Source organism: Microbacterium ureisolvens (assembly GCF_015278315.1).
GTDB classification, from domain to species: Bacteria; Actinomycetota; Actinomycetes; order Actinomycetales; family Microbacteriaceae; genus Microbacterium; species Microbacterium ureisolvens.
The window spans coordinates 230334-345028 of record NZ_JADIJE010000001.1 but is presented as its reverse complement, the minus strand read 5'-3'; the positions used below and the strand labels follow the sequence as shown (position 1 = coordinate 345028).

Genomic DNA, 114695 nt, shown 5'->3' with positions numbered 1-114695 from the left:
CTCTGCGGGGCCGGCCACCGCCGGCGAGAGGGGCACCCGCTCGAGCAGTTGCTGCCGCGCGCGCAGCGCGTCGACGGCTCGCTGCGAGGCGATCCAGAGATCCTGCCCGATCGCCCCGGCGAAGTCGGCGCCGCACGCGGGGCACCGGCGCTCGGCCACGACGCCCCGGGCGCACACCGGGCACCGCTCGACATCGAGCAGCTCGGCGATCGCGGTGGTGCTCCACGCCGGTGCGCGCCGTGCGGCAGACGCGATGACGCTCATGCTCCGGCCTCCGTTGCGGCGATCGCGGCGGGATGGTCGTCAGGCACCCACTCGAGGATGTCGCCCGGCTGGCACTCGAGCACGCGGCAGATCGCATCCAGCGTGGTGAAGCGCACGGCCTTGGCGCGTCCGTTCTTGAGCACCGAGACGTTCGCAGGCGTGATGTCGATCGCAGCGGCGAAGTCCGTGACCGACATCTTCTTCTTCGCCAGCTGCACGTCGAGGTTGATGATGATCGGCATCACACGACCTCCGACAGATCGTGCTCCAGCTGCGACGCCTTGCGCAGGAGCCCGCGCAGCACCACGAGCAGCAGCGACAGTCCGCAGCCCACGACGATGCCAAGCAGGCACAGCAGCACGACCGACGGCGACCCCGACGGTGCCGTCCAGATGAAGGCGAGGGTCGTGACGACCAGCACCGTGGCGATGACGACGGCGGCGAGGCTCACGTCGACCCAGACGAACGCGCGCGGTGTGAAGATGCTGTCGGCGTGGACCAGCGTGAGCAGGCGCCAGACGCACACGAGCACGACCTGCGCGCACAGCGTGAAGATCACGCCGATGATCACGCCCGGCACCTCCAGGTAGGCGAGGTACGGGTACATCCCGGCGAGCGACCGCGCCATGCCGGGCAGCACGGCGAACTGGCACACGAGCAGCAGCGCGATCAGCACCGCGATGAGGGCCTTGAGGATCAGGATCGTCGTACTGCGCATGGCCCACCTATCGATAAACGGCATGTAGCTATCGAAAAACAATAGCCGTAGCATCCGTCCCCGCCGCAAGTGCTGTCGTTGAGGATCTGGTGAGAGGGCTGGCCCGTGGGCGGAGCGCCGAGTAGCGCACGGGGCGTTGGCGCGCGTGCTCACCCCCAAGCGCCGCATCGCTCCACGCCTGCATCGCCGGACCCTGAACGGCGGTTGCGGCACGATCTCGAGCTCGCGGAGGAGCGCCCGTTCGCGAACGGCTCGATGTACCGGGCGTCCCGGGCGCTGTGGCGAGGAGTGAAGTCGGGCCACGGCTCCTGCGTCGCCGGCGAAGCATCCGCGATACTGGATAGCGTTATCAGCCGCGGAAGGACGACATGACGCACGCAGCCAAGCCGCCCACCCTCGCCGACGTGGCGCGCCTGGCGGGGGTGTCGGTGCCCGCCGCCTCCCGCGCCCTGAACGGCGGCGTGCGCGGAAAGCAGAGCGGATCGCCCGAGCTGCGCAGTCGCGTCGAGGAGGCGGCCCGCACCCTCGGCTATTCGGTCAGCCCCGCCGCACAGGCGATCAAGGGCGGCCGCGCCCGCACGGTGGCCTTCATCGTCGGCGACATCGACGACTTCGGGTCGGCGACGATGATCTCGGGCATGATGCACGCCGCCGAGGAGCGCGGCATCTCGGTCGCCGTGCGCACGACGCGTGATGACTCGACGCGCGAGCTCGACATCCTCACGCAGCTCCGCGGCGAGCGGCACCTCGCCGTCGTCATGGCGACGAGCCGCACGACCGATCCCGCGCGAGAGGCGTCCGTCAAGGAGCAGCTGATGGTGCTCCACGATCACGGCGCGAAGATCGTCGTGATCGGCGACAACGACCTCGGATTCCCGACGGTCACGGTCGACAACAGGCACGCCGCCCGCCTGCTCGCGGACGGGCTGGCGGATGCAGGCGAACGACGGTTCGCGATCGTCTCGGGTCCTGCCGGCGAGGTCACCGCCCTCGAACGCGTCGAGGGCTTCGTCGAGGGTCTCGCCGGTCGCGGGATCCAAATCGCCGAGGAGGACATCGTGCACACCGAGTTCTCGCGGGACGGCGGCTACCGCGCGGTCGATCTGCTGCGCGATCGGCTCGGCGAGCTCGAGGTGATCGCCGCGATGAGCGATGCCATGGCCGTCGGCGTCATCGCGCGGCTGCGCGAGCTCGGCATCGCGGCACCGGACGCCATCGAGGTGACCGGGTTCGACCATGTCCCGATGCTCGGCGACGTGCTCCCGTCGTTCAGCACGGTCGAGGTGCCGCTCGAGGAGTTCGGCGGCGCCGCGCTCGCCCTCGTGCTGGACGATGCGGGTCCGCAGGGCGAGACCGTGGCTCTCACGGCGATCCCGATCCTCCGGGGCGAGCCGCTCGTGCGCGCGTGAGCCCGGCCGCAGCGCTCTCCCGATGATGGTCGGTGAGGGCGAGCCCGGACGAACCTGGAAGCCCTCGATCGTGCGATTCTGAAATGAGTGGCAAACGTTGTCCACTTTGAGGTACTCTCTCCGGGACGGAATCGTTCCGGCACGAATCAAGGGAGATCACATGCACGAGGAAACGACGCGGGCAGAGGTGCGCGCCCGGCTGGGCCGCCGCTCGCAGTGGGTCGTCGGAGGGGCCGCGCTGGCCGCCACGGCGATGGTGCTGGCAGGGTGCACGAGCGCGACGGGTGAGGGCGACGGCGGCGCGGCCGCCGACAAGACGACCATCCGCTTCCTGTACGCCACCGGCGACGAGACCTGGAACTCGGTCGTCGACGCGGTGGTCGACGCCTTCAACGAGCAGAGCGAGACCACGACGGTGCAGCTCGACCCGCTGCCCGCCGGCAGCGACTACGCCACCGCGCTCAAGACGATGGATGCCACCGGAAACTGGCCGGCTGTCGTCGACATGCGCGACACCCTCACCTACATCAACGCCGGCAAGCTCGCGCCGATCCCCGACTCGGTGACCGAGCTGATCGAGCCGGAGGCCGTGGGCAGCGCATCCGACGGCAACGTCTACACCGTCCCCTACAGCGCACTCAACGGCGAGATCGGTCTCAACATCGTCTACAACAAGGACTACTTCGAGGAGAACGACCTGGAGGTGCCCGAGACCTACGACGACTTCGTCGAGCTGATGGATGACATCAAGGCAAACGGGGACGCGCCCCTCGCCACCGCCGCGGCCGAGGTGTGGCCCAGCGACCAGCTCTGGAAGCAGCTCGCCGCGCCGTACTTCGCGGAGTACGGCGATGAGGGCGGCTTCTGGACGGCCGCGCAGAACGGCGACGCGAGCATCGAAGACCTGCGCGAGCCGCTGCAGGAGCTCCTCGACATCACGAACGAGTACGTGCTCGAGGGGTGGCAGTCCACCGCCGACGCGCAGACGACCACGCTGCTGGTCAACGACATGGCGGTCATGGCGACGTCGTCCGCGGGCATCGGCCGACTGAACGACATCAACAAGGTCGACCCCGACTTCAACGCGGGGCTCTTCATCGTCCCCGGCGAGGACGGCACGATCAACGTGCTGAAGAACGCCGTCAACGGCGACACCGCGGGCGGCCTCGCGATCTCGGCGCAGGCGGAGGAGGACGAGGCCGAGTACGCCTCGGCGACGGAGTTCCTCGAGTTCTTCTACCAGGTCGACACCGCGAACCTCATGGAGGAGAACGGCTGGCTCGCGCCGAACATCGTGGCGGCCGACGAGGTCGAGCGCAACACCTCCATTCCCGGCGCGGCGGACTACTTCGCCCTGCTCGAGAACCCGAACCTCGCCTGGTACGAGAACGTGTCGGACCTCGCTACGTTCAGCGCGTTCAACACCTTCTTCCGCCAGGCGCGGATCGAGATGCAGGACGGGCAGAGCTCGATCGACGACACGATCGCCAAGGTGCAGGCCGAGTTCGACAAGACGGTCGCCGCGGGCTGACCCACAGGGCCGGGGTGCCCGGGCTGCTGCCCGGGTGCCCCGACCGGAGCCGAGGAGGTCTCCATGACAGATCAGAGCGCCCTGCAGGGGCAGACCGAGGTCGTCGGCACCGCCGTCCGCCTCAGCGGCGAAGGACCGCTCGACGGCGCACCCGAAGGTGCGGCCGAGGACGTCTCCTTCGTGCCGCAGGGGTCGCAGCGGGAGAAGCGGCGCACCGGACGGTTCCGGTCGGCGCGGTGGGTGATGCTCGGCTTCATCGCGCCGGCGCTGGTGATCTACCTGCTCATGGTGATCATCCCCTCGATCCAGTCCCTCCAGCTGAGCTTCACGGACTGGGACGGGATCAGCCCCGACTACGACTACGTCGGCACCCGCAACTACGAGGAGATCCTCACGAGCGGACGGTTCTGGAACGCCGTCAAGAACACGCTCATCCTGGGCCTCGGATCCGCGGTGATCATCAACGCGATCTCGCTGGCGGTCGCACTCATGCTCGACAAGGTGGTGGGCCGCTGGCAGGGGCTCTTCCGCACCGCCGTGTACCTGCCGTCGCTCGTCAGCGCCTTCATCCTCGCAACGGTGTGGAAGTACCTGCTCAACTACAACTTCGGTGCGGTCAACACCTTCCTCCGCGACGCCGGGCTGCCGGAATGGGCCCGTGACTGGCTCGGCGACAGCACCATCGTCGTCTGGGTCATCCTCTTCATCACGTGCTTCACGCTGGGCGGCAACACGACGCTCATCTACCTCGCCAACCTGCAGTCGGTGCCACAGGAACTCGTCGAGGCCGCGCGCATCGACGGCGCGAACAGCCGGCAGGTGTTCCGTCACGTCACGTGGCCGATGCTCGCCGGTGCGGTCACCGTCAACATGACGCTCGCGATGATCGCCGGCTGGACCATCTTCGACCAGGTCATGGTGCTGACCTCCGGCGGGCCCGGGTTCGTCAGCGAGACCATGGCGTTCTTCATCTACAAGGTCGGGTTCGGCGAGTACCGCGCCGGCTTCGGCAGCGCCGCCGCCATCGTGCTGTTCCTCGTCGTGATCGTCAGCACCGTCGCGGCCAACGCCTACATGCGCAAGAGGGAGATCCAGGCATGAGCACCGAGACCGAACTCGTCGTCGCACCGGACCACGCAGGGCCGCGGCGAGGGCGCAGCGCGTCGCGCAAGAAGAAGGTGACGCCCGGGCAGATCGTCGTGATGATCGTCCTCGCCGTCCTCGTGGTGATCGTCGCGAGCCCGGTGATCTACGCGCTGCTCAACTCGTTCCGCTCCTACTCCGAGATCACGATGGACCCGATGGGCCTGCCCACGCAGTTCACCCTCGACAACTACGTGCAGCTGTTCCAGCAGACCGACTACGGCGAGGCGCTGCTGAACACGCTCATCATCACCGTCGTGACGGTCGTCCTCCTCGTCGCCATCGTGCCCATGGCCGCGTACGGCATCGAGCGCATCGGCGGCCGAAGCGCCCGCTGGATCTACATCCTCTTCATCGCCGGCCTCATGATCCCGTTCCAGGTCCGGATGATCCCGCTCGTCAAGGGCTTCGACGACGTCGGGCTCTACAGCACCCTGACCAGCGTGATCCTCGTGCATCTCGGCGGCGCCGCGAGCTTCGGCATCCTCCTCTACTGCAGCTTCATCAAGGGCATCCCCGTCGAGGTCGAAGAGGCGGCCTTCGTCGACGGCGCCGGACGGTTCCGCACGTTCTGGTCGATCGTCTTCCCGATGCTGCTGCCGGTGACGTCGGCGTTCGTCATCATCCAGGCCCTGGGGCTCTGGAACGACTTCTTCATTCCGCTGGTGTTCCTCGATTCGTCCTCGGCGGGCACCATCAACGTCGCCATCAACCGCATGGTCGGCCTCCTCACCTCGCAGTGGCAGCTCATCTATACCGGCGCGATCCTGGCGATCATCCCGTCGGTCGCGATCTTCGCGGCGTTCCAGCGGTACTTCATCAAGGGCATGTCCATCGGGGCGGTGAAGGGATGAGTGCCACGTCGAATGCCACGCGCCAGGCGGGACTCGCGGGCCGCGTCAGGACCCTCCTCGCGCTGGAGGGCCCGGTCGCCGCGACGATGCTGACCGTCTTCCAGTACTTCGTGGTGTCGGTCGCGTTCATCGGATGCCTCGTTCCCGCGGTGGCGTTCACCGCCCTGGTGGGCTGGCAGCCGACGCATCTCGCGCTGTGGCTGGGGGTGCTGTCGCTGCTGCCGGTCGTGCCGGCGGTATACGCCCTGCTGTGCAGCAGCCGACGGCTGCTGGCGGACCGCGCCGACGCGCAGGGCGGACGGCTGTACTGGCGGTCGTTCGTCCGGGCCTGCCGCGACCTGTGGTGGGCGGCGGCCGGCGCGAGCGCCGTCGCGCTGCTGCTGTCGTACGACCTGGCCCTGTTCGGCGACGCCGACGCGATGCTGCTGTTCGTCGTGGCCGGCGCGGCGGTCGCGGTCGTGCTGCTCATCGCCGTGTGCGTCGTCGCGGCGGCGGGCCCCGCCCGTCGTCCCGTCGAGACGCTCAGCATCGCCGCGCGAGCCGTCGCGCTGCGGCCGCATATCGGCCTCGCCTGGCTGCTGCTCATCGCACTCGGTGTCGCCGGCGCAGGCCTGCCCGTCATCGGCTCGGCGTTGGCGCTGTTCCTGCCGGCCCTTCTGGGCGCCGCCATCCACATCTGCAACGACGCCCTGCGCCTGCCGCTGACCGACGAGACGAGACGAACTCCGTGACCGATACCTTCCCCCCTCCCACCGTCGAGGACGAGACCGAAGCACCCCCGAAGTCCATGAGCGCGTGGCGGCGCACCCGCGTCGGCCGGTTCGAGCTGCGCTGGGCATCGGACGCCCCCCTGTCGCTCGTCCTGCCGTCATCGACGCACGTCGGGCGCGAGGGGATCGGGCTGGTCGAGGTCTTCACCGCGGCGGAGCAGCGCGCGCGCACGAGTCAGGCCTACTGGCGGTCGGCGGTGGGCGAGCGGCTGCGTGTGCAGGGCTCGCAGGTCACCACCGACGCCTCCGCCACGCGAGCGGTCGTGGTGCAGAGCGACGCGATCAGCGGGATCGAGGTGCGTACGACGGTCACCGCTCCGGCCGGCGCGGCCGTCGTGCGGATCGAGAACGAGGTGCGCAACGCCGGCCGCGATGCGGTCGTGCTGACGGCCGTCACCTCGGCTACGGTCGGCGTCGGAACGGCGAGCGACCTCGGCGACATCAGGTGGGGGCGTGCCGCGAGCGAGTGGCTCGGCGAAGCCCGGTGGAGCGAGGTTGCCCTGCGTGACCAGCTGCCGGAGCTCTCGCTCGACCTCCACGGACAGGATGGGCGTGGCCACGCGGGTCTCTCCAGCCACGGCGCGTGGTCGAGCGGCGAGCACGTGCCGTGCGGCTACCTCGCCCGCGGCGACGGTGAGGCGGTGGCCTGGCAGATCGAGACGAGCGCCGGCTGGCACGTCGACCTCTCCCAGACGCGCGAGGGCGGCGTGCTCTCGCTGCTGGGACCGACCGACCTCGAACACCAGTTCGCCCACGAGCTGCTCTCCGGTGAGACCTTCACCGCCGTGCCGGTCGCGGTCGCGGCATCCGCTCACTCGCGCGATGGCGCGATCAGCGAACTGACCGTCTACCGCCGCTGGCTGCGCGGGCATGCCCACGGCGGTGAACTGCCCGTCGTGTACAACGACTTCATGAACACCCTGATGGGCCAGCCGACCACCGAGAAGCTGCTTCCGCTGGTGCGGCGGGCCGCCGAGGCCGGCGCCGAGGTCTTCTGCATCGATGCCGGGTGGTTCGCCGACCCCGAGATCGGGGACTGGTGGTCGACCGTCGGTGAGTGGCGCGAAGCGCCGACGCGGTTCCCCGACGGCGGGCTGCGCCGCGTCGTCGACGAGATCCGGCGCGCGGGAATGGCGCCCGGGCTCTGGCTCGAGCCCGAGGTCGTCGGCATCGACAGCCCTGCCGCCTCACGGCTGCCGGATGAGGCGTTCTTCCAGCGGTTCGGACAGCGCGTGCAGGAGGACCGCCGGTACCACCTCGACTTCCGGCATCCCGCCGCTCTCGCGCACCTCGACGCGACCGTCGACCACCTTGTGGAGCAGTTCGCCGTCGAGTACCTGAAGCTGGACTACAACATCAACCCCGGAGCAGGCACGGAGCGCAACGCGACCACCGCGGGCGACGGTCTGCTCGGGCACACGCGCGCGTTCCGCGACTGGCTGGTGACCGTGCAGGAGCGGCATCCGTCCCTCCGCATCGAGAACTGCAGCTCCGGCGCGATGCGTGCCGACTACGCACTGCTCGCCGTGACACACCTTCAATCGACCAGCGACCAGCAGGACTTCCGGCTCTATCCGCCGATCGCGGCGTCCTCGCCGGCGTCGATTCTTCCCGAGCAGTGCGGCAACTGGGCGTACCCCGCGGCCGACATGGGCGACGAAGAGACGATCTTCACACTCGTGACCGGCCTCAGCGGGCGGCTGTACCTGTCCGGATTCCTGGACGATCTGCGTCCGGATCAGCGTGCGCGCGTCGCGGAGGCGGTGGAGCTGCACAAGGCCCTGCGCGACGACCTCGCCCACGCCACACCCTTCTGGCCGCTGGGGCTTCCGGCGTGGGATGCGCCGACAGTATGCCTCGGGCTGCGCACGAGCGAGCGCGACCTGGTGTTCGTGTGGGATCGGGATGCCGCGCCCGCCGACTTCGTGCTGCCGGGCGTCGCCGTCGCCGAGGCGATCTTCCCAGCCGGCGGCGAGCCCTGGCGCTTCGCCGCGACCGACGACGGCCTTGCGATCACCACGCCTGCCGGCATCGGCGCGCGGGTGCTGCAGGTGCGCCGTGGCTGAGCGGGGCCGGATCACGCCCGGGCGCGTCTTCGGAGACGACCGCGGACACACCGCGCAGCTGCACGGCATCGGCCTGCAGCGGGTCGGTGACCGGTGGTTCGCGTGGGGCGAAGACAAGACGGCCGGCGATCGCTTCACGGCCGTGGCCTGCTACTCGTCGGACGATCTCGCCCGCTGGAGGTACGAGGGCGACGCGCTGGCCGCGGGCGCCGGCGAGATCGGCGCCGACCGGGTGGTCGAGAGGCCCAAAGTGCTGCAGCGTCCCGACGGCCGCTGGGTCATGCTCCTCCACGTCGACACCAGCGACTACTCGTTCGCGAGCGTCGGCTACGCGATCGCCGATCAGCCCGAGGGGCCCTACGAGTACGTGGGCAGCGAGCGGCCGCTCGGAAACCTCAGCCGCGACATCGGCGTCTTCCATGAGGGCGGCGTGGGATACCTCCTCTCCGAGGATCGAGATCACGGTCTGCACCTCTACCGCCTGCGCGACGACTACCTCGGCGTCGCATCGGTCGTCGCGACGCTGCGCCAGCAGTCGCGGCCCGACATCGGCTATGAGTCGCCCACCCTGGTCGCTCACGACGGGCGGTACTACCTGTTCGGGTCGGACCTCACCGGCTGGAGCATGAACGACAACATGTGGACGAGCGCGCCCTCTCTGGAGGGGCCCTGGGAGGATTGGCAACTCCTCGCGCCGTCCGGGACGAACACGTTCGAGTCGCAGGTCAGCGTCGTCGCGCCGGTCGGCGACGCCTTCGTCTACATCGGGGACCGGTGGACGCCCGAGCACCTCGCTGAGTCCCCGGCGGTATGGCTGCCGCTGCGCATCGACGGCGGACGCGTGCAGCTCGAATGGCGCGACACCTGGACCATCGCGGAGCTGGGCGCATGAGGGCCGCGCTGCTGATGGATCCCGCGCTGGTGCCGTTCGTCTTCGGCACGGACGAGCGGGCACGGCTCAAGGAGCTCCTCGAGATCGACATGACGGATGCCGCCGCCTCGCTGACCGAGATCGCCGCGCCCGACACTGTCGAGCTGCTGATCACCGGGTGGGGGGTGCCGTCGATCGGCGACGACGATCTCGACGGCTTGCCCGCCCTGCGCGGGATCGTCCACTGGGGCGGCGGGATCGGGTTCCTGGACGAGGCTGCGTCGGCGCGCGGCATCCGCGTCTCGTCCGCCCGCGCCGCCAATGCCGTGCCGGTCGCGGAGTTCACCCAGGCGATGATCACGCTCTCCGCGAAGGACGCACTCTGGCTGTCACGGCGCTACTGCGCCGAGCAGACGTTCGTCGACCGCGAGGCAGCGGCGCCGCGAGCCGGGCTCTTCCGCACGAGGGTGGGCATCGTCGGGGCCTCCACGATCGGGACCATGGTGATCGAGAAGCTCGCCGCGAACGACGTCGAGGTGCTGCTGTACGACCCGTACGCGACGCCGGAGGTCGCCGAACGGCTCGGCGCGACGCTCGTCGACGACCTCGAGGAGCTCGCGCGGCGCTGCGACATCCTCTCCCTTCACGCTCCGGAGATGCCCGCCACCGTCGGCATGATCTCGCGCGACGTGCTCGCCGCACTCCCCGACGGCGCCACCCTCGTCAACACCGCCCGGGGCGCGCTCGTGGACCAGGACGCGCTCGTGACGGAGCTCGAGGCGGGACGGCTGCGCGCCGTGCTCGACGTCACCGAGCCGGATGTTCTCGAGCCCGGGCATCCGCTCTACAGCCTTCCGAACGTGTTCCTCACGCCGCATCTCGCAGGGTCGATGGGTGTCGAACTGCGCCGGCTCGGCGAGGCTGCGCTCACCGAGGTCGAGCGCTTCGTCGCGGGCGCGCCGTTCGCACACCCGATCGCGCCCGCGCCGTCCCAGCCCTGATCGTCCGACCTTCCCGAGGAGCGACCGCCGTGCCGGTGATCCACAACCCCGTCCTGCGCGGCTTCAATCCCGACCCCTCCATCCTGCGCGTGGGCGCCGACTACTACCTCGCGACGAGCACCTTCGAATATCACCCCGCCGTCCGGATCCACCATTCGACTGATCTCGCGCACTGGACAACGCTCGGCCACGCACTCGATGAGGGCTTCGACCTGCGCGGCATTCCCGATTCCGGCGGAGTCTGGGCGCCGAGCCTCTCGTTCGCCGACGGCCGGTACTGGCTCGCGTACTCGATCGTGCGAAGCATGGACGGCGACGACAAGGACATCGACAACTACCTGGTGACTGCCGACGCGGTGACGGGCCCGTGGAGCGAGCCCGTGCATCTCGGGTCGCGGGGGTTCGACTTCTCGTTCTTCCACGATCCCGACGGCACGCATTGGATCGTCGGCGTCCAGTGGGACCAGCGCCCCGAGCACCCGTCGTTCTCGGGGCTCGTCGTGGAGCAGTACCTGCCCGATGAGCGACGGACGACTGGCGAGGCCGCGGTCATCTACCGCGAGGATGGCCTCGTGGAGGGCCCGAACCTCTACAAGATCGGCGAGTGGTACCACCTGCTGATCGCGGCCGGAGGCACGGGGTGGAACCACGGCATCACGGTGGCGCGCTCCCGCGGTCTGCTCGGCCCGTACGAGCGGGACGAGCGGGAGGCGGTGCTGACGACGCGCGATGCGCCGGGGCATCCGCTCCAGAAGGCCGGCCACGGGGAGCTCGTGCAGACGCCCGACGGCGAATGGATCCTGGCGCACCTCGCCAGTCGACCGACGCTGCATCTCGGTGAGCGCTACGGCACCTTGGGGCGCGAGACCTGCCTTCAGAAGGTCGTCTTCGACGACGACGGGTGGCTGCGCCTCGCAGACGGCGGGCACCACGCGAGCGTCGAGGTGCGCCTCGGTCCGGCGGGGGAGGACGGTGGCGGGTCGGCCGACGGCGGGGGCGGGCTGGATGCCGGTGGCGGGACGGATGCTGCAGCCGGCGTCCGCGCGTGGACCGAAGACTTCGACGGGCCGGCGCTGGACTCGCGCCGCTGGTCGACGCTTCGGTCGGCGCCGCGGCCGGGCGTCGTGGACCTCGACGCCCGGCCGGGATGGCTGCGGCTGCGTGGCGGCCACTCCGCGGCATCCGTCTTCGATCAGTCGATGATCCTGACCCGCATCGAAGAGCGCAGAGCCGTGTTCGAGACGACGCTCGAGGCCGAGCCGCGGACGCCTCGTGAGGCCGCGGGGCTGATCGCGTGGTACGACCGGTCAGGGTGGATCTGGCTGCAGGTGACCTTCGACGCCGAGCACGGACGTCACCTTCGTGTGGTGCGGCGGGACGGAGCCGTCACGATCCGCTCGGCGCCGGCCGTCGCGCCGGAGGGGCCGCTGCGACTGCGCGCGGTGCTCGACGGTCCCGCGCTCACCTTCTGTGTCGCTGGTGTGTCGGGCGAGTGGCAGGAAGTTCCCGGGACGTTTCCTGCGTGGACGCTCTCGGACGACCACGGACCGCGGCTGCGCTTCACCGGGATGTTCTTCGGCGTGCGCGCGGATGATCTGGACGGCCGCGGATGGACCGTCGACATCGGCCACGCGGGGGCGCGCTTCGATCCGACGACCGCCTGAAATCGGGTCTTGACGTCGTGCGACGATGAGGACATCGTTAACTGGCAAACGATATCCACTTCCGATGAAGACGATCGCAGATCGCCGAACGGGACGAGAAGAGAGATCGATGAGGATCGAGCAACGACACTGGATGCGCCGCGTGATCGGCGCGCTCACGGCGGGAGCACTGGCTGTGGCCGGCGCCCTGACCGCCGTGCAGCCGGCCGCCGCCGAAGACGGCACGACACCGCCGCAGATCGTCCGCACCGTCAGTGACGCGGGCTTCGCTCACCCGGGCATCGGCTTCACGGCCGACCACCTCGAGAACATGCGCACGCAGGTGCTCGCCGGGGTCGACCCGTGGGCGAGCTACTACGACGCGATGACGCAGTCCCGGTACGCAGCCCGTGACTTCCGGGCGGAGAACGCCCAGCCGGGAACCGACACCCCCAGGAACGACGCCTACGCCGGTTCCGGGATGCGGGCGAGCGCACTGCGCGACAGCCTCGGCGCGATGGCGCAGACGCTCGAGTACGTCGTCACGGGCGATGAGCAGTACCGCGCCAACGCGCTCCACGTGCTGCGGACGTGGAGCGCTCTGGACCCGGAGAAGTACGCGTACTTCGCCGACGCGCACATCCACACCGGAGTGCCGCTGTACTACATGCTGATCGCCGCCGAGGTGCTGCGCGGCACCGAGCCGGTGAACCCGACCCTCGACGGCTACGACCTGCGGTGGACCGCGGACGACCAGCAGCGCATCGAGGACAACCTCGTGCGGCCGGTGCTCGACACGTTCCTGTATTCGAAGAACCGCCTGTGGAACCAGCACCTCTATGGCGTGATCGGCATGATCGCCGCGGCGATCTTCCTCGACGACGCCGACCTGTATGCCGAGCGCGTGGAGTGGTTCACCGTCAACGCCGGCTACGAGAGCGAGCACGACCTCTACGGCGGCGACGTGAACGGTGCGCTCGCGTCGATCTTCCGCGAGATCCCCGCGGACGACCCCCGCAACAGAACGGGCGAGTCGTTCATCCAGCACATGGAGATGCTGCGCGACCAGGCGCACGGACAGGGCGACGTCGACCTCCTCGTGGCGCTGGCGCGCTTGGTCGACAACCAGGGCACGACGGTCGACCCCGTCGCCGGCACGGTCTCCGACGAGCCGGACGCGGTGTCGCCGTATCACTTCCTCGACAACCGCATCCTCGCCGGGGCCGACACCTTCACGGCGTTCATGATGGGCGAAGAGGTGCCCCACGTACCGGCGAACGAGGGCGGCACGATTTCGCAGGCCTACCGCGGCCGTCTCGTCGACCCCCTCAGCGAGACGTACCTGCAGTACCGGTACGTGGCCGGTGTCGACGTGGAGGCGGAGGCGCCGCACGTGGCCGACCTCTACGCGCACCGCGACGGTCCGGTGTTCTACAACGGCACCGCGGTGCAGAACTTCTGGAACGACCGCGGCTCGGACTACACCGGCGCTGAGTACTGGGTCGCCTTCCCGGCGGAGCTCGCCGATGTCGAGGGCTCTGTCGCCTCTCGCGGAGACAGCCCCGAACTCCCGGTGGCGAAATTCGGCAGGACCCTCGGGGCGGGTGCACAGCACCACGTGGACGCCGACGGCACCGGGTTCGTGCGGCTCGACGCGAGCGCCGACGACGCGTCGGTCGCCGTGCGCCGCGCCGTCTGGGGCGACCGCTCGAAGACCTCGCTGGTCGGCATCAAGGTCCGCAGCGACGGCTCGGCGACACTGCAGGCCTCGCGCACTGCGGCGGAGGCGCCTTTCGCCGAGATCGTCGTTCCCGACACGGGCGGCGAGTGGCGCTACGTGTGGGTCGACCTGCACGTCGACAAGACGCCCGGCGCCGTCGGCGACAACATCCTGTTCCTGCGTGAGACCGGTTCGGCGGCGCAGGTGGACGTGTCCGGCGTCCTCGCGCAGGCGAACGGCGTGCTGACGCCACCGGTGTTCGCCGACGCGCCCGCTGTCGAGGTCGTGGCCGTGAAGGGCGAGCCGTGGGTCCGCAGCTTCGAGGCGACGGATGCCGCGAACGCCACGATCGCGCTCTCGCTGCAGGCAGCGCCCGACGGTGCGGTGCTGACGGGCGCCGAAGTGTCCTGGACGCCTGCCAAGCCGGGGGTCGAGGAGCTGCTCGTCGTCGCGTCCGACGGCACCACCGTGACGGCGCTGCCGGTCACGATCAGGGTCGCCGCGACGCGCGCGGCCGCGATGGGGACGCTCCTCGACCGCATCGGCGACGAGGCGAGCTACACGTCCGCGAGCTGGCAGCGCGTCGACGCGCTCGTGCAGCAGGTGAAGAAGGAGCGCAAGACCGCCGGCGCGGCCGAGTTCGCAGACCTGCTCGCGCAGCTCGGGCAGGCGATCGCCGAGCTCGAGCTGCTCAACCCGACCCTCTCGGACGGATCGCTCGACTTCACCGGCGTCGTCAGCGCACCCCCGCTCAGCGGCTCGCAGCTGCGCGCCCTGGCCGACGGCGACAACCAGACGTCGTGGGGCGACCAGCGGGTGACCGGCATCGCCTTCGACTTCGGTCCGGCGTTCCGGGTGAGCGCCGACGCCTTCGGCTTCCAGGCACGCGACACGTTCCCGAACCGCGCGGAGGGCACGAACGTGTACGGCTCCGACGACGGCGCCACCTGGACGCTCCTCACCGAGCACCCGAACGCCGGCCAGGACGCCGAGGTCGAGTGGATCGCCACCCGCGAGGAGGTGCGGGAACAGCGCTTCCGGTTCCTCAGGTTCCAGGTGGACGAGCCGGGCGTCCCGTCGGACCCCGCCTACCCGGGCATCTGGAGCATCGCCGAGATCCGCATCGACGGCGTGCGCAGCGAGGCCGTGGGCGTGATGGACACCGTCTCGATGTCGTCTCCCGACGCGCTCGCCGGGCGGGTCGTCGCGGGGGATCGCGTCGAGCTCCGCATGACAGGACCGGCGGAGAACACCGACGTCCGTGTGACCCTGCTCGGGCAGGACGCGGAGGTGACCTCTCCCGCTGCGGGCGAATGGCTCGCCGTCGCGTCCGTGCCGGCCACGGCGCAGGCGGGCGGGGCGATCGGCTTCTCCGTCTCGTTCACGACGCCCGACGGGAAGACCGCCGACCCGGTCGCCGCGACGACCGACGGGTCGAAGCTGTTCCTGTCGACCGACACGGGGCTGATCGACGGGGCGTTCCGCGCCGCGCGTGTGCTGCGACCCGACGGGGGCGCCGACACCGCGTGGACGCAGCATGCCGCCCGCATGCTCGATGGTGACGCCGCGACGCACTCCGACACGCGCCTCAACGCGGGCACGTACGGCAACGTCTGGGACTTCGGCGAGGATCGCGTGACGCTGACCGGCGCCGAGCTGCTCGTGCGCCAGGACGGCTACGGCACCTCGCGCATCGCGGACATGCGCCTGGAGGGCTCGAACGATTTGCAGACCTGGGCGCGACTGACGCCCGCCGTGCCTGCGAAGACGCTGGAGTGGCAGCGGTGGCCGGTACAGGGCGATGCCGCGTACCGCTACATCCGGATCGCGAACGGGCAGATCCTCGGCGTCGCCGAGCTGCGGCTGTTCGGATCCGTCGGCCCGGCCACCGAGGGTTGACGTCGCGTCCACAGCTTCGGCCCGGGACTCTCACGAGGACCGGGCCGAAGCTGCCCTCGGCGGGATGGAGTACCGACATGCGAGGAGCAGGGCTGTCGGCCACGCCACGAGCGTCCCGGCTCCCTCCCGCGCTCCACCGCTCTGGGAGGGCAGCGAAGCCCGCAGGCGTCTTCCGGTCCGAAGTCAGCGGGTGCGGTGTTCGCGTCGTGTCGATAGCTTCAAGGCGTGATTCCCACGGTGTGGTTCGTCGGTGCGTCCGGAGTGGGCAAGACGACCGTGGCATCGCAGTTGCAGAGTGCTCTTGAGCGTCGCGGGACTCACACGGCGTTCGTGGACGCCGACCAGTTGCGCAATGTGGCCGGTGTCAGCGCGACGGAGGACGAACTCATCGCCGATGGTCTTCGTGCGATCGTGCCCGTGTTCGAGCAGGCCGGCGCCGAAGTGCTCGTGGTGTCAGGGATCGTCGACGATGACGCGCAACTGGCCCGCCTGCTTCCCGGTGCGACCCGCGCGGATGTGCTCGTGGTGCATCTTGACGCCGCGGACCAGACCGTCGTGGACCGCATCGTCCGGAGGCGGTGGAACGTCCACCTCGCGGACGAGTCGGTCGACTACGCAAGGGAGTTCGACCGAGGATGGGTGGACGTTTCGGTGGATACGACAGCGCAGTCTCCTGCGGCCGTCGCCGCGGCTCTACTTGACCGCGTCGAACAGTTGCCTGAGCGGCTGCCCGCCGGGCGCCGATCCATGCCGATGGTGCAGCCGTCCGTCGGTGCGGTGCTGACCGTCGTCACAGGCGCCGGGGGAGTCGGGTTGTCCACCGCGGGGTTCATGTCCTTCTTGCAGGGCATGGGTCGCGGCGAGCGGGTCGGCTATGTCGATAGCCATCAGCTCGGGTTCATCGGCGTTGATCTCCGTTCACCGGGTCTCGCGGAGCTGAAGGCAACCAACTCCGTCGCCATCGCCGTCGTGATGGCGCAGCATGGCGTTGAGCAGGTCATCATCACTGCAGATCCCGCAACGAGTCGCTCGCTGGTCGCGATCGCGGATCCGGCAAGAGTCGTCTGGCTCGATGCGTCCGATCCGGTCATCGAGGCCCGCCACCGATCCCGTGCCGCGGGAGGCGGGCCGCCCTTGGCAGGAGACCATCGGCTCGGCCTTGATGAGGACGGCATCAGGTCGGGTGTCGCCGCGGCGCTCCTCGAGGCGCGCGATGAGTCGATCCGGCCACATGGCCACGTCGTGATCGAGACCGACGATGCGTCCGCCGACCAGGTGGCTTCGCAGATCACCGCGGTCCGTCGAAGCTGATCCGGCTGAGCGCATCCGACGCGCGTGCATGCAACCGACGGCCCGCCGGCGCCGCATCCGGGAAGACGAAACCCCCGCGATGTAGAAGCTACGCGAGGGTTCCTGGGATGACTGTAACGATCACCCTTGTGGCTCCGACCGGCATCGATCCGGTGACCTTTCGATTTTCAGTCGAACGCTCTACCAACTGAGCTACAGAGCCGCACGGTGGTATCTCTTGCAAGACCTGCCGCGTCCTAGACGAAAGGCCCTCTTCGAGAAAGGGGCCCGTCGCTCGGAGCGACCCTGACGGGACTTGAACCCGCGACCTCCGCCGTGACAGGGCGGCACGCTAACCAACTGCGCTACAGGGCCATGCTTATTGAATTTTGGAGTGACCCCAACGGGATTCGAACCCGTGCTACCGCCGTGAAAGGGCGGCGTCCTAGGCCGCTAAACGATGGGGCCGGGTGAACCTTTGGGGGCTCACTGCCGAGGACCAAGCATACGTAATGGATGACGAAAACGCGAATCGAGCGCGTGGCGCCCTTGTGTAACGGCGCTCGCGGGCGCACACTGGCCGGGTGACCGCTGCCCGAGGCGGCGGCCGACATGCGCCACTGGGGGTTGCGCATGTTACGCATGTTGCTAGTGTGAAACGAGTTGTTGCCGCGAGGGGAGGACCCGGTGCAGCCCGAGAACATCACCGCGAAGTCCCTCACCGACGACGCCTCCACGGACTGCGGGTGCGCTCCGACGGCCAGTGAGCAGCGGCGACTGTGGCCCGCGATGAACCGGCGCACCGCGCTCGGTCTCGGCATTCTCGGCGTCGCGGCGTTCAGCGCGGTCGGCGTCGCCACGAACGGCTTCTCCACTCCCGCGTTCGCCGCCGACTACCCCTCGTGGGACGACGTCGTCGCCGCGAAGAGCAACGAAGCCGCCAAGCAGGCAGAGATCACCAGGATCCAGGAGCTCATCGCCGGGCTCGAAGCCGACGTCGCGGCGAAGAAGCAGATCGCGCAGCAGCTGGCCGACGAGTTCTACGTCGCCCAGCAGGCGTACTTCGACGCGGCGCTGCGGGCCGACCAGCTGCAGCAGCAGGCCGACGAGCAGGCCGCCGCCGCGGTGGATGCCGCGAACAAGGCCGGCCGCGTCGCCGCCCAGCTCTACCGCAACGGCGGCGACGACACGTCGCTCGAGCTCTTCTTCGCGGGCTCCGCGGCCGGTGCCGACGACCTCCTCGCGCGCCTGGGCACGATGGACAAGCTCGTCCAGCGCAACCAGGACGTGTACGCGCAGGCCGTCACCGCGCGCGACTCGGCGCAGAGCCTCAGCGACCAGGCGGCGGTGCAGCGCGCCGAGCGCGACCGGCTGCAGAAGGTCGCCGAAGAGAAGATGGTCGCCGCCCAGAAGGCCGCCGACGAGGCGCAGGCCGCGCTCGACGCGCAGAACGCCAAGCGCGGCGAGCTCGAGGCGCAGCTCGCAGCTCTCCAGGACGCGACAGCTGCGACCGTCGCGCAGTACGAAGAAGGCGAGCGAGTCCGCAAGGAGCAGGAACGCCTGCGCCGCGAAGAGGAGGCTCGTCGCGCCAAGGAGGAAGCCGACCGCCTCGCCCAGCAGAATCAGGGCGGTGGCGGTGGAGGCGGCGGAGGCGGCGGCGGAGGCTCCGTCGTCGGGTCCGGTTGGGCACGTCCGTCCTCCGGGTGGCGCAGCTCCGGTTACGGCGCGCGTACCGTCCAGTGCGGCAACAGCTACTGCTCCAGCGGCTTCCACTACGGGGTCGACCTCGCGGCCGGCTGCGGTGCGGGCATCTACGCGGCCGCGGGCGGTCGCGTCGTCTACGCGGGCGGCAACGGCGGCTACGGCAACTACATCAAGATCGATCACGGCGGCGGCATCGGCACGGGCTACGCCCACATCCGCCCCGGCGGCATCTTCGTCGGCGTCGGCCAGTGGGTGGGCGCGGGCCAGCTCATCGCCAGCGAGGGCAACACCGGCAACTCGTTCGGCTGCCACCTGCACTTCGAGACCTACGTCAACAACTATCCGGTCAACCCGATCGACTTCATGGGCGCCCGCGGCATCTCGGTCTGAGCCGCACCACCGCCGAAACGACGAGAACCGGATGCCGCGGCATCCGGTTCTCGCATGAGAGCTCGCGTCAGAGCGTGTTCGGCGCGACGCCCTCACCCTGGGTCGCGGTCTGGCCCTCGTGCTGCGCGAAGCGCGCGAACGCCTCGTCGACGAGGCGCTCCGCCTCGGCGGCGTCGGCCCACTCGTCGACCTTGACCCACTTGTTGGGCTCGAGGTCCTTGTAGTGCTCGAAGAAGTGCGCGATCTCCTTCTGGAGGTACTCGGGGATGTCGCCGACGTCCTGGATGTGGGCCCAGCGCGGGTCCTTCGCGAGCACCGCGACGACCTTGTCGTCGCCGCCGGCCTCGTCGCTCATCCTGAGGACGCCGACGGGGCGGACGCTCGCGAGGATGCCGGGAGCCAGGTCCACGTCGAGGATCACGAGCACGTCCAGCGGGTCGCCGTCCTCGCCGAGGGTGTTCTCGAAGAAGCCGTAGTTGGTGGGGTAGCCCATCGGCGTGTACAGGATGCGGTCGAGGAACACGCGGCCGGTGCCGTGGTCGACCTCGTACTTCACGCGGCTGTTGCGCGGGATCTCGATGACGGCGTCGTACGCGCCCATAGTGGTGCTCCTTCGAAGACTGTGGATTTCCGCGACAAGCCTAGCTACGGTCGTGGAGCGAGCGAAGCGGGACCGATCGCCCGGGCGTCGCGCGCGTGTGAAGACTCCGGGACGAATCGCGCGGATTCGGCCCGATACGGGGTCGCGGGTTCGGTCTCGCCCGGAATCTTCACCCCGGCCCCCGGTACGGTGGGCCCGTGGAGGAGCGCAGACCCGGACTCGACCCCGCCGTCGCCGAGGTGCGGCTCGCCGTGCGCCGTGCCCTCACCGGCCTCGAGCCGGGAACCACGGTCGTCGTCGCGCTGTCGGGCGGGGCCGACTCGCTCGCGCTGGCCGCGGCGACGGCCTTCGAGGCGCGCAAGCTCGGCCTCCGCGGCGCGGCGCTGACGGTCGACCACGCACTTCAAGAGGGATCGACGGATGCCGCGGCCGCCGCCGCGGCGAAGGCCGAGGCCCTCGGGCTCGACGCCCGGGTCGCGCGCGTGCAGGTGGGCGCCGCCGGTGGCCCCGAGGCGGCCGCGCGCGACGCGCGGTACACCGCGCTCGGTGACGGAGCGCGCGCCCTCGGCGCGGCGGCCATCCTCACCGGCCACACCCTCGACGACCAGGCCGAGACGGTGCTGCTCGGCCTCGCGCGCGGAGCCGGCGGCACGAGCCTGCAGGGCATGGCCGAGGCATCCGATCTCGACGGCGTCGCGCTGCTGCGTCCCCTGCTCGGCGTCCGTCGCACCACGACCCGGCTCGCGTGCGCCGCCGAGGGGCTCGAGCCGTGGGACGACCCCCACAACCTCGAGCCGCGCTTCGCCCGTGTGCGCGTGCGCGAGAAGGTGCTGCCGGTGCTCGAGGCCGAGCTCGGCCCGGGAATCGCCGAGGCGCTCGCGCGGACGGCCGCGCAACTGCGCGAAGACGCCGAGGCCTTCGACGAGATGATCGACGAGACGATCGAAGACATCGTGGAGCACGCCGAGGCGGGCATCTCGGTGTCGGCCGCGGCGCTCGCGGCCAACCCGGCGGCGCTGCGCAACCGCATCATCCGGCACGTCGTGGCCAGCGAGTTCCACGAGAGCCTCACCCGGTCGCAGACCCTCGAGGTGGCGCGGCTGGTCACGGACTGGTCGGGGCAGGGCCCGATCGACCTGCCCGGATGCCGCGCCCGCCGCGTCGGCGGGCGCGTCGAGTTCACCGCGCGCTGATCCTGACTGGTCAGAGCCCGTGCTCTCACCCGGTGCCCGTGTCGTTCGCGGTGCGCAGCCTGGGCGGTCGGTGAGAGCACGGGCTCTCGCCGGGGGGAGTGGGGGGTGGGGAGTGGGAGGGGGAAGCGGGGGAAGGACCCCTCTAGACTCGTCGCATGCGCGCGGCCGACGTTTCCAGCGACATCACCGAAGTCCTCGTCACCGAGGAGGAGATCCGAGCCAAGCTCGACGAGATCGCGAAGCAGGTGGACGCGGACTACGCCGACCAGGACCTGCTGCTGGTCGGCGTCCTCAAGGGCGCGGTCATGGTCATGGCCGACTTCTCCCGGGCGCTCGAGAAGCACGTCACGATGGACTGGATGGCCGTCTCGTCCTACGGCGCCGGCACCAAGTCCAGCGGTGTGGTCCAGATCCGCAAGGACCTCGACACCGACATCCTCGGCAAGCACGTGCTGATCGTCGAGGACATCATCGACTCGGGCCTGACCCTCAGCTGGCTGCTGGAGAACTTCGCGGCCCGCGGCGCGGCATCCGTCGAGGTCTTCGCGCTCCTGCGCAAGCCCGAGGCCGCGAAGGTGGAGGTGCACTGCAAGTACGTCGGCTTCGACATCCCGACCGAGTTCGTCGTCGGCTACGGCCTCGACTACGCCGAGAAGTACCGCAATCTGCGCGACGTGGCGGTGCTCGCGCCCCACGTCTACAGCTGACGCCCCTCCGCCGCGCCGGTTCTCACCCGTCGAGCAGGTCGACGAGCTCCGGCGGCGCCGCGTACGTCGTGACGTGGGCGACGATCAGCCGGCGGCATCCGTCGAGCTCCACCGTGATGGGCGCCGTGCCGTGTCCGGCATCGAGCACGACGAGGGAGCCGGGGACGTCGTCGCACGGCTGCGGAAGCGGCCCAGCGGATGCCGCGGCCTCGAGCACGGCGCGCGTCGCAACGGCGTCCAGCCGACGGGAGCCGGTGAACCAGGCGGTGCCCTCGACCTGGACGGTCACCCAGGTCTCCGCGCCGGGAGCGGGCGTCGCCGCCGGGTTCGCCTCCTCCGCGGTGGAGTACGCGCACAGTCGGAGCGCGTCGACCTCGCCGGGCGCGGGCGCCCGCGGCGGCTCCCACGGAATGGTCTGGACGCCGTCCGACGTAGGACCGGGCCGGGGCATCGGTTGCGCTTGCGTGACCCCCTCCAGCCCGTCCACCGGTGCGAGCTGCAGCGGCCGCGCGGACCACGTCGCTGCGCAGCCGGCGTCGATCGCGGCGCGAGGCTGGGTGAGCGTGCGCTGCTCCTCGTCGGTCCGCACGACGGCGAGCCCCGCGAGCGCGTCGCCGATCAGGCCGACCTTCGGCTGGCCGCAGCCGTCGGACGGATAGCGCAGACGGATGCCGCGGCCCTCGGCATCCGTCAGCCACACCATCGGCGCGATCGTGGCGATCGCCGCGCAGGCGCCCATCCACCGCGCATCGTCGGGCTGGGCCTGCGCCGCCAGCAGGGCGGTCAGGTCGCCCTCGAGCCGCTCGCGCAGCACGACGGACCAGATGCCCTCGTCGTCCTCGACCGTCTGGAAGGGCACGCACCGCACGGCGGCGACGGCGTCGAAGTCGTCGGGCGCCGTCCCGGAGCCCTCGGAGTCGCCGCCGAACGGGTCCATGCCCGCGCACGAGATCTCAGCGACGATCTCGGCCGGCCCCACCGGCGCGCCCTCCGGCTGCCCCGGCGCCGCGCAGCCCGTGAGCGCGAAGGCGGCCGCGGCGAGGGCGACGACCAGGGACCGGATGCGGCGCACGGGTCCTCCTCGTCGTGGGCGTCTGGCGCTTCGCCCTCACGCTACCGGCCCGGCCCGCTGAAGGTCGGCTTACGCCGTCGGCGAATGCACAGACAGCGCCTAGGAAGCGCGCGATACCCTGATTCAACCGTCGACGGGGGTTTTCCTGTCTGCGGCGGCACGTCGACGAAAGGGGTCGGGCTCGCGCCCGCGCCATGGACTTCAAGAAGATCACCCGCAACCCGCTCTTCTACGTCCTCCTGATCGGGGTCTTTCTCATCGTCGGGTTCTCGCTCATCTCGAGCCTGAACGGCGCGAAGCAGATCTCGACGCAGGAGGGCCTCGAGCTCCTCTCCGGTGAGACCGTCACCGAGGTCGTCAACACCGACGGCGATCAGCGGGTCGACATGAAGCTCTCCAAGGAGTACGACGGCGCCAGCGACGTGCAGTTCTACTACGTCTCGGCGCGCGCCGACGAGGTCGTCGAGGCGATCAACGCCGCCGACCCGAAGGACGGCTTCAACGACGCCGTGCCGCGGGCGACGTGGTTCGACGGCTTCATCTCGCTCCTTCTGCCGATCCTGCTGCTCGGTCTGCTCTTCTGGTTCCTGCTCTCCAGCGCCCAGGGCGGCGGCAGCAAGGTCATGCAGTTCGGCAAGTCGCGCGCCAAGCTCGTGACCAAGGAGATGCCGCAGGTCACCTTCCAGGACGTCGCGGGCTCCGACGAGGCGATCGAGGAGCTCGAGGAGATCAAGGACTTCCTCAAGGACCCGTCGAAGTTCCAGGCTGTCGGCGCCCGCATCCCGAAGGGCGTGCTGCTGTACGGCCCTCCCGGAACCGGAAAGACCCTTCTCGCCCGCGCCGTCGCCGGCGAGGCCGGTGTGCCGTTCTACTCGATCTCGGGCTCGGACTTCGTCGAGATGTTCGTCGGCGTCGGCGCCAGCCGCGTGCGCGACCTCTTCAACAACGCCAAGGACAACGCCCCGGCCATCATCTTCATCGACGAGATCGACGCCGTCGGGCGCCACCGCGGCGCCGGCCTCGGCGGCGGTCACGACGAGCGCGAGCAGACGCTCAACCAGATGCTCGTCGAGATGGACGGCTTCGACCCCAAGGCGAACGTCATCGTGATCGCGGCCACCAACCGCCCCGACATCCTCGACCCCGCACTGCTGCGCCCGGGCCGCTTCGACCGTCAGATCGGCGTGGACGCGCCCGACCTCAAGGGCCGCCAGAAGATCCTCGAGGTGCACGGCCGCGGCAAGCCGCTCGCCGACGGCGTCGACCTCGAGGTCGTCGCCCGCAAGACACCCGGCTTCACGGGCGCCGACCTGGCCAACGTGCTCAACGAGGCAGCGCTCCTCACCGCGCGCTCGAACGCGCAGCTGATCGACAACCGCGCGCTCGACGAGGCGATCGACCGGGTGCTGGCCGGCCCGCAGCGCCGCACCCGCGTGATGAAGGACAAGGAGAAGCTCATCACGGCCTACCACGAGGGCGGCCACGCGCTCGCGGCGGCGGCGATGAACCACACCGACCCCGTCACGAAGGTCACGATCCTCCCGCGTGGCAAGGCGCTCGGCTACACCATGGTGCTGCCGCTCGACGACAAGTACTCTGTCACCCGCAACGAGCTGCAGGACCAGCTGACGTACGCGATGGGCGGCCGCGTCGCCGAGGAGATCGTGTTCCACGACCCGACCACCGGCGCCTCGAACGACATCGAGAAGGCGACGAACATCGCCCGCAAGATGGTCACCGAGTACGGCATGACCGGCGACATCGGCCCGGTCAAGCTCGGCCAGTCCTCGGGCGAGGTCTTCATGGGCCGCGACATGGGCCACGGCCGCGACTTCTCGGAGCGCATCGCCGAGCGCGTCGACCGTCAGGTGCGCGACCTCATCGAGCAGGCGCACAACGAGGCCTACGAGGTCATCAACGCCAACCGCGAGGTGCTCGACAAGCTCGCGCTGGCGCTCCTCGAGAAGGAGACGCTCGACCACCTCGAGCTCGCCGAGATCTTCAAGGACGTCAAGCGCCTCCCGCCGCGCCCGCAGTGGCTCTCGAGCGAGCAGCGCCCGCCGTCGACGCTGCCCCCGGTCGATGTGCCGCAGCGCCGCGACGAGGCGGGTCTCGCCGCGAGCGTCGAGGCCGAGCAGCCGGCCGCCGAGAAGGCGGCCAAGCGCCGCCCGAGCGGTCAGGCGCGACCCGCGACCGCGTAGGCTCGGCCCGTGGCCGTCGATCGTGAACGCGTCGCGGCGTTGGTCCGCGAGCTGCTCGAGGCGATCGGGGAGGACCCCGAGCGCCCCGGGCTGAGGCAGACGCCCGAGCGCGTCGCGGACGCGTACGCCGAGTTCTTCTCGGGAGTGGGGACGGATGCCGCAGCCCCGCTCGCGCACACCATCTCGGTCTCGCGCGGCCCGGCGCCCGACACGCTGCCCTCGGGCGCCGTCATCCTTCGCGACATCATCTTCCGGTCGGTGTGCGAGCATCACCTGCTGCCGTTCCGGGGCCACGCCCACCTCGCGTACCTCCCCGGGGAGCAGGTCGTCGGGCTCGGGGCGCTGCCGAAGGTCGTCGACATCCTGTCGTCGCGGCCGCAGGTGCAGGAGCGGCTCGGCGAGCAGATCGCCGATGTGATCGCGGCGTCCCTCGACGCCCGCGGAGTGCTCGTGGTCCTCGACGCGACCCACGAGTGCGTGACGATGCGCGGCGGACGACAGCCGGATGCCTCGACCGTGACCATCGCCGCCCGTGGGGAGCTCGCCGAACCGGCGGCCCGCGCCGAACTGGTCACGCTGATCGGAGCGGGCCGCGGATGACCCTCATCATGGGGATCGTGAACGTCACGCCCGACTCCTTCAGCGACGGCGGACGCTACGCGGAGGCCGATGCCGCCGTCGCCCACGGGCTCCGGCTGCGGGCCGAAGGGGCCGACATCCTCGACGTCGGCGGCGAGTCGACCCGCCCGGGTGCGGAGCGCGTCGAGCCCCGGCTCGAGCAGGATCGCGTGCTCCCCGTCGTGCGGGCCCTGGCGGAGGCGGGCCTGGTGGTCAGCATCGACACCATGAACGCCTCCACCGCGGCGGCCGCGGTCGAGGCGGGAGCGCGGATCGTGAACGACGTGTCCGGCGGTCTCGCCGACCCGGAGCTGCTCGCGGCCGTCGCCGCCACCGACGCCGACGTCGTGCTCGGCCACTGGCGCGGGCACTCCACCGACATGTATGCGCGCGCCGAGTACGACGACGTCGTCGACGAGGTGATCGCCGAGCTGCGCACTCGCATCGAGGTCGCGGCCTCCGCCGGCATCGCTCCATCGCGGATCATCCTCGATCCCGGCATCGGGTTCGGCAAGAAGGGCGCCCAGAACTGGGCGATGCTGCGCGGACTCGACCGCCTCGCGGGGCTCGGCCCTCGCGTGCTCGTGGGCACCAGTCGCAAGCGGTTCCTCGCCGAGGCACTGGCCGAGGATCCCGCCGATGCGGACGAGTCCCGACGCGACCTCGCGACCGCCGTGACCAGCGCTCTGGCAGCGCAATCCGGCGCGTGGGCGGTACGGGTGCACGATGTCGCCGGCACCCGCGACGCACTCATCGTGGCGCGCAGCTGGCAGGAAGGGAGCCGATGGACTTCGTCGACGAGATCACGCTGACAGGCGTCCGCGCGTACGGGCACCACGGCGTGTTCGAGGACGAGCGGCGCGAGGGCCAGAAGTTCGTGGTCGACGTGACCCTGTACGTGAGCACGGCTCGGGCCGCGGCATCCGATGACGTCTCCGACACCGTGCATTACGGAGATGTCGCCGAGCGCATCGTGGAGCTCGTCGGGGGCGAACCGCTCAACCTCATCGAGGGGGTGGCGGCGCGGATCGCCGACGACCTGCTCGCTCACGAGCTCGTGCGCATGGTGGCGGTGACCGTCCACAAGCCGCAGGCCCCGATCACGGTGCCGTTCTCCGACGTCTCGGTGACGATCCGCCGTGCCCGACCCGAGTCGCCGGCCTGGACGGTGGGCTCGTGAACCGCCGCTTCGCGCAGGGCTTCGACGGTGAGACCGAGCGTCACCCGAGGGAGGCCGTCGAGGCCGTCGTCGCCCTCGGCGCCAACCTCGGCGACCGCGCCGAGACGATGGCCGCCGCGATCAAGGACCTCGCGCGGGTGCCGCTCGTCGACGCGGTGCGGGTGTCGGAGCCGATCGAGTCGGTGGCCATGAAGCCGGAGGGGCCGGATGCCTCGGCCCCGGCCTACCTCAACGCGGTGGCGATCCTCACCACCCGGCTGGCTCCCTCGGTGCTGCTCGGGTACCTCCACACGATCGAGCAGCGGCACGGCCGCGAACGGTCGACGCGGCGCTCGGCGCGCGAGGGCGGCTGGGAGGACCGCACGCTCGACCTCGACCTCATCGCCTACGGCGACGTCGTCAGCGACGACTCCGACCTGCTGCTGCCGCATCCGCGTGCGGCGGAGCGGGACTTCGTGCTCGGCCCGTGGCTCGCGGTGGACCCCGACGCGGTGCTGCCCGGCGTAGGGCGCGTCGATGAGGCGCTGCGGCGACTGCGAGGGGATCGATGAAGCGCACCGGAGCCGGCGTCCTGCTGGTCGCCGCGGTCCTCGGCGTCGCTGCGGGCTTCCTCGTCGATCAGATCCTCACGTCGGCCGGGCGACCCACCTTCACTCCCGCCGTGACGCTGCCGATCCTGCTCGTGCTGCTCGGGGCCGTCGTGGTCGGGCTCGCGATCCCGATCCGCCGGGCCACGCACGGCAGCTCCGGCGCGAAGGTCGACCCGTTCCGGGCGGTGCGCATCGCGATGCTCGCCAAGGCCTCGAGCATCGTGGGTGCGGCGCTCGGCGGCCTCGGCGCCGGGCTGTGGATCTTCCTCGCCACTCGGCCCGTCACACCCTCGCTAGGCTCGTTGGGAACGGTCATCGCGACGACCGTGTGCGGCGCCCTGCTGGTCGCCGCCGGTCTGGTCGCGGAGCACCTGTGCACGATCCGGAAGGACGACGATGACGAACAGCCCGGAGGAGACGACCCGGGACTCGAGCCGCGAATCCACGACCACTGAAACGGGCGGCGCGACGTTCGAGCGGATCGTCGAGCCGCGGTCCGAGAACCGCCTCGCACTGGAAGGCGGCGTCTGGCACCAGATCTCGCCCAAGTACGTCACGGTGCAGCTGATCTCGACGGGGTCGTTCCTGGTGATCGTCATCGCGGCGACCCTCGTGCTGACGCTGCTCATGCACCAGCTGTGGGCCTGGATCCCCGGCGGCATCCTCACGGTGATCCTCGCCTGGACGCTCGCCATCCTGCCGCGGCAGGCCCGCTCCATCGGCTACCAGCTGCGTGCGGACGACCTCGTCTTCCGCCGCGGCATCCTCTGGCAGCGTTTCGTCGCGGTGCCCTACGGGCGCATGCAGCTCATCGACATCACGCACGGGCCGCTCGACCGAGGGTTCGGCATCGCCCAGCTGAAGTTCGTCACGGCCGCCGCCGCGACCGGAGTGGTCATCCCCGGCCTCGAGCAGTCGACGGCCGAGACGCTCCGCGACCACCTGGTCGAGGTCGCCGAGGCCCGGCGCACAGGACTATGACCACGGTTCCCGAGCCCAGCGACGGCCCGCCCATCCCACCCGAGCCGACGACGCCGGAGTCCTCACCGGGCGCGCCGGGCGCTTCGCTCGCGCCGGGTGCGCCGTCTGCGCCGGACGCTCCGCCCGCGCCGGGCGCACCGCCGCCGCAGCTCGTGCGTTCGCCGCTGAGCGACGGCGAATGGCACCGGCTGCACCCGCTCACGCCGCTGCTGCGGGGCGGCCTGTTCCTGATCGTCGTCATCGGCATCGTCCTGGCCAACCTCCGCGATCGGCTCGTCTTCATCTTCCTGCCGTGGCTCGCTCCCGAGATCGGGGTCGAGGTCGGCGAATGGGAGAACGCGGGCGGCGACCCGATCGACTTCATCATCGCCAACAACCTCTACGTGCTGGCCCTGCTCGCGGTGCTGGCCGCGCTGATCGTGATCGTCGCGGTCTTCTACACGTCGTGGCGGTTCCACACGTTCCGCATCACCGACGACGACGTCGAGGTGCGCAGCGGCATCCTGTTCCGCACCCAGCGCCGCGCACCCCTCGACCGCGTGCAGGGCGTCAACCTGGCCCGCCCGATGGTCGCGCGCCTGCTCGGCATGGCGAAGCTCGAGGTCGTGGGCGCCGGCGCCGACGCGAACGTGAAGCTCGAGTACCTCTCGACGTCCAACGCCGAGGCGGTGCGCGCCGACATCCTCCGCCTGGCTTCCGGTCGCCGGCTCGCCACGGCGGCGGGCCCGGCGGGCCCGGCGGGACCAGCCGGCGCTCACGCGCCCGGCCGCGTCGCGGCCCTCAGCCACACGGTCGGCCGTGAGATCACCGGCATGATCGAGGGACCTGAGGCGCCCGTGGCCGAGGTCGAATCGGTCGTGCACATCCCGGTCGGCCGGCTCGTGGCATCCCACGTCCTGAGCATGTCGACGGTGGCGCTGCTGGTCGCGATCGTGGTGATCGTCGTGGGCGTCAGCCGGGGAGCCACCTGGATGCTGTTCGGCTTCGTGCCGGCGATCATCGGCTTCGGGGCGTACTGGATCCGCTCGATCGTCAGGTCGCTGCGCTACTCGATCGCCCCCACCCCCGATGGTGTGCGGATCACGTTCGGACTCTTCACCACCATCACCGAGATCGTGCCGCCCGGCCGCATCCACGCCGTCGAGGTGACCCAGCCGATCCTGTGGCGTCCGGCCGGCTGGTGGACCATCCGCATCAACCGGCTCACCGGTCGCAGCTCCGCCGACACCACGACCGACCAGTTCACGACCGTCCTCCCCGTCGGCACCGCGGCCGACGTCGATCGCGTGCTGCGGCTGCTCCAGCCGTCCCTCCCCGACGACGAGCGGGCGCTCATCGTGCAGGAGGGCATGTTCGGGCCCGGTGAGGTCGACACGTTCACCAACACCCCGCGGCGCGCGTGGTGGATCCGCCCCCTCTCGTACCGCCGCAACGGCTTCCGCCTCACCGGCGATGTCCTGCTGATGCGCCGTGGCGTCGTGTGGCGCAAGCTCGTCATCCTGCCCCTGGCGCGGCTGCAGAGCTTCGGGCTCTACCAGGGCCCCCTGGACCGGGCCACCGGGGTGACCAATGTGCGCGCCCACGTCGTCGCGGGCCCCGTCTCACCCTTCCTCGCCGCCGTCGACCGCGACACCGCGCTCGCCCTGTTCGACGACGTCGCGCGCGGCTCGGTGCGCGCCGCGCTCATCGACCGTACGCATCGCTGGGCCGAGGAGGCGACGGATGCCGCGCCCCTCACCGTCGCCGCGGCGCCGGCGTCCGGGGTGGCCACGGCGGGCGCCCCGGTGGGGGCCGGCCAGCTCGGGTCGGCGCACCCGGCGGCGACGGGACCGTCTGCTGGCGCCGAGGGCGCCGGAGCGGAGGAGCAGGCGTGACGCGGGAAGGCCGCCTCGGTGTCGGGATCATCGGTGCCGGCCGGGTCGGGCCCGTGCTCGGTGCGGCGCTCGCCGGGGCCGGCCACGCGCTCGTCGGCATCACGGCGGGATCCGATCCGGAGCGCGTGGAGGCGATCCTGCCGGGCATCCCCGTCCTCGACGCCACCGAGGTGGTGCGGCGGAGCGAACTCGTCATCGTCGCCGTGCCCCACGACCAGCTGGAAGGCCTGGTGATCGGTCTCGCCGAGGTCGGGGCCTGGCAGCCGGGGCAGCTCGTGCTGCACACGGACCCGGCGTGGGGCACCGGCATCCTGTCGCCCGCGATGGCCAAGGGCGCGATCCCCCTCGCGGTCCATCCGGCCATCGAGTTCAGCGGCACGTCGATGGACCTGCGTGCCCTCACGAGCGGCTATGCGGCGGTCACCGCGCCCGGCCCGGTGCTGCCGATCGCGCAGGCGCTGGCGGTCGAGCTCGGGTGCGAGCCCGTCGTGGTGGACGAGGCGGCGCGTCCGGCGTACGCCGAGGCGATCGCCACCGCCCGCGATTTCTCGAGGTCGATCGTGCACCAGGCGACGTCGCTCCTGGCAGAGGCGGGCGTCCCGCACCCCGGGTCGTTCCTGTCGGCGCTCGCACACACCACGATCGACCACGCCCTCGCGGAGGCCGGGTCCGGTCCCGGCGCCGAGCCCACCGCTACGATCCAAGGATGATCAGCACCATCGACGGGCTGCGCGCCCGTCTGGCCGAGGTCCGCGCGGCGAATCCCGGCGTCCGCGTCGCCCTCATCTCGACCATCGGCTCGCTCCACGACGGACACATCGATCTCGTCCATCGCGCCCGCGAGGTCGCCGACGTGGTGGTGGTGTCGATCTTCGTCAACCCGCTCCGGTTCTCCTCGCCTGCCGAGCTCGCCGCCTACCCCCGCACGCCCGATGAGGACGCCCGGCTGCTGGAGTCCCTCGGCGTGGAGGTGGTGTTCGCGCCGGACGCCGCGGAGCTGCTGCCGCACGGGTCGGCGACCACGAAGGTGAGCGCCGGCGACCTCGGTCTTCGCTACGAGGGGCGCTCCCGCCCGTTCTACTTCGACGGGCTCCTCACCGTCGAGGCCAAGCTGCTCCACCTCGTCCGGCCCGATGTCGCCGTGTACGGCGAGCGCGACCGGCAGCGTGTATTCCTCGTGCGCCGCATGGTGCGCGACCTGTTCTTCGACGTCGAGATCGCCACCGTCGAGACCGTGCGCGGCGATGACGGCCTGCCGGTGTCGACCCGGGTGGGCATGCTCGAGGAGCGCGACCTCGCGGCCGCCGTCCTTCTCCCGGCGGCCCTGGACGCCGCCGCCGCCAACGCCGATCGCGGAGTGGACGCCTGCATCGCGGCGGCCCAGTCGACGCTCATGGGGGAGCCCCGCATCAGGCTCGAGTACCTGAGTGTCGTGGACCCCGCGACCTTCCTGCCGGTCGACGAGGGCAGCAGCGGCCCCGCGCTCGCCCTCATCGCGGCGACGGTGGCGGGGCACCGATTCATCGACAACGCCGAGATCTACCTCGGCTGAGATCCGACCCGGCTGGGAGGCGACATGCGCGTCACACGGATCGGCGGCCCCACCGCCCTCGTCGAATGGGCGGGGTGGCGGATCCTCACCGACCCCACCTTCGACCCGCCGGGGCGGACGTACGCGTTCGCGCTGGGCACGAGCTCGCGGAAGACAGCCGGCCCCGCGCTGTCGCCCGAGGCGATCGGCGAGGTGGACGTCGTGCTGCTCAGCCACCACCACCACGCCGACAACCTCGACGATGCCGGCCGCGCCGCGCTGTCGTCGGCGCGAACGGTGCTGACCACCCTCGCCGGCGCGAAGCAGCTGTCGTCAGGGGGCGGCCACACGAACGCCCGCGGGCTTCGAGCCGGAGACACGGTGACTCTCACGGCGGAGGGAAAGCCCGACCTCGCTGTCACGGCGACGCCCTGCCGGCACGGTGCGCCGCTCACCCGCCCGATCGTGGGACCGGTCGTGGGGTTCTCGCTGACCCTGGACGGCGCCGCACGCCCGGGCCTGTGGATGACCGGTGACACGGTGATGTACGGCGCCCTGCGCGCGGCGGCGCGCGGCCTTCGGCCCGATGTCGCCCTCGTGCACATCGGTGCGGTGAAGTTCCCGCTGACAGGGCCGCTGGCGTACACGATGAACGCCGAGGACGCCGTCGAGCTCATCGCTCTCGCCCAGCCCGGAGTCGCGGTGCCGATCCACGTCGAGGGGTGGAGTCACTTCTCGCAGCAGGAGGAGGCGGCAGCCGACGTCTTCGAGGCGGCACCCGGCGACGTGCGCGATCGCGTGAGGTGGGCGCCGCTGGGGGAACCCGTCGACCTGTCCTGAGCAGAGTCCGCCCGTCGGCGCGGCCCCGCCAGGCGGTCGACGCGGCTCGCCAGGCCCGTCGGCGCGGCCCGCCGAGGCGTCGGCGCCGGCCTCAGCGCACCCGGTCCTCCGAACGCGGGGTGGCCGGGAGCGAGCTCCGACGCATGGCGACCCCGGCGCCGAGCGTCACCACGAGCACAACGGCGGAGAAGACGAGCAGGACCGTCGCCTCGCTCCAGAACGAGAGACTGAGTCCGACGAGGAGCACCGGTGCGACCAGCCCGCCGTACGCGATGAGGAAGAGGAGCGCCAGCGTCTCACCCCGGCGGTCGGGTGCGGCGAGAGAGCCCGCTACGGCGATCGCCGAGCGGAACATGATGCCGGCGGCTGCTCCGGCGACCACGCCCCCGGCGATGAAGAGCGCGAGCGTGGGGATCAGGGCGCCCGCGGCGATCGACGCGAGGCCGACGGCGAAGCACACGATCGCGATGGGCAGCTGCGTGCGCTGCGCGACGCGGACGAGGAGCACCTGAGCGACGGCCGCCGCCCCGAAGACCGCGAAGACCGTCGCACCTTCGACGAGGTGGTCCGAGACGTGGAACGTGTCGTGCAGGAACGTCGGGGCGAGTGAGGTGAACAGCGCGAACAGCGCGAACGAGGCCGCCGCGCCGGTGCTCGCGGCCGCAAAGGCCGCGCGCGACGTGGGCGGGAACGCCAGTCGCTGCGGCCGGTACGCCGGATGGGATGCCGACGTGTCGACCGTCTCGGGCACCTGGCGCAGCAGCAGCGCCGCCGCGATGAAGAGCACCAGGAAGACGACGTGCGGCAGCTCCAGTGGATCGGGCGCGTACTCGGCGAAGACGCCGCCGATGAGCGGTCCGAGGGCCAGTCCGCCGAGATTGGCGGCTCCGGCGACGGATGCCGCGACCACCGGCTGCTCCGCGGGACGCGCTCGCGCGCGCAGCTCGGCCAGGTGAGCCGTCGCGGCGGCGCTGATGATGCCGACGCTGACCCCGTCGACTAACCGGGCCACGATGAGCCCGGGGACCGAGTTCCACGCGATGAACACGATTGCGGCCAGCGCCGAGACGAGCAGGGCGATCACCGACATCCGCCGCCGCCCGGCCCAGTCGCTGATGTGCCCGATCAGGAACAGACTGAACACCACTCCGACCGCGAACGCGGTGAAGATGAAGGTCACCACGGTCACTGGGAAGTCGTCGGCCGCCTGGTACAGCGGGTACAGCGGTGTCGGCACCGTCGCGTACGCGGTGACGGTCGTGAAGGCGGCCGCGACGACCCAGAAGCCCGCGTGATCCGACATCGTGCGACGTGCTCTCGGCATGGCGACGTCCGATCCGGTCGAGGTGATCCCTCCTGGGCGCCCCCGACCCTACTCGCGTGCAGGGTGCTCGCCAAGGGAGGCCGGTGCCGGGGCCACCGGCTGTTCAGAAAGGCCGGAGGCGCCCGCCGATAGACTTGGGGGTCCGCATTCTGCGGAGAACACCGCACCGAGGAGCACATCCCGTGACCGACACGACCTCGCCCGCCGAGACCGCCGAGCCGACAGAGCTGACCGAAGACGACGTCTTCGAGCAGAAGGCCGTGCGGCTGGCCAAGCGCGAGCGGCTGGTCGCGGAGCGGACCGACGCCGCGGGCGGACCCTACCCGGTGAGCGTGCCCATCACCGACACCGTCCCCGCGCTCCGAGAGCGGTTCGCCGATCTCGAGGCCGGCGCCGAGACCGGCGTCACCGCCGCCGTCGCGGGCCGCGTCGTCTTCAGCCGCAACACGGGCAAGCTCTGCTTCGCCAGCCTCCAGGCCGGCGACGGCAGCCGTATCCAGGCGATGGTGTCGCTGGCGGCCGTCGGCGACGAGTCGCTGCAGGCGTGGAAGGAGCTCGTCGATCTCGGCGACCATGTCTTCGTCTCGGGCGAGGTCATCTCCAGCCGCCGGGGCGAGCTGTCGATCATGGTCAGCGAGTGGCGCATCGCCTCGAAGGCCGTCCTGCCGCTGCCGAACCTGCACACCGAGCTGAGCGAGGAGAGCCGCGTCCGCAGCCGCTTCCTCGACCTCATCGTGCGCGACCGTGCGCGCGAGACGGTGCTGGCGCGCGCGAAGGTCAACCAGAGCCTGCGTCAGACGTTCGCCTCCCACGACTTCATCGAGGTCGAGACCCCGATGCTGCAGGTGCAGCATGGCGGGGCATCCGCCCGCCCGTTCATCACGCACTCGAACGCGTTCGACGCCGACCTGTACCTGCGCATCGCGCCCGAGCTGTTCCTCAAGCGCGCCGTGGTCGGCGGCATCGATCGCGTCTTCGAGATCAACCGCAACTTCCGCAACGAGGGCGCCGACTCCACGCACAGCCCCGAGTTCGCGATGCTCGAGGCCTACCAGGCGTACAGCGACTACAACGGGATCGCCGACCTCACGCAGGAGCTCATCCAGAACGCCGCGGTCGCCATCTCGGGCTCGACCACCGTCACGTGGGCCGACGGGACCGAGTACGACCTGGGCGGTCAGTGGGACCGGCTCTCCATGTACGACTCGCTCTCGGAGGCGGCCGGTCGCACCATCTCGCCGGAGACGCCGTTCGAGGAGCTCGTCGCCCTGGCCGAGGCGGAGGGCGTCGACCTGCCGCCGCACGCGATCCACGGCAAGCTGGTCGAAGAGCTGTGGGAGCACTTCGTCAAGCCGGGTCTGCACCGCCCGACGTTCGTCATGGACTTCCCGCTCGACACCAGCCCGCTCGTGCGCGAGCACCGCTCCATCGCGGGCGTCGTGGAGAAGTGGGACCTGTACGTGCGCGGCTTCGAGCTGGCCACCGGCTACTCCGAGCTCGTCGACCCCGTCATCCAGCGTGACCGCTTCGTCGAGCAGGCGAAGCTGGCGGCGCGCGGCGACCTGGAGGCCATGCGCATCGACGAGGAGTTCCTGCGCGCGCTCGAGCACGGCATGCCGCCCACCGGCGGCATGGGCATGGGCATCGACCGACTCCTGATGGCGGTCACCGGGCTCGGCATCCGCGAGACGATCCTCTTCCCGCTGGTCAAGTAGCGAGACCTGCGGGGCGACCCCACGTCTCACCGCGCGGGTCGCGCGGGCTGCGAGGAGTGTTCCCCGCGTCACCGCGCGCCTGCGCGACGGAACGCCCAGTCGGGCAGGTGCCCGGCGCCGACGAACGAGAGCACGATCTGCGACAGCCCGTGCTCGGGCTCGATCTCGCAGGCGCGCTCCGCATAGGCGGCGGCATGTGTGGAGCGTCCGAGCGCCCACGACAGCCACGCGCACATCGCGAGCGATCCCGGTCGCAGCTCTCGGGGTGCGAGAGCGGCCGCATGCCGGGCGCGCGCCAGCGCCGTCTCCAGCCGAGCGATCTGCGGCCTGTCGCCCTCGCCCCACATGCGCATCGCCAGGTGCGCGGGGTACTCCTCGCCCGACTCCCACCGCAGCTGGGCGTCGAACGCCTCATCGCCCTGCGCGAGATCGCCGCTCCACTGCACGAGCGCGACGTCGCGCAGCGACGGCCGGGCCAGGCACCAGACCAGCGCGGCCGCTTCGTACGGGTCGGCGTCCTCGGGCGGTACGGCGAGCGCATCCTCGAAGAACCCGGGAAGGTCGTCGAAGCCGCAGACGGCGGCCAGTGCGCGCGGGTCGATCCGATCCGATGATGCGGTGACGGATGCCGCGTCCTCGGTCCAACCCGACACCGGCGCGGGCACGGGCCCCAGGTCGGCAGTGCGACTCGACGACGCAGTGCCCGCCGCGCCGGTCGGGTCGGACGGGCCCGCCCCCGGGCGAGTCACGCCGGGCATCAGGTCGGACGGTTTCTCCGCCGTGCGCGCGGCATCGGCGGCCGGCCCGAACGCCGAGCGGGACGACCGGGGGCTCCGCTGTGTCGGAGCGCCCGCTGAGTCGGGTCCGCACAGCACCGAGACCGCGCGATCGAGCGCGTCCAGCGCCTTTGCGACCAGCTCGCATTCCTCCGCCGAGACGTCGGGAAGGTCCGCGCCGGTCGACTGGTCGCCGTCCGGCTCCGGGACGTCGCCGGGACCGCTCCAGGCCAGCTCGCCCAGGGGTCGTCCTTCCACGGGACAGTCCGCGTCGAGGAACGAGCCCCAGCCGTCGGCGGCCACGCACAGCAGGTCGGTGACGCGCAGGCCGCACGCGTCGGCGCGGCGCTCGAGCGCGGCGAGAAGCTCGTGGTGCGGCATCCGCCCCTCGTCCTCGAATCGTGCGTCGGTGTACGCGATGGCGGCGACGGCGTCGGCGTCCGGGAGTCGGCACACCATGCCGGTCACGGTCGCCGCGACGCGGTCGACAGCCTCGACGTCGCCGTCGGGCAGATCGAACCGCATGGCGCCGAGGCTGCGCCCGCCGTCGAACGGGATCACGACGAGGCTCTGCGTCGGGTGGTACCCGAGCATGCGGGGAACGAAGGACAGGAACTGCGCGGCGTCCGCGGCTTTGACGACAGTGGGGGTCATGAAGGACGACTCTCCCGAAAGGCGACCGCGCGGGGGAGGCTGGGCGCCGCCGTGCCACGCACTCCGCGGGAGATGGCTCCCGGGGCCGACCTGTGGAGGAAGGGGTGAGCCCCGAACACGCGATCCAGGCTGTGGAGCAGCGACCGAATCCGGGCCCGTGCACTGCCTGGGGAGGAGTCTTCATCGGCACCGCGTATCCTGGAAGGCATGGATTACTGGGTCGCGGTGCTGTGGACGCTCCTGCCGACCGTCGTCGTGTCGCTGATCTTCTTCTTCGTGATGCGCAGCGTGATCCGCGCCGACCGCACCGAGCGCCGCGTCTACGCGAAGCTCGAGGCCGAGGAGCGCGCGAAGCGCGGACTCCCGCCGGTCGCACCGGCAGCCTCCGTCGACCGCTGACGGCTGCCCTCCGCCGACCGCTGACGGCGGCCCCGCCGACCGCTGACGTTGCCCTCGCCGACCGCTGACGGCGGTCCGGGCATCGCGTCCGCCGGACCGACGCCCGCGCCCGCCCGAGACCCCGCCCACGCCGCGAGGCCCGGGCTGCCGGGCGGCGTCGGCCCTCCCCGATAGTGTGGGCACACTGTCCCATCCGCCGGTGGTCCGATCGTCCCGATCCGCGCGACCGGTCCGTCGAGAGGCCTCGCCCGGTGATCACCATCACGTTCGACGCGACGTGGTGGGTGGTGCTCGTCTTCGTCATCGACCTCGTCATCCGCGTGACGGCGATCATCGTGGTCCCGCGCAACCGGCGCCCCACCGCGGCGATGGCGTGGCTGCTCGCGATCTACTTCATCCCGATCATCGGGGTGTTCCTGTTCCTGCTGATCGGCAACCCCCGGCTGCCGCGCAAGCGGCGCCGCAAGCAGGAGCGCATCAACGAGTACATCCACGACACCAGTGCGTCGCTCGATTTCGGAACGCTGCGCCCCCACGCCCCGGGCTGGTTCACGTCGCTTGTCACCCTCAACCGCAACCTCGGCGCCATGCCGCTCGCGGGCGACAACGCGGCGAATCTGATCCCCGACTACCAGGAGAGCCTCGATGCGATGGCCGACGCCATCCGAGAGGCCGAGCGGTTCGTCCACGTCGAGTTCTACATCCTGCAGACGGATGCCGCGACCGACAACTTCTTCCGCGCGCTCGAAGAGGTGGCAGCCCGCGGCGTCACGGTGCGCGTCCTGCTGGACCACTGGGCGAACCGCGGGAAGCCGCACTACAAGCGCACCCTCAAGCGCCTGAGCGCGATGGGCGCGCAATGGCACCTGATGCTCCCGGTCCAGCCGCTGCGCGGCAAGTACCAGCGTCCCGACCTGCGCAACCACCGCAAGCTCCTTGTGGTCGACGGCCGTGTCGCCTTCACCGGCTCGCAGAACGTCACCGATTCGACGTACAACCTGCGCAAGAACATCCGTCGCGGCCTGCACTGGGTCGACCTCATGGCGCGCATCGAGGGCCCGGTCGTGGCATCCGTCAACGCGGTCTTCCTCAGCGACTGGTACAGCGAGACCGACGAGGTGCTCACCGACGACATCGACCTGTTCGACGTGACCAGCGGACCGGGCGACCTGGACTGCCAGATCATCCCGTCGGGCCCGGGGTTCGAGTTCCAGAACAACCTCAAGCTGTTCGCCGGACTGCTATACGCAGCGCAGCGGAAGATCATCGTGGTCAGCCCGTATTTCGTGCCCGACGAAGCGCTCCTGCTGGCCATCACCACGGCCTGTCAGCGCGGCATCCACGTCGAACTCTTCGTCTCGGAAGAGGGCGACCAGGCGATCGTCTACCACGCGCAGCGCAGCTACTACGAGGCGCTGCTGCGCGCCGGGGTGAAGATCTGGATGTACAAGAAGCCGTTCATCCTCCACACCAAGAGCCTCACCATCGACGACGAGGTCGCGATCGTGGGCTCGAGCAACATGGACATGCGCAGCTTCGGTCTCAACATGGAGATCTCGATGCTCGTGCGCGGCGAGGAGTTCGTCCGTCAGATGCGCACCGTCGAGGACATGTATCGTTCGCTCAGCCGCGAGCTCACGCTCGAGGAATGGGAGAAGCAGCCACTGCGCTCGACCGTCCTCGACAATCTCGCGCGGCTGACGTCGGCGCTGCAGTGAGGGTGGGGCGATCTCCCGGCTGATCGTGACCATCGCGTGATCGTTGTGCTGAGATTCCGGGCTGATCTGCGACACCATAGGGATGGACGGATGCCGGGAACGGCGTCCGCGGATACCGAGGAGGCCCGCATGCCCTTTCGCTCCCGTTCACTCATCGCCGCGGCCGGTCTGGCTCTGCTGACCGCCGGACTCCTGACCGCCTGCGCGAGCCCGGCCGGCACCGGGCCCAACTCCTCGTCGCCGTCGCCGTCGGTCGACGACGACGCCGACGACATGGACCTCGAGGCGGCCTGGCTCGACGGCGGTCGCATGATCGGCCTGGTCACGTACGGCTCCTCGACGTGCGTGCCCACGGCGGGCGACGTCTCGTACGCCGACGGCGTGCTCGAGGTCGAGCTCGTCAACCCCGCGGACGACACGGCGTGCACCATGGACATGGTGCCCCGCGTGACGGTGGTGGGGCTGCCCGAGGAGGCCGACACGACGCAGGAGCTCGAGATCCGGGTCACCGGCGACGGTTACACCGGCGAGGCCGACCTCGACCCCGTGCCCGGCCTCGACCAGAGCGGTGAGACGGACTACCTGCCGAGCGCCGGCTGGACGGACGCCGACGGCCAGTTCGTGATCCTCACGTGGGGTTCGTCGACGTGTCCCGCCGTGATCGAGAACGTCGAGGGTTCGGGCTCCGAAGTGACCGTGACCTTCACCACGCCGCCCGCGGACCAGGCCTGCACGATGGACATGGTCCCGCGCGGCGTGGTCGCACAGGTCAGCGGCGTCGACGACGACGCCGAGGTGTTCGCGATCCTCACCGGCGCCGAGTTCGACGACGTCCGGATCCCGATCATCGGCCACGACTGACGACGAAGATCCCGGATGCCGCGGCCCGCGGCATCCGGGATCGCCTCAGTCGGCGCGCACGAGCAGTTCGCCGATCTCGCAATCCAGCGCGCGGCAGATCGCCGACAGCGTCGAGTAGCGGATGGCGCGGGCGCGGTCGTTCTTGAGGATCGACAGGTTGACGACCGAGACGCCGACCAGCTCCGCCAGGCGCGTGAGGGTCATGCCCCGCTCCTCGAGCAGCTCGTCGAGCCGGCAGTGGACGCCGCTCGGGCCGTCGTCGTCGGCGGGGGTCACACGAGTCCTTCCGTGTCGCGCTGCAGACGGATGCCGCGGCGGAACGCCACCGAGATCAAGCCGATGACCATGGCGGCGATCCAGACCGGGATGAACGATGCCGTGAGCGCCCAGGAGCTCGGCAGGAAGTCCGCCAGCCCCGCGGCGGCGAGCACCCCGTTTCGCCCGAGGGTCTCGAGGAAATAGACCGCGAGTGCGCCGCCGAGCATGGTCCAGGCCGCCGCGTCGAGCAGTCGAGGGTTCGACGGATCGAAGAACCGGCCGCGGAGGAACCGGAGTCCGAGCGCTCCGAACAGGGCGATGACGGCGATCCACACGGCGGCGCCGAGGATGATCGACGCGCCGAGCGAGAAAGTCGACAGCGCGTTGACCCCTTCGGCGACGACTTCGCCCTCGGTCACCTGCACCGTCGTCACGGGCAGGCCGTCGGCCGGCGCGAAATCCGCGGAGACCCCGGCGAACGGCACGGCGACGGAGACCCCGTCGAGGGTGAAGGTCTCGAGCCACCGGGTGACCGACGCGATGAGCGCGATCGCGCCCACCACGCCGGCGGTGACGAGCGTCGCCACGATGTCGCTGCGCTCCTTCTTCGTCGTCTCGAGCATCACACGAGTCCTTCCGTGTCGCGCTGCAGGCTGGAGCCCACCGCGAAAGCCGCGGCGACCAGTGCGAGCGCGAAGCCCCAGCCGACCGGCGCGAGGTTCAGCTCGACGAGGAACACCCAGAAGGTGTCGGTGACCTCGGGGGAGGTCGACGCGAGATCCTCGACGAGGACGGCTCGTCCGATCGCCCCGAGCAGCTGGCCGAACCCTCCGCCGGCGATGACGAGGCATGCGGCCACGCCGATCGCGGTGGACATCGTCCGGCGGAACGGCCGCGCGCGGATGAGCGACACACCGAGCCACCACGCGACGGCGCACACGCCGATCGTCGCCAGGGCGGGCAGGGCCACCTCCAGGAACAGCAGCCAGCTCGCACCGGCGGGCAGCGACAGGAACGTGACGTCGGCGGACGCGTACTGCGCTGCGGTGATGTCGGGGACGCCCTCGAGCCCCGTGACGTCGCCTCCGGTGACCGGCATGCGCACCGTGACGTCGCTGCCGAACAGCGAGACGGCCCCCTGGATGATCGCGACCAGCGCCGCGATCGCGACGCTGACCGCGCCCGTGGCGATCAGCCCGAAGGTGATGCCCTCCGCCCGCGTGACGTGGGTCCGCTGGATGTCGCTCATCCCACGCTCCTTCCATATCGATAAACGTTGTTATCGAAAAACGATAAGGGAACGGATGCCTCGGCGCAAGGCATCCGTCCTCATCGAATGTCGGCACCGGCGCGCTATGCCCACGGCGAACACGGCCGTACGCTCCCGACCGTCTCGTTACCCTCGATGTAAGGCGCCAGACGTGCATCACCGCACCGGGGTGCCCCGGAGGAGTGAACGATGTTCGAGAGATTCACCGACCGTGCCCGTCGTGTGGTCGTCCTCGCCCAGGAAGAGGCGAAGATGCTGAACCACAACTACATCGGCACCGAGCACATCCTGCTCGGTCTCATCCACGAGGGCGAGGGCGTCGCAGCGAAGGCGCTCGAGAGCCTCGGCATCTCGCTCGACGCCGTGCGCGAGCAGGTGCAGGACATCATCGGCCAGGGTCAGCAGCAGCCGACCGGCCACATCCCCTTCACGCCCCGCGCCAAGAAGGTGCTCGAGCTGTCGCTGCGCGAGGCGCTGCAGCTCGGCCACAACTACATCGGCACGGAGCACATCCTTCTGGGCCTGATCCGCGAGGGCGAGGGCGTCGCCGCCCAGGTGCTCGTCAAGCTCGGCGCTGACCTGAACAAGGTGCGCCAGCAGGTCATCCAGCTGCTGTCGGGCTACCAGGGCAAGGAGCCCGCCGGCGTCGCCAGCGGCGCGGGAGAGCAGACCCAGGGCACCACGCAGGGAGGCTCGCAGGTGCTCGACCAGTTCGGTCGCAACCTCACGCAGGCCGCGCGCGACAACAAGCTCGACCCGGTGATCGGGCGCGAGAAGGAGATCGAGCGCGTCATGCAGATCCTGTCGCGCCGGTCCAAGAACAACCCCGTCCTCATCGGCGAGCCCGGCGTCGGCAAGACCGCAGTCGTCGAGGGTCTCGCGCAGGCCATCGTCAAGGGCGACGTGCCCGAGACGCTGAAGGACAAGCAGCTCTACTCGCTCGACCTGGGCTCGCTCATCGCCGGTTCCCGCTACCGCGGTGACTTCGAGGAGCGCCTGAAGAAGGTCACCAAGGAGATCCGCACCCGCGGCGACATCATCGTCTTCATCGACGAGATCCACACCCTGGTGGGTGCCGGCGCCGCTGAGGGCGCGATCGACGCCGCGTCGATCCTCAAGCCGCTCCTCGCGCGCGGCGAGCTGCAGACCATCGGCGCGACGACGCTCGACGAGTACCGCAAGCACTTCGAGAAGGATGCCGCGCTCGAGCGCCGCTTCCAGCCGATCCAGGTCGCCGAGCCGAGCCTGCCCCACGCGATCAACATCCTGAAGGGGCTGCGCGACCGCTACGAGGCGCACCACAAGGTGCAGATCACCGACGGCGCGATCGTGGCGGCTGCCAACCTCGCCGACCGCTACATCTCGGACCGCTTCCTTCCCGACAAGGCGATCGACCTGATCGATGAGGCCGGCGCGCGCCTGCGCCTGTCGATCCTGTCGAGCCCGCCCGAGCTGCGCGAGTTCGACGACAAGATCGCCAAGGTCCGCGAGCAGAAGGAGCAGGCCTCCGAGGGCCAGGACTTCGAGAAGGCCGCGTCGCTGCGCGACGAGGAGAAGTCCCTCCTCGCCGAGCGCCTGCGCCTGGAGAAGCAGTGGCGCTCGGGCGACGTCGCCTCCCACGCGGTGGTCGACGAGGGCCTGATCGCCGAGGTGCTCGCCCAGGCCACCGGCATCCCGGTCTTCAAGCTGACCGAGGAGGAGTCGAGCCGCCTCGTCTTCATGGAGAAGGCGCTGCACCAGCGCGTGATCGGCCAGGAGGAGGCGATCGCCGCCCTCTCCAAGACGATCCGCCGCCAGCGCGCGGGTCTGAAGGACCCCAAGCGCCCGTCGGGCTCGTTCATCTTCGCCGGCCCCACCGGCGTCGGAAAGACCGAGCTGGCCAAGGCCCTCGCGGAGTTCCTCTTCGACGACGAGGCCGCGCTGATCTCCCTCGACATGTCGGAGTTCGGTGAGAAGCACACCGTGTCGCGACTGTTCGGTGCCCCTCCCGGATTCGTCGGATTCGAAGAGGGCGGCCAGCTCACCGAGAAGGTGCGCCGCAAGCCGTTCTCGGTCGTGCTCTTCGACGAGATCGAGAAGGCCCACCCCGACATCTTCAACTCGCTGCTGCAGATCCTCGAAGAGGGTCGCCTGACCGACGGTCAGGGCCGCGTCATCGACTTCAAGAACACGGTGATCATCATGACGACGAACCTCGGCTCGTCGGCGATCGCCGGAGGCCCGGTGGGCTTCCAGGTCGAGGGCAACAGCGGCACGACCTACGAGCGGATGAAGGGCAAGGTCAACGAGGAGCTCAAGCGCAATTTCAAGCCCGAGTTCCTCAACCGCGTCGACGACATCATCGTCTTCCCGCAGCTCGACAAGGACGAGCTGCGCCAGATCGTGGGTCTGTTCACGAAGCGCCTCGGCGAGCGCCTGCTCGACCGCGACATGACGGTGGAGCTGACGGATGCCGCGAAGGACAAGCTGATCGAGATCGGCTTCGACCCCGCGCTCGGCGCCCGGCCGCTGCGTCGTGCGATGCAGCGCGAGATCGAGGACCGTCTGTCGGAGAAGATCCTGCACGGCGAGCTCGACGCGGGCGACCACGTGAAGGTCGACGCCCAGAACGGCGAGTTCGTGTTCGAGCACGGCCCGCGCGGTGAGAAGGTCGCGGTCGGTGTCGTCCAGGGCGGCGAGATCACCGCCACGCCGGACCTCGCAGCCAACGCGTAACCCCTGACTCGCACGAAGACCGGATGCCGCAACCCTGTGTCGCGGAATCCGGTCTTCGTCGTTTCGGCGGCGTTCCCTCCCGTTTCGAATCGCGCACTTTGCAGTTCGGCGAGGCTGGAAACTGCAAAGTGAGCGATTCGAAAGCGTGTACGCAGACGGGCTCTACGCTGGACGGGTGGGAGAGTTCACGGTCAGACCGGCGCGCACGCGCGATGTCCGCCGCATCCAGGCGCTCCTCGAGCCGTTCGTGCAGCGGCGCATCCTGCTCGGCAAAGACCTCGTGGTGCTGTACGAGGCGACGCAGCAGTTCCTCGTCGCGGAGGACGCGAACGGCGATCTCATCGGCTGCGGCGCGCTCCACGTGATGTGGGAGGACCTCGGCGAGGTCCGCACCCTCATCGTCGCCGACGGCTGGCTGCACCACGGCGTCGGCCGCGCGATCGTCGAGCGGCTCGAGGCGAACGCGCGTGAACTCGGGCTGTCGCGACTGTTCTGCCTGACCTTCGAGGTCGACTTCTTCACACGCCGCGGCTTCGAGCAGATCGGCGAGCAGGTCGTCGACCCCGATGTGTACTCCCAGCTCATCCGCTCGCCCGACGAGGGCGTCGCGGAGTTCCTCGACCTCGCGCACGTCAAGCCCAACACCCTCGGCAACACCCGCATGCTCAAGCGCCTCTGACCGCGACGGAGGCTCGAGGCCGGCTCAGGTGACGCGGGCCGGGCTCGCGGCATCCGGCGCGCGCCGACCGGCGAAGCGGGCGCTCGCGGTTACCCTGTCAGCATGACCGGCACCACTGCGCGACGTCGCCACTCCCCGGCGGTCTACCGCCGCCGGCGGATCGTGCTGCTCATCGCCCTGCTCGCGATCGCGGGCATCGTGTGGCTGCTGATCGCCCAGCCGTGGGCGGGTGCGGCGACGGAATCCCCGGGCGACGCGAAGAAGCCCGCGTCGCAGAACACCGCAGAGTCCCTGCCCGTGCCCTCGAACCAGGCGACGGAGGGCGGCACCGAGACCGGCGCGGTCGAAGGGGCGGTGGTGGAGGGGTCGACCCCGACGCCGGGCGCGACGCCCTCCGCGCAGCCGTGCGTCGCGAGCGAGATCGCGGTGGAGGCGGTGACCTCCGCCGACACGTACGCCGGCGACCAGAACCCCCAGTTCTCGATCACCCTGACCAACAACGGACCGGACTGCGTCCTCAACGTCGGCACCACCGCCCAGTCCTACACGGTGACCAGCGGCGACGACATCTGGTGGCGCTCCACGGACTGCCAGAGCGAGCCCAGCGACATGATCGTCCTGATCGCCGCGGGTCAGACCGTCTCCAGCGCCGCGCCTCTCTCGTGGGACCGCACGCGCTCCGCGGTCGGCACGTGCGCCGACGAGACGCGCGCCCGCGCGCCGGGCGGCGGTGCCTCCTACTTCCTGTCGGTCGAGATCGGCGGCATCGCGTCGACCGAGCCCAAGCAGTTCCTGCTGTACTGACCGGATCTCGACGGCTCAGCGCGCCCCGCCGACCTGTGCCGACCCGAACCCGCGGGGCGGCGCACGCGGCGGGCGCGGCATCCGTCATCTCGTCAGCCGGAGAACGACGGAGCGGGGCGTCCCCATGCCGCCCCGCTCCTCTTGCCCGCTAGGGTCTGTGGCCGAACCTAGGGCTTGTCGCCGAACACCTCTTTCTCCATGGCGTCGTAGCCCTCCGCCTGCGGATCGCCGTGGCTGCCGCCGGAGAGGGCGTACTCCTCCTCGGGGGAGAGCACGAGGCGGTGACGGAAGAAGAGGCCGAAGCCGAGGAGCAGCACCACATACACCACCGCGATGGCGATGATCGCGGGCAGGAACGTGGGATTCAGCAGGAACCCTACGAAGATCAGGAGCGCGATCGCGGCCGCGATGACCGCTCCGGTGATGCCCCACGGGCTGCGGTAGGGGCGCTCGACGTTCGGCAGCTTCTTGCGGAGGATGATGAACGACACCATCTGCAGGAAGTAGGCGAGCACCGCGCCCCACACCGCGATGTTGAGGACGATGGCGCCTGCGACGCTGCCCGACCCGCCGGCGAACTCGATGATGAGCAGCGCGACGAAGCCGATGACGGCGCCGACCACGAGCGCGACCCACGGCGTCTTGCGCTTGCCCGTCAGCGACAGGAACTGCGGGTAGTACCCGGCCCGTGAGAGCGAGTACATGTTGCGGCCGTAGGCGAACATGATGCCCTGCAGCGAGGCGAGGAGCCCCACGAGCGCGAACAGTGCGAGCAGGGCGGCGAGCTGGTCGCCGACGATGGCGCGGAAGCCGTCGAGCAGCGGCTCGGCGGCCACGCCCGTCGCCTCGGCGCCGAGCACGCCGGTGTTGAGGAACAGCACGAGGAGGCCGGTCACGATCAGCGTGCCGCGTGCCCAGAAGCCGGCGCGCGGGATGTCGCGCACCGGGTCGTGCGACTCCTCGGCGGCCAGCGGCAGCTCCTCGATGCCGAGGAAGAACCACATGGCGAACGGGAGCGCGAACAGGATCGGCAGCACGCCGTGCGGGAGGAACTCCGTCTGGCCGGGGTCGGGGGCGATGTCCCAGAGGTTGGCCCACTGGAACGCCCCGGAGAAGAGCGCCATCGCCGAGAAGACGAGGATGATGCCGATCGAGATGACCGACACGACGATGGCGAACTTGAAGGAGATGCTGGCGCCGGCCGCATTCAGCGCGATGAAGATCGCGTAGAGGATGATCCACCAGACCCAGCCGGGCAGCGACACGTTCAGCAGCTCGGCCGTGATCGCGTCGGCGTACGAGGCCGAGAAGAAGACGATGACCGCGGTCGTCGCGACGTACTCGATCGTCTCGGCGGCGCCGGTGATGAGGCCTCCCCACGGCCCCATCGCCGACCGCGCGAACGAGTACGCGCCCCCCGTGTGCGGCATGGCCGCGGCCATCTCGCCGATCGAGAAGATCATGCCGTAGTACATCGCCACGAGGATCACGAAGGCGATGAGCATGCCGCCGAAGCCGGCGAAGTCGATGCCGAAGTTCCAGCCCGAGAAGTCGCCCGAGATGACGGCGGCGACGGCGAGGCCCCACAGGCCCCAGACGCCCGCGGCGCGTTTGAGGCCGCGCTTCTCGAAGTAGTCCTGGCCCGCGCGCGTATAGGTCGCTCCCGCGACCTTGGCGGGTCCGCCCACGGCCTGTGCCGCGGGTTTCGGCTGAGGTGCACTGCTCGCTTGGGACATCGGTCCTCCAAGGAATGGCGAAGGGACGTGCGCTCGGGTCGCGCAGATGCGCTTTGCGCCGATTGTGGCGCCTATTGGTCGGCTGTGTCTACCTTTGAAGGGGATTTTGGTTAGAGTGAGCGGGTGAGCGCGGTTCGGGGGGACCGCGCTCACGACACGCGACGCGCGTCGGTACAAGAGGAGGAACGGATGCCGGGCAACCTCACCGTCGAGCAGCTGAACGACGGCATCGCCGCCGGCGACATCGACACCGTGGTCGTCGCCTTCGCCGACGCGCAGGGTCGGCTCGTCGGCAAGCGCGTCTCTGCGCGGCTCTTCCAGGAGGAGGTGCTGCCGCACGGCGCGGAGGCGTGCAACTACCTCCTGTCGGTCGACGTCGACATGAACACGGTCGACGGCTACGCGATGTCGAGCTGGGAGACCGGCTACGGCGACATGATGCTGCGTCCCGATGTGGCGACGCTCCGGCGCATCCCCTGGCTCCCCGGGTCGGCGCTGGTCATGGCCGACCTCACGTGGGAAGGCGGCGAGCCCGTCGTGCAGTCGCCGCGCGACATCCTGAACCGCCAGCGGCAGCGGCTCGCCGACCGGGGTCTCGTCGCATACTCGGGCACCGAGCTCGAGTTCATCGTCTTCGACGACACGTACCGGGATGCCTGGGCCAAGGGCTACCGCGATCTCACCCCCTCGACCGACTACAACGTCGACTACGACCTACTCGCCTCGGGCCGGCTCGAGCCGCTGCTGCGCGACATCCGGCTGTCGATGGACGGCGCCGGCCTCTACACCGAAGGTGTCAAGGGGGAGTGCAACCTCGGTCAGCAGGAGATCGCATTCCGCTACGCCGAGGTGCTCGAGACCGCCGACCAGCACGCGCTCTACAAGAACGGCGCGAAGGCGATCGCCGAGCATCACGGCAAGGCGCTGACGTTCATGGCGAAGTTCAACGAGCGCGAGGGCAACAGCTGCCACATCCACCTCTCGGTCCGCTCCGAGGCGGGCGATGCGGTCATGGCCGGCGACGGCGAGCACGGATTCAGCCCGCTCATGGAGCACTGGATCGCCGGCGTGCTGGCGACCCTGCGCGAGTTCACGCTGCTGTACGCACCGAACATCAACTCGTACAAGCGGTTCGCGAAGGGCTCGTTCGCCCCGACGGGCATCGCGTGGGGCGTCGACAACCGCACCTGCGCGCTGCGGGTGGTCGGGCACGGGTCGTCGCTGCGCGTCGAGAACCGCGTTCCCGGCGGCGACGTCAACCCCTACCTCGGGATCGCCGCGATCATCGCGGGCGGACTCCACGGCATCGAGCACGCGCTGCCGCTCCCGGATCGGCTGGAAGGCAACGCGTACACCGCGGGGGTCGACCACCTGCCCACCACGCTGCGCGAGGCCGCGCAGCTGTTCGACCAGTCGGCCATCGCCCGTGCGGCGTTCGGCGACGACACGGCGGACCACTACCTGAACCAGGCGCGCATCGAGGTCGAGGCCTACGACGCCGCCGTGACCGACTGGGAGAGGGTGCGTGGCTTCGAGCGCCTCTGAGAGCGTTTCGCCTGGCTTCGCTCGCGCAACGACCGATCAGCCGGTCGCTGAGCGCGGCGCGCGGCGACCAGGCGAAACGCGAAAGCCCGTGATCGGCCTGACGACCTACCTCGAGCAGGCGAAGCAGGGAGTGTGGGACGTCCGAGCGGCGTTCCTGCCACAGCAGTACTTCGATTCGGTCACCGCCTCGGGCGGCGTCGCGGTGCTGCTGCCCCCGCAGCCCGACCCGCAGGCCGCGGCCGAGGCGGTGCTCGACGGGCTCGACGGGCTGATCCTCACCGGGGGCATGGACGTCGAGCCGTCGCTGTACGGTGCGGCGCGGCATCCGCTCACCGATCCTGCGCGCCCCGACCGCGACGCGTGGGAGCTCGCCCTCTTCCGCGGCGCCGAGGAACGGCGGATGCCGGTGCTCGCGATCTGCCGCGGGCTCCAGCTCGTCAACGTCGCGCGCGGTGGCACGCTCCACCAGCACCTGCCGGAGACGCTCGGAACCGAGCGGTACCGCGTCGGCGGCGGCGTCTTCGCCACCAACGAGGTCACTGTCGACGAGGGTTCGCGGCTCGCCGGGCTCGTCGGGCCCGGCAGCCTGGACGTGCACAGCTACCACCACCAGGGCGTCGACCGGCTGGGCGCCGGGCTCGTCGTGACCGCCCGCACCGACGACGGCCTGGTGCAGGCGTTCGAGTCGGAGGGCGGGGGGTATCTCGTCGGCGTGCAGTGGCACCCCGAGGAGAATCGCGAGGATCGTCGGCTGTTCGCGGGGCTCGTGGCCGAGGCATCCGTCTTCGCCGCTCGCCCGGTGCACCACGAGGTGACCGCATGAGCATGTCACCCGCCGACGGCCGGCGAGCATGTCCCGATTTCGGTCGTTCCCGCGCTCCGTTGTGCCCGGAATCGGGACACGGAAGTCAGAAAGCGGGACGCGCATGAGCAGCACCTTCACCGTGGTCAACCCGGCCACCGCGCAGCCGATCCGCGAGATCGCCCGTGCGTACGTGGCGGAGACGGATGCCGCGATCGCCCGCGCCGTCGCCGCGCAACGTACGTGGGCCGCGCTGCCGCCCGTGGCGAGGGCCGACGCGATGCGTTCGTTCGCCCGCGTGATCGAGGCCCACGTCGAAGAGCTCGCACAGCTCGAGGTGCTGAACTCGGGGCATCCGATCGGGTCCGCGCGCTGGGAGGCCGCGCACGTCGCGCAGGTGCTGAACTTCTACGCCGGAGCCCCCGAGCGGCTCTCGGGCCAGCAGATCCCGGTGGCCGGCGGCCTCGACGTGACGTTCCACGAGCCGTACGGGGTCGTCGGGATCATCGTGCCCTGGAACTTCCCGATGACGATCGCGTCGTGGGGCTTCGCGCCGGCGCTCGCCGCGGGCAACGCCGTCGTGCTGAAGCCGGCCGAGCTCACGCCGCTGACCGCGGTGCGCATCGGGGAGCTGGCGCTGGAGGCCGCCGGGCTGCCGCCCGGGTTGCTCGAGGTGGTGACGGGGTCGGGCTCGGTCGTGGGGCAGCGGTTCGTCTCGCACCCCGACGTGCGCAAGGTCGTCTTCACCGGCTCGACGGCGGTGGGGACGGATGTCGCGGCCGGGTGCGCCCGCGAGCTCAAGCCCGTGACCCTCGAGCTCGGCGGCAAGAGCGCCAACATCGTCTTCGCCGACGCCGACCTCGAGAAGGCCGCCGCCTCGGCGCCCGGCGCCGTGTTCGACAACGCCGGCCAGGACTGCTGCGCCCGCAGCCGGATCCTCGTCGAGCGGTCGGCGTACGACCGATTCCTCGAGCTGCTCGAGCCCGCTGTGCAGGCCTGGCGGGTGGGCGACCCCGCCGCAGACGGGACCGACATGGGGCCTCTGATCTCGGCATCCCACCGCTCCACTGTCGAGGGGTTCCTCGAGGGTGCGAACATCGCGTTCCGCGGCTCGGCTCCGGAGCCGGGCGACCCCACCCTGGGCGAGGGCTTCTGGTTCGCGCCGACGGTCGTGCTCGCCGAGCGCGGCGACCGCATCGCGCAGGAGGAGGTCTTCGGGCCGGTGGTCGCGGTGCTGCCGTTCGACGACGAGGCCGACGCCATCCGCCTGGCGAACGACACGATCTACGGGCTGGCCGGGTCGATATGGACCGAGAACCTCGGCCGGGCGGTACGTGTGTCGCGTGGGGTGAAGAGCGGCGTGCTGTCGGTCAACTCGCATTCGTCGGTGCGGTACTGGACGCCGTTCGGCGGCATGAAGGCCTCAGGCCTCGGCCGCGAACTGGGCCCTGACGCAGCCGAGCACTTCACCGAGACCAAGAACGTCTTCTTCGCGACGGATCTCTCGTGACCGGCGTTCCCCAGACGCTGCGAAATCCGGACCTCGCAGACCACGCGACCAACGGCCCTGCGAAGTCCGGACATCGCAGGCCACAGCGGAAGGGAACAGCATGGATCTGACGCAGCGCCTGAAGGACCGGGTCGCGATCATCACGGGCGGCGCCTCGGGGATCGGTCTCGCGACCGCTCGGCGCTTCGCGGCCGAGGGGGCGCGCATCGTGATCGCCGACCTCGACCCGGCGACCGGCGAGGTCGCGGCCGACGAGGTCGACGGTGTCTTCCGTCAGATCGACGTCGCCGACGAGGCCCAGGTGAACGCCGTGTTCGACGGCGTCGCGGCCGAGTTCGGCCGCCTCGACATCGCCTTCAACAACGCCGGCATCTCGCCCGCCGACGACGACTCGATCGAGACGACCGAGCTGCCGGCGTGGGACCGCGTGCAGGACGTCAACCTCAAGAGCGTGTACCTCTGCTCGCGCGCGGCGCTGCGCCACATGGTGCCGGCGGGCAAGGGGTCGATCATCAACACCGCTTCGTTCGTGGCGTTGCTGGGGTCGGCGACGTCGCAGATCTCGTACACCGCGTCCAAGGGCGGCGTGCTCGCGATGACGCGGGAGCTGGGCGTGCAGTTCGCGCGGCAGGGCATCCGCGTGAACGCGCTGTGCCCCGGCCCGGTCAACACGCCGCTCTTGCAGGAGCTGTTCGCCAAGGACCCCGAGCGCGCGCAGCGCCGCCTGGTGCACGTGCCGATGGGCCGGTTCGCCGAGCCCGAGGAGCTCGCCGCCGCGGTCGCCTTCCTCGCCTCCGACGACGCCTCCTTCATCACCGCGACCGCCTTCGTGGTCGACGGCGGCATCACCAACGCCTACGTCACGCCGCTGTAAGGTCGCTTCGATGATTCAGCACTCGGTCTGCGTGGGCGCTCCGGCCCGCGGTCCCGGCACGTCGGGGGTTCTCGGGCACGGCCTGACTGAATTCCGGACGGATGCCGGGGGCCGGCCATGACCGACGCGCCGCTGCGGGAGGTGCGCAAGGCCGTCTACCGGCCCGTGCGCGAAGGCAACGCGCTCGAAGACACCGTCGCGCGCCTCGTGCAGACGATCCGCCTCGGGGTGGTCGCGCCGGGGGAGTCGCTGCCCTCCGAGCGCGAGCTCGCCGTCCTGTACGCCGTCAGCCGCGACACCGTGCGCGAAGCCATCCGCGAGCTCGCCGACACCGGGTACCTCGTCCGCCGCCGGGGCCGGTACGGCGGCACGTTCGTGGCGGATCCGCTGCCGCAGCCGCCGCACCCGCGCGATGTCACGACCGCCGAGCTCGAGGACGTCCTCGGGCTCCGGCGGGTGCTCGAGGCCGGCGCCGCCCGCGCCGCCGCCGGACGCACGCTCGACGCCGCCGCGCGCGACGAGCTGTGGGCGCGGTACGAACTCGTGACAGAGGCATCCGAATCCGACTATCGCCGGCTCGACACCCTGCTGCACCTGACGATCGCCGAGCTCGCCGGCATCCCGTCGCTGGTCGCGCTCGCCGCCGAGAACCGCGCCCGCGTCAACGAGTGGCTCGACACCTTCCCGCTGCTGCCGCGCAACATCGAGCACTCGAACCTCCAGCACGAGCACATCGTGACCGCGATCCTCGCGGGAAGACCGGATGCCGCAGAGGCCGCGATCCTCGACCACCTCGCCGGTTCGGAGGCGCTGCTGCGGGGCTTCCTCGCCTGAGCCGTCGCCTGGGCCGTCGCCTGAGCCTGGGCCCGAGTCCGGGCGGAAGGGCCCGGTCCCGCGGGCGATTACGCTGGACGAGTGGCAGGCAAGAAGCGCGCGAAGAAGGCGAAGGAGCCGCTGGAGTTCCGCAACACGCAGCTGACCGACGCGCTGCAGACGCAGGACATGGCGGCGGTCGCGTTCGCGCTGCGCCACGGCCCGACGGTCGTGCCGCTCATGCGCCCGGGCCAGCGCGACAACCCGCTCGACGTGGGCGAGGTGTGGACCTACCGCGACCCGAACACGGGCGACGTCGCGCTGCTGCTCTTCAGCGATGCCGCCAACAAACCCGCGACGCTGCCGCCCGGCGTGGCCCTGCAGTCGCCGGCGTGGCTCCGTGCCTTCCTCGGCGCCCATGAGCAGGAGATCACGACCGTGTTCTTCGACATCGCCGGGCCGCACCCGCTGCAGGCCTCGCCCGCCGACCTCATCGCCGCGCTGGACGCCTGACTCGCTCGCGGGGCCGATGCTCTCCGGGTTCGGGGTGCGGAGTGTGACGTGCGTTTGGGGTGTGTGCGGGACGCGTGGCGTGCATTCCGGGCGCGTGGCGTGCGTGCGGGACGCGTGGCGTGCATTCCGGGCGCGTGGCGTGCGCTTTGGACAACCCTGGTGCGCTCTCCACGGCCTCCGTGCGCCGAAAACCTGGTCGGTGATGTGACGCGCCGGGGTGTGGCATCCGTTTCCGGCGTGTCGTGGTGACGGGCCAGGTTTTCGGTCCCTGACGCGGCGAAGTGGGCGCCGCACGGGGCGAGTACTCGATCACCCTCTCGTCCGCGGTGCCACGCACCCCGGGCCGGTCTTCTTCCCCACCGCCCTGCGCCCGAAAACCTGGTCGGTGACGTGAGGCGCCGGGGTGTGGCATCCGTTTCCTGGGTGTCGTGGTGACGGGCCAGGTTTTCGGTCCCTGACGCGGCGAAGTGGGCGCCGCACGGGGCGAGTACTTCGATCACTCTCTTGTTCGCGGTGCCACGCTCCCTGGGCTGGTCTTCTTCCCCACCGCCCTGCGCCCGAAAACCTGGTCGGTGATGTGACGCGCCGGGGTGCGGCATCCGTTTCCGGGGTGTCGTGGTGACGGGCCAGGTTTTCGGTCCCTGACGCGGCGAAGTGGGCGCCGCACAGGCGAGTACTCGATCACCCTCTTGTCCGCGGTGCCCCGCTCCCTGGGCTGGTCTTCTTCCCCACCGCCCCGCGCCCGAAAACCTGGTCGGTGATGTGACGCGCCGGGGTGCGGCATCCGTTTCCGGGGTGTCGTGGTGACGGGCCAGGTTTTCGGTCCGCCAGCAGGTAGGGGCGGCGGCCGCGGGCACGAGTGGATGCCCCCCAACACCGGCGTGGCCAAGGCGCTAGAGGGGCGTGGGTCGCGGGAAGGGAAGCTCGACACTCCGGGCGAAGGGTTTGCGTCCTCCGGGACGAAGGTGCAGACTCGCCGGGTGGATTTCCTGCTCGTGGGCATCGTCTGTGCCGCCGGTCTCGTGGTCCCGATCGCACTCGGGTTGGCAGACCCGCGCCGTCGCCGGCGACCGCGCGGTCACTGACCGGGCTCAGAACCCGGGGCCGTCCTCACCGGGGCGTCCCTTCGATCGCGTGCGCACGTCGTCCAGCGCTCCGCGAAGCCGGCCGGAACGGTCGTCGATGAGGTCGCGGTAGCCGAGTCTCGCGGCTTCGGTGCGCCGCTGCGCGGCCTGGGCGACCGGCCGGATCTCGCCGGCGAGGCTCAGCTCGCCGACGGCGGCGATGTGCCGCGGGATGTTCCAGCCCTTCACGGCGCCGGCGACCGCGAGGGCGATCGCGAGGTCGGCCGCCGGCTCGACGAACCGCACGCCGCCGACGGTGGAGACGTAGACGTCCTTGTCGGAGGTCTTGATGTCGACGCGCTTCTCGAGGACGGCCAGCACGGTGGCGACGCGGGCGGCGTCGACGCCGTTGACGATGCGCCGGGGATTGGGCGACTTGCTGTCGATCGTGAGCGCCTGCACCTCGACAGGGAGGGCCCGTCGCCCTTCCAGAGCGATCGACACGCACGTCCCGGGTTCGGTGCTGCCGTGCCCGAGGAACAGGGCGCTCGGATCGGGGACCTCGGCGATGCCCGCGCCGGTCATGTCGAAGCATCCGACCTCGTCGGTCGGCCCGAAGCGGTTCTTGAGCGCGCGCACGAAGCGCAGGGAGGTCTGCCGGTCGCCCTCGAACTGGCACACCACGTCGACGAGGTGCTCGAGGATCCGTGGGCCCGCGATCGACCCGTCTTTCGTGACGTGGCCGACGATGATCGTCGGGAGCGCGCGCTCCTTGGCGACGCGGATGAGCGTCGCCGCCACCTCACGAACCTGCGACGGATGCCCCGCCATGCCCTCCGACAGCGCGGAAGACACCGTCTGCACCGAGTCGACGATCAAGAGGTCGGGGGCCACGTCGTCGATGTGACCGAGGATCGTCGCGAGGTCGGTCTCGCTCGCGAGGTACAGCTCGTCGTGCAGCGCGCCGGTGCGCTCGGCGCGCAGGCGCACCTGGGCCGTCGACTCCTCCGCGCTCGCGTACAGCACGCGGCGCCCCGCCTGCGCGGAGCGCGCGGCCACCTCGAGCAGCAGGGTCGATTTGCCGACGCCCGGCTCTCCCGACAGCAGGATCGCCGCGCCGGGCACGAGCCCGCCGCCCAGCACCCGGTCGAATTCGCCGACCCCGGTGGTGCGCCGGGGGGCGTCGGACGTGTCGATGCGCGTGATCGGCTGTGCGGCGCGTGCGGCGCCGGGAGACACCGGAGTCACGGACCGCAGGATGCCGGTCTGCTCTGCGGCTTCGACCACGGTGCCCCACTGCTGGCACTCGCCGCAGCGACCGACCCACTTGATGGTCGTCCACCCGCACTCGGTGCACCGATAGGGCGCGGTCTGCGTCGGGCGTCGGGCTGCGGCCATGCCCCCAGCGTAGGCGGGAGGCCCGACATCACCCGGTGCCGCGCCCGGTCAGACGCGCCGTCGGCACCGGCCGCCGGCATCCGCTCTCCGTCGCTCAGCCGAGCGCCGCGGCGAGCTCCTCGAAGATCGCGGGCGCGGGCTCCCCGCCCCCTTCGAACGCGATGTCGCTGGAGGCGACGACGATGATCGTGGCGTCCTCGTCGTAGGAGTGGAACACCGACGTGGTGAAGCCGGGGATCGTGCCCGAGTGCCCCCACCAGCCGTCGGGGCGCTTGCCCCACCCGATGCCGTAGCCGCCTTCCGGGCTGTTCGGCGGCGGCGACGAGAGGATCGACTCGCGCCGCAGCTGCTGCAGCTCCGGCGTCAGCACGCCCTCACCCGTGAAGAGCGCGTGCGCCCAGAGCGTCAGATCGTCGAGCGTCGAGACGACTTCGCCGGCGGTGGATCCGAAAGACGGGTTCCAGTCCGTCGCGTCGACCGGTGCGTCGCCCGGCTGACCCTGCAGGGTGACGCCGCGCAGGTGCGGCTCGTCGATCGCCGCCGATTCGTCGGGATAGACGGATGCCTCCATCCCGAGCGGTGCGAAGAGCCGGTCCGCGAAGACGTCGGCGATGGGCTGGCCGAGCACCTGCTCGATCACCATGCCCAGCAGCACGTAATTGGTGTTGGAGTAGACCCAGGTCTCGCCCGGGGCGCCGTCCAGCGGCAGCGTCTTGGCGTAGTCGAGCAGCTGCTGCGAGGTGAAGACGGCGGACGGATCGCCGAAGTACGCCTGCTCCCACTCGGGATCGAGCGAGTACGACGGGATGCCGCTGGTCATGTCGGCGAGCTGCCGCAGGGTCGCCGCGCCGTTGGGCGAGTCGGGCACGTACTTCGAGATCGGGTCTTCGAGGGTGACGAGCCCTTCGCCGACGAGCTGCAGCAGGATCGTCGCCGTCATGGTCTTGGTGAGGCTGCCGATGCGCGTGCGGTCGACCGCCGAGGGCTCGGCGTCGGAGCCGAGCGCCACCGTGCCCGCCGCGCCCGTCCAGACGCCGTCGGCCGTGACGACCCGCGCGATCACCCCCGGCAGGCGGTCGCCGATCGGGGCCGCGTCGAGCACCCCCTGCAGCTCAGCCGCTACCTCCCCCGGGAATGCCTGCGCCGTGTCGGTGGCGCCGGGAGTCGGTGCGGGTGCAGACGCGGGTGTCGAGCAGCCGGCGACGGCGAGCGCGACGACCGTCACCGCCGCGGCGAGCGCGCCCCGAGCGCGCGCAGGGAAGCGTGTGTGCACGATGACCCCCGAATCGTCGATGCAGGACGAGACTAGCGGGCCCGGCATCCGATCCCGTCGTCAGCCGCGCAGCGAGTCGGCGACCTTCTTCAGCGCGTCCGCAGAGGCGTGGAAGAGGTCGAGCTCCTTCTCGTCGAATTTCGTCTCGCGGATCGGCACCGCGCCTGCGGCGCTGACCACCGACGGCACCGACAGCGCGACGCCGTCGACACCGTGGAAGTCGTGCAGCACCGGCGAGACCGGCATGACCGCCCGCTCGTCGTTCAGGATCGCCTCGATGATGCGGGCGCTGGACAGGCCGATGGCGTAGTTCGTCGCGCCCTTGCCCTGGATCACCTTGTAGGCGGCGTCGCGCACGTCGACCGCGATCTGGTCGAGCTCGTCCACCGTCATCCGGTCGCCGCGCGGGGTGACCCATTCGAGGATCGGAACGGTGCCGATCGTCGCCTTCGACCACAGCGGGAACTCGGTGTCGCCGTGCTCGCCGACGATGTAGGCGTGCACGCTCGACGTCGAGACGCCCGCGCGCTCAGCGAGCTTCCAGCGCAGGCGCGAGGTGTCGAGCACGGTGCCCGAGGCGAAGATGCGCTCGGGCGGCAGCCCGGTGTCTTCCTGTGCGAGCACCGTCAGCACGTCGCACGGGTTGGTGACGACGACGTAGATGGCCTCGGGTGCTGCTTCGAGCAGCTGCGGCATCATCTTCTTCATGATCCCGGCGTTCACGCCGGCGAGCTCGATGCGCGTCTGGCCCGGATCCTGTTTTGCGCCCGCGGTGATCACGACGACGTGCGATCCCTCGACGACCGACAGGTCGCTGCCGCCGATGATGTCGCTGGAACCGGTGAACTGCGTGCCGTGCGCGAGGTCGAGGACCTCAGCCTCGACCTTCTGGGTGGCGATGTCGTACAGCGCGACGTGACGGGCGGACCCCCGGATGAGCGCGGCGTACGCGGCGCTCGAGCCGACGCTGCCGGCTCCGACGATGGTGACTTTCGAGTTCTCGATGACGGCCATGCGGCCAGTCTTGCAGGGGACGGATGCCGCGGGCCAGGGCGACGGCCGGGTCAATCCGTCGTTCGCGGCGGATTGCGGATGCCGAGGAACGACGTGATCCCGCCGGCGATCATGAGCACCGCCGTGACGATGGCGGCGCGATGGAAGCCGTCGAGGTCGAGCGCCCCGCCGACGATGGTGGCCAGGAGCGCGATCGCGATGAGCCCGGCCACGCGGGCCACGGCGTTGTTGACGGCCGAGGCGATGCCCGACCGTTCGGGGCCGATGGCGCCCAGGATGGCCGACGTGAGCGGAGCCACCGTGAGCGCGAGCCCGGCGCCCATGACGATCATGCTCGGGAGCACCTGCCACCAGTAGGAGAACGCCTCGTCGACGGTGAGGAGGAGGAGTGCACCCACGCCCATCATGATCGGGCCGACCGTCATGAACAGGCGCGGGCCCCACCTGCCGCTCAGCGTGCCGATGCGGGAACTGAAGAGGATCATGAGGATCGTCATCGGAAGGCTGGCCAGGCCCGCGAGGGTCGCCGGCAGGCCGGCGCCTTCCTGGAGGTAGACGACGACCACCAGGCCGTTGAGGGCGAGCGCCCCGTAGATGAAGGTGGTGGCGACGTTGCCCGTCCAGAAGTTGCGGACCCGGAAGAGGTCCAGCGGCAGGATCGGGTGGCTCACGACGCGCTGCCGCAGGATGAACGCGAGGAACAGTGCCGCTCCGCCGAGGAGGGGGATCCAGATCGCGGGCGAGGCCCACCCGAAGTTCGGCTGCTCGATCAGCGCGTAGACCATGCCGCCGAGGCCCAGCGTGCACAGTGCGGCGCCGATCCAGTCGATGGAGGCGCCCTCCTGACGGCTGTCGCGCACCCCGCCGCGGGCGAGCAGCAGCAGCGTGACGCCGATCGGGAGCACGTTGATGAGGAACGCCAGCCGCCATGACGCCAGGTCGACGAGGATGCCGCCGATCAGCGGGCCGACGATCATCGCCGAGGTCGTCATGGCGGTCCAGATGCCGATCGCGCGCCCCTGCGCGGCCCCGGTGAAGTTCGACGTGATGAGCGCGAGCGAGCTCGGCACCAGGAAGGCGCCGGCAGCGCCCTGCACCGCGCGGGCGACGATGAGGAACTCGGCCGTCGGCGCCGCCGCGATGGCGATCGACGCGATGCCGAAGCCGATGAGCCCGATCCGCAGCACGAGCACACGTCCGTACGCGTCGCTGACCGATCCCGCCACGAGGATGAGTGCGCCGAGCGTGATGAGGTACGCGTCGACCACCCATTGCTGCGTCGTGATGCCGCCGCCCAGCTCGTCGCTGATCGCCGGGAGCGCGACGTTGACGATCGTGCCGTCGAGGAAGGCCACGAACGAGCCGAGTACCGCGATCCACAGCACGAACCGCTGCGTCGTGCTCATGCGGTTCGTGAGCGCGCGCGTCGCGCCGTCGTCGGCCATGCTCCCCACGCTAGCCCCGCCCGGCGACACCGGGGCGGGCCGCGGGCGGATCGAGGCGAGGCGCCGATTCGCGGCATCCGCCGACGTGTCGTAAGCTTGTCGGCGGTGACGTGTCCGAGCGGCCGAAGGTGCAACTCTCGAAAAGTTGTGTAGGGTAACCCCCTACCGTGGGTTCAAATCCCACCGTCACCGCCATGAAAACCCCTGTTCAGCAGGGGTTTTCTTTTTGGCCCGTGCCTGGCCGCGAGGGAAGAGTCAACGTCGTCGATGGAGGCGTCCCTGGCGCATCACAGCTGGACACCCCGGGCCGCTCAGCCCCAACCCACTTCTGAAGCGACTTGCGTTCAGGCGCTCGTTGAGGCCGCTCTGCTCCGGCTGACCGTGCGAGAGACCGACTCCGATGTTCAGGAGTCATCTGTGCGAAACGCGGCCCTGCAAGGATGTGCCTTGTGACTGAGATTCTGAAGGTGCGACCCCGGGTATGGATCGGCCTGGCGATCTATGTCGGGTATGCGGCGGTTGTGTTCCTGGTGCAGCGGCTGAGCGGGGTCTCCTACACCGATCTCGGTGAGAGCGGGGGCAATCTCTTCCTTGGCGTTGGGCTCTCGCTCATCATCGCCGCGATCCTTCTCGCGATCACGACAACCCTTCTCGGTTGGTGGGGTCCTGCGCTGCACGACCGAAAGCGCAGCGTCCGTTGGCCGATCATCGCGCCGATCCTGATGGGCGTTGCAGTGCTGATGAATCTCGCCGCAACCGATTGGGGATCGTACGACGGCGCGTTCTTCGCTGCGTCGATCGTGCTCGTCATCGTCGGCTTCACCGAAGAGCTGACTACCCGCGGGCTGCTGCTCACGTCGCTGCGCAGCAGGCTTCGCGAGGGCTGGGTGTGGTTCCTCACCACGGCCCTGTTCGCTCTCATGCATCTGATCAATGCCGCGAACGGGCAGGATCTGCCTTCGACGCTGCAGCAGGTGGTCTTCGCCTTCCTGGGTGGCACGATCTTCTACATCCTGCGCAGGACCACTGGGGCGCTGATCTGGGCGATGGTGCTGCACGGCCTGTGGGACTTCTCGGTGTTCGCCGTCGGACACGGCACACCGGGACCCCTCGCAGGCGTCGGATCGATCGTGTACCTGACCGCCGGTGTCCTCGCCCTCGCGGTCGTCGCATTCGTCATCCGCGGTGCGGACGAGCGGATCGACGCTCATGCGTGACGCCGTGCCCGTGACGGCCGGGCGTCCACGGAGCGTGTGGCTCGCGCTCGCGATCGTCGCCCTCTACGTTCTCCTGGCCGCCGGTCTCGGCGACCTGCTGAGTGGGCTGGTGAGCGATGACCAGGAGCTTGCGCAGTTCGCCCTGGGGCATTTCATCCCGCTCGCGATCGCGATCGTCGGGCTGCTGCTGTTCCTGCGCTGGGCGAAGTGGGGGAAGGACGTCTGGCGGGAGCGGCCGACCCCGACACTGACTCCACGGCGTTGGTGGCTCGCCTCCATTCCTGTCCTCGTCGTGCTGCTGCCCATCAGTCAGCTGGGCGACATCCCCTGGGCGTCGCGCTCCATCGGCTACATCCTCATCATCGCCGCCGGAACACTCATGGTCGGATTCGGAGAGGAGCTCGTCATCCGCGGCGTCCTGCTGACCGCCGTCAGGGCCAGGCATGGCGAGCTCGTCGCGCTTCTGGCAACCAGCGCCGTCTTCGCGCTCGCGCACATTCCCGGAAGCATCATCGCCGGCGTCCCGATCGCCGCCATCGCCTTCCAGGTGTCGTTCCTCGCCGCGGCCGGAGCCTCGTACTACTGGGTGCGACGCGTGACCGGGCGGCTCTGGGCAGCCATGCTCGCGCACGCCCTCACCGACTGGGTTCTTTACCTCGCCTCCGGTGCAGGCACTCCAGCAGCATCCATGCCGCAGGACCACTCCGGAAGCCCAGAACCGCTCCCGGTGACCGTCCAAGTCCTGCTCCTCATCGCGACCACGATCAGCCTCATCAGCGTCATCCGAGAGGACCGGCGCAGCAAACGGGCCGCTGCGGCATCTGCACAGGCGCGCGGAGGCGCAGCCCATCCAGGCGCGGATGTCGAAGGCGTGATTCCAGAGGAGCCCTGACAGGATGCCGGCACCGCCGGCCTGACCCACGCCGCGGGGAACCTCTTCTTCGTGCGGGAATACCCCAACCGGGTATGTGTTTGCTACGATGGGCACATACCCACTGGGGGTACCGAGCAAGGAGCGAGAATGACGACCACCGAGTACCAGGTGACGGGCATGTCGTGCGGGCACTGCGAGAAGTCGGTCCGCGACGAGGTCCGCCAGATCGCCGGCGTCCAGGGCATCGACGTCAGCGCCCAGACCGGCAAACTCGTCGTGACCAGTGACCAGGATGTCGACGACGCCGCTGTACTGGCGGCCGTCGACGAGGCCGGCTACTCCGCCGTACGCGTCTGATGAACGCCGCGGGACGGCTGGGCCTGTTCGCCGCCGGAGCGGCGCTGGCATTCGCCGCCGCCTTCGGCGTGGCCGCGGCGTTCGTCCCCGACAGCGTCGCCGCCGGCTCGAGCGAAGAGGACGAGATGGACGACCACGGCGCCGTGAGCGCGAGTGAGACGACGACCGAGACCGCTACGGCCGGGGTGTCGCTGTCCGGCGGGGGCTACGTGCTCTCACCCATCGTGGCGCCCGTGTCGACCGCCGAGGCCGGCGAGCTCAGCTTCCAGATCCTGACGGACGCGGGGGAACCGCTCACCGAGTTCACAGTGGCCCACGAGAAGGATCTGCATCTGATCGTCGTCCGCAGTGACGGCTCCGGCTTCCGCCACGTGCATCCCACGCTCGACGAGCGCACCGGCACGTGGTCACTGCCGTGGCAGTGGCACGCCGCAGGAACGTACCGGGTGTACGCGGACTTCACGCCGGCGGATCGGGATGCCGAACCGCTGACCCTGAGCCGCACGGTGGAGGTCGCGGGCGACTTCCAGCCGACCGTCGCCGTGCCCACCCGGACCGCCCAGGTCGACGGGTACACCGTCTCGATCGCCGGTGAGCTGACCGCGGGCAGCATGAGCGACCTGACGATCTCGGTCAGCCGCGACGGTGAGCCGGTCACGACCCTGGAGCCGTACCTCGGTGCCTTCGGCCACCTGGTCGCACTCCGCGAGGGGGACCTCGCCTACCTGCACGTGCACGCCGAGGGCGACGAGCCGCAGCCCGGCGACACCTCGGGACCCGAGATCGCGTTCATGGCGGAGGCGCCCACTCCCGGCCGCTACCTGCTGTACCTGGACTTCCAGGTGGACGGACAGGTGCGCACGGCCGCGTTCGTGCTCGACACCGCCGACGGCGCGGCCTCAGCCGCGGAGCCGACGCACGCCGAGCAGGCGCCGACCGACCCGACGCCTGCCGAGCATGCGCCCGCGGACGAGCAGCCGGCCGACGAGTCGCACGACGAGGAGCCGCACGGTCACTGACCCCGTGCGCAGATGAGGATGACGCGATGAGCACGACCGCAGCCACGAGTCCGGCCGGATCGAGCGTGGAGCTCGAGATCGGCGGGATGACGTGCGCGTCCTGCGCGATGCGGATCGAGAAGAAGCTGAACAAGCTCGACGGCGTGGCCGCCACGGTCAACTACGCCACCGAGAAGGCCAAGGTGACTGTGCCGGCCGGCTACGACCCGGCGCAGCTGATCGCCGAGGTCGAGAAGACCGGCTACACGGCGGTGCTTCCGGCGCCGCGGAAGACGGATGCCGCCGGCTCGGCCGATGCGGCCGGCGACGCGGATCCCGAGCTCGCGTCGCTGCGCACCCGGCTCGTCATCTCGATCGTGCTCACCGTCCCGGTCGTCGCGATGGCGATGATCCCGGCGCTGCAGTTCACGTACTGGCAGTGGGCCTCGCTGGCGCTCGCGGCGCCCGTGATCGTGTGGGGCGCGTTCCCCTTCCACAAGGCCGCATGGGCGAACCTCCGCCACGGCACGGCGACGATGGACACGCTCATCTCGATGGGCACGCTCACCGCGTTCCTCTGGTCGCTGTACGCGCTGTTCTTCGGCACGGCCGGCATCCCCGGGATGACGCACGGCTTCGAGTTCACGCTGGCGCGGACGGACGGCTCGGCCAACATCTACCTCGAGGTCGGTGCGGGGGTGACGGTCTTCATCCTCGCCGGACGCTACTTCGAGAAGCGGTCGAAGCGTCAGGCCGGCGCCGCGCTGCGGGCCCTGCTCGAGCTCGGGGCGAAGGACGTGTCGCTGCTGCGCGACGGCGTCGAGGGCAAGATCCCCATCGACGACCTCCGGGTAGGGGACGAGTTCATCGTCCGTCCCGGGGAGAAGATCGCGACCGACGGGATCGTCGTGTCCGGCACCTCCGCCGTCGACGCCTCGATGCTCACGGGCGAATCGGTGCCCGTCGAGGTCGCCCCCGGCGACCCGGTGACCGGTGCCACCGTCAACGCCGGCGGACGCCTGGTGGTGCGCGCGACGCGTGTCGGCTCCGACACCCAGCTGGCCCAGATGGCGCGGCTCGTCGAAGACGCGCAGACCGGCAAGGCCGAGGCGCAGCGTCTGGCCGACCGCATCTCGGGCGTCTTCGTCCCCATCGTGATCCTCATCGCCGCCGCGACCCTGGGCGCCTGGCTCGGGGCCGGCTTCCCGGCATCCGCCGCCTTCACGGCCGCGGTGGCCGTCCTCGTCATCGCGTGCCCCTGCGCGCTCGGGCTGGCCACGCCGACCGCGCTGCTGGTCGGCACCGGCCGCGGGGCCCAGCTCGGCATCCTCATCAAGGGCCCTGAGGTGCTGGAGTCCACCCGCAAGGTCGACACCATCGTGCTCGACAAGACGGGCACCGTCACGTCGGGCCGGATGAGCCTCGTGGACGTCATCGTCGAGCCCGGGACCGACCGCGCAGAGCTCCTGCGGCTCGCCGGCGCCCTCGAGGACGCCTCCGAGCATCCGATCGCACAGGCGATCGCGAAGGGCGCCCTCGCCGAGGTCGGCGCGCTGCCCGGCGTGGACGGGTTCGGCAACCTCGAGGGCAAGGGCGTGCAGGGCATCGTCGACGGGCACGCGGTGCTCGTCGGTCGAGAGGCGCTGCTCGCGGACTGGGCGCAGCAGCTCAGCCCGGCGACCGCGGACGTCAAGGCGCGGGCGGAGGGCGAGGGCAAGACCGTCGTCGCGGTCGGCTGGGACGGTGCCGCGCGCGGCATCCTGGTCGTCGCCGACACCGTCAAGCCCACCAGCGCGGAGGCCGTCGCGCAGATGAAGGCCCTGGGACTCACGCCGGTGCTGCTCACCGGCGACAACGAGGCCGTGGCCCGGCGCATCGCCGCGGAGGTCGGCATCGACGAGGTCATCGCCGAGGTTCTCCCGGCCGGCAAGGTCGACGTCATCGCCCGGCTCCAGCAGGAGGGCAAGGTCGTCGCGATGGTCGGCGACGGCGTCAACGACGCCCCCGCACTCGCCCAGGCGGACCTCGGCCTGGCCATGGGAGGAGGAACGGATGCCGCGATCGAGGCATCCGACATCACCCTCGTCCGCGGCGATCTGCGCGGCGCGGTCGACGCGATCCGACTGTCGCGGCGCACACTCGGGACCATCAAGTCGAACCTGTTCTGGGCGTTCGCCTACAACGTCGCCGCGATCCCCGTCGCGGCTCTGGGCCTGCTCAACCCCATGCTCGCCGGCGCCGCCATGGCGCTGTCGAGTGTCTTCGTCGTCGGCAACAGCCTTCGACTCCGCGGCTTCGCCGGCAGCTCCCGCCCGACCACCACCTGACCGGGCAACCAACCGAAGGAATTCTCGTCATGTCCAGCGTCGACACCCACACGCACCACGGCTACATCACCGACAAGGATCGCTACCTCAACCGGCTCAAGCGCATCGAGGGCCAGGCGCGCGGCATCTCGCGGATGGTCGACGAGGAGAAGTACTGCATCGACATCCTCACGCAGATCAGCGCCCTCAAGAGCGCCCTCGAAGCCGTCGCCGTCGGGCTCCTCGACGACCACCTCAAGCACTGCGTCGTGGACGCGGCCCGGGCCGGCGGTGAGGAGGCCGACCAGAAGATCAAGGAGGCCAGCGACGCCATCGCCCGGCTCGTGCGTTCGTAGCCGGACGGGCCGCGGCGTTCCGGGACCGTGATCGTCGGGTGAGGGTGCTCGGCCGGCCCGCTCGCGATGAGGCGAGCGGGCGCGCCGTTTGAGGTCTGCGCGGCGTCGCCTATACTCCACAGGAAGTATCCCCCCAACGTACGACGGCGTATTTGCCTGATACGGCGCCGTATCCCCGCCAGCGGGAACCCCCCTCCCGCCGTCCATCGGAGTGCATGTGGTTCAAGTGCAGCCGAACACGCCCGCCAATGGCGATTCGCCGACGCGAGCGGCCACACGTGCCGCGCAGCGCCGGCGACGCTCGCTGATCCTCTTGGGCGTCATCCTGCTCCTCGCCGTCGCGATCGCCGTCGTGCTCGGATTCCTGTTCCTGCGCGGCTCAGGCGATGACCCCCAGCAGGCGGCGGCGCCGTCGGCGGGCGAATGCGCGCCGGTGACTCTGCGTGTCACCGCCGACCCTGCCGTCGCAGGCGCGCTGGAGGCGATCGTCGCCGATCTTGCGGAATCGGACTCCGGCTGCCTCGAGGTGACGCTGCGAGAAGAGGACAGCGCGGTCACCGCCGCGGCGCTGGCCGCGGGTTCGGCCGCAGAGTTCGACGTCTGGGTGCCCGACTCCGCCATGTGGCCCAGTCAGGTCGCCGGACAGGCCGAGCTCACGGGCTCTGGCGCGGCGGAGATGGTCGTCAGCGATCCCGTCGCCACCACCCCGGTGGTCTTCGCGGCGACGGAGCCCACGGCTGCTGCCCTGCAGGCGCAGGGCGCGGGCTTCGCGAGCTTCACGGCGCGCACGGTCGCTGCCGTGCTGCCGGACCCGACCGCGGTCGCGGCCAGTTCCGCCGCGCTGCTGGCGCTGCAGACGGCGGTCGCCGGCGATGCCCGCACGTTCACCGCACTCGTCCTCGGCCTCGACACGGGCGTCGTCCCGACCGCGGCCGATGCCCTCGCCGCGGCATCCGCTGCGACCACGCCCACCGTCGCCGTCGCGACCGAGCAGGCGGTGCTGGAGTACGGCAAGGATGCGGCCGTGCCACTCGTGCCGATCTACCCCGCCGACGTGAAGCCCGTGGTGAGCATCCCCCTCGTGACGCTCGCCGACGCCTCGGACGAGACGCGGGAGGCGGTGGGAGTGCTGAGCGCCGCCATCGCGGACGGGAACGACCACCTCTCGGAGAACGGACTGCGAGATGCGGCGGGCAACGCGCCGGACTCGCTGCCGGACGACGCGGACGGAACCGCGGTGCCTGCCGACCCCGCCGACAGCGTCAACCAGGCCGAAGTCCTGCGGACCTGGCAGGTGCTGACCGCGCCCTCGCGGATGCTGTCTCTCAACGACGTCTCGGGATCGATGTTCCAGCCGGCGACAGCCGACATGCGCCGCATCGACCTGTTCGAGCAGGCCGCGGTCCGCGCCGTCAACTCGCTGTCGGCCGACTCGTCGCTGGCCACCTGGGTGTTCTCGAGCAGGCGCATCGGCGGCCAGGACTGGCAGGAGATCGTGCCGTTCGGCCCGCTCGGCGACCCCGCGCACAAACAGCGCACCATCGACACGGCCAACTCGCTCGACAGCCTGGTGGGCGGCGGCACCGGACTCTACGACAGCGTGCTCGCCGCCGTGCAGTACCTGCGCGACACGTACGTGCCGGGCCAGGTGCATCTCGTGCTGCTCAACACCGACGGTGTCAACGAGGATGACGACGGGCTCGACCTGCCGGGACTGCTCGCGGAGCTCGAGAAGCTGCGCGACCCGGCGAAGCCGGTCGCCGTCATCGCGATCGGCTACGGGCCCGACACCGACCAGGCGGCCCTCGAGCAGATCGCCGCGGCCACCGACGGAGCGGCGTACCAGGCGCTGCAGCCGACCGACATCGGCACCGTGCTGATCGACGCCGTCACCCAGCGCGGCTGCCGTCCGAACTGCGGCTGAGCGGGGCTCCACCCGGGGCTCCGCCTCGCCGCCCCGGGCGGCGGCGTCGGACGTGACGGCGGTAGCCGCGGCGGACGCCTCCGGGTACCGTGGACGCGCGCGGGGTCGGTGTTGCACCAGCCCCGGACTCCGGCGGCTTCGGAAGGATCCCGATGGATGAATCGACGAGCGGGACGGCCTGGATCTCGGCGGCGGAGTTCCACCGAGCGCCGGGGGTCTCCGACTGGCGTGTGGTCGGCACCGGACCGCAGGCGGTCTTCACGGCGGGCTCTCTCGACGACGCGGCGCGCCTGATCGGCCCGGTCGTCGAAGCCGCACGACGGTTCGGCATCCTGCCCGACATCGACCTGCGTCCCGAGGCGATCGTCGTGCGTGTTCCCTATCGCAGCACGGAAGGGATCCCCGCGGCCGCCCGGGAGTTCGCGGCGACGGTGGCGCAAGCGGCCGCCGGGCTGGGCCTGACGGCGGATCCATCGCTCGCGCAGTCGATCGGCGTCTACGTCGCCCAGCACTCCGAGGCCGACGTCCGTCCCTTCTTCGCGGCCGCGCTGGGGTACGAGCCCTTCGGCGACACGGACGCCGTCGACCCGCTCCGCTGCGGGCCCCAGCTGGCGTTCAATCCGATCACCGGCGATGCTCCGGGAAGGGGCCGGACGCACTTCGACGTCTTCGTGCCGGCGGCTCAGGCGCCAGAACGGGTGAGCGCCGCGCTCGCGGCCGGCGGACGGCTCGTCGACGACACCCACGCTCCCGCTTGGTGGTCGCTCGCGTCACCCGACAACCACGGCGTCGACATCGCGTCGTGGACGGACACCTACGACTGACGAGTCCCGCTGTCGGGATGACGGATGCCGCGCTGCGAGGACTCGCCGCAAGTGAGGGTCAGCCGCCGAACTCGCCGGTGAGGATGAGCGGCGTCTGGTTCTTGTTGCAGGCCTCGCTGATGGGTGCGATCGCCGCCCGGACGCCGACCGTCACGATTGCGCCGACGGTGCGATCGTCGCCGGCGACGAGGCCTCGCAGCTGCCCGAAGGCGGGTCGAAGCTCTGACTGCGAAGAGGCCGCCAGCGCGCTGAGATCGGCCACGGCCCGATCGACGCGCGACGCCCACTCGGTCGCGTCGAACGCGCTGTAGTGCGTGTAGCCGCTGTCGGCGTTGAAGATGGCGCTGTAGATCTCGGCGAACCGGCTGCAGTCGGCCGCGAGCGCACCGTCGTTGCCGAACTCGTCGGCCGAGAAGGTCGGCGTGGCGACCCACGGCACGCCGTCGGGGATCGCGACGCTCAGCGTGCCGTCGGTGAGTTCCGTGATCGGCCAGGCGAGCTCGCTGATCCCGTCGCAGTGGCCGGACACCGGCGCCTGCCCCATCATCATCGAGTCGCCGAGCTCCACCGAGAAGTAGCCGCCCCCGGCGCACTCGAAGTCGACGACGACCGAGCGGGCGTCCTCGGGGATCGGGAACTCCATCCCCGGAAAAGGGATCGGCCCGACTCCCGAAATGGCGTCGCCGGCGGACGCCGCGACCGCGGGCTCCGGTGTCGGGTCGGCCGGCGCCGAAGCCTGCGAGTCGGGCGCCGCGGCCTCCGCCTCGTGCTGCGACGCCGTGCAGCCGGTCAGGGCCACGCCCGCGAGCGCGAGAATCACCGCGGACAGTCGCGGAACGCGGATCGTTCGGTGGTCCGTCGCAGCCGTCATCGCTCTCCTTCGAGTCCCCAGGAGATGTCTACCAGGTGCGCCACGTCGTGCGCGCAGGGGGCTGTGAGCGGTGAGCGACGTCCGTGGCGTCACGTCGTCGCGGCCGGGCCTCCCGTCGATTCCCGCCAGATGATGCGCAGCAGACCGTCGGGCTTGTCAGGGGCGGGCTCCCCCCGCACAGCCGCGATGAGTCGGCGCATCGAATGGGCGCCGAGGCGCTCGCGGTCCTGAGCGACGCTCGTGAGCGAGGGCAGCAGGTAGGCGCTCTGATGATGGTCGTCCCAGCCGGTGATGCTGAGGTCTCCCGGCACCTTCCAGCCGCGCAGTGCGGCCGACCGGATCGCGCCGGTGGCGACGACGTCGTTGGCGGCGATCACCGCGAGCGGCGGCGCGTCATCGGGCAGCGCATTCAGCGCCTCTTCGCCGGAGCGCCCGCTCCAGTCGCCGTCGACGACACCGAGCGACTCCACCCCCAGTCGCTCGACGGTGGCGAGATACGCCTGACAACGAGCGCGGGCCGACGGGTAGTCCTGCGGGCCGGCGAAGTGCACGAAGCGACGATGACCGAGGGCGGCGAGGCGCTCCATCATCTCCACGACGGGCTGGGCGTCGGTGAACTCGCCGGTGACGTGCAGGTCGTCGTCGAGTTCGCCCACAGCCAGCACGACGGCGCCGCCCTCTTCGGCGGCAGGTGGCCGCAGGGGCGTGAAGGAGAGGATGCCCTCGTACTGGCGCGACGCGATCGCCTCGGCCAGCCGCTCGTCTCGGTCCGCGGCCGTCGGGGGGAGGCTCACCACCTCGACGACATAGCCCTCCTGCTGCGCCGCCGCGATCGCGCCGGAGAGCAGCGTCACCGGATACAGCGTCGAGATGGGTGCGACGACGGCCAAGCGCCCCGTGCGCTGGGTGCGCATCGACCGCGCCGCCAGGTTGGGGCGGTAGCTGAGTTCGGCCGCAGCCTGCAGCACTTTCGTGCGGGTCGCGTCGGAGATGCCGGGGCGTCCGGTGAAGACGAACGAGACCGTCGACTGCGAGACGCCCGCCAGACGCGCCACGTCGTGGCTCGTCGGTCGCTTCTCCATGTCCCTCCCTTGACTCGAGCACTCGCCGCACGGAAAACGCTTGACGGCGCGGCGTCCGTCTCCAGTATGATCTACTACGTCTTAGTAATACGTAGTAAAGAGCGAAGAGGCGACCAAGACATGCTCAGAATCGGAATCATCGGCACGGGCGGGATAGCGGATGCCCACATCCGCGGTTATCTCGCCTTCCCGGAGCACTGCGAGATCGTGGCACTCGCCGACGTGATCCCGGGCAAAGCCGCTCACAAGGCCGAGGCGTTCGGCTTCGCGGAGGCCGCAGCCTTCGACGATCCGCTGGCGATGATCGCCGAGGTCGCCCTCGACGTCGTGAGCATCGCGACGCCGCCGTCGACGCACGCGGCCCTGGCCATCGCCGCGCTCGATGCCGGCGTGAACGTGCTGGTCGAGAAGCCGATGGCGCCGTCGCTCGAGGAGTGCGACGCGATGCTCGCCGCCCAGGAGCGCTCGGGCAAGGTGCTGTCGGTGGTGGCGCAGAACCGGTTCCGCGACGATCTCATGACGCTGAAGGAGGTCGTGGAGTCGGGGCTGCTGGGCTCCATCTCGCACGCGCGCGTGGACTCCGCATGGTGGCGGGGCATGCCGTACTACGACCTGTGGTGGCGAGGAACGTGGGAGAAGGAGGGTGGCGGCTGCACGCTGAACCACGCCATCCACCACATCGACCTGCTGCTGTGGCTGCTCGGGCGGCCCACCGAGGTCACGGCGATGCTCGCCAACGCGCAGCACGACAACGCGGAGGTGGAAGACCTGTCGGTCGCGGTGTTCCGGTACGACCGGGGTCTCGCACAGCTGACGAGCTCGGTCGTCCACCACGGGGAGGAGCAGGAGATCGTGATCCAGGGTGCCGACGCGCGCGTCTCGCAGCCGTGGAAGGTGGTCGCCGAGCGCTCGCGGCCCGACGGATTCCCCGAGCGCGAGGGTGACAGCGAACTGGTCGCGCGCATCGAGGCCCTCGTCGAGGATCGCGCGCCCCTGGACCACCTCGGCCACGAGGGTCAGATCGGGGATCTGCTCACCGCGATCCGTGACGGCCGTGCGCCGATCGCCGGCGGCGTCGACGGCCGCAATGCCGTCGAGGTCGTCACCGCGATCTACAAGGCCGGGTTCGAGCGCGAGGTGGTCGCCCTGCCGCTTCGAGCGGACGACCCGTACTACCGCGCGGGGCAGCTGGTGGCGAACGCGCCGCACTTCTACGAGAAGCAGCGCTCGCTCGTGGAGGCGGCGTCATGACCGGCTCCTCCTTCCCCGGGGGCACCTCCCTTTCGCACCTCGACGTCTACGGCGACGCCGCTCCCGACGGCGTCTGCGGCGGCAGCCCCCACATGCACCTCGTGTCGACGGAGGCCTACGTGGTCGTCTCGGGCGAGGGTGCGCTGCAGACGATCGACGCCGGCGGCTTCCGCGAGACGACCCTGACGCCGGGTTCGGTCGTGTGGTTCACCCCGGGCACCATCCACCGCGCGGTGAACCGCGGGGATCTGCGCGTCGTCGTCCTCATGAGCAACGCCGGGCTGCCCGAAGCCGGCGATGCGGTGATGACCTTCCCCGCGCCGGTCGTCGCCGACCCGGCCGAGTACGCCCGCGCGGCGTCGCTGGGCGAGGCGGATGGCCGCACGGAGCGCGCGGCGCGACGGCGCGACCTCGCCGTCGCGGGCTTCGAGACGCTGCGGGATGCCGTCATCTCGGGGGATCGCCGTCCCCTCGATGCCTTCCACACCGCCGCCGGACGGCTCGTCCGTGAGCGAGCCGCGGCCTGGGCCGACCTCGTGCGGGAGCGTCCGCTCGCGCAGGCCGAGCAGTCGCTGGCGCTGGCCGAGGCGGTCGCGGCCGGATCGGTGGCGCACCTCGGTGACGCCCGGCTCCACGAAGCGATCGGCTCCTCGGGGGAGCGCGGGTTCGGCATGTGCGGACGACTGCGCACCTACGACGTCACCGACCAGGAGCGCGCATCATGACGCAGCCGTACACGTTCGACCCGCTTCCCGAGCCCGTCGTCAATCCCGGTGAGTTCGTCTTCGCCGCCGTCGGGCTCGATCACGGGCATGTCCACGGCATGACGGAGGGGCTCCTCGACGCGGGCGCGACGGTGTCGCTGGTCTACGACCCCGATCCCGCGAAGGTGGCCGACTTCCTCAGGCGCTTCCCCCAGGCTCGCGCTGCCGCGAGCGAGGAGGAGGTGCTCGGCGATCCCGACGTCCGGCTCGTCGCGAGCGCTCCTGTCGCCGCCGATCGCGGGCCGCTCGGCGTCCGCGTCATCGAGGCCGGCAAGGACTACTTCGCCGACAAGCCCGCCCTCACCACGTTCGATCAGCTGGAGGCGGCCCGCGAGGCCACCGCACGCACGGGTCGCATCTTCGCGGTCTACTACGGCGAGCGGGTCCACTCCGAGGCCGCCATCCTGGCGGGGCAGCTCATCGACCGGGGCGCGATCGGCACGGTGCTCCAGGTCGCGTCGTTCGGGCCCCACCGCGTGGGCACCGGAAGACCCGACTGGTTCTTCGACCCCGACCGCTACGGCGGCGTCCTGTGCGACATCGGCAGCCACAACTTCGAGCAGATGCTCTTCTACACCGGCGCGACGGACGGCGAGATCGTCAGCGCGACCGTGGCCAACTACGCCCACCCCGAGACTCCGGGCCTGCAGGACTTCGGCGATGCGCACGTCGTGCTCGACAACGGGATGACGGGCTACGTGCGGGTCGACTGGTTCACCCCCGACGGATTCCCGGTGTTCGGAGACGGGCGCACCCTCATCCTCGGCACGGACGGCTACCTCGAGCTCCGCAAGAACATCGACCTCGCCACCGACAACGGGCCCGGCCAGGTCCTGCTGGCCAACGGCGACGGGCAGTTCCGCTTCGACGCCCAGGGCAAGACCGGGTTCCCGTTCTTCGGCCGCCTGATCCGCGACTGCATCGACCGCACCGAGACGGCCATGACGCAGGCGCACGCGTTCAAGGCCGCCGAGCTGAGCATCCAGGCGCAGGCCGCCGCGCGAGTGCTCGCCGGCTGACCCCGCGACGCCGCCGGGCGCGGCATCCGTTCCGGCAGGAGACGGATGCCGCGCCCCGGCGCGTCGGTCACTCCCGGCGCCGGATCGCGGCGCACCTTGAAGCACGATCGCGTCGCGCGCAAGGGGGTTGCCGATCCGCCGGCGCGGGTGAGGCTGAGGGCGGGACGGCTGAAGATGCCGTGGAGCGGAGGGCCTCATGAACAGCCACGACACCGAGGCGATCGACGTCGTCGACGCACCGGGAGCACCGCGAACAGGTCGCAGCCGGCCGCGGCTGTACCCGAACGTGGTGCCGCGCGTGCACCGGCTCGAGCACGCCTACGTCAACTGCTATCTCATCGAGGAGAGCGGGGCGCTCACGATCGTCGACACCGCGCACCCCGCCACCTGGCGGGTCGTGCAGCGCGCCATCGAAGCCCTCGGACGCCAGGTGACCGATGTGCGGGCGTGCGTGCTGACCCACGCGCACTTCGACCACCTCGGATTCGCCCACCGCGCGATGAAGGAGTGGGGCGTTCCGGTGATCGCCCACGAGGAGGAGCGGTACATCGCGGCGCACCCCTACCGCTACGCGCACGAGAACCCGCGCGCGATCTACCCTCTCAAGCACCCGAAGGCGGTCCCGGCCCTCGCCGCCATGGTGCGAGCGGGGGCGTTGGGAGTGCGGGGCATCGAGGGGATCACGCGCATGGAGCCCGGTGAGATGCTCGACGTGCCGGGACACCCCACGGTCGTGTTCACCCCCGGTCACACGTTCGGGCACTGCGCGCTGTACCTGCCCTACGCCGACGCGGTGCTCAGCGGCGACGCGCTCGTCACGCGCAACCCTTACACGGCCGGCACCGGCTGCCAGATCGTGTCGGGGGCCGCTACCGCCGACAGCGGACAGGCGCTGGAGTCGCTGTCGCTCCTCGCCGAGACCGGTGCCGGCGTGGTGCTTCCCGGCCACGGTGACCCGTGGCGCGGCGGCTCGGCCCAGGCGGTCGACCTCGCGAGGGCGGCGGGCCGGTCGTAGCGGGCGAGGCTCGCGGGCCGGTCGCAGCCGGCTGCGTCGACGGGCCGCGCCGGCTCGGTGCGGCCTGGCCGACGGCCGCCGTTCGCACCGGCGGCTAGGTTGGAGCGATGCGGGAACTGTCGCCGGCCGGACTGGAATTCGTGCGCGAGCGGCACCTCGCCACCCTCTCGACGATGGCCCCGCGGGGCGGCATCCACGCGGTCCCTGTGGGCTTCACCCTGCACGACGGCGTGCTTCGCGTGATCACCTCGCGCGACTCGCAGAAGGTGCGCAACGTGCTGCGCGACGGCATGGCGACGATCAGCCAGGTCGACGGCGCGCGGTGGCTCGCCTTCCCGGGTGTCGCCACGGTGCACGACGATCCGGAGGAGGTGGCACTCGCGGTCGACCTCTACGCGCAGCGCTACCGGCAACCGAGGGTCAACCCGCTGCGGGTGGCGATCCAGCTCGCACCCGTCCGGATCATGGGAAGCAGCGGGCTCGTGCAGCCCGGCGGAGGAGAGGCATCGGCCTAGAACGCCGCCACCGGTCGCAAGAAGCGTGCGCCACCGTGCGCGGTGGGGCAGAATCGGCCGGATGGAGACCCTGGACGGACCCCGCATCGAGCGCCGCGAGGAGCGCTCGACCCTCGGCATCCGTCGTCGCGCGCCCTTCCGGGGGATGCTCGCCGAACGCGACCGCATGCTCGCAGATCTGATCGCGCGGCTCGCCGACCACGGCCTGGAGCCCGACGGGCCCTTCTTCCTGCGGCTGCACTCGGTCGACATGGCCGGTGAGATGGACATCGAAGTCGGCGTGTTCGCCGCCGCTCCCGGTGGCGCCGTCGTCGCGCCGGGCACCATCCCGGCGGGGGAGTACGCGGTCCTCGTGTACCGCAACCACTCGCTGCGGGCAAACCGCCTGCTGCAGGAGTGGGTCCGCGACAGCGGCCGCGAGTTCGACGTCGACTCCGCGCCGACCGGCGACCTGTGGGCGGCCCGCGTGGAGGCGTACCTCACCGATCCGCGCACCGAGCCGCGGAAGACCCGCTGGGTCACCGAACTGGCCTTTCTCCTGCGCTGATCGGCGCCCGCGCGACCGCCTGGCCTACTGGGTGGAACATCGTTTGAGGCCGTGATCGGCGAGAGCCTACATTCGCACCAACCCGAGGGTCGATCCGGGTCCCGCCACCCCAGGCGCCGCACCGGAGGCCGTCGTCGGCCGAGTGCGTGATCGCGCTTCGACTCCCCGCGGACCACCTCGAATGATCGAAGGAGATCACATGAGATCGCTACTACGCTCCGGCGTCGCTCTGGTCGCCGCGGCGGCGCTCGGTGCCGGCATCGTGCTCGCCGGGACGGCCACGGGTGCCGACAGGGGCAACGGCAACGGCAACGGCAACGGCCTGGGCGGGCAGCCCGCGACCGCCAGCCAGATCTACACGGATGAGATCAAGGATTACGGGGTCTGCCGCGGCGTCGACCCCGAGTGCTACAACGAATGGGGCAACGGCTGGACCGAGGGCGAGCAGAAGCGCATCCTCATCTGGAGCCGCACCGCGGGTCCGCGCCACGCGCACCTCGGCACGGCCCTCGGACCGGGCCTGAACCCGCCGCTGAACGCGAACAACGTGGCCCAGGCGGGCCTGAAGAAGTGGGCGGAGGAGCGCGGGATCGCGGTCGACTACACCGAGGACCTGGCGAGCTTCACCCGCCTGAACAACTACCAGGCGGTCGTCTTCCTGAGCTCGAACCGCGACACGCTCGACGACACCGCGCAGACCTCGCTGATGCAGTACATCCGGGGCGGCGGCGGCTTCGTGGGCATCCACAACGCGTTCGGCGCCGAGTACCACTGGGAGCACTACGAGGGGCTCCTGGGCGGCGCGAACTTCTACAACCACGGGCCCAACCGCGACGGCACGGTCGAGACCGTCAACAACCGGGATGTCTCGACGTCGTTCCTGCCGGAGACGTGGCCGTTCAAGGACGAGTGGTACAACCTCACGCCGTACCCGAGCTTCGTGAACGTGCTGCTCGAGGTCGACCAGGCGACGAGTGAGGCGACCGTGGCCGGCCACGGCGAGCACCACCCCGTCAGCTGGTGCCAGTACTACGACGGCGGCCGCTCGTGGCTGACCACGCTCGGTCACGACGTCGCGGCGTGGACCGACGCTCCGCTGCCGGGCGACGAGTTCTTCAAGCAGCACGTGATGGAGGGACTCGAGAGCGCGATGGGGATCAAGCCGTTCTGCACGGTCTGACCTCCGCCGGCCGCGTCGGCCGAATCTGACGCATGGGGCCCGGACACGCCTGCGAGGCGGTCCGGGCCCCTTTCGTCTCGGCGTGGGGCGGCTGCGCGGTGGCTCCCGGTGCGGATGTTCCACTGGGCGGGACCACGGGCCGCGGGGAGGGCGCTGTTGCTTGCCGCCCCGTCGAACTCGACGGATACTGCCCACATGCGATCCGCCCACAGGGACCAGCCCGTCTCGGTGCTCGACCGGATCCTCGCCATCCTCGAGACCGTCCGTGAAGCCCACGGCTCCACCACCGTCACCCAGCTGGCGCTGGCGACGGGAATCCCGAAATCCACCGTGTCGCGCCTGGTCGGCGATCTCGTCCGCCAGCGCTATCTCATGCGCGCAGCCGACGGCGTGGTCATCGGCCTGCGCCTGTTCGAACTGGGCGCGCGCGCCAGCACGCCGCGTCGGCTCAGCCTGGCGGCGCTCCCGGTCCTCGCCGAGTTGTCGAACGCCACCGGCGAGCACCTCAACGTCGCGGTGCAGGAGGGGTGCGAGATGCTCTCGGTCATCTCGGTGCGCGGACGACTCCGCCCGGTGCCCTCGCGTGCCGGGGTGCGGGTGCCATCCGTGACGACCGCTCTCGGCAAGGCTGTGCTGGCTTTCACGCCCGACGAGGAGGCCGTCGGCGGGGTCATGGCCGGCCTCGACCGGTACTCGCGCACCCGGTTCGAGCAGGAGCTGGCCGGCGTCCGGACCGACTGGTTCGCCGTGGACCGCTGCGAGACCTTCCCGGGTGTCGTCGGTGTGGCAAGCCCGATCCTGTCGCCCGAACGCGTGCCGGTCGCCGCGATCTCGGTCGCCGGCCCCGTGACCGACATGGACCCCACGCGCATGGCCCCGCTGGTGCGCCACGCCGCCCTCGCCCTCACCCACAGGCTGGCAGCCCAGGTCGCCTGACCGATGGCAGCGGAAAGCTTCACGGACTCCGTCGGCGTCCTCGACCGCATGACCGCCATCCTCGAGGCGTTCGACGAGGATGACCGCGGACTGGGGCTGTCGGAGCTCGCGGTCCGCGCGGGGCTGCCGAAGTCGACCGTCTCGCGGCTGGTCGCCACGCTGGTCCGGCAGCGGTACCTCGAGCGCGATGGGCGGCGGATCCACCTGGGCCTGCGCCTGTTCGAACTGGGCCAGCTCGCCGAACAGCCGCGCGAGCTGCGGATCGCGGCACTGCCGGTCATGGCCGAGGTGCGCAACCGGACCGGTGAGAACGTGCACCTCGCGATCCGCGACGGCGGGGAGATGGTGTGCCTCGCCGCGATGCGCGGCCGGTCCGGCACGCCGCTGGCGGTACGCACCGGCGGACGCCTCGCCGCGCACGCCACGGCGCTCGGAAAGGCGGTGCTCGCCCACGCGTCGCCCGACGACGTCGACGCGGTCGCGGCGCCGGGTCTCACCGCCTTCACGCCCGCGACGGTCGTCGACCCGATGCGGCTCCGGCAGCAGCTGGCGGCCATCCGATCGGGAGCGCCGGCGGTGGAGACGCAGGAGTTCGCCGCCGACGTGTGCGCGGTCGCCAGTCCCGTCGTCGCCCCTGCCGGCGGCGTCGTCGCCGCGATCTCGGTCTCGGGGACGGCGGAGGCCTTCGACCTGGAACGCTGGTCGGCAGCGGTGGATGCCGCAGCCCTGGCGCTGACTCACCGGCTGGCGCCGTCGGCCCGCGAGCCGGGCTGACGTGATCTCGGCCCGCGGCGGCGCAGCGGCCGACCTGATCTCAGCCCGCGGTGAGCGCACCGGTCGACGGGCGCGGGGCGTCGCGGTCCGTCATCGTGGCCACGACCAGGTCGCCGAGGAGCCGCCGATGCGAGTCCTGCAGCGACGGGTCGAGCATGTCGCGCCCGAAGATGGCCGCGAACGTGTGCCGGTTGGCGACATGGAAGCACGCGTAGGCGCTGATCACCATGTGCACGTCCACCGCGTCGACGTCGTCGCGGAACGTGCCGTCGGCCACGCCCCGTGCGATGACCTCCTGCAGGAGCGTGATGGCGGTGGCGTTCTCCTGGAGGATGGTCTGCGACTGGCGCAGGTGCTCGGCGCGGTGGATGTTCTCGATGCTGACGAGCTGGATGAACGCCTCGTGCGTCGTGTGGTGATCGTAGGTGGCGTGGGCGATCGTGCGCAGCGCCTCGGCGGGTGCCATCTCCTCGACGTGGATGCCGCGCTCGACGCGCCGGATCTGGGCGTAGACGCGCTCCAGGACGGCGAGGTACAGGCCCTCCTTCGAGCCGAAGTAGTAGTAGATCATGCGCTTGGTCGTGCGCGTCCGCGCCGCGATCTCATCGACGCGCGCGCCCGCGTAGCCGTTGGCGGCGAACTCGGCGGTGGCGACCTCGAGGATGTCGTCCTTCGTCCGGGCGGCGCGATCGGTCAGACCGCTGTCGCGCACCTCGCTCAGCCCACCCGTCACCGCAGGCTCCCTCCCGCGCTGGACTCCTCGGCGCTGATGAGCGCACGGAAGTGCCGCTGCATCCGTTCCCGGTCGGGCACCGCGCCCGTGATGATTCGGAGACTAGCGCACGCCTGGCCGACGGCCATGCGGCCGCCGTCGAGGGCGGCATGCCCTCGGGCGCGGGCGCTGCGGATGAGTTCGGTCTCGAGGGGGCGGTAGACGACGTCCGACACCCACGCGTCCGGGCGGAGCAGGTCGAGGTCGAAGGCGACGCCGGGGTGGTGCAGCATGCCGAGCGGCGTCGCATGGACGACCCCGCTCGCGCCGGCGATCGCTCCGGGAAGCTCGTCGGGTGCGACGGCGGTGACCTCCTGCGCGGGGAAGTGCGTGCGCATCCGGGCGACGAGGTCGGCGGCCCGGTCGGCGTCCACATCCGACAGATCCAGTCGAGCGGTCCCGTGTGAGAGGAGCGCATACGCGGTCGCTGCGCCGGCGCCGCCGCATCCGATCTGCACCACTCGGTCGAACGAGGCGCCCGGGAGTCCGTCCACGAGACCGTCGCGGTACCCCATCCAGTCGGTGTTGTAGCCGACCAGGCGCCCGTCGTCGAACACCACGAGGTTCACGGCCTGCAGGTGCGCGGCATCCGCGTCGAGATCGTCGACGAGGTCCACCACGAGCTGCTTGCACGGATGGGTGATGTTCATTGCGGCGAAGCCCGCCGCACGCGCCTCGGCGAGCAGGCCGCCCACATCGGCCGGCGGCCTACCGAGGGCGAGGAGGTCGAGGATGCGGTACTCGTAGTCGATCCCCAGTGCGCCGGCCTCCGCCTCGTGCATGGGAGGGGTGAGGGATGCCGAGATCCCCTCGCCGATCAGACCGACGAGGTATCGTCGCGGCGGTTCCGATACCGATCCGCGCGCGCTCGTGCGGTCGGTCACGAGGCCTCCGGCATCTCGAAGTCGACGGTCGCGAGCGAGAGCTTCACCGGCGCCGAGATGCGCAGCACTTCCTCGTGCGCGGGATGCCGCGTGTAGGCGGCGAGTGCGTCCAGGTCGTCGAAGTCGGCGACGATCGCGAGCTCATGCGACGCCGGACCGCCGAGGACGTCGGCGCCCACGCTCAGGCTGCGCAGCTGGGGGATCTGCTCCGGGAGCGCCCGCAGCAGCGACATCCAGTGCTCGCGCTCCTCTGCCGAGAACTCGGGGACGAAACGGAACACGGCGACGTGCCGGATCATGCTCGGGCCTCCTCTCCCGTGGCGAGGCGATGCTGGTACTGCGCGGCGAGCCGCACCGGCGCGTTGACTGCGCCGTAGCCGGCGTAGCCGTGCCGACGCTCGACGACCTCGAGGAACACGGTGCCGATCGGGTGCGTGTAGAAGTGGAGGAACTCGCCGGACTCGTCGCGGTCGTACATGACGTTGAGCTCACGCAGCTCGGCCAGCAGCTCCGGCTCGATCAGGTGGCGCGCCTCGATGTCGTCGTAGTAGTTCGCAGGGATGTCGAGCGGCCTGAATCCGCGGTCGCGTGCGGCCCGCGCGAGCGCCAGGACGTCACCGGTCGCGAACGCGATGTGCTGGGGCAGGATCGCGTCGTCGGCCGCGCCCGAAGGCACGAGGTTCAGCGCGATCCGGACGACGCCGTCGTCGCTGCGGAGCACCTGACTGCGCACGAGTCCGACCGGCGCGGCGACCTCGATGGTCGGCTCGGCGCGCAGGTCGAGCACCGAGAGGAAGAACAGCACCGCCGCGTCGAAGTGCTGCCAGGGCTGGGCGAGGTTGATGTGGTCGACGCGCTCGATGAGGTCGGCAGCTCCGTCGGGTGGGTGTCCGAACTCGCCCACCCACCGGGGCTCGTCCCCCGCGTCCGCGCCGAAGAAGACCTCGGAGCCGTCGGGCGTGCCCACGCCCACCAGCGGCTCGTCGCCGCTGCCCTCCTGCCGAGGCACCGCGGGAGCGAAGAGCTCCTCGGCGCGGCTCACCGCCGTGGCCGGATCGCCTACCGAGAAGCCGAGGCCGGCGACCGTCGGCTGGGCGCGATCGGAGTCGGGGGCGCCGAGCACGACGCGTGCGGCGCCCTGCGACCACAGTTCGACCGTCTTGGTGCGGTGCGAGCCGTGCGACCGGAAGCCCAGCTGGCCGAGGAGGCGCCGGAGGTCGGGCAGCTCGGTCGTCCGCAGCTCGACGTAGTTCACGTCGGTCGGCGGCTCGACGCGGGGAAGCGGGGCGGTCGGCATGCGCGCGGCGCGGCCGCCGGCACCGCGGCCGAGCGCCGCAGCCGCCTCGTGCTCCAGCCATCGCAGCGACCGCCGCCCGTCGATCGCCGTGGCGACGGGGTCGGTCTGCCGGAAGGTGTCGTTGAAGATCTCGAGCGATACCGGCCCGTCGTAGCCGGTGCGGATCAGATGGGCCATGAAGCGGCCCAGGTCGAAGCCGCCCTCACCCGGGAAGACGCGGTGATGCCGGCTCCACGAGAGCACGTCCATCGTCAGCAGCGGTGCGTCCGCCATCTGCACGAAGAAGATCTTCTCGGCGGGGATCGTCTCGATCGCCTCGGGGCTGTGGCCCTTGGAGAGGATGTGGAAACTGTCGAGGCAGAGGCCGATGGCCGGGTGGTCGGCGATGCGGACGATGCGCGCTGCAGTCTCGTAGCCGTCGACGAACCGTCCCCACGCCAGTGCCTCGTAGGCGACGCGCACGCCGAAGCGCTGCGCGAGGTCGCCGAGCTGCCGCAGCTGCGCCGCTGCCAGCTGCTCGTCGCCGCTGCGGGCGCTGGCGACGTTGCTGCACAGCAGCATCGTCTGGATGCCGAGGCGGTTCATGAGGGCGAACTTCGCCGCCGCACGGCGGAGGTTCTGCTCGAGCAGCTCCGGGCCGACCCCCTCGAAGTCGCGGAACGGCTGGTACAGGTCCAGCGTCAGGCCGAGCTCTTCTGCGCGAGCGCGGATGTGCTCGGGAGACAGCGGCGAGGCGACCAGATCGGGCTCGAAGATCTCCACGCCGTCGAAGCCCGCCGCCGAGGCGGCGGCGAGCTTCTCATCGAGGGTGCCGCTCAGGCAGACCGTGGCGATCGATGTGCGCATGGCGCCCTTCTGGGGCACCGACGCTGGTGCCCGCGTGATTCTCGGAACAGCATTGCATGGTTGTGTACTAACTAGTACGTTCGAAGCGAAGCGCGATCGACGACGATTCAAGCCGCTGGGAGGGGAAGCTCGATGGAGAGTCTCGCCGAATGGAACACGATTCCCGCTCGACAGGACGCACCGGTGTCGGTGCTCGACCGGATCATCGCGATCCTCGACGCCGCCAGGGAGTCCGGCGGATCGCTCTCGATCACCGACCTCTCCGCCCGCACGGGCCTTCCGAAGTCCACTGTGTCGCGGCTCGTGGCGGAGCTGACCGCCCAGCGGTATCTCGAGCGCACCGATGACGGGGTGGCCCTCGGGCTCCGCCTCTTCGAGCTGGGTGCGCGGGCCAGCGTGCCCCGGCGCTTGATCGGGGCCGCGGCGCCCGTCATCCGTCAGCTGCGTGAGGTGACCGGGGAGCGCGTGGGGCTGTGGGTTCAGCAGGGGACCGACATGGTGTCGATCGCCACCGTCGCCGGTCGCGTGCCGCTGCTTCCCACGCGCGTCGGCATGCGCTCACCCGCTCTGACGACGGCCAGCGGCAAGGCCTATCTCGCCTTCTGCGCCGACCAGGGCATCGTCGACCGCGTGAGCGCACCGCTCGCCGCCGCCGACGCCGACCACTTCCGCGACGAGCTGTCCTCCGTGCGGCACAGCGTGGTGGCGATGGACATGGGCGAGTCCTACCCCGGCATCCTCGCCGTCGCGAGCCCGGTGCTCTCGAACGACCGCGTCGTGCTGGGGGCGATCTCGATCGCCGGACCCAGCGGCGGCATGGACCCCGACCGCGTCGCCCCGCTCGTGCGCGCCGCCGGCACGAACGTGAGCCGCCGGCTCACCGCGGCCTAGCGATGCGCACAGCGGGGTGGACCGACTCGGTCACAGTGCTCGACCGCCTGACCGCGGTCTTCGACGCCTTCGGCGAGGACGACGAGGGTCTCGGCGTCTCGGAGCTCGCGCGGCGGGCGAACCTGCCGAAGTCGACGGTCTCGCGCATCGCCGGCGATCTGGTCGCGCAGCGCCTGCTCGATCGCGAAGGCGACAAGCTGTACCTCGGCGTGCGGCTGTTCGAGCTGGCGCAGACGGTGGAGAAGCCGCGACGGCTGCGGCATCTCGCGCTGCCGGTGATGACGGAGTTGCGCGACGTCACGGGTCACACCGTGAGCCTCGGCGTGCTCGACGGCTCCGATGTCGTGATCCTGGGCGTCGTGCGCGCCGCGGGCGGCTGTGCGCCGCCGGCGGGCATCGGCGGCCGGCTCCCGGCCCACGCGACAGCGCTCGGGAAGGCGCTGCTGGCGTTCTCGGCCCGTGAGGTCGTCGAGCGTATCGTCCAGGACGGGCTGCCGCAGCGGACGCCTCGCACGATCGCCGACGCCGCCGTGCTGGCGCGCGAGCTGTCGGATGTGCGCCGGCTCGGCGTCGCGACCGATGCGGAGGAGTGCGCCAGGGATCGCGTGTGCGCGGCAGCCGCCATCCTCGGTCACGGCGGTGCGCCGGTCGCGGCGCTGTCGGTGACGGCCGTCGCGTCGGCCGCGACTCCGGAGCGCCTGGCGCCGGCGGTCCGCGCCGCGGCGATGACCGTCAGCCGCCGTCTCGATCCCGCGCACCACGGCTGACACCGGCGGCCGACCCCGCTTCGCCGACCCTCCCCGCCGGTCACCCGGGCCGGCGAGCCGAGCGCAACGCCGATGCCCGGTGCCCGCACACGAGCAAGGGGGTGGGCGCCGGTGCGCCCACCCCCTCGTCTCGGGTCGGTCGGGTCAGCCCGCGGTCTCGCGGATCGCCTCGTAGGCCTCGAGGTTCTCACCGGTGAAGTAGCCGCCGAAGAACTCCTCGGCCTGGCTGATGAAGGCATCCATGTCGATGTCCTCCGTCTCGACCACGGTGAAGTTGTCGTCGCCGCGGTACTCGTCGAGGATCTCCTCGGTCGCCTCGTCGACGCAGTCGCGGTTCTCGGGGCGGATCTCGTGGATGGTCTCCTCGAGGAGGGCCGCCTGCTCGTCGCTCATCTTCTCGTAGGTCTTGTCGCTGACCAGGATCCAGTGGATGCCGACGTTGTGGTTGTTGAGGATCGCGGTGTTGAGCACCTCGTCGTAGCTGGACGACCTCGTCGCCACGATCGGATTCTCCTGGCCCACGGCGATCCCCTGCTGGAGCGCGGTGTAGACCTCTTCGACAGCGACGGAGACCGGGTTGGTCACACCGAGCGCCTCGGCGTTCGCCAGGAAGATCGGCGAGTTCGGGAAGCGGATGGGCACGCCCGCGAGGTCGTCCGGGCCCGTGACCTCGACATCCTTCGTGGTGAAGGTGCGGTTGCCGAAGAACCAGCCGTCGACGATGTTGACGCCGGTCGCCTCATGGAAGCCGGTGAAGAGGTCCTCCGAGCTCTCGTCGATCCACTGGAAGGCGTGGTCCACGTCGTCGAACGCGTACGCCGCGTCGACCACGCCGATGGGCTCGTAGGTCGCGCTCAGCGCCGACGCCCCCTGCAGGTCGATGTCGATGTCGCCGGCCTGCACCTGCGGGAAGCGGTCCGCGTCGGGTCCGAGCTGGCTGGCGGGATACAGGTCGACGGTGAATCCCATGTCGGCCTCCTCCAGCCGCTCCTTGAGCAGCTCGACGCCGCAGAAGTAGTTGGGCGTCTGCTCGTTCTGGCTCGTGGCGACCGTGAGGGTGACCGGGCTGTTCTCAGAGGCGCCGACTCCGTCGCCGGTCTCTTCGGGGGCGGCGTCGCCTCCGGCGCAGCCGGTGACGACGAGGGCTGTTGCGGCGAGCACCGACGCGGCGAATCGGCGTCGGCGCGTCGAGCGGGCTGTGCTCATGGGACTCTCCTCTGTTCTGTGCACGTCCTCGTGCAAGCTCTGACGTGACATTCGTTGGCCGGAGCGGGACTTCGGGTCGACATCGTTCGCACGGGAGTTCGTCGTCGACCACGATGTCACGTTTCGGCCCGGTGGCAGTGCCGACTCTGACCGACTTCGAACGGTTCGCAAAGCGATGTCCCGGCGAGTGGAACATGCGCGTTCCCGCTCGCCCGGAGGGCTCGCCACCACTGAATGGAACGCTTGGCCGGCCCCGGCCGACGGTGTCGTACGCTCGGTCCGCACGCGCGCAGACGGTCAGCATCGCAGGGAGGCCAGGTGACCGCACCCGATCCCGCGACCCTCCGACTCGGCGTGATCGGCGCCGGCTTCATGGGGCGTCAGCACCTCGACTTCATCCGCGCCGCGGCGGGGGTGTCGCTCGCGGCGGTGGCCGACCCCGCGGTGCCCGCCGACGGCTTCGAGTGCCCGGCATACGAGTCGGCGGAGCTGATGCTGGATGCCGCGCAGCTGGACGCCGTCGTCATCGCCAACCCGAACGCGCTCCACGTCGAGACGGCCGTCCGCTGCCTCGAGGCAGGCGTCGCCGTGCTGCTGGAGAAGCCGGTGGCGGTGGACTACGCGCAGTCCCTGCAGCTCGTCGAGGCCGTGAAGCGGCTGGACGGCAGGCTCCTCGTGGGGCACCACCGCCGCCATCACCCCGCGGTCGCCCGAGCGCACGCCGCGGTGCACGGCGGCGAGCTCGGCGAGGTCGTCGCCGTCAGCGGGCTGTGGTCCGCCCGCAAGGAGGACGCGTACTTCACCGACATCCCGTGGCACAGCCGGCCGGGCGCCGGCGTGCTCCTCATCAACGTCGTGCACGACCTCGACCTGCTCCGCCATCTGTGCGGCGAGGTCGTCGAGATCCAGGCGATGCAGAGCTCCCACGCCCGTGGCCTCGACGTGGAAGACACGGTGACGCTCAACCTCCGCTTCCACAGCGGCGCGGTCGGCAGCTTCCTGGCGTCCGATGCCGGCGTCTCGCCGTGGGGCTGGGATCAGGCCACCGAAGAGACCTCGGCCTTCCCGTTCCTCCCCGGCGGCGTGGCCTACCGCATCGTCGGCACCCGGGCGGCACTGTCCGTGCCGAACCTGGCGCGGTACGCCTACGATGCGTCGGTCTCGCCCGATTGGCACTCGCCGCTCTCGCGCACCTACCTCCCCGTCGTGCCGCGCGGATCGTTCCCGGCGCAGCTCGAGCACTTCGCGGAGGTCGCCCGCGGCCGCGCCGCGCCGCTCGTCTCGGCCGAGGACGCGTCGCGCACCTTGGCTCTGGTCGAGGCGGCGGCGCTCGCCGCCCGCACGCATCGGACGGTGGATGTGGCGCGGTTCCGCGCCGACGTGGAGGCGGGCCGGCGACCATGACCACGCAGGTGGCGCGGGAAGGAGGATCATGACCGAGCGGCACTCCGGGTCATTCGATGCGATCGTGTTGGGCGGCGGACTCGCCGGGTTGGCGGCGGCACAGCGGCTCGCGGCTCACGGCCACCGGGTCGCGCTCCTCGAGAAGCGCGATCGCCTGGGGGGCAGCACCGCGCTGAGCGGCGGGTGGTTCGCGCTGTCGGGCACCGCCGCGCAGAGGCGGCTCGGCGTGGACGACTCCGACGACCTCTTCCTCTCCGACATGCGCGAGACCGGGGGCGGGTGCGCCGACGAGTCGCTGCTGCGGGCGCTGGTCGACGGTCAGGCGCACGCGGTCGAAGCCATCGACCGCGCCGAGGCGTGGACCGACGAGCTCAAGGTCAGCGCGGGGATGACGGTCGCGCGTGCCCACCTCGTGCGCATCCACGCGCTGCGGGCGCACCTCGAGGCCGAGGCGGTCGCCGCCGGTGCGGTGATCCGCCGCGGACTCGCAGCGGATCGGCTCGTGGTCGACGATGATCGGGTGATCGGCGTCGAGGCGGGCGGGGAGGTGCTCCTCGGGTCGTCGGGCGTCGTCCTCGCGACCGGCGGATTCTCGCGCAGCCGCGAGCTGCTCGAGCTCTTCGTGCCCCACCAGGCGGCCGCGATGCCGTACGGCGGCGTCGGCAACACCGGCGATGGGCTCCGCATGGCATGGCTGCTGGGCGCCGGGCTGGCCGACATCGGGCACGTCTCGGGCACCTTTGGCCAGCACGCCGATACGACGGACGACGAACACGAGCTCCTCACGGCCAACTACCTGGGTGCGATCCTCGTCAACGCGCACGGCGAGCGCTTCGCGGACGAGTCGGCGTCGTACAAGGTGCTCGGCTCCGCCGTCCTCGGCCAGCCCGGTCGCGCGGCGTTCCAGGTCTTCGACGCGGTCGTGCGCGCCCGTTCCCGGCCCGGGGTTCCGCTGTCGGACATGGAGCGACTGGAGGAGCTCGGGCATCTCGTGAGCGCACCTTCGATCCCGGCGCTGGCGGCCGGGCACGGCATCCGTCCTGAGAATCTGGAACGCACGATCGCGCAGTACAACAGCGCCGTGGCCGAGGGCGTCGGCGACGCCTTCGGGCGGACCGGCCTGGTGAACGGCGTGGGCGCGCTCACCCCCGTCGAGAAGCCGCCGTTCTACGCGTACGCCGCGGTCACGGCGATGACCTCGACCTTCGGCGGGCTGCGCGTGGCGCCCGACGCGGGCGTGCGACGCATCGACGGCACGCGCATCGCGGGGCTCTACGCCGCCGGCGAGGTGGCCGGCGGCTTCCACGGCGCGTCGTACATGACCGGCACCGCCCTCACGAAGGCACTCGTCTTCGGCGTGATCGCCGCCGACTCGCTCGCCGCCGCGGACCCCGCCGCCGGCTGACCACCGCCGCCGCCGGCTGACCACCGGCGCCCGGAGTCAGTCCCCGGTGAGGCGATCGGCCGCGCGGATCGCCAGCTCGTAGCCGTACACGCCGGCTCCCGCGATCACGACGCGCGCGACGGTCGAGATCAGCGACTGCTGGTGCACGGTGTCACGGGCGTGGATGTTCGTGATGTGCACCTCGAAGACGGGTGTCGGGAGCATGTGGAGCGCATCCAGCAGCGGCACGGAGTTGAAACTGAATCCCGCCGGGTTGATCACGACGACCGCGCCCTGGCGGAACGCCTCGTGCACCCACTCGACGAGCTCGTGCTCGGCGTTGGTCTGCCCGAAGAAGAGGTCGAAGCCGTGATCGGCGGCGACCCGCTCGCACGCGGCCCGCACGTCGTCGAGCGTCGCGGTCCCGTACAGCTCGGGCTCGCGGAGGCCGAGCATGTTGAGATTCGACCCGTTCAGCACGAAGAGCTTCCGCGTCATGGTTCTTCCTCTCTGCGGCGGCATCCTGCCCGCCGGGTCCCACGGGTCGGCGTCGTGGGCACGGCGGGCAGGATGCCGGCTACATCAGGCCGAGCAGGGTCGGCAGGAACGTGACGATCACGGGGAACAGCGTCAGCAGCAGCAGTACGGTTCCCAGCGGGATCAGGAACGGCAGGATGCCGCGGAACAGCTCTCCCATCGGCCTGCGCGTGATCGAGCCGACCACGAAGAGCACGGCGCCCACGGGTGGTGTCAGCGATCCCAGCATCAGGTTGAGGATCATGATGACGCCGAGCTGGACCGGGTCGATGCCGAACTGGCCGATGATCGGCATGAGGATCGGCACCAGCACGAGGATCACCGGGGGCGCCTCGAGCGGGATGCCGAGGAGGATCAGCAGCACGTTGAGCAGCAGCAGGAAGACCAGCGGATTGTCCGTGATCCCGGTGAGCCACTCGCCGAGCGCGCGCGACACCTGCTCGCGAGCGAGCACCTGGCCCATGAGGTTGGACGCCCCGAGGATCAGCAGGATGCCCCCGGAGATCACGACGGTCTCCTTGGCGGCCTTCCAGAACACGTGCCAGTTGAGCGTGCGGTAGATGAGGCCGAGGAACAGCATGTACACCGCCGCGATGCCGGCGCTCTCGGTGGGTGTGAACCAGCCGCTGAAGATGCCGCCGAGGATGATCACGGGAAGCAGCGCGGGGCCGATGACACGCACGGAGGCCTTCGCGAGCATCGAGCCGTCGAACGGCCGGGCCACGGCGACCTTGGGGTGGCGCTTCACCCAGATGAAGATGTAAAGGGCAAGACCGAGGGCCATCAGCATCGCCGGGATGATCGAGCCCGCGAACAGCGCTCCGGTCGAGATCGACGCGGTCGCGGCGAAGAGGACCGCGGGGATGCTCGGGGGCATCACGGTGCTCAGGAGCGATCCCGAGGCCGTCAGGCCGGCGGAGAACCCGTACGGATAGCCCGCCTTGAGCATCTGCGGGATCTGCACCTTGCTCGTCGAGGCCGCGTCGGCCAGCGCCGACCCGCTGATCCACGAGAAGCCGATCGCGGTGCCGAGGTTGACGTAGGCCAGGTTGCCGGGCAGGCGAGGCAGGAGCGCACGCGCCAGGTCGTACAGGCGTGTCGCGATGCCGAGGTGGTTGGCGATGGTGCCGACGAAGATGAACAGGGGGACCGCAAGCAGCGGGAAGCTGTTGATGCCGTTGACGACCGAGGTGATCGCGTACCCCGCCGAGAGCCCGTGGCTGTAGAAGTAGAGCAGGCTCGCGGCGATCATCGAGAACGCGACGGGCACCCGCAGCAGCAGGAGGACGACGAACAGCAGGATGTAGAGCCAGAGGTCCAAAGCGTCAGCCTTCCATCTCGCCGATGTCGAGCTTGCGCTCCGGCCGGTGCGCGTAGGGGATCTTGAATGCGGAATGGATGGCGGCCGACACGAATCCGATCAGCGCGAACACGTACAGCGCGCCGTACGGCACGTGCATCGCGGCGCTGAGGCGGCCCCACTCGGCGTCGATCTTGACGAACGCCTCGTAGGCGAGGGCCAGGCTCGTGGCCACCATGATGACGGCGGAGACCACGCGCAGCGCGACGAAGAGCCTCGTACCGGCCAGGAGCTCGTCGAAGATCTCGAGCACGATGTGGCCGTTGCGGCCCACCAGGTACCCCGTCGTGATGAACGTCATGGCGATCATCGACAGGAGCGCGAGCTCGCCGGCCCCGACCCAGCTGACCGAGGGGAAGTAGCGGCCGAGCACCTGGTACATCACGCCGAAGACGATGAGGGCGAACAGCGTGACGCCGATCATGATCTCGATCGCCGACAGCACCCGGATGAACATCGGGTCGGCGGGCACGCCCTGATTGAGCTTCGGCGAGGTGTAGTAGGTGTTCGTGTGGGGGTAGATGGAGTCCCCGACGCCAGGCTCCGCCGGACGGTCGGCGCCCGGCTCCGCGGGCGGGTTCGCGGGCTGGTCGGAATCGGGTGCCGGAACCTTGTCGGGCTCCTCCGCGGGCCCCTCCCCGGGCTTGTCTGTCATGGCTTCACCGCCATGTCGCCTTGGTGCATTGCCAACCTCTCTGTTGATGCCGGGGCGTACCTGGATCCACGCGCAGATCGCCGCCCCTGCGACTCTGGCTGTCGCGCGCGTGCCTGCAAAGACGAGTTTCGCCGAATGGGACACCGCCCGGCGCACAGGTCCGCCCCCGTCGATCACGACGGGGGCGGACCTGTGCGAGGCGCGACCGCGGCTCGACCGGGCTACTTCACCACGGTCACCGTGGCCGTCGAGGTCAGCTGCTCCTGAACGCCTTGCGCGTTCAGGACGTTGACCCGCACGGTGAGGCTCGCCTGGCCGGTCGGCACGTTGTTGTCGACCTGCGTCGCCTCGAACTGCAGGATGACCCGGTTCTTGTTGGCCGTCACCTTCGAGGCGTCGATCGGGGTCGACGACAGCGGCGTCAGCAGCTCGGCCTCACTGTCGTAGGTGTACCCCGCCGGCAGCTCGAACTGCGCCGTCACCTTGCCGTTCACGCCCGTGAACAGCCCCGTGCCCGACCCGAGCTGGAGCTTGCCCGGAGTGAAGGTGAGCGCACCGGGCTGGTCCTGCGGAGCCAGGTACACCTCGATCTTGCCCGTGGGGCGCGGGTCCGTGCAGTCGTTGAAGAAGTACTCGCCGGCACGCGTGAACGTGTGCTGGTACGTCTCTCCCGGCTGCAGCTTGACGTTGAACTCGCCCTCGAAGAACTGCGTCGCGCAGTGCTCCTTCAGGTTGGGGAAGTTCGGGAACGTCTCGGCTCCCGGGTTGCGGAAAGTGACAGTCGTGCCGACCGGCACGCGCAGGTTGGTCGGCTGCATGCCGGCCTGCGCGACGCTGTCGCGGGCCGCCGCGGTGTCGGCGGTGCGGCTCGAGCGGGCGAGGAGCACGGTGTTGCCCACTGTCGAGCCCTCGACCGCCGCGCCGCTGACCGGACGACGGATCGACAGCGGCGCCGTCATGGGGCCTTCCTGGCTGCCCGACTCCGTGCGGTATTGGCCGCCGAGCTTGAACGACCACAGCGAGTCGCCCTGCGTCACCGAGCCGCCGTAGGGGTTCGTCGATCCGGCCGCGAAGAACGCGACGTACTGCTCGCCGTCGACCTCGTAGGTGACGGGGGCCGCCGCGATGCCCGAGCCGGTCTGGAACTCCCACAGCACCTCGCCCGTCCGGGCGTCCATCGCCAGCGCGCGTCCGTCGATCTGGCCCACGAAGAGCAGATCGGATGCCGTGGTCATGGGTCCCTGGCCGTGCGACATGTCGGTGCCCAGGTGGTTCTGCCACGCCACCGCGCCGGTCGACGCGTCGTAGGCGAGGATGCCGCCGGTCTGGTACTGCCCGATCGCGCGCTGTCCGTTGGCCGCCGCGCCGTTCCAGTGCGCCACCGGGTTGGTGCCGTACGGGAAGTACACGAGGTTCGTGCTGTGGCTGTACGAGTTGTTCGACCAGTCGCCGCCGCCGTTCTGGCTGGTCGTGGACAGGATCGGCGCGTCCCACTGCGGGTCGTACATGCAGCCCTCGCGGTGGCCGACGTGGCCCTCGGGGTACGTCAGGTACGGCTCGTCGACCGCGACGTAGCTGTTGGGGTTGAAGACGAGGTTGCCCTCGGCGTCCGGCTGGTAGCCGTTGTAGTTCGGCACCGCGCGCCACGGGTCACCCGGGATGTTCTCGGGGTCGAGCTTCTGCCACACGAGGCATTCGGGCAGGAGCCGGTGCTCCGGGAACGGCTGCGTCTCGGAGTGCAGCTGCCGCGAGTCGGTGATCATCTCCTTCTCGACCACCGGGAGGGCGGGCTTGCCGTCGGTGCGGTCGAGCACGAACTGATGGCCCGACTTGCTGCCGTAGAACACCACCTTGCGCTCCTCGCCGCCGATCTCGATGTCGGCGAGGGTCGGCGGGTGGACGTTGTCCATGTCCCACACATCGTGGTGGATCGACTGGTAGTGCCACTTGTAGGCACCGGTCGAGGCATCCACCGCCACCATCGTGGTCGAGAACAGGTTGTCGCCCGGGCGCAGCGACCCGTTCTGCGACGACGTGCAGCTGCGTGCGTTGCCGAACGTCATGTAGTAGAAGTTCAGCTCCGGGTCGACCGCGCCGTGGATCCACGACGTCGCACCGCCCTCCTCGGCGCAGTCCGTGCCGTCGGGAAGGACCGGGCCCCAGGTCGCGGACGCGTCGAAGGTCACGCCGTCGAGGCCGGTGAACTGCTCGCCCCGCTTCGGTCCGCCGAAGAAGTGCCACAGGTACGATCCGTCGCTGGAGTCCAGCGCCACGACCGCGCCGCGATCGCCGTCGGCCGCGTGGGCGTACACGATGCCGTCGTAGTACACCGTGGCCACCTTGCCGACGCGGCCGAGGTCCTCGCCGTTCGGGCCGGTGGGCTGCACGGCCCACACCTCCGCGCCGGTCGACTGGTCGAGTGCGACGACGCGGTTGCCACCTGCCAGCGTGAAGATCAGGCCGTCGCCGGCCGACACGCCGCGGCGGGTGCCCGACAGGCCGTAGACGGTGTTCTCCCACTTCCAGATCGGCTCGCCCGTGACGCCGTCGACGGCGATCACGCCGCCGCTCGGGGTGTCGAGGTAGAGCACGCCGTCCACGACGATCGGCGTCGTCTGCTGGCCGGTGTCGTCGCTCGCGGGAGCGACGGCCGACACGTGCGTGCGCCACGCCGGCGCGAGGTCCTTGAGGTTCTGCTTGGTGATCTGCGTCAGGCCCGAGTAGTGCTGGTTGCCGAGGTTCCCTCCCACCGTCGGCATGTCGGCGCCCGTCGGGTCGACGCCGGTGAGCCCCGCGGGCGCGACCGGCTCGGCCGGTCTCGGCAGTCCGTACGCGGGTGAGGCAGCGACGGCGAGCGCCAGCGCCAGCGCTCCGATTCCCGCCGCTCCCAACCTCGTGGTCAGTCGTCTACGCATCCCTTGCTCCTTGATCATCGTCGATCCGACCTCGGTGGATCGCGTCCGTCCGAGGCCGCTGTGGGGAATGCTTTCCGGTCCGTCCGACCTGGGTGATCGGCCGCAGCGGTCAGCGCTCGGACGCTAACCCCGGCCACCGGAGGGGGCAACCTCGCGGCCCATCGAGTGGCACAACCCTTCGCGAGACGGCTCGCGGACGGGTCGCGGATGCCGCCGCTCACCGTCCAATGGGACACCCTTTGTCGGCGGCGACGCGGCGTGAATAGCATGCGGCGGTCGGCACCCCACGCCCATGGACGGAGTTGTCATGGCTGCTTCAGCATCGAAACCACTGTCGCCGGAACAGGAACGCGAGCTCGATGAGGTGTTCGCCCGCGCCCGGGCGGCCCTCGCTGTCATCGAGACCTACGATCAGGCTCGCGTCGACCGGCTGATCCAGGCGGTCGCGTGGGCGGTGGCCAACCGCTCGACGTTCCACCGCCTCGTCGAGATGGGCATCGAGGAATCCGGGCTCGGCGACTTCGACAGCCGCATGAACAAGCGGATGAAGATCCGCGGCGTCCTGCGCGACGCGCTGCGCAGCCCGTCCGTGGGCGTCATCGAGGAGGACGCCGAGAAGGGTCTCGTCAAGTACGGCAAGCCGGTGGGGATCATCGGCTGCGTCGTCCCGACCACCAACCCCGACCTCACCCCGGCGGGCAACGCCATCTACGCGATCAAGGCGCGCGACGTGGTCGTGTTCTCGCCGCATCCCCGCTCGAAGAACACGACGCTCGAGACCGTCCGGCTCATGCGCGAGGCCCTCGAAGCGGAGGGCGCACCCGCCGACATCCTGCAGTGCATCACCCTGCCGAGCCTCGCCGCGTCGCAGGAGATCATGGCCCGCTCCGACCTCGTGATCGCCACGGGCGGCCAGGGTCTCGTGCGTGCGGCCTACAGCTCGGGCACCCCGGCCTACGGCGTCGGGGCCGGCAACGCCACCGAGTTCGTCGACGAGACCGCCGACCTCCAGGAGACCGCCCGCAACTGCCGGATCTCCAAGACGTCGGACTTCGGTTCGGGGTGCTCGGCCGACGGCAACGTGCTGGTGCCGGCAGCCCGCTACCGCGAGATGCTCGAGGCCCTTCAGGCCGAGGGAGGCTATCTCGCGTCCGCCGACGAGCGGTCGGCGCTGCAGCGGGTGATGTGGGACGAGGGGGGGCACCGGCTGCCCGACACAGTGGCGATCTCGCCGCAGGCGCTCGCGAAGGCCGCGGGCTTCGGCATCCCTTCCGATGCGACGTTCATCGTCGTCGAAGGCGATGGGATCGCGGAGGACCGGCAGTTCTGCAAGGAGAAGCTGACGACGCTGATGGCGGTCCACGCGTACGAGGGCACGTTCGAAGATGGCGTGGAGCTCGCCAAGCGGCTCTACGACATCGGCGGCAAGGGCCACTCGTGCGGCATCGCCTCCACCGACGACGCCCACATCGACTACTTCGCTCGCCACATGCCCGTCTCGCGCATCATGGTGCGCCAGCCCAACTCCAAGGCCAACGCCGGGGCGTTCACCAACGGCATGCCGATGACGTCGTCGATGGGCTGCGGCACGTGGGGCGGCAACATCACGTCCGAGAACGTGTCCCTCCGCCACTACCTCAACACGACGTGGGTCTCGCGCACGATCGCCGAGGACCGCCCCTCCGACGAGGACCTCTTCGGCGACTTCTACGACGCCGCTCTCGAGTCCGCCGACACGACCGCGGCCGTGCGATGACCGCCGGGGCGACAGGGAGGGCAGGACGATGAGCGGAGAATCGGCCGAGGAGCTCGTCGACGAGGCCCGGCGGTGGTGGCAGACCGACATCATCGAAGTCCGGCCCGGCGAGATCGCGCTGCGCGGGTACCCGATCGAGGATCTGCTGGGTCGCGTCGGTTTCGTCGACACGATCTGGCTGATGCTGCGGGGCGAGCTGCCCTCGCCGGCGGAGGCGAGCCTTTTCGAAGCCGCGCTCGTGGCATCGGTCGACCACGGTCCGCAGGCGCCGTCGATCGCGATCGCCCGCATGGCGACGACCTGCGGGGTTCCCGTCAACGCCGCGATGGCATCGGCGATCAACGTGCTCGGCGATGTGCACGGCGGTCCGGGCCAGCAGTGCATGGAGATCTACCTCGAGATCGATGACGAGCTGCGACGAACGGGAGACCTCGCGGAGGCGACGCGCCTGGTGCTGCAGCGGCAGCGGGAGGCGGGTGTCGACTACGTCCCCGGCTTCGGCCACCGCTTCCACCCGCTCGACCCCCGCACCCCGCGTCTGCTCTCCCTCGTCGACGCCGCGGCGGCCGACGGCACGGTGGACGGCCGGTTCGCGGCCATCGGCCGTGCGGTCGAGGATGCCATCAGCGCCGGCCGGCCGCGGCGCATCCCCATGAACGTCGACGGCGTGACCGCCGTCATCTACTGCGAGCTCGGGTTCACCCCCGAGCTCGGCCGCGGGGTCTTCATCCTCGCCCGGTCGGTGGGGATCCTCGCGCACGCGGCCGAGCAGCTGACCCAGGGCGGCCGGATCAAGGGACCGATGCCCAAATCGATCGGATACACGTACACGGGGCCGGCGCGCAGGTCCGTCCCGCTCGACCTCGATGAGAGAGGAACACCTTCATGAAGGACCTGGTGTCAGACCAGATCGTGCGCTACCTCGAAGCGCGCGACGTCGCGCACGTCTTCGGGCTCTGCGGCCACACCAACATCGCGCTGCTCGCGGCGCTGGAGAAGAGCGAGCGCATCTCGTTCGTGAACGTCCGCCACGAGCAGATCGCCGCCCACGCCGCCGACGGCTACGCCCGTGTGACGGGGCGAGCGGGCGTCGTGCTCACGCACCTCGGCCCCGGTCTGACGAACGCGGCGACCGGCGTCGCCAACGCCGCACTGGACTCCATCCCGCTCGTCGTCATCGCGGGCGACGTGCCGACGCACTACTTCGGCAAGCACCCCCACCAGGAGATCAACCTCCACGCCGACGCCGCGCAGTACGAGATCTACCGCCCGTTCGTGAAGCGCGCCTGGCGCGTGGACCAGCCGCACCTCATCGCCGAGGTGCTCGACAAGGCCTTCACGCTCGCCGAGAGCGGTCGCCCCGGGCCCGTGCTGGTCGATGTGCCGATGGACGTGTTCTCGGCAGAGGTCGACGTCGCGCTGTTCGACAAGGTGATCGGCAACACGCGCGCCCTCGCGCGGCCCTCCCTCGACGAGGCCGTCGCCGAGCGGATCGTGCGGAACCTGCTGGACGCCGAGAAGCCGGTGCTGTACGTCGGCGGCGGCATCGTCGCCGCCGACGCCGCGGCCGAGCTCGCCGAGTTCGCAGACCTGCTGTCGCTGCCGGTCGCGCACAGCCTGATGGGCAAGGGCGCGGTGCCTGACGACAGCCCCCTCGTGCTCGGCATGACGGGGTTCTGGGGCACCGCGTTCACCAACGAGGCGACGAGGACCGCGGATTGGATCCTCGCCCTCGGCACCAGGTTCGCCGAGGCCGACTCGAGCTCGTGGTACTCCGAGTACACCTTCGACATCCCCGGCACGAAGCTGATGCAGGTCGACATCGATCCGGCCGAGCTCGGCCGGAACTATCCGCTCGAGATCGGCGCGATCGCCGACCTCAAGGCGGCGCTCACCGTGCTCGTCCGGGTGGCGCGGCGACTCGCGCCGGAAGGCGTGGACCGTTCCGCGCTGCTCGCGCGGATCGCCGAGAGCAGGGAGGCGGTGAGGGGCGAGAATGCCGAGGCACAGGTCTCGGAGGCATGGCCGATGCGGCCCGAGCGGATCCTCTCCGAGACCCGCGAGGTGCTTCCCGCCGACGCGATCATCACGACGGATGTCGGGTGGAACAAGAACGGCGTGGGCCAGCAGTTCGACATCCTCACTCCCGGCACGTTCCTCACCCCCGGCGGGTTCGCGACGATGGGCTTCGGGGCGCCGGCGGCCGTCGGAGCGAAGATCGCCCATCCCGACCGTGTCGTCGTCTCTCTCGTCGGGGACGGTGGCTTCGGCCAGAATCCGGCGGTGCTGGCCACGGCGCGCGAGGAGGACGTCGCGGTCGTCTGGGTCGTGATGAACAACAACGCTTTCGGCACCATCGCAGGGCTCGAGAAGGCGGCGTTCGACACCACCTACGGGACGGTGTTCGGCAGCGCCGACGACCCGATGTACACCGACTTCGCCGCCATCGCGGAGGCGTACGGGGTCACCGGGATCAAGGTCGACTCCGCGGCGGAGTTCAAGCCGGCGCTCGAACGCGCGATCGCGCTGGGGCGCCCGGTCGTGATCGACGTGTCGATGGTCAACGTGCCGACGCCGACGACGGGGCACTGGAACATCCTCGACATCTACTCGCCCGATCAGCCGATCGAGCACGTCGCGACCCACTGATCCGTCGCCCCGGCGGCGCACGGATCTCGTGAGGAGGTCCATCATGAACACGGCACGACTGCCATGACCGCGGCGACCGCTGCGCTGGACGTGTCGATCTCCAGCGTGTGCCTGTCGGGCACGCTGGAGGACAAGCTCCGTGCCGCCGCCGCGGCGGGGTTCTCGGGCATCGAGATGCTCGAGTACGACCTCATCGTCTCGTCGTGGTCTCCCGAGCGTGTCGCGAGGGAGGCCGCGGACCTCGGCCTGTCGATCGAGGTGTATCAGCCGTTCCACGTCGAGACCCTCCCGCCGGACCTCTTCGGCGCCGCACTCCACCGTGCCGAGCGCAAGTTCGACCTGCTGTCGCGGCTCGGCGCCCGCGTGCTGGTGTGCTGCCCGTCGCGCAGCGACAGCGGGGTCGACGACGAGGACCTGACGCTCGCGCAGCTGCAGGCGCTGGCGGAGCGGGCGGGCGAGAACGGACTGCGCCTCGCGTACGAGGCTGTGCCGTGGGGGCGCGTGCGCTCGACCGAGGATGCGTGGCGGTTCGTCAGGCAGGTCGATCACCCGGCGCTCGGGCTGTGTCTGGACAGCTTCCACGTGCTGTCGGCCGGCGATGACTCGGGCACCCTGGAGCGGACTGTCGCCGAGAAGATCTTCCACGTGCAGTTGGCCGACGCGCCGCGTCTGGACATGGACGTCCGGGAGTGGAGTCTTCACTACCGGATGTTCCCTGGCCAGGGCGTCCTGGACGTCGCCGGGTTCCTCGACAGGGTGCTCGCGACCGGGTACGCGGGACCCGTCGCGCTCGAGGTCTTCAACGACGTCTATCAACAGGAGGATCCCCGGCACGCCGCCATCGATGCGATGCGGTCGATGCGTGCGCTCACCGAGGCGGTGGCATCCCGCCATCGCGGCGACGCGCCCGCCGCGCCGTCGGCCGGTGCGCTGGCCGAGGCTCCTCGGCTGGACGGCTTCGCCTTCGTCGAGCTCGCGGTCGACGACGTGTCGGCCCCTCTGATGTCGCGCGCGCTGACCGGGCTCGGGTTCACACACGCGGGCCGGCACCGGTCGAAGCCGGTGGAGCTCTGGCAGCAGGGCGAGGCACGGGTGCTGCTCAACTCCGCGCCGGACCGTTCCATCACACCGGCGACCTCGGCGATCTGCGCCCTCGCGGTGCGGACCGCGGACGCCGCGGCGTCGATGCGCCGGGCCGAGAGCCTGATCGCGCCCCAGCTCCCTCGCCGGCGCGCAGCCGACGAGAGCGACCTCGCCGCGGTGGCGACGCCCGACGGAACGGCCCTGTTCTTCTGCGACGACGGTGCACCGACCAGGTGGCTCGACGACTTCGCGCCGACCGGTTCCGCGGCCGACGCGTCAGCGCTCCTGACCACCATCGACCACGTGGCGGTCACCGAGTCCATCGACGACTTCGACCAATCCGCGCTGTTCCTCCACTCGGTGCTCGGACTCGTCCCGCAGGAGCTGACCGAGATCACGGCGCCCTTCGGCCTGATCCGCACGTGGTCAGCCCGCGACCCGGACGGGCGGGTGCGTGTCGCCCTCAGCACCAACCCCCTGCGCCGCGGCGACTGGTCGCCGGGCGTGACGAGCCCGCAGCTGATCGCCTTCGCCACCGACGACGCGATCGCCAGTGCCCGGGCTCTGCGCGACCGCGGGGCGCGCATCCTCGAGATGCCCGCCAACTACTACGACGATCTCGAGGCTCGGCTCGCTCTCCCGGCCGGGTTCGCAGCCGCGCTGCGCGAGAACTCGATCCTCTACGACCGCGGCGACCGGGGCGAGTTCCTGCACTTCTTCACCGAGATGGTCGGCTCGCGGGTCTTCTTCGAGGTCGTGCAGCGCATCGACGGCTACGACGGCTTCGGCGACCCGCGCAGCGTGCCGCTGCGGATGGCCGCGCACCGCCGCCAGCGGATGCGGACACTGGCGACCGCGGCGACCGAGTCGACCAGCGAGCCCCGGCACGACTATTCGCTCGCCCACCTCACCGCCCTGAGTCTCTCGCCGCCCGAACTCGTCGACGCCGCCGCCGCAGCCGGCTACCGGTACGTGGGGCTGCGCATGACCAAGGTCACCGCCCAGGAGCCCCACTACCCGCTGTCGTACGACCCTGCCCTGATGCGGGCGACGAAGACGCACCTCGCCGCGACCGGGGTCGAGGTGCTCGACATCGAGCTCGCCCGCATGACCTCCGGCGACAGCCCCCGCGACTACCTGCGGTTCCTGGAGGCAGGCGCCGAGCTCGGAGCGCGCCACGTCATCACGCAGCTGCCCGACGCGGACTTCGCCCGCAAGACCGATCGATTCGCCGAGCTGTGCCGGCTCGCCCAGCCGCTCGGATTGACGATCGACCTCGAGTTCCCCTCGTGGACCGAGACGGGAGACCTGGCCGAGGCGACGCGCGTCCTCCGCGCGGCGGACCAGCCGAACGCCGGACTGCTCATCGACCTGCTCCATTTCGCCCGCTCCGGATCGAGCATCGAGGAGCTCAGGGAACTCCCGCAGGAGTGGTTCCACTACGCGCACGTGTGCGACGCGCCCGCCGAGATCCCGAGCACGACGGCGGAGCTGATCCACACCGCGCGCTTCGAGCGGCTCTTTCCCGGTGAGGGCGGCATCGACATGCTGAGCATCCTGGGGGCGCTGCCCGGCGGCATCCCGTATGCCCTCGAGATCCCGCGAGCGATGCTCGTGGCGCAGGTGGGCGCGAAGGAGCACGCACGCCTCGCGATCGGCGCGGCGCGCCGGCACCTGGATGCCGCTCAGGTCCTCGCCTGACGCGGAGGCGGTCAGAGCCAGCGGCGTCGCTTGAACAGCCCGTAGATGATGAGGTCGAGGGTCACGATGGCAAGGCCGATGGCGACCCATCCGTACTGCCACTGCACGAGCGGGATGTTCTCGAAGTTCATGCCGTACAGTCCCGCGATGAGCGTCGGCACGGCGAGGAGAGCAGCGAATGCGGAGATCGTCCGCATGTCCTGGTTCTGTCGCGCGGCCACGTTGTTCTCGTAGCTGGAGAGGATCGCGTCGAGGCCCTTGCTCTGGTTGTTGATCAGCGCCGCGGTTCCGGCGGCGTCGTCCAGAAGATCGTGCAGATAGGGGACGATCTGCTCGCTGCCGACCTTCAGCGTCTCGAGGTGCCTCGTGCTCTCGTGCAGCGCGGCGGCGATGCTGGAGACGGCGCGATCCACGCGCCCGATCTTCTTGCGGATGCGGTAGATGCGTCGGTGGTCTTCGCGCCCGGACTCGCTGAAGACCTGCTCCTCCAGCTCCTCCAGGGCCGTCTCGATGTCGGCGGCCGCCTTGGCGTAGCCGTCCACGATCTGGGCCATGATCGTGTACGCGGCCGGCATGGTGTCGGAGTGGGCGTCGCTGGGTGCGTCAGCCAGCAGCTTCGGAAGGTCCGGCAGTTCGCCGCCGTTCCCGCGCTGCACCGTGAGGAGCCAGCCCTCGCCGATGTACAGATAGGTCTCCCCGAGCAGCAGCGCGTCGTCGTCCGTGCGCAGCACGTTCCACAGCATGACGAACAGGTGCTCGTCGAACTTCTGCACCTTCGGCTGCTGGCGGCGCGAGACGACGTCGGCCACGGCGGTGGGATGGATGCCGAGCACGTCGCGCGCCTGGCGCACCGTCTCCTCGTCGGGCTCGACGAGGTGCAGCCACACGAAGCGATCCCTCCGGCGGACGCGACGGAGCTTCGACGGGACGTCCTCCAGCTCGAGGTCGTGGACCGGCTCGATCGCGTCGCCGACGCGGAAGATCCGGAGGGCCTCGGCGGGCTCGGGCCGTGCGGGCTGTTCGGTGTCGGGCTCGTCGCCGTCGTCGCTCTGCCGGCCTGCCTCGTCGCGGTGCCCGCCTGCATCGGGGGTCTCGTCGGTCTGCTCGTCGGCTGCGCCCTCAGCATCCTCGGTGTCGGGGACCTCCGGTGCGCTGTCGAGAACCTCCGGCGCCGCCTCGGGGACTTCCGGCGCGGTATCGGGCTCGACCGCGCGCGACTCCTGGTCCTGCTCGGTGGGGTGCGGCATCGGCGGATCCTCACAGCTCGGGTGCCGGGCGAATGTAGGCTCCTGCCGGCCTCCCGCGAAGGGGCTTGTCACCGAGCGCGCTGTGTGCATGACTGCTCGAGCCGGCGGCCATGAGCCCGCCGGCGGCATGCCGGGGCTGCGTCGCGCGGTTCCTGACACCGCCGAGTCCGGCATCCGCTGGCGACGCGGCGTCCAACGTGCCCGGCCTGCGTCACCTCGCGTACCGGGTCGACGATGTCGAGACGCTGGTGGAGCGGGTCCGCGCCGCCGGCTACGACCTCGAAGCCGAGCTCGTCAACTACGAGGACCAGTGGCTGGTCTGCTACGTGCGCGGACCCGAGGGTCTCATCGTCGAGCTCGGCCAGCGCCTCGACGACTGACCGGCGCCGCACTCTCGGCCGTCGGGCCGCCGCGCAGCTCGGCCTCGAGGCGCTCGGCCTCCTCGCCGCCGATCGCCTCGCCGCGGGCGACGAGCCCGGCGACGTCCGACAGCGGGATCTGCTTGAGGAAGAGGGCGAGCACGAACGCGACGGCGATGAAGGGCACGAGGTACCAGAACACCGGGGCCAGCGCGTCGGCGTAGGCGTCGACCACGCCCGTCCGCACCGGATCGGGCAGTGAGTTCAGCACCGACGGGTCGATGCTCGACGTCGCCTGACCCGCCTGGTCGGCCGTGGCACCGGCATCCGTGAACACCTTCGTCAGATTCTCGGTGAGGCGTGTGGTGAACAGCGTGCCGAACACCGCGATGCCGAGCGCGGCGCCGACCTCGCGGAAGTAGTTGTTCGTCGACGTGGCGGTGCCGAGGTCGGCGGCGGGGACGGCGTTCTGCACGACCAGCACGACCACCTGCATGATGCAGCCGAGGCCGACACCGAAGAGGAACAGGTACGTGCAGATCAGCCAGATGGGGGTGGAAGCGGTGAGCGTCGTCATGAGCACCATCGCGATGCCCACGATCAGCGTGCCGACGATCGGGAACAGCCGGTACTTGCCGGTGCGCGTGATGATGAGGCCCGAGGCGATCGAGGTGCCCATGACGCCGACCATCATCGGGAGCATGAGCAGACCGGATGCCGCGGCCGACGTGCCCGACGACATCTGGAGGAACGTCGGCACGAAGCCGAGCGCGGCGAACATGCCGATGCCGATCGCCATGCCGATGGCCGTCGCGTTGAGGAAGATCGGGTTGCGGAACATCGCCAGCGGCATGATCGGGTCGGCCACCCGCGACTCGGTGAAGATGAAGAGGCCCGCTGCGGCGACGAGTCCGGCGCCCCACGCCCAGGTCGCGGGCGAGTCCCAGCCGAAGTCCGCCGAGCCGCCGAAGTCGGTGAAGAAGATGAGGCAGGTCGTCGCGGCCGAGAGGAACAGCACGCCCAGCCAGTCGATGGGCTTCTCGGCCTTCTTGTCGGGCAGCTTCAGCGCGAAGACGGCGACGAAGAAGGCGGCGATGCCGACCGGGATGTTGATGTAGAACGCCCACTGCCAGGTGAGGTGGTCGACGAAGAAGCCGCCCAGGAGCGGGCCGGCGATCGCGGCCAGGCCGAACACGGCGCCGAGCGGGCCGAGGTACTTGCCGCGCTGGTCGGCCGGCACGATGTCGGCGATGATCGCCTGCGACAGGATCATGAGGCCGCCGCCGCCGAGGCCCTGCACCGCGCGGAAGATCACGAACATCCAGAAGTCGGTGGCGAATGCGCAGCCGATGGAGGCCAGCGTGAAGATCGCGATGGCGACCATGAACAGCCGCCGCCGGCCGAGGACGTCGCCGAACTTGCCGTAGATCGGCATGACGATGGTGGTCGCGAGGATGTACGCGGTCGTGATCCACACCTGGTGCGAGACGCCGCCCAGCTCGCCCACGATCGTGGGCATCGCCGTCGAGACGATCGTCTGGTCGAGGCTCGACAGCAGCATGCCGGCGATCAGGGCGGAGAAGATGATCCAGATGCGGCGCTGGGTGAGCAGGAACGGCGCGTCGCCGTCCGGCCGGATCGTGGGGAGGGTGGACGTGGTCATTCGGGGGTTCCCATCAGTGCGGTCTGCGTGACGAAGAGGTCGCGCGCCGCGCCGATGCGTCGCTCGAAGATCTCGATGAAGGTGTCGGCGTTGCCGGGCTTGAGGAACTCGCCGGCGGCGGAGCGCACGAGGGCTCCGACCAGCTGTGAGGCGACCTGGGCGCGCAGATCGCCGGACAGCAGGTTCTCGCGCTGCTCGATGAGCCGCGCGTCGAACTGCTCGCCCTCGAAGCCGAGCTCGAGCATGCGGGCCAAGAGGCGCGGCTCCTTCTCGACGGCGCGGAAGAGGTCCTGCACCGTGTCGGGCGCGATGTCGAGGGCGCGCCAGCGAGCCTCGGCGAGCATGGCCAGGTCGGTGAGCAGGTCGGGGGAGAGCCCCGGCCCGCCGGAACCGCCGGCGAGGAAGCGGGCGATGGCCGCGGCATCCGATCGCTCGAGCGGGACCCCCAGCACCGCGTCGTCCTTCGACGCGAAGTAGTTGAAGAACGTGCGGCGCGAGATGTCGGCCTCGGCGCACAGTTCTTCGACCGTGAAGCCGGCGAGCCCCTGCTCTGCGGTGAAATGCCGGGCGGCGCGGATCAGCGCGCGGGTCGTCTCGGCGCGTCTGCGCTCGCGAAGCCCGTCTGCACTATCAGTCATATCATGCAGTTTTGCACTTGATAGGTGATCGTGCAAACTTTCGCCGGCGCCGTCAAACGGACTCGCAGCGGCCGATCTCAGGCAGGATTGCTGGAAGCCCGGTCTCCGCAGCCGGGTACGGAGGGGTCGACGGTGACGCTGCGCAGTTCGCACTGGTATTCGGGTGATGACCGGAACGCCTACATCCATCGGGCGTGGATGCGGCGCGGAGTGCCGGACTCGGCCTTCACCGGTCGTCCGCAGATCGCGATCGCGAACACCGCGTCGGATCTGACGCCGTGCAACGCGCACCTCGACGAGGTCGCCCAGTCGGTGAAGAACGGCATCTACGAGGCCGGCGGCATCCCGCTGGAGCTGCCGGTGGTGTCGCTCGGCGAGACGAACGTCCGCCCGACGGCGATGCTGTGGCGCAACATGGCGGCGATGGCCACAGAGGAGATGCTGCGCGCCAACCCGATCGACGGAGTGGTGCTCCTCGGGGGCTGCGACAAGACGATCCCGTCGCTGCTCATGGCCGCGGCATCCGTCGATCTTCCCGCGGTGGTGGTGCCGGGCGGACCGATGCTCACCGGGCACTTCCGCGGCGCGGCGCTGGGGTGCGGGACGGACGTGTGGCGCCTGTCGGAGGAGGTGCGGGCCGGAACGCTGAGCGAGGCGATGTTCCTCAAGAGCGAATCGTCGATGATCCGCTCCAAGGGGCACTGCAACACGATGGGCACCGCCTCGACCATGGCGCTCGTCGCCGAGGCGCTCGGGGTGGTGGTGCCCGGTGTCGCGGGCACTCCCGCCGCCGATGCGCGGCTGCTCGAGGCCGCGCACCTCACCGGCGCGCTGTCGGTCGCGCTGGTCGCCGAGGATCGTCGCCCGTCGACGTTCCTGACAAAGGGAAGCTTCCACAACGCGATCGTGGCGCTCGCCGCGATCGGCGGGTCGACGAACGCGGTGGTGCACCTGCTGGCGATCGCCGGGCGGCTCGGCATCGACCTGACCATCGACGACTTCGACCGGATCGGCGCCGACGTGCCGCTGCTGGTGAACCTGCAGCCGGCGGGCCGGTATCTGATGGACGACCTGTTCCGCGCGGGCGGGTTCCTCGCCGTGATGCGCGAGGTCCGGGACCTGCTCGACCCCGCCGCGCTCACGATCACCGGGCGGCCGTTCGTGGAGTATCTCGACGACGCGCGAATCTGGGACCCCGACGTGATCACCCCGCGGGAGTCGCCGCTGCTCCCAGCGGCAGGCATCTCGGTGCTGCGCGGTTCGCTCGCCCCCGGCGGTGCGCTCATCAAGCCCGCCGCGGCGTCGCCGCACCTGCTGAAGCACCGGGGGCGGGCGGTGGTGTTCGACTCGATCGAGGACTTCCACGCGCGCGTCGACGATCCGGATCTGGACATCGACGAGACCAGCGTGATGGTGCTGCGCGGCTGCGGCCCGAAGGGATATCCGGGCATGCCGGAGGTGTCGAACATGCCGCTGCCGACCAAGCTGCTCGAGCGCGGCATCCGCGACATCGTCCGGATCTGCGACGGCCGCATGTCGGGCACCGCGTACGGCACGGTCGTGCTGCACGTCACCCCCGAGGCCGCCGCCGGCGGACCGCTGGCGCTCGTCGAGACCGGCGACTGGATCAGTCTCGATGTGCGTGCCGGCCGCCTCGACCTCGACGTGCCCGCCGACGAGCTGGCGGGACGGATGCCGAACCCGGCCACCGTCAAGGGGTATGCCGACCCCCGCCGGGGGTGGGAGCGTCTGTACGTCGACCACGTGCTGCAGGCCGACAAGGGCGCCGACCTCGACTTCCTGGTCGGCTCATCCGGTTCGGAGGTCTTCCGTGAGTCCCATTGACCCGCAGGCGGGCTACGCCGGCGTCCCGTCGCTCGGGACGGCGCAGGTCGCCACCGACACTCCGCACCATCTCGGTGAAGGACCCGTGTGGGACCGCGTGCGAGGACGGCTCCTCTGGGTCGACATCATGGCCGGCACGGTGCACGGCGGCAGTCTGCAGGAGGACGGCCGCATCGACCACCGCGAGAGCGTGCAGTTCCCCGACACCGCGGGCGCGGTCGCCGTGGACGCCGACGGCGCGATGGTCGTGGCGGGACGACGCCGGCTGCACTATCGCGGCGTCGACGGGCGGATCGAGTCCGGCCCCGAGCTCTTCGACGGCGAGGACCGCCGGTTCAACGACGGCAAGCCCGATCCCGCGGGCAGGTTCCTCGCCGGCACGACGGGGCCGGGCGGCGAGCTGCTCCTGCGGATCGAGCGCGGCGAGCCGGCGACGGTCATCGACGACGATCTGACCCTGTCGAACGGGCTGGCGTGGACCGCCGACGGGCGGCGGTTCTACAGCGTCGACACCTCGACGCGGCGCATCTTCGTGAGGGACTACGACCCGGTCTCAGGCGAGGTCGGGGAGCGATCCGTGTTCGCCGAGTTGGAGCACGGGCATCCCGACGGCATGACGATCGATGCCGAGGAGCATCTGTGGGTGGCCGTCTTCGGCGGAGGCTGCGTGCTGCGGATCGCACCGGATGGCCGGATCGTCGCGCGGGTCGAGGTTCCCGCACCGCACACGACCTGCCCGGTGTTCGCGGGTCCAGACCTCGACACGCTCGTCATCACCACCGCGACCGAGAACCTCACGGCCGACCAGCTCGAGGAGTTCCCGCTGTCGGGCCGGCTGTTCACCTGCCGGCCGGGGGTTCGCGGCATCCCTTCCGCGCTCTGGGACGGTCGATGAAGGCGCTGGTCCTCACGGGGCCGGGTCGCGCGGAGGTCCAAGACGTGCCCGAGCCGGACGCCGAGCCCGGGCAGGTGGTCGTCGATGTGCACCGCGCCGGGATCTGCGGCACCGACGTCGAGTTCTTCACCGGCGAGATGGCGTATCTCCACACCGACGACGCGGCGTACCCGATGCGGATCGGGCACGAGTGGATGGGCACGGTCTCGGCCGTCGGCGCCGGCGTCGACCCCTCGTGGATCGGGCAGAGGGTCACAGGCGACACGATGCTGGGCTGCGGCGCGTGCCGCCGGTGCACGCGAGGGCGGCAGCACGTGTGCGCGCAGCGCCTCGAGCTCGGGATCCGAGGCGGCAAGGCGGGAGCGCTCGCCGAGAAGGTCGCGACGACCCTGAGGTCGCTGCACCGGCTGCCTTCCGCCGTGGATGACGCCGCGGGCGCCATGGTCGAGCCCGGCGGCAACGCCTTCCGGGCGGTCCAGGGTGCGGGGCTGGGTTCCGGCGACCGGTGTCTCGTGATCGGCCCCGGCACGATCGGTCTGCTGTCGGCGATGTTCGCGCGGGCCGCGGGCGCGGAGGTGCACCTGCTCGCGGCCGACGAGCGTTCGGCCGCGTTCGCGAGATCGCTCGGGTTCGACGACGTCTGGACGGTGGAGCGGATGCCGCAGCTGCCGTGGGACGCCGTGATCGAGGCATCCAACGCTCCGCATCTTCCCGCGACGGCTGTAGAGCTCGTGGAACCGGGCGGACGCGTCGTGTTCATCGGGCTGGCCGGCACGCCGAGCCTCATCGACACGCGGGACCTCGCGCTCAAGGACGTCACGGCCGTCGGGGTGCTGAGCGCCTCGCCCGGGCTCGCGGGCACGATCGACGCCTACGCCGCCGGGGTCGTGGACCCGCGGCCTCTCATCGCCGCGACCGTCGCGCTCGACGAGCTGCCGTCGATCCTGGCGGGCTCGCGGCCGGAGGGCGCCGGGCCGGGGCCGAAGTTCCAGGTCGCGCTCTGACCGCCTTATCGGGATCGGGCTGTTGCGCTCGCGCGGGTTGCGGCGCCCTGGTCTGCAGCCGGCGGCTGTCTGTCAGCGGCCGCTGCCCCAGAGCCGGTTGGTCTCCGCGTGGGCTTGGAGCAGATCGTCACGGGCGGCCTCTAGTGCGCGCTGCGCGTCGATGAAGGCGTCTCGCGCCTCGAGAAGCCGGGTCGGGATCCCGTCGTCCAGGCCCCCGATGCTGAAGGTATGCGTCCACGACATGTCGTACTCCTCTCGAGCAGGCGTGTTGTCGGCGCCGCGGTCAGTCGACGCGGGAGGGCCGTCCGAGGCGGTGCCAGGTGCGGTTGTGGTACACCAGGGCGTTGTCCGAGATGTCGGCATCGACGTCCCGGGCCACGTGCGACTGCAGCGCGTGCGCCGCGATGACGGTCGAACCACCGGCATCCATCCGGCTCACCACCGCGCAGCGCACCCACGCGCGCACGCCGCGGAACACCGGCTCGCCGGTCGCGAGCGGTGTCCATGACTCGGTGTCGGCGAAGCGGTCGGCGCCGCTCGTCGCGCCCAGCCGCGCCAGATCGACATCGTCGGCGTCGAGCAGATGGACGACGATGGACCCGGCGGCCGTGATCGTCGGCGTGGAGGACGAGAGCGCCGACACGGAGAACACGAGGAGCGGCGGGTCGGCGCTGACGGACGACACCGACGACGCGGTGAGGGCCACGGGTCCTTCAGGGCCCGTCGCGGTGATGACGGCGACGCCGCTCGGGTGCCCGCGGAAGAGCGACCGGAAGTCGTCGGAGGTCACTGAGCCGCCGATCGTGCGGCCGGAGGGATGCGCGGCGGCAGCGACGGGATGCGCGGCGGCAGCGGAGGGGCGCGCGGCGGCAACGGCGGGAAGGGTCGTGGGGCGAGCGGTCATGGCTCGACGGTAGACAGCCGGTTCCGGACTGGCCTCTGGTGACTGACACAGCCGGACACGGAGGGTAATGCGGCGGCGCGGGGCGTCATGTCGGTGTGGACGGGCTCGGGCGCGCGACGCGGTGTTCGAGCCGAACGCGGTGCCGGGGCGGCCCGCGTTCGTCCCCCGCCGCGCGCATGTGCTCACCATGGATGCCGAGCGTGCGCGGGGCCGGTGATGACGATGGCGCGTAGGTGCGCGTTGCGCGGTGCCACGGGTAGTACATGCCGAAGCGGAGTCAGGGCGACCTCCGGCTCAGAAAGGTGGGGCAGCGCTCAAGCCGCCCGCATCACCACTCGCCGATGGGCGTGAGGTGAAGGTGGGCACCTTGCGCTCGGGGCGGACGACGTAGGTGCGCCCGGTCGGCGAGGTCCAGACCACGGCACCCCCGGAACCTTCGATTTGGCGCACGCGCCAGTCGGTGTTGTCTTTGACGAGATGGTGGCCCTTGCAGAAGGGCAGTGTGTTGTCGAGACAGGTGTCGCCGTCGTCGGCCCACCGAACCTGATGATCGATCTCGCATCGGGAGGCAGGCATCGAGCAACCCGGTCCCATGCATCGGTCCGCCCGCCATCTCACCAGCCGCTGCAGGGCGGCGGGAGGTCGGTAGCTGTCGCGTCCGACCGAGAGCACCATTCCCGTCTCGGGGTGGGTCAGCACACGCATCCATCGTGCGTCGCCGCCGCAGAGCGCGCGTGCCTTCGACAGCGGGATCGGCCCGACGCCTTCGACGACCGGCGGGTCGCCGGCGGCGGTGAACTCGCCATCGAGGAGCGACAGTGCCGGGACCGTGACCACCACCTGCGCCCGGATACCTGATGCTTCCGCCGGCAGGTGGTCTGTCGCACCGTCGATCAGCAGGTCAGCTGCGGCATCCATGCGGAGCTGATCGAGAGTCCGGGTCCCGCCTTCGGCCCGTGCCATCGTCTTGGCCATCCGGGTCAGGCGGCCGTGGATGGCATGGATCTCGACAGCGGGGCCGAACAGCCACAATGCGGCCATACCGTCCTGGCCGGCCTCCACGACGACCCGGCGCTGAGCCACTGCCCGGGTGTGACGCTCTTCGAGAGTCAGGGCCTGGACCGTCTCGATCAATCCGCGCAGTGCGCGTCGGAATGTGCCGACGGGTTCCGACTCGGCGAGCGTGACCGCGCGGGGGAGCAGCCCGTCTCGCAATTCCTGCGGCGCCTCATCGAGCAGATCCACCAGCACCTCTGCGTGCTTCTCGGTGATCCTGCCCGCGCTCAGCGCGGCGAGCGCCGACGGGTAGTGGCGAACCAGCGCCTCGGCCTGCACGATCAGGCGGCCGGCGGAATACTCGGTGATACGCATCGCCGCGGCCAGTTCGAGTCGGATCGACCGCTCGACGATGTCGCGAGTGGCGTCTGCCCGCCCGATCGTCTCGCGCAGCGCCTCACGCCGCATCAGATCGATGCGCATCAGCCGTTCGGCCGCGAACACCGACATCATCGCCGCCGTCTCGACGACGAGATCGACCGCATCGGGCACCGGCGGGAACGACTCTTCGTCGAAGTCATCCGCCCGCGCGGGTTCCTCCATCGTAGGAGTGGTCGGCTCGGACATGCTTCGAGTTTAGAACATAGTTTCGAACAACGCAAGAGCCGCCGGGATGCTACCGGGCAGCTTTTTGGCGCAGCGACAGCTCGGCCCGCACTCGGCCGGCCCGGCCGTTCGACTCGCCCCGCCCCGCCCCAGGCGTCACCGCCGTCGCGGGGTCGTCCCGGTGTCATCCGTCGTTGGGGCACTCACCTTGCGCCCGGCTTCGCCAGTCGTGCCGCCGTCGTCTGGTGGCCCGGTGTCACCCGCCGTTGGGGCACCACCTTGGCTCCGGCATCGCCAGCCGTCCGCCGCCCGAGTGTCACCCATTGCCGGGGCAACACCTTGCCTCCGACAGCCAGCAGTGCAGCCGCCACCTCCTGCGCCCGGCATCGCCAACCTCAACGCCGTCACCCGGCGAGCCGCCCGCGCGACGTCAGGCGAGCGGCGTGGACACCTGCGGCCGGTGGGCAGCCGCCCAGGACGCGAGGAGCGCGAGGCGCTCCGCCGAAGGCGACCCGGGTTCCGCCGTATAGATGAGCAGGACGTGGCCGGGCTCCGCCGTGAGGGCGAGCTCCTCGTAGGCGAGGATCAACTCGCCGACGACGGGGTGATGGAACCGCTTGGTGCCCGAACCGTGGATCCGCACGTCGTGCGCCGCCCACAGCCGGCGGAAGGTCTCGCTCTGCGTCGACAGCTCACCGACGAGCTCCTGCATCGCCGGATCGTGCGGATCGCGCCCCGCCTCGGCGCGCATGACGGCGACGCACATATCAGCGAACCGGTCCCAATCGGGGTAGAACTCGCGCGCGGCCGGATCGAGGAACTGGAAGCGCGCGAGGTTCGGCGTGCGCCCGCCGTCCCCGATCACCGGCGAATAGAACGCGCGTCCCAGCTCGTTCAGCGCCAGCAGATTCTGGCGCTGGTCGCGGACGAACGCGATGCCGTCGGTGATGGATGCCAGTGCCCATTGCAGACTCGGCCGAGCCGCCGTCGGCTTGCCGCTGCGGCGCCGCGGGCGTCCGCTCGCGGGGATGCCGTCGGCCGCCCGCGCGAGGTCGAACAGGTGCGCGCGCTCGGCATCGTCGAGCTGCAGCGCCCGGGCGACGGCGTCGAGCACCGAGCCCGAGGCGCCGCCGATCGATCCGCGCTCGAGCTTGGCGTAGTACTCGACGCTGACGCCCGCGAGGATCGCCACCTCGCCACGCCGCAGACCCGCGACGCGACGGTTGGGTCCGCCCGTCATCCCGGCCGCCTCCGGCGTGACCCGCGCGCGCCGAGTCATGAGGAACTCGCGCACCTCTGCTCGGTTGTCCATACGAGAAAGGCTAGATCGGGCAGGCGCGGCAAGGGGTGCCCTCTCAGTACACGTCTCATCAGGAACTCCCCGCATGCAGCCACCGCCGTGATGCTCGAAACCATGACGGACCTCCCCACCGGCACCCGGCCCACCGGCACCCGGCCCTCCGGCACCCGGCCCTCCGGCACCCGGCCCGCCGGCACCCGACCCGCCGGCATCCAGGCCTCCGGCGCCCGCCGCTCCGGCACCCGGCCCGCCCTCACCCGTGTGCTGCCGACCCTGCTGCTCCTGCTCACGGTGTTCGGGCCGATCTCGATGGACCTCTACCTTCCCGCCCTCCCCGCGCTCACGGCCGAGCTGGGTGCCGCCACCTCCGTCGCGCAGCTCACGGTGACCGCGTGCCTGATCGGCCTGGCCGCAGGTCAGCTGGTCGCCGGACCGCTGTCGGACCGGTTCGGCCGACGCGGCATCCTGATGATCGGCATCACGGCCTACATCGCGACCTCCGCGCTGTGCGCCGCGGCCCCGACGGTCGAACTGCTCATCGTCGCGCGCTTCGTGCAGGGGCTCGCGGGCGGTGTCGGCATCGTCATCGCGCAGGCCGCGGGCCGCGACGTCTACTCCGGCGGCGCATTGATCCGCTTCTACGGACGGCTCACCGTGGTGGGCGGCCTCGCCGCGATCGTCGGCCCGCTGCTCGGCGGCCTCCTCTCGGCCGTCACCGACTGGCGCGGACTCTTCCTCTTCCTGGCGGCCGTGGGCGCCGGCATCCTGCTCATCGCCCTCATCGCCTTCCCCGAGACCCTGCCGCCGGCGCGCCGGACGAACGGCGGCTGGACGCAGACCCTTCGCGACTACCGGACGCTGGCGACGGATGCCCCGTTCCTCGGCGCCGTCCTCAACCAGGGCTTCCTCTACGCGGCGCTGTTCGCCTATCTCGCCGGCGCGACCTTCGTGCTGCAGGACATCTACGGCCTGTCGCCGCTGGGCTACGCGCTCGCGTTCGGGCTGAACTCGGCCGGCTACATGGTGTTCGGCTACCTCGCCGGCCGCACGGCGGAGCGCTGGAGCGTGCGCGGCACGCTCACCGCAGGGATCGCGGTCTCGGCCGTCGGAGCGGCGGGCCTGCTGGTCAGCGGCTTTGCGGCGATGCCGCTCTGGGTGGTCGTCGTGTCGCTGTTCGCGCTCGCGGTGGGGGTGGCGATCTCGTCGCCGCCGGCCACGACGCTGGCGCTCGTCGACTACCCGCAGATGGCCGGTACCGCCTCGTCGCTCCTCGGCATGATGCGGTTCGGCTTCGGCGGCGTCGCCGCGCCGCTCGTCGGCGTGGCCGGCGCCGCGAGCATCCTGCCTCTCGGCATCGTCACCGTGGTCGGGGTCGCTCTGTCGGCGGTGGCCTTCGCGACGTTCGGACGCCGCCCGGCCTCCGGGACGTCCCCGGACGCGCACGAAGAGCGGCCCGAGGTCGCGGCATCCGTCATCTGAGCCGGAGTCGGACCCGGAACGTCGGACCGAAAGCGGACCTCGCCGACTGGAGCACGAGCCCCGCGGACCACCCAGGACTCCGGATCCCGCCCGCGACGACGCGATCCCACGAACCCAATTCCACCCCCGAACCACACCCACGACCCGAACCACGACCCGAACCCCACCCACGACCCGAAGCACGCCCACGACCCGAACCACGACCCGAACCCCACCCACGACCCGAACCCGAACCCCACGAACAGGAGAACCACATGCGCGCAGTCGTCATGCACGCCCCCCGAGACGTCCGCGTCGAAGAGCGGGAAGACCCGACCATCCTCGAGCCCACCGACGCCATCATCCGCCTCGCGGCGTCCTGCATCTGCGGGTCCGACCTGTGGCCGTACCGCGGCGACGACGCGGTGGACCAGACGCCGATGGGGCACGAGTACGTCGGCGTGGTCACCGAGATCGGCGACGACGTGAAGAACCTGAAGGTCGGCGACTTCGTGGTCGGCTCGTTCTTCGCGTCGGACAACACCTGCGAGATCTGCGAGGCGGGCTACCAGTCACGCTGCATCCACGCCCACCCGATGGGTGCGATCGGCACGCAGTCCGAGTTCGCGCGCATCCCGCTCGCCGACGGCACCCTCGTCGCGACGCCCGGCACCCCCGACCCCGAGCTCATCCCGTCGCTGCTCGCGGCGTCCGACGTGCTCGGCACCGGCTGGTTCGCCGCGGTCGCCGCCGAGGTCGCACCCGGCAAGACCGTCGCGGTCGTCGGCGACGGCGCGGTGGGCCTCCTCGGCATCCTCGCCGCGAAGCAGCTCGGCGCCGAGCGCATCATCGCGATGAGCCGGCACGCCGAACGGCAGGCGCTCGCGCGCGAGTTCGGCGCGACCGACATCGTCGAGGAGCGCGGCGACGCCGGCGTGGCGAGGATCAAGGAGCTCACCGGAGGCTACGGCGCGCACAGCGTCATCGAAGCCGTCGGCACGCAGGAGTCCATGATGCAGGCCATCCGCGCCACGCGCCCCGG

102 protein-coding genes and 4 tRNA genes (2 of these 106 cut by a window edge) are annotated in these 114695 nt (G+C 70.7%); 70 read left to right on the top strand and 36 right to left on the bottom strand.

The genetic code is table 11. The features are described from left to right. The 3 genes in view from IM767_RS01460 to IM767_RS01450 are tightly spaced (each overlapping or abutting the next) and all read right to left on the bottom strand, a layout consistent with a single transcriptional unit that may run on beyond the window. Positions 1–264 carry the 5' portion of an SCO7613 C-terminal domain-containing membrane protein gene (locus IM767_RS01460; RefSeq protein WP_109209633.1) on the bottom strand. 3582 nt of this gene lie to the left of the window's left edge, so the window shows 264 of its 3846 coding nt (coding positions 1–264); the start codon lies at positions 262–264; the stop codon falls past the left edge of the window. After that, positions 261–506 (bottom strand): helix-turn-helix domain-containing protein, encoded by a 246-nt coding sequence (locus tag IM767_RS01455; RefSeq protein ID WP_109209632.1) that lies wholly within the window; start codon positions 504–506, stop codon positions 261–263. The genes IM767_RS01460 and IM767_RS01455 overlap by 4 nt, the downstream gene beginning before the upstream one ends. Further along, a complete protein-coding gene (locus IM767_RS01450; protein ID WP_162564232.1) occupies positions 506–982 on the bottom strand; it encodes a DUF2975 domain-containing protein in 477 nt (158 codons plus the stop codon). The genes IM767_RS01455 and IM767_RS01450 overlap by 1 nt, the downstream gene beginning before the upstream one ends. 368 nt (positions 983–1350) lie before the next feature. Here IM767_RS01450 and IM767_RS01445 point away from each other — a divergent pair, with 368 nt between their 5' ends. The 11 genes from IM767_RS01445 to IM767_RS01395 all read left to right on the top strand — a co-directional run bounded on the left by IM767_RS01445 (position 1351) and on the right by IM767_RS01395 (position 17200). Next, a complete protein-coding gene (locus tag IM767_RS01445; RefSeq protein WP_109209630.1) occupies positions 1351–2391 on the top strand; it encodes a LacI family DNA-binding transcriptional regulator in 1041 nt (346 codons plus the stop codon). Positions 2392–2551: 160 nt separating this feature from the next. Next, positions 2552–3922, top strand: coding sequence for an ABC transporter substrate-binding protein (locus IM767_RS01440; RefSeq protein ID WP_239453227.1), 1371 nt, complete (start codon positions 2552–2554; stop codon positions 3920–3922). Between the two features lie 63 nt (positions 3923–3985). Next, complete coding sequence (locus tag IM767_RS01435; protein ID WP_109209629.1) at positions 3986–5023, top strand: carbohydrate ABC transporter permease; 1038 nt, start codon at positions 3986–3988, stop codon at positions 5021–5023. Further along, positions 5020–5919 (top strand): carbohydrate ABC transporter permease, encoded by a 900-nt coding sequence (locus IM767_RS01430; RefSeq protein ID WP_239453226.1) that lies wholly within the window; start codon positions 5020–5022, stop codon positions 5917–5919. Before IM767_RS01435 ends, IM767_RS01430 begins: the two co-directional genes overlap by 4 nt. Continuing rightward, positions 5916–6650, top strand: coding sequence for a hypothetical protein (locus IM767_RS01425; RefSeq protein WP_109209628.1), 735 nt, complete (start codon positions 5916–5918; stop codon positions 6648–6650). Before IM767_RS01430 ends, IM767_RS01425 begins: the two co-directional genes overlap by 4 nt. Further along, positions 6647–8755, top strand: coding sequence for a glycoside hydrolase family 36 protein (locus IM767_RS20625; protein ID WP_239453225.1), 2109 nt, complete (start codon positions 6647–6649; stop codon positions 8753–8755). Before IM767_RS01425 ends, IM767_RS20625 begins: the two co-directional genes overlap by 4 nt. After that, positions 8748–9647, top strand: a complete 900-nt coding sequence (locus tag IM767_RS01415; protein ID WP_109209627.1) for a family 43 glycosylhydrolase — start codon at positions 8748–8750, stop codon at positions 9645–9647. The genes IM767_RS20625 and IM767_RS01415 overlap by 8 nt, the downstream gene beginning before the upstream one ends. After that, a complete protein-coding gene (locus IM767_RS01410; RefSeq protein WP_109209626.1) occupies positions 9644–10627 on the top strand; it encodes a hydroxyacid dehydrogenase in 984 nt (327 codons plus the stop codon). Before IM767_RS01415 ends, IM767_RS01410 begins: the two co-directional genes overlap by 4 nt. A gap of 29 nt (positions 10628–10656) precedes the next feature. Next, complete coding sequence (locus IM767_RS01405; protein ID WP_109209625.1) at positions 10657–12291, top strand: glycoside hydrolase family 43 protein; 1635 nt, start codon at positions 10657–10659, stop codon at positions 12289–12291. Between the two features lie 109 nt (positions 12292–12400). Further along, positions 12401–15889 carry an alginate lyase family protein gene (locus IM767_RS01400; protein ID WP_109209786.1) on the top strand — a complete coding sequence of 1163 codons (3489 nt, stop codon included), beginning with the start codon at positions 12401–12403 and terminating at the stop codon, positions 15887–15889. Positions 15890–16114: 225 nt separating this feature from the next. Then, positions 16115–17200, top strand: coding sequence for an AAA family ATPase (locus tag IM767_RS01395; RefSeq protein ID WP_109209624.1), 1086 nt, complete (start codon positions 16115–16117; stop codon positions 17198–17200). 129 nt (positions 17201–17329) lie between these two features. Here the strand turns inward: IM767_RS01395 and IM767_RS01390 are convergent. From IM767_RS01390 to IM767_RS01380, 3 genes are all read right to left on the bottom strand, one after another. Beyond that, positions 17330–17402, bottom strand: a tRNA-Phe gene (locus IM767_RS01390). A 78-nt stretch (positions 17403–17480) separates the two neighbouring features. Continuing rightward, positions 17481–17554 (bottom strand) — tRNA-Asp (locus tag IM767_RS01385). A 20-nt stretch (positions 17555–17574) separates the two neighbouring features. Next, a tRNA-Glu gene (locus tag IM767_RS01380) sits at positions 17575–17647 on the bottom strand. A gap of 219 nt (positions 17648–17866) precedes the next feature. Between IM767_RS01380 and IM767_RS01375 the strand changes: the two genes are divergently transcribed. Beyond that, complete coding sequence (locus IM767_RS01375) at positions 17867–19273, top strand: peptidoglycan DD-metalloendopeptidase family protein (protein ID WP_194398781.1); 1407 nt, start codon at positions 17867–17869, stop codon at positions 19271–19273. 67 nt (positions 19274–19340) lie between these two features. Here the strand turns inward: IM767_RS01375 and ppa are convergent, their stop codons facing one another. Continuing rightward, entirely contained in the window at positions 19341–19874 is a 534-nt protein-coding gene (gene ppa, locus IM767_RS01370; protein ID WP_109209623.1) for an inorganic diphosphatase, read from the bottom strand. 197 nt (positions 19875–20071) lie between these two features. Between ppa and tilS the strand changes: the two genes are divergently transcribed. Both tilS and hpt read left to right on the top strand, forming a co-directional pair. Beyond that, a complete protein-coding gene (tilS, locus tag IM767_RS01365) occupies positions 20072–21067 on the top strand; it encodes a tRNA lysidine(34) synthetase TilS (RefSeq protein ID WP_109209622.1) in 996 nt (331 codons plus the stop codon). A 155-nt stretch (positions 21068–21222) separates the two neighbouring features. Beyond that, the gene (hpt, locus tag IM767_RS01360; RefSeq protein WP_109209621.1) at positions 21223–21774 is read left to right on the top strand and encodes a hypoxanthine phosphoribosyltransferase; all 552 of its coding nucleotides are present in this window, start codon (positions 21223–21225) and stop codon (positions 21772–21774) included. Between the two features lie 22 nt (positions 21775–21796). Here the strand turns inward: hpt and IM767_RS01355 are convergent, their stop codons facing one another. Next, entirely contained in the window at positions 21797–22846 is a 1050-nt protein-coding gene (locus tag IM767_RS01355) for a hypothetical protein (protein ID WP_109209620.1), read from the bottom strand. Positions 22847–23040: 194 nt separating this feature from the next. On the opposite strand from IM767_RS01355, the gene ftsH reads away from it, so the two are divergent. Genes ftsH through IM767_RS01300 form a run of 11 tightly spaced genes read left to right on the top strand, consistent with a single transcriptional unit; the run spans position 23041 to position 32661 of the window. Next, a complete protein-coding gene (ftsH, locus tag IM767_RS01350; protein WP_109209619.1) occupies positions 23041–25047 on the top strand; it encodes an ATP-dependent zinc metalloprotease FtsH in 2007 nt (668 codons plus the stop codon). A gap of 9 nt (positions 25048–25056) precedes the next feature. Continuing rightward, entirely contained in the window at positions 25057–25647 is a 591-nt protein-coding gene (folE, locus tag IM767_RS01345) for a GTP cyclohydrolase I (protein WP_109209618.1), read from the top strand. Next, positions 25644–26477, top strand: a complete 834-nt coding sequence (folP, locus tag IM767_RS01340; RefSeq protein WP_109209617.1) for a dihydropteroate synthase — start codon at positions 25644–25646, stop codon at positions 26475–26477. The genes folE and folP overlap by 4 nt, the downstream gene beginning before the upstream one ends. Beyond that, positions 26450–26845 carry a dihydroneopterin aldolase gene (gene folB / locus IM767_RS01335; protein WP_109209616.1) on the top strand — a complete coding sequence of 132 codons (396 nt, stop codon included), beginning with the start codon at positions 26450–26452 and terminating at the stop codon, positions 26843–26845. Before folP ends, folB begins: the two co-directional genes overlap by 28 nt. Then, positions 26842–27396, top strand: a complete 555-nt coding sequence (folK, locus tag IM767_RS01330) for a 2-amino-4-hydroxy-6-hydroxymethyldihydropteridine diphosphokinase (protein ID WP_194398780.1) — start codon at positions 26842–26844, stop codon at positions 27394–27396. Before folB ends, folK begins: the two co-directional genes overlap by 4 nt. Next, on the top strand, positions 27393–27890 hold the full coding sequence (locus IM767_RS01325; RefSeq protein WP_109209615.1) for a DUF3180 domain-containing protein: 498 nt from the start codon (positions 27393–27395) through the stop codon (positions 27888–27890). Before folK ends, IM767_RS01325 begins: the two co-directional genes overlap by 4 nt. After that, a complete protein-coding gene (locus IM767_RS01320; protein ID WP_109209614.1) occupies positions 27832–28416 on the top strand; it encodes a PH domain-containing protein in 585 nt (194 codons plus the stop codon). Before IM767_RS01325 ends, IM767_RS01320 begins: the two co-directional genes overlap by 59 nt. After that, a complete protein-coding gene (locus IM767_RS01315; RefSeq protein ID WP_198425579.1) occupies positions 28413–30290 on the top strand; it encodes a PH domain-containing protein in 1878 nt (625 codons plus the stop codon). The genes IM767_RS01320 and IM767_RS01315 overlap by 4 nt, the downstream gene beginning before the upstream one ends. Next, positions 30287–31000: a Rossmann-like and DUF2520 domain-containing protein gene (locus IM767_RS01310; protein WP_109209613.1), complete on the top strand. Its 714-nt coding sequence runs from the start codon at positions 30287–30289 to the stop codon at positions 30998–31000. The genes IM767_RS01315 and IM767_RS01310 overlap by 4 nt, the downstream gene beginning before the upstream one ends. After that, the gene (gene panC / locus IM767_RS01305; RefSeq protein ID WP_109209612.1) at positions 30997–31842 is read left to right on the top strand and encodes a pantoate--beta-alanine ligase; all 846 of its coding nucleotides are present in this window, start codon (positions 30997–30999) and stop codon (positions 31840–31842) included. Before IM767_RS01310 ends, panC begins: the two co-directional genes overlap by 4 nt. Positions 31843–31866: 24 nt before the next feature. Next, positions 31867–32661: an MBL fold metallo-hydrolase gene (locus tag IM767_RS01300; protein ID WP_109209611.1), complete on the top strand. Its 795-nt coding sequence runs from the start codon at positions 31867–31869 to the stop codon at positions 32659–32661. Positions 32662–32752: 91 nt separating this feature from the next. Here the strand turns inward: IM767_RS01300 and IM767_RS01295 are convergent, their stop codons facing one another. Beyond that, on the bottom strand, positions 32753–33985 hold the full coding sequence (locus IM767_RS01295; RefSeq protein ID WP_109209610.1) for an MFS transporter: 1233 nt from the start codon (positions 33983–33985) through the stop codon (positions 32753–32755). 182 nt (positions 33986–34167) lie between these two features. On the opposite strand from IM767_RS01295, the gene lysS reads away from it, so the two are divergent. Then, positions 34168–35700 (top strand): lysine--tRNA ligase, encoded by a 1533-nt coding sequence (gene lysS, locus IM767_RS01290; protein ID WP_109209609.1) that lies wholly within the window; start codon positions 34168–34170, stop codon positions 35698–35700. A gap of 68 nt (positions 35701–35768) precedes the next feature. Here lysS and IM767_RS01285 read toward each other — a convergent pair whose 3' ends face one another. After that, positions 35769–37130: a DUF4192 family protein gene (locus tag IM767_RS01285; RefSeq protein WP_109209608.1), complete on the bottom strand. Its 1362-nt coding sequence runs from the start codon at positions 37128–37130 to the stop codon at positions 35769–35771. 207 nt (positions 37131–37337) lie between these two features. Here IM767_RS01285 and IM767_RS01280 point away from each other — a divergent pair, with 207 nt between their 5' ends. The 3 genes from IM767_RS01280 (at position 37338) to IM767_RS01270 (ending at position 40108) form a co-directional block, all read left to right on the top strand. Then, the gene (locus tag IM767_RS01280) at positions 37338–37529 is read left to right on the top strand and encodes a hypothetical protein (protein ID WP_109209607.1); all 192 of its coding nucleotides are present in this window, start codon (positions 37338–37340) and stop codon (positions 37527–37529) included. Positions 37530–37780: 251 nt separating this feature from the next. Further along, positions 37781–39247 carry a cardiolipin synthase gene (cls, locus tag IM767_RS01275; RefSeq protein ID WP_109209606.1) on the top strand — a complete coding sequence of 489 codons (1467 nt, stop codon included), beginning with the start codon at positions 37781–37783 and terminating at the stop codon, positions 39245–39247. A gap of 129 nt (positions 39248–39376) precedes the next feature. Continuing rightward, complete coding sequence (locus tag IM767_RS01270) at positions 39377–40108, top strand: hypothetical protein (RefSeq protein ID WP_109209605.1); 732 nt, start codon at positions 39377–39379, stop codon at positions 40106–40108. Positions 40109–40153: 45 nt separating this feature from the next. Here the strand turns inward: IM767_RS01270 and IM767_RS01265 are convergent, their stop codons facing one another. From IM767_RS01265 to IM767_RS01255, 3 genes are read right to left on the bottom strand one after another with little or no spacing between them, the layout of a single operon-like run. Then, positions 40154–40384 (bottom strand): helix-turn-helix domain-containing protein, encoded by a 231-nt coding sequence (locus IM767_RS01265; protein WP_109209604.1) that lies wholly within the window; start codon positions 40382–40384, stop codon positions 40154–40156. Continuing rightward, positions 40381–40989 carry a hypothetical protein gene (locus IM767_RS01260; protein ID WP_109209603.1) on the bottom strand — a complete coding sequence of 203 codons (609 nt, stop codon included), beginning with the start codon at positions 40987–40989 and terminating at the stop codon, positions 40381–40383. Before IM767_RS01260 ends, IM767_RS01265 begins: the two co-directional genes overlap by 4 nt. Next, positions 40989–41615 carry a hypothetical protein gene (locus IM767_RS01255; protein ID WP_109209602.1) on the bottom strand — a complete coding sequence of 209 codons (627 nt, stop codon included), beginning with the start codon at positions 41613–41615 and terminating at the stop codon, positions 40989–40991. The genes IM767_RS01260 and IM767_RS01255 overlap by 1 nt, the downstream gene beginning before the upstream one ends. 210 nt (positions 41616–41825) lie before the next feature. Here IM767_RS01255 and IM767_RS01250 point away from each other — a divergent pair, with 210 nt between their 5' ends. The 3 genes from IM767_RS01250 (at position 41826) to IM767_RS01240 (ending at position 45834) form a co-directional block, all read left to right on the top strand. Continuing rightward, the gene (locus IM767_RS01250) at positions 41826–44351 is read left to right on the top strand and encodes an ATP-dependent Clp protease ATP-binding subunit (protein ID WP_109209601.1); all 2526 of its coding nucleotides are present in this window, start codon (positions 41826–41828) and stop codon (positions 44349–44351) included. A gap of 175 nt (positions 44352–44526) precedes the next feature. Beyond that, entirely contained in the window at positions 44527–45030 is a 504-nt protein-coding gene (locus IM767_RS01245) for an amino-acid N-acetyltransferase (protein ID WP_109209600.1), read from the top strand. Between the two features lie 102 nt (positions 45031–45132). Continuing rightward, positions 45133–45834 (top strand): hypothetical protein, encoded by a 702-nt coding sequence (locus tag IM767_RS01240; RefSeq protein ID WP_109209599.1) that lies wholly within the window; start codon positions 45133–45135, stop codon positions 45832–45834. Between the two features lie 167 nt (positions 45835–46001). On the opposite strand, the gene IM767_RS01235 is transcribed toward IM767_RS01240, so the two are convergent. Beyond that, entirely contained in the window at positions 46002–47522 is a 1521-nt protein-coding gene (locus IM767_RS01235; RefSeq protein ID WP_109209598.1) for an amino acid permease, read from the bottom strand. Between the two features lie 237 nt (positions 47523–47759). Here IM767_RS01235 and IM767_RS01230 point away from each other — a divergent pair, with 237 nt between their 5' ends. The 6 genes from IM767_RS01230 (at position 47760) to IM767_RS01205 (ending at position 53627) form a co-directional block, all read left to right on the top strand. After that, a complete protein-coding gene (locus IM767_RS01230) occupies positions 47760–49115 on the top strand; it encodes a glutamine synthetase family protein (RefSeq protein ID WP_109209597.1) in 1356 nt (451 codons plus the stop codon). An 88-nt stretch (positions 49116–49203) separates the two neighbouring features. Continuing rightward, positions 49204–49938, top strand: a complete 735-nt coding sequence (locus tag IM767_RS01225) for a gamma-glutamyl-gamma-aminobutyrate hydrolase family protein (RefSeq protein WP_109209596.1) — start codon at positions 49204–49206, stop codon at positions 49936–49938. A 103-nt stretch (positions 49939–50041) separates the two neighbouring features. After that, positions 50042–51427 carry an aldehyde dehydrogenase family protein gene (locus IM767_RS01220; protein WP_109209595.1) on the top strand — a complete coding sequence of 462 codons (1386 nt, stop codon included), beginning with the start codon at positions 50042–50044 and terminating at the stop codon, positions 51425–51427. A 100-nt stretch (positions 51428–51527) separates the two neighbouring features. Next, complete coding sequence (locus tag IM767_RS01215; protein ID WP_109209594.1) at positions 51528–52301, top strand: 3-oxoacyl-ACP reductase; 774 nt, start codon at positions 51528–51530, stop codon at positions 52299–52301. Positions 52302–52418: 117 nt separating this feature from the next. Continuing rightward, complete coding sequence (locus IM767_RS01210) at positions 52419–53135, top strand: FadR/GntR family transcriptional regulator (protein ID WP_109209593.1); 717 nt, start codon at positions 52419–52421, stop codon at positions 53133–53135. 81 nt (positions 53136–53216) lie between these two features. Next, complete coding sequence (locus IM767_RS01205; protein WP_109209592.1) at positions 53217–53627, top strand: dehydrogenase; 411 nt, start codon at positions 53217–53219, stop codon at positions 53625–53627. A 1091-nt stretch (positions 53628–54718) separates the two neighbouring features. Here the strand turns inward: IM767_RS01205 and radA are convergent. The 4 genes from radA to IM767_RS01185 all read right to left on the bottom strand — a co-directional run bounded on the left by radA (position 54719) and on the right by IM767_RS01185 (position 59821). Continuing rightward, positions 54719–56089, bottom strand: a complete 1371-nt coding sequence (gene radA, locus IM767_RS01200) for a DNA repair protein RadA (RefSeq protein ID WP_109209591.1) — start codon at positions 56087–56089, stop codon at positions 54719–54721. A 94-nt stretch (positions 56090–56183) separates the two neighbouring features. Further along, positions 56184–57362, bottom strand: coding sequence for a serine hydrolase domain-containing protein (locus tag IM767_RS01195; protein WP_198425578.1), 1179 nt, complete (start codon positions 57360–57362; stop codon positions 56184–56186). Between the two features lie 60 nt (positions 57363–57422). Further along, positions 57423–58376, bottom strand: coding sequence for an L-lactate dehydrogenase (locus tag IM767_RS01190; protein WP_109209589.1), 954 nt, complete (start codon positions 58374–58376; stop codon positions 57423–57425). Positions 58377–58426: 50 nt separating this feature from the next. Then, positions 58427–59821 carry an MFS transporter gene (locus tag IM767_RS01185; RefSeq protein ID WP_109209588.1) on the bottom strand — a complete coding sequence of 465 codons (1395 nt, stop codon included), beginning with the start codon at positions 59819–59821 and terminating at the stop codon, positions 58427–58429. Positions 59822–59925: 104 nt separating this feature from the next. Here IM767_RS01185 and IM767_RS01180 point away from each other — a divergent pair. The 9 genes from IM767_RS01180 (at position 59926) to IM767_RS01140 (ending at position 68677) form a co-directional block, all read left to right on the top strand. Further along, positions 59926–60016, top strand: a tRNA-Ser gene (locus IM767_RS01180). 254 nt (positions 60017–60270) lie between these two features. Then, entirely contained in the window at positions 60271–61038 is a 768-nt protein-coding gene (locus tag IM767_RS01175; RefSeq protein ID WP_239453224.1) for a CPBP family intramembrane glutamic endopeptidase, read from the top strand. Continuing rightward, entirely contained in the window at positions 61031–61930 is a 900-nt protein-coding gene (locus IM767_RS01170; protein ID WP_109209587.1) for a CPBP family intramembrane glutamic endopeptidase, read from the top strand. The genes IM767_RS01175 and IM767_RS01170 overlap by 8 nt, the downstream gene beginning before the upstream one ends. 129 nt (positions 61931–62059) lie before the next feature. Further along, entirely contained in the window at positions 62060–62269 is a 210-nt protein-coding gene (locus tag IM767_RS01165; RefSeq protein ID WP_109209586.1) for a heavy-metal-associated domain-containing protein, read from the top strand. Then, positions 62269–63288 (top strand): heavy metal-binding domain-containing protein, encoded by a 1020-nt coding sequence (locus IM767_RS01160; RefSeq protein ID WP_109209585.1) that lies wholly within the window; start codon positions 62269–62271, stop codon positions 63286–63288. The genes IM767_RS01165 and IM767_RS01160 overlap by 1 nt, the downstream gene beginning before the upstream one ends. 26 nt (positions 63289–63314) lie before the next feature. Further along, positions 63315–65594: a heavy metal translocating P-type ATPase gene (locus IM767_RS01155; protein WP_109209584.1), complete on the top strand. Its 2280-nt coding sequence runs from the start codon at positions 63315–63317 to the stop codon at positions 65592–65594. Between the two features lie 29 nt (positions 65595–65623). Further along, the gene (locus tag IM767_RS01150) at positions 65624–65929 is read left to right on the top strand and encodes a metal-sensitive transcriptional regulator (protein WP_109209583.1); all 306 of its coding nucleotides are present in this window, start codon (positions 65624–65626) and stop codon (positions 65927–65929) included. A gap of 217 nt (positions 65930–66146) precedes the next feature. Then, positions 66147–67853 carry a vWA domain-containing protein gene (locus IM767_RS21100; protein ID WP_162564231.1) on the top strand — a complete coding sequence of 569 codons (1707 nt, stop codon included), beginning with the start codon at positions 66147–66149 and terminating at the stop codon, positions 67851–67853. Between the two features lie 152 nt (positions 67854–68005). Continuing rightward, a complete protein-coding gene (locus IM767_RS01140; protein WP_109209581.1) occupies positions 68006–68677 on the top strand; it encodes a VOC family protein in 672 nt (223 codons plus the stop codon). Positions 68678–68735: 58 nt separating this feature from the next. Here IM767_RS01140 and IM767_RS01135 read toward each other — a convergent pair whose 3' ends face one another. Next, positions 68736–69548 carry a hypothetical protein gene (locus IM767_RS01135; RefSeq protein WP_109209580.1) on the bottom strand — a complete coding sequence of 271 codons (813 nt, stop codon included), beginning with the start codon at positions 69546–69548 and terminating at the stop codon, positions 68736–68738. Positions 69549–69637: 89 nt separating this feature from the next. After that, positions 69638–70630, bottom strand: coding sequence for a LacI family DNA-binding transcriptional regulator (locus tag IM767_RS01130; protein WP_109209579.1), 993 nt, complete (start codon positions 70628–70630; stop codon positions 69638–69640). 120 nt (positions 70631–70750) lie between these two features. Between IM767_RS01130 and IM767_RS01125 the strand changes: the two genes are divergently transcribed. From IM767_RS01125 to IM767_RS01085, 9 genes are all read left to right on the top strand, one after another. Further along, the gene (locus IM767_RS01125) at positions 70751–71881 is read left to right on the top strand and encodes a Gfo/Idh/MocA family protein (RefSeq protein ID WP_109209578.1); all 1131 of its coding nucleotides are present in this window, start codon (positions 70751–70753) and stop codon (positions 71879–71881) included. Further along, positions 71878–72606: a cupin domain-containing protein gene (locus IM767_RS01120; RefSeq protein ID WP_109209577.1), complete on the top strand. Its 729-nt coding sequence runs from the start codon at positions 71878–71880 to the stop codon at positions 72604–72606. Before IM767_RS01125 ends, IM767_RS01120 begins: the two co-directional genes overlap by 4 nt. Then, positions 72603–73664 carry a Gfo/Idh/MocA family protein gene (locus tag IM767_RS01115; protein WP_109209576.1) on the top strand — a complete coding sequence of 354 codons (1062 nt, stop codon included), beginning with the start codon at positions 72603–72605 and terminating at the stop codon, positions 73662–73664. Before IM767_RS01120 ends, IM767_RS01115 begins: the two co-directional genes overlap by 4 nt. Before the next feature lie 196 nt (positions 73665–73860). Beyond that, positions 73861–74679 carry an MBL fold metallo-hydrolase gene (locus IM767_RS01110; protein WP_109209575.1) on the top strand — a complete coding sequence of 273 codons (819 nt, stop codon included), beginning with the start codon at positions 73861–73863 and terminating at the stop codon, positions 74677–74679. Between the two features lie 107 nt (positions 74680–74786). Then, positions 74787–75194, top strand: a complete 408-nt coding sequence (locus tag IM767_RS01105) for a PPOX class F420-dependent oxidoreductase (RefSeq protein WP_109209574.1) — start codon at positions 74787–74789, stop codon at positions 75192–75194. Between the two features lie 61 nt (positions 75195–75255). Next, entirely contained in the window at positions 75256–75741 is a 486-nt protein-coding gene (locus tag IM767_RS01100; protein ID WP_109209573.1) for a GyrI-like domain-containing protein, read from the top strand. Positions 75742–75940: 199 nt separating this feature from the next. After that, the gene (locus IM767_RS01095; RefSeq protein ID WP_109209572.1) at positions 75941–76921 is read left to right on the top strand and encodes a ThuA domain-containing protein; all 981 of its coding nucleotides are present in this window, start codon (positions 75941–75943) and stop codon (positions 76919–76921) included. A 195-nt stretch (positions 76922–77116) separates the two neighbouring features. Further along, a complete protein-coding gene (locus tag IM767_RS01090) occupies positions 77117–77857 on the top strand; it encodes an IclR family transcriptional regulator (RefSeq protein ID WP_162564230.1) in 741 nt (246 codons plus the stop codon). A 3-nt stretch (positions 77858–77860) separates the two neighbouring features. Then, positions 77861–78631, top strand: coding sequence for an IclR family transcriptional regulator (locus tag IM767_RS01085; protein WP_109209570.1), 771 nt, complete (start codon positions 77861–77863; stop codon positions 78629–78631). A gap of 40 nt (positions 78632–78671) precedes the next feature. Here IM767_RS01085 and IM767_RS01080 read toward each other — a convergent pair whose 3' ends face one another. Genes IM767_RS01080 through IM767_RS01065 form a run of 4 tightly spaced genes read right to left on the bottom strand, consistent with a single transcriptional unit; the run spans position 78672 to position 82430 of the window. After that, positions 78672–79364, bottom strand: coding sequence for a TetR/AcrR family transcriptional regulator (locus tag IM767_RS01080; protein ID WP_239453223.1), 693 nt, complete (start codon positions 79362–79364; stop codon positions 78672–78674). Beyond that, positions 79361–80287, bottom strand: a complete 927-nt coding sequence (locus IM767_RS01075; RefSeq protein WP_109209569.1) for a shikimate dehydrogenase — start codon at positions 80285–80287, stop codon at positions 79361–79363. The genes IM767_RS01080 and IM767_RS01075 overlap by 4 nt, the downstream gene beginning before the upstream one ends. Next, a complete protein-coding gene (locus IM767_RS01070; RefSeq protein ID WP_109209568.1) occupies positions 80284–80586 on the bottom strand; it encodes a Dabb family protein in 303 nt (100 codons plus the stop codon). The genes IM767_RS01075 and IM767_RS01070 overlap by 4 nt, the downstream gene beginning before the upstream one ends. Next, positions 80583–82430: a bifunctional sugar phosphate isomerase/epimerase/4-hydroxyphenylpyruvate dioxygenase family protein gene (locus IM767_RS01065; protein ID WP_109209567.1), complete on the bottom strand. Its 1848-nt coding sequence runs from the start codon at positions 82428–82430 to the stop codon at positions 80583–80585. Before IM767_RS01065 ends, IM767_RS01070 begins: the two co-directional genes overlap by 4 nt. Positions 82431–82562: 132 nt before the next feature. Here IM767_RS01065 and IM767_RS01060 point away from each other — a divergent pair, with 132 nt between their 5' ends. Together IM767_RS01060 and IM767_RS01055 are read left to right on the top strand one after the other, a co-directional pair. Next, on the top strand, positions 82563–83321 hold the full coding sequence (locus tag IM767_RS01060; protein ID WP_109209566.1) for an IclR family transcriptional regulator: 759 nt from the start codon (positions 82563–82565) through the stop codon (positions 83319–83321). Positions 83322–83323: 2 nt separating this feature from the next. Further along, positions 83324–84088 carry an IclR family transcriptional regulator gene (locus IM767_RS01055; protein ID WP_109209565.1) on the top strand — a complete coding sequence of 255 codons (765 nt, stop codon included), beginning with the start codon at positions 83324–83326 and terminating at the stop codon, positions 84086–84088. Between the two features lie 144 nt (positions 84089–84232). Here IM767_RS01055 and dctP read toward each other — a convergent pair whose 3' ends face one another. Continuing rightward, entirely contained in the window at positions 84233–85294 is a 1062-nt protein-coding gene (gene dctP / locus IM767_RS01050) for a TRAP transporter substrate-binding protein DctP (protein WP_162564229.1), read from the bottom strand. A gap of 318 nt (positions 85295–85612) precedes the next feature. Here dctP and IM767_RS01045 point away from each other — a divergent pair, with 318 nt between their 5' ends. Next, positions 85613–86698 carry a Gfo/Idh/MocA family protein gene (locus IM767_RS01045; RefSeq protein ID WP_162564228.1) on the top strand — a complete coding sequence of 362 codons (1086 nt, stop codon included), beginning with the start codon at positions 85613–85615 and terminating at the stop codon, positions 86696–86698. A gap of 28 nt (positions 86699–86726) precedes the next feature. Then, positions 86727–88103, top strand: a complete 1377-nt coding sequence (locus IM767_RS01040; RefSeq protein ID WP_162564227.1) for an FAD-dependent oxidoreductase — start codon at positions 86727–86729, stop codon at positions 88101–88103. A 36-nt stretch (positions 88104–88139) separates the two neighbouring features. Here IM767_RS01040 and IM767_RS01035 read toward each other — a convergent pair whose 3' ends face one another. The 4 genes from IM767_RS01035 to IM767_RS01020 form a co-directional block, all read right to left on the bottom strand. After that, positions 88140–88580, bottom strand: a complete 441-nt coding sequence (locus tag IM767_RS01035) for a type II 3-dehydroquinate dehydratase (protein ID WP_109209561.1) — start codon at positions 88578–88580, stop codon at positions 88140–88142. A gap of 79 nt (positions 88581–88659) precedes the next feature. Beyond that, positions 88660–89940, bottom strand: coding sequence for a TRAP transporter large permease (locus IM767_RS01030; protein WP_109209560.1), 1281 nt, complete (start codon positions 89938–89940; stop codon positions 88660–88662). Positions 89941–89944: 4 nt separating this feature from the next. Beyond that, complete coding sequence (locus IM767_RS01025) at positions 89945–90634, bottom strand: TRAP transporter small permease (protein WP_109209559.1); 690 nt, start codon at positions 90632–90634, stop codon at positions 89945–89947. A gap of 221 nt (positions 90635–90855) precedes the next feature. After that, the gene (locus IM767_RS01020) at positions 90856–93549 is read right to left on the bottom strand and encodes an outer membrane protein assembly factor BamB family protein (protein ID WP_162564226.1); all 2694 of its coding nucleotides are present in this window, start codon (positions 93547–93549) and stop codon (positions 90856–90858) included. A 307-nt stretch (positions 93550–93856) separates the two neighbouring features. Here IM767_RS01020 and IM767_RS01015 point away from each other — a divergent pair, with 307 nt between their 5' ends. The 4 genes from IM767_RS01015 to IM767_RS01000 all read left to right on the top strand — a co-directional run bounded on the left by IM767_RS01015 (position 93857) and on the right by IM767_RS01000 (position 100738). Continuing rightward, a complete protein-coding gene (locus IM767_RS01015) occupies positions 93857–95305 on the top strand; it encodes an aldehyde dehydrogenase family protein (protein WP_109209557.1) in 1449 nt (482 codons plus the stop codon). A gap of 28 nt (positions 95306–95333) precedes the next feature. Then, positions 95334–96194, top strand: coding sequence for a citryl-CoA lyase (locus IM767_RS01010; RefSeq protein ID WP_109209556.1), 861 nt, complete (start codon positions 95334–95336; stop codon positions 96192–96194). After that, positions 96191–97954, top strand: coding sequence for a thiamine pyrophosphate-binding protein (locus IM767_RS01005; RefSeq protein ID WP_109209555.1), 1764 nt, complete (start codon positions 96191–96193; stop codon positions 97952–97954). The genes IM767_RS01010 and IM767_RS01005 overlap by 4 nt, the downstream gene beginning before the upstream one ends. Before the next feature lie 63 nt (positions 97955–98017). Next, the gene (locus IM767_RS01000) at positions 98018–100738 is read left to right on the top strand and encodes a TIM barrel protein (protein WP_109209554.1); all 2721 of its coding nucleotides are present in this window, start codon (positions 98018–98020) and stop codon (positions 100736–100738) included. An 11-nt stretch (positions 100739–100749) separates the two neighbouring features. Here IM767_RS01000 and IM767_RS00995 read toward each other — a convergent pair whose 3' ends face one another. Continuing rightward, positions 100750–101985: a CorA family divalent cation transporter gene (locus IM767_RS00995; protein WP_162564225.1), complete on the bottom strand. Its 1236-nt coding sequence runs from the start codon at positions 101983–101985 to the stop codon at positions 100750–100752. A 110-nt stretch (positions 101986–102095) separates the two neighbouring features. On the opposite strand from IM767_RS00995, the gene IM767_RS00990 reads away from it, so the two are divergent. Further along, positions 102096–102365 (top strand): VOC family protein, encoded by a 270-nt coding sequence (locus IM767_RS00990; protein ID WP_109209780.1) that lies wholly within the window; start codon positions 102096–102098, stop codon positions 102363–102365. Here the strand turns inward: IM767_RS00990 and IM767_RS00985 are convergent. Beyond that, positions 102331–104007: an MDR family MFS transporter gene (locus tag IM767_RS00985; protein ID WP_109209552.1), complete on the bottom strand. Its 1677-nt coding sequence runs from the start codon at positions 104005–104007 to the stop codon at positions 102331–102333. The two genes, IM767_RS00990 and IM767_RS00985, sit on opposite strands and share 35 nt — an antisense overlap. Continuing rightward, a complete protein-coding gene (locus IM767_RS00980; protein WP_109209551.1) occupies positions 104004–104645 on the bottom strand; it encodes a TetR/AcrR family transcriptional regulator in 642 nt (213 codons plus the stop codon). Before IM767_RS00980 ends, IM767_RS00985 begins: the two co-directional genes overlap by 4 nt. A gap of 132 nt (positions 104646–104777) precedes the next feature. Here IM767_RS00980 and IM767_RS00975 point away from each other — a divergent pair, with 132 nt between their 5' ends. Genes IM767_RS00975 through IM767_RS00965 form a run of 3 tightly spaced genes read left to right on the top strand, consistent with a single transcriptional unit; the run spans position 104778 to position 108389 of the window. Then, a complete protein-coding gene (locus IM767_RS00975; protein ID WP_109209550.1) occupies positions 104778–106490 on the top strand; it encodes an IlvD/Edd family dehydratase in 1713 nt (570 codons plus the stop codon). Further along, positions 106477–107385 carry an SMP-30/gluconolactonase/LRE family protein gene (locus tag IM767_RS00970; protein ID WP_239453222.1) on the top strand — a complete coding sequence of 303 codons (909 nt, stop codon included), beginning with the start codon at positions 106477–106479 and terminating at the stop codon, positions 107383–107385. Before IM767_RS00975 ends, IM767_RS00970 begins: the two co-directional genes overlap by 14 nt. A 44-nt stretch (positions 107386–107429) precedes the next feature. Then, positions 107430–108389: a zinc-dependent alcohol dehydrogenase gene (locus tag IM767_RS00965; protein ID WP_239453221.1), complete on the top strand. Its 960-nt coding sequence runs from the start codon at positions 107430–107432 to the stop codon at positions 108387–108389. A gap of 72 nt (positions 108390–108461) precedes the next feature. Here IM767_RS00965 and IM767_RS00960 read toward each other — a convergent pair whose 3' ends face one another. The 4 genes from IM767_RS00960 to IM767_RS00945 all read right to left on the bottom strand — a co-directional run bounded on the left by IM767_RS00960 (position 108462) and on the right by IM767_RS00945 (position 112207). Beyond that, on the bottom strand, positions 108462–108632 hold the full coding sequence (locus tag IM767_RS00960; protein WP_162564224.1) for a hypothetical protein: 171 nt from the start codon (positions 108630–108632) through the stop codon (positions 108462–108464). Positions 108633–108672: 40 nt separating this feature from the next. Further along, on the bottom strand, positions 108673–109293 hold the full coding sequence (locus IM767_RS00955) for a flavin reductase family protein (protein ID WP_109209548.1): 621 nt from the start codon (positions 109291–109293) through the stop codon (positions 108673–108675). Between the two features lie 294 nt (positions 109294–109587). After that, the gene (locus tag IM767_RS00950; RefSeq protein WP_109209547.1) at positions 109588–110916 is read right to left on the bottom strand and encodes an HNH endonuclease signature motif containing protein; all 1329 of its coding nucleotides are present in this window, start codon (positions 110914–110916) and stop codon (positions 109588–109590) included. A 409-nt stretch (positions 110917–111325) separates the two neighbouring features. After that, complete coding sequence (locus IM767_RS00945; RefSeq protein ID WP_109209546.1) at positions 111326–112207, bottom strand: helix-turn-helix transcriptional regulator; 882 nt, start codon at positions 112205–112207, stop codon at positions 111326–111328. A 102-nt stretch (positions 112208–112309) separates the two neighbouring features. Here IM767_RS00945 and IM767_RS00940 point away from each other — a divergent pair, with 102 nt between their 5' ends. Beyond that, positions 112310–113674, top strand: coding sequence for a multidrug effflux MFS transporter (locus IM767_RS00940; protein ID WP_109209778.1), 1365 nt, complete (start codon positions 112310–112312; stop codon positions 113672–113674). Positions 113675–113928: 254 nt separating this feature from the next. Then, on the top strand, positions 113929–114695 hold the 5' portion of the coding sequence (locus tag IM767_RS00935; RefSeq protein WP_109209544.1) for a zinc-dependent alcohol dehydrogenase family protein. It continues 253 nt past the right edge of the window; only the first 767 of its 1020 coding nucleotides appear in the window; it begins with the start codon at positions 113929–113931; its stop codon lies off the right edge, out of view.

Bases quoted from the DNA above. Each gene is read 5' to 3' on its own strand.
- IM767_RS01165 (WP_109209586.1), top strand. From the start codon at position 62,060: ATGACGACCACCGAGTACCAGGTGACGGGCATGTCGTGCGGGCACTGC.
- IM767_RS01455 (WP_109209632.1), bottom strand. From the start codon at position 506: ATGCCGATCATCATCAACCTCGACGTGCAGCTGGCGAAGAAGAAGATG.
- IM767_RS01035 (WP_109209561.1), bottom strand. From the start codon at position 88,580: ATGACGCGGAAGCTCTTCGTGCTGAACGGGTCGAATCTCAACATGCTC.
- folB (WP_109209616.1), top strand. From the start codon at position 26,450: ATGGACTTCGTCGACGAGATCACGCTGACAGGCGTCCGCGCGTACGGG.
- IM767_RS01255 (WP_109209602.1), bottom strand. From the start codon at position 41,615: ATGAGCGACATCCAGCGGACCCACGTCACGCGGGCGGAGGGCATCACC.
- IM767_RS00950 (WP_109209547.1), bottom strand. From the start codon at position 110,916: ATGTCCGAGCCGACCACTCCTACGATGGAGGAACCCGCGCGGGCGGAT.
- IM767_RS01130 (WP_109209579.1), bottom strand. From the start codon at position 70,630: ATGGAGAAGCGACCGACGAGCCACGACGTGGCGCGTCTGGCGGGCGTC.
- IM767_RS01070 (WP_109209568.1), bottom strand. From the start codon at position 80,586: ATGATCCGGCACGTCGCCGTGTTCCGTTTCGTCCCCGAGTTCTCGGCA.
- IM767_RS01295 (WP_109209610.1), bottom strand. From the start codon at position 33,985: ATGCCGAGAGCACGTCGCACGATGTCGGATCACGCGGGCTTCTGGGTC.
- IM767_RS00955 (WP_109209548.1), bottom strand. From the start codon at position 109,293: ATGACCGCTCGCCCCACGACCCTTCCCGCCGTTGCCGCCGCGCGCCCC.
- IM767_RS01100 (WP_109209573.1), top strand. From the start codon at position 75,256: ATGGAGACCCTGGACGGACCCCGCATCGAGCGCCGCGAGGAGCGCTCG.
- IM767_RS01025 (WP_109209559.1), bottom strand. From the start codon at position 90,634: ATGACAGACAAGCCCGGGGAGGGGCCCGCGGAGGAGCCCGACAAGGTT.
- IM767_RS01185 (WP_109209588.1), bottom strand. From the start codon at position 59,821: ATGGCCGACGACGGCGCGACGCGCGCGCTCACGAACCGCATGAGCACG.
- IM767_RS01325 (WP_109209615.1), top strand. From the start codon at position 27,393: ATGAAGCGCACCGGAGCCGGCGTCCTGCTGGTCGCCGCGGTCCTCGGC.
- panC (WP_109209612.1), top strand. From the start codon at position 30,997: ATGATCAGCACCATCGACGGGCTGCGCGCCCGTCTGGCCGAGGTCCGC.
- IM767_RS01285 (WP_109209608.1), bottom strand. From the start codon at position 37,130: ATGACCCCCACTGTCGTCAAAGCCGCGGACGCCGCGCAGTTCCTGTCC.
- IM767_RS01280 (WP_109209607.1), top strand. From the start codon at position 37,338: ATGGATTACTGGGTCGCGGTGCTGTGGACGCTCCTGCCGACCGTCGTC.
- IM767_RS01085 (WP_109209570.1), top strand. From the start codon at position 77,861: ATGGCAGCGGAAAGCTTCACGGACTCCGTCGGCGTCCTCGACCGCATG.
- IM767_RS00985 (WP_109209552.1), bottom strand. From the start codon at position 104,007: ATGACCACGTCCACCCTCCCCACGATCCGGCCGGACGGCGACGCGCCG.
- IM767_RS01090 (WP_162564230.1), top strand. From the start codon at position 77,117: ATGCGATCCGCCCACAGGGACCAGCCCGTCTCGGTGCTCGACCGGATC.
- IM767_RS01055 (WP_109209565.1), top strand. From the start codon at position 83,324: ATGCGCACAGCGGGGTGGACCGACTCGGTCACAGTGCTCGACCGCCTG.
- IM767_RS01410 (WP_109209626.1), top strand. From the start codon at position 9,644: ATGAGGGCCGCGCTGCTGATGGATCCCGCGCTGGTGCCGTTCGTCTTC.
- IM767_RS00945 (WP_109209546.1), bottom strand. From the start codon at position 112,207: ATGGACAACCGAGCAGAGGTGCGCGAGTTCCTCATGACTCGGCGCGCG.
- IM767_RS01435 (WP_109209629.1), top strand. From the start codon at position 3,986: ATGACAGATCAGAGCGCCCTGCAGGGGCAGACCGAGGTCGTCGGCACC.
- IM767_RS01300 (WP_109209611.1), top strand. From the start codon at position 31,867: ATGCGCGTCACACGGATCGGCGGCCCCACCGCCCTCGTCGAATGGGCG.
- folP (WP_109209617.1), top strand. From the start codon at position 25,644: ATGACCCTCATCATGGGGATCGTGAACGTCACGCCCGACTCCTTCAGC.
- IM767_RS01260 (WP_109209603.1), bottom strand. From the start codon at position 40,989: ATGCTCGAGACGACGAAGAAGGAGCGCAGCGACATCGTGGCGACGCTC.
- IM767_RS00940 (WP_109209778.1), top strand. From the start codon at position 112,310: ATGACGGACCTCCCCACCGGCACCCGGCCCACCGGCACCCGGCCCTCC.
- ftsH (WP_109209619.1), top strand. From the start codon at position 23,041: ATGGACTTCAAGAAGATCACCCGCAACCCGCTCTTCTACGTCCTCCTG.
- IM767_RS01250 (WP_109209601.1), top strand. From the start codon at position 41,826: ATGTTCGAGAGATTCACCGACCGTGCCCGTCGTGTGGTCGTCCTCGCC.
- IM767_RS01015 (WP_109209557.1), top strand. From the start codon at position 93,857: ATGGCTGCTTCAGCATCGAAACCACTGTCGCCGGAACAGGAACGCGAG.
- IM767_RS01430 (WP_239453226.1), top strand. From the start codon at position 5,020: ATGAGCACCGAGACCGAACTCGTCGTCGCACCGGACCACGCAGGGCCG.
- IM767_RS01005 (WP_109209555.1), top strand. From the start codon at position 96,191: ATGAAGGACCTGGTGTCAGACCAGATCGTGCGCTACCTCGAAGCGCGC.
- IM767_RS01120 (WP_109209577.1), top strand. From the start codon at position 71,878: ATGACCGGCTCCTCCTTCCCCGGGGGCACCTCCCTTTCGCACCTCGAC.
- IM767_RS01110 (WP_109209575.1), top strand. From the start codon at position 73,861: ATGAACAGCCACGACACCGAGGCGATCGACGTCGTCGACGCACCGGGA.
- IM767_RS01000 (WP_109209554.1), top strand. From the start codon at position 98,018: ATGACCGCGGCGACCGCTGCGCTGGACGTGTCGATCTCCAGCGTGTGC.
- IM767_RS01425 (WP_109209628.1), top strand. From the start codon at position 5,916: ATGAGTGCCACGTCGAATGCCACGCGCCAGGCGGGACTCGCGGGCCGC.
- IM767_RS01215 (WP_109209594.1), top strand. From the start codon at position 51,528: ATGGATCTGACGCAGCGCCTGAAGGACCGGGTCGCGATCATCACGGGC.
- IM767_RS01065 (WP_109209567.1), bottom strand. From the start codon at position 82,430: ATGCGCACATCGATCGCCACGGTCTGCCTGAGCGGCACCCTCGATGAG.
- IM767_RS01140 (WP_109209581.1), top strand. From the start codon at position 68,006: ATGGATGAATCGACGAGCGGGACGGCCTGGATCTCGGCGGCGGAGTTC.
- IM767_RS01095 (WP_109209572.1), top strand. From the start codon at position 75,941: ATGAGATCGCTACTACGCTCCGGCGTCGCTCTGGTCGCCGCGGCGGCG.
- IM767_RS01010 (WP_109209556.1), top strand. From the start codon at position 95,334: ATGAGCGGAGAATCGGCCGAGGAGCTCGTCGACGAGGCCCGGCGGTGG.
- IM767_RS00995 (WP_162564225.1), bottom strand. From the start codon at position 101,985: ATGCCGCACCCCACCGAGCAGGACCAGGAGTCGCGCGCGGTCGAGCCC.
- IM767_RS01125 (WP_109209578.1), top strand. From the start codon at position 70,751: ATGCTCAGAATCGGAATCATCGGCACGGGCGGGATAGCGGATGCCCAC.
- IM767_RS01270 (WP_109209605.1), top strand. From the start codon at position 39,377: ATGCCCTTTCGCTCCCGTTCACTCATCGCCGCGGCCGGTCTGGCTCTG.
- IM767_RS01445 (WP_109209630.1), top strand. From the start codon at position 1,351: ATGACGCACGCAGCCAAGCCGCCCACCCTCGCCGACGTGGCGCGCCTG.
- IM767_RS01440 (WP_239453227.1), top strand. From the start codon at position 2,552: ATGCACGAGGAAACGACGCGGGCAGAGGTGCGCGCCCGGCTGGGCCGC.
- IM767_RS01450 (WP_162564232.1), bottom strand. From the start codon at position 982: ATGCGCAGTACGACGATCCTGATCCTCAAGGCCCTCATCGCGGTGCTG.
- IM767_RS01210 (WP_109209593.1), top strand. From the start codon at position 52,419: ATGACCGACGCGCCGCTGCGGGAGGTGCGCAAGGCCGTCTACCGGCCC.
- ppa (WP_109209623.1), bottom strand. From the start codon at position 19,874: ATGGGCGCGTACGACGCCGTCATCGAGATCCCGCGCAACAGCCGCGTG.
- radA (WP_109209591.1), bottom strand. From the start codon at position 56,089: ATGGCCGCAGCCCGACGCCCGACGCAGACCGCGCCCTATCGGTGCACC.
- IM767_RS01400 (WP_109209786.1), top strand. From the start codon at position 12,401: ATGAGGATCGAGCAACGACACTGGATGCGCCGCGTGATCGGCGCGCTC.
- IM767_RS01170 (WP_109209587.1), top strand. From the start codon at position 61,031: ATGCGTGACGCCGTGCCCGTGACGGCCGGGCGTCCACGGAGCGTGTGG.
- IM767_RS01315 (WP_198425579.1), top strand. From the start codon at position 28,413: ATGACCACGGTTCCCGAGCCCAGCGACGGCCCGCCCATCCCACCCGAG.
- IM767_RS01135 (WP_109209580.1), bottom strand. From the start codon at position 69,548: ATGACGGCTGCGACGGACCACCGAACGATCCGCGTTCCGCGACTGTCC.
- IM767_RS01155 (WP_109209584.1), top strand. From the start codon at position 63,315: ATGAGCACGACCGCAGCCACGAGTCCGGCCGGATCGAGCGTGGAGCTC.
- IM767_RS00980 (WP_109209551.1), bottom strand. From the start codon at position 104,645: ATGACTGATAGTGCAGACGGGCTTCGCGAGCGCAGACGCGCCGAGACG.
- IM767_RS01020 (WP_162564226.1), bottom strand. From the start codon at position 93,549: ATGCGTAGACGACTGACCACGAGGTTGGGAGCGGCGGGAATCGGAGCG.
- IM767_RS01115 (WP_109209576.1), top strand. From the start codon at position 72,603: ATGACGCAGCCGTACACGTTCGACCCGCTTCCCGAGCCCGTCGTCAAT.
- IM767_RS01105 (WP_109209574.1), top strand. From the start codon at position 74,787: ATGCGGGAACTGTCGCCGGCCGGACTGGAATTCGTGCGCGAGCGGCAC.
- IM767_RS01150 (WP_109209583.1), top strand. From the start codon at position 65,624: ATGTCCAGCGTCGACACCCACACGCACCACGGCTACATCACCGACAAG.
- IM767_RS01160 (WP_109209585.1), top strand. From the start codon at position 62,269: ATGAACGCCGCGGGACGGCTGGGCCTGTTCGCCGCCGGAGCGGCGCTG.
- IM767_RS01220 (WP_109209595.1), top strand. From the start codon at position 50,042: ATGAGCAGCACCTTCACCGTGGTCAACCCGGCCACCGCGCAGCCGATC.
- IM767_RS00960 (WP_162564224.1), bottom strand. From the start codon at position 108,632: ATGTCGTGGACGCATACCTTCAGCATCGGGGGCCTGGACGACGGGATC.
- dctP (WP_162564229.1), bottom strand. From the start codon at position 85,294: ATGAGCACAGCCCGCTCGACGCGCCGACGCCGATTCGCCGCGTCGGTG.
- IM767_RS01230 (WP_109209597.1), top strand. From the start codon at position 47,760: ATGCCGGGCAACCTCACCGTCGAGCAGCTGAACGACGGCATCGCCGCC.
- IM767_RS01060 (WP_109209566.1), top strand. From the start codon at position 82,563: ATGGAGAGTCTCGCCGAATGGAACACGATTCCCGCTCGACAGGACGCA.
- IM767_RS01320 (WP_109209614.1), top strand. From the start codon at position 27,832: ATGACGAACAGCCCGGAGGAGACGACCCGGGACTCGAGCCGCGAATCC.
- IM767_RS00990 (WP_109209780.1), top strand. From the start codon at position 102,096: ATGAGCCCGCCGGCGGCATGCCGGGGCTGCGTCGCGCGGTTCCTGACA.
- IM767_RS01190 (WP_109209589.1), bottom strand. From the start codon at position 58,376: ATGGCCGTCATCGAGAACTCGAAAGTCACCATCGTCGGAGCCGGCAGC.
- IM767_RS01240 (WP_109209599.1), top strand. From the start codon at position 45,133: ATGACCGGCACCACTGCGCGACGTCGCCACTCCCCGGCGGTCTACCGC.
- hpt (WP_109209621.1), top strand. From the start codon at position 21,223: ATGCGCGCGGCCGACGTTTCCAGCGACATCACCGAAGTCCTCGTCACC.
- IM767_RS01040 (WP_162564227.1), top strand. From the start codon at position 86,727: ATGACCGAGCGGCACTCCGGGTCATTCGATGCGATCGTGTTGGGCGGC.